We start from the raw sequence: 114,342 nt of genomic DNA on the forward strand, positions 1-114,342 counted from the left end.
ATATTTTTAATGAATTGAATGGCAATAGCTGCAAAGGAAAATAATTTTGATTTAGGACAACATAGAGTGGCGCGGATAATTCTCAAAATAAAGCTTTCCAAGCAGATATCTTAATTATTATCAAAACCAATTGAATCAAAAGCATTAATAGTTGTCTTTGGGAATTGAATTAACCCATAATATTGGTTCCTCGAAATTAAATTCTCACCAAAAGTCACCAATATGTCACATTTCTCTCGTGTCCTCTCCGGCATGGCGCTGCACCAACATGGTTGCCAGCCATGAAAAACCATCTGCTTGTGGCATTGTTTGTCGTGCTGGGCCTGTCCGCTTGCGGCGGGGGAGGCGGTGGCGGTGGCGATACGGTGGTGGCGACCACGTCGGGTAATCCCGTCGTGATTCCTGCCGTGACGGCCGTCTCGGCGGCGAATGTCGCCGTGGGTGGCAGCTTGGTGGTGACTGGCACGAATCTGAGCCGTGTGACGGCTTTCCAGGTCGGGGGCGTGACGGTCGCCAGCAGTGCCGTCAGCGACACCAGCGCGACCTTGGTCATGCCGGGCGTACCCGTCGCGGGCGCCTTGAGCCTGGTCAGCGCCAGCGGCACGGCGGCCACCAGCTATAACGTGAACGTGTACCTGCCGCTGAGCGTGAGCAGCGTCGCGCCGGCGACGGGCGGTGTCGGTTCCAGCGTGACGATCGCGGGCGGCGGCATGGGCGCCGTGACGGCGGTGCAGTTCGGCAATGGCGCGGCGGCAACGCCGCAAAGCCAGACGGCCGGCAGCGTGACGGTGGTGGTGCCTGCGGGCGCGGCAACGGGACCGCTGACCGTGCGCGGTCCGTACAACGATGTGATCAGCAGCGACACGTACACGGTCCTGGCCAGCGTGGCGGTGACGTCGATCACGTCGGCCGTCAACGGCGCGACCTTGTCGGTGACGGTGCAGGGCAGCAATCTCGACCAGGTCAGCGCGGCGACGGTGGGCAGTACGCCAGCTGTCATCGTCAGCGCCAGTGCCAGCCAGCTGCTGCTGTCCGCACCCGCATCGGCAACGGGCAGCGTGATGCTGTCGGCCGCTGCGCGCATCGCCGTGAATGCGGGCACGGTGTCGGCCTTTACCTTGGGCAGCATTGATTTTGCGCAGGTACTGAACCTGAACGCCAGCGATGCAGCCTTGCGCCTGACGCGCGGCAAGTCGGCCGCCGTGCGCGTGTCCGTGCTCGCTACGCAAGCGGGCCAGGCCAGCCCGGCCGTGGTCTTGAATGCGACGGCCGCCAATGGCAGCAACCTGGGCAGCATCACCATGAGCGGTCCATCGGTCTTGCCGACGGCGAAAAGCGATTACAGTTTCAACGGCAACTTCAGCGCCGTCCTGCCTGCTGGCTGGATCTTGCCCGGCGTGCGCGTGCGCGTGACCGCCGTGGGCAATGATGGTACGCAAGTGAGCCAGGAAGCGGCACCCGTCGTGGCCAGCGCGGCGAAAATCCATCTGGTGCTGGTGCCGCTGAGCACCGACGATGGCGTGGCGCAACTGCCGGACGCCGAGGTGATCCGCACCGCGCTGACCCGTGTGTATCCGTATGCGGCGGAAAATATCAGCATTACCACGCGCGCGCCACTGAGCGTGCCGGGCAGCAGCACGGCCGACAGCTGGTGGAGCTCGACCCTGGAAACCCTGAACGGCAAGCGCGCCCAGGAAGATAGCGGCGCCTTTTATTATGGCTTCGTGCCGAAAATGTCTTCCACGCGTGCCGCCGGACTGGCATACGTCAATTCGCGCACCGTCGCCGGCGATTTCACGGCAGCAATCGGCCTCGATGCCAGGTTCAGCAGCATTGCCTCTGTCGATCCGTTCGGCAATAGCTGGCCTGAATGGCTGACTACGCTTGTACATGAGCTGGGCCACAACCACTCGCTGGAGCACGTCGCCTGCGGCGGCCCGACTGGCGTTGCCACCGACTACCCGTATGCAAATGGCGAACTGGGTCCGCAACCGCTGTACAACAGCAACTATGCGGGCACCATCGGCCAGTTGAGCAAGGCAGTCTACGGCAGCACGCCGATGAAGGACGTGATGAGCTATTGCAGCGGCGCCTGGTTCTCCGACTACAGCTATGCGCGGGTGCAGCAATTCCTGGAAAAACGCAGCACGCAGGCGACGGGCAGCAATGTGCTGGCCGCCAGCATGTCCGTGGCCGAGAATGGCTATCTGACCATTTCCGGCCGCATCACGCCGGCGGGCGTGGGGCTGCGCCCTGCCGTTGCCTCGTCGGCGCGCACCGGCGCCGCTGCCAGCGGCAGCGGCCATGCGTACACCTTGCGCGTGTTGACGGCGTCGGGACAGACTATCGACTTGCCCTTCGATGGCGTCTCCGTGGCCGACCATGGCGGCAGCGCCATGAGCCATTTCCGCGTCAGCTTTGCCAATCCGGGCGATATCAGTGATGTGCAAGTGTTGCAAAATGGCAAGGCTTTAGCCAAGCTGGAGCGCCCGGCGCGCCGCAGCAGGGCCGCCGCCAACGATGCCACGTTCGATGCGGTACAAAGCGGCGGCAAGCTGGCGCTGGTCTGGAATGCCGAGACGGAACCCTACGCCGCCGTGCTGCACGTGGCCGCCGATGGCCGCAAGACGGTGGTCGCCAGTGACTTGACGGGTGGCAAAGCCAGCGTCGACGTCAGCGCCTTGCCAGCCGGTGGCCGCTTCGAGGTCAGCCTGTCGTCGTCCGTGGGCGGACGTTTGATGAAGGTGCAGCGCCGCTAAGCCAGCGGGCTGGATGCAACAAGGGCTTGCCGCGGCAAGCCCTTTTTTTATGGCCGTCAACATGACGGCACGGTGCGATCAAGCGAAACTATGCGAAACGCTTGCCTTCCAGCGGGAAACCCTTGATGAATTCGGCCGCGGGCAGGCGCTTGCCGCCCGGTTTTTGCAGTTCCGTCAGGCGCAGGGAACCATTGCCGCAAGCCACGACGATGCCGTGCTGGGCGTCGGCCGCCAGCACCTGGCCCGGCGCTTCCTTGCTGTCCGCTTCGAGTGCCTCGGCGGCCCAGATCTTGATGGTGGTGCCATCGACCTGGCCGCAGGCGCCGGGAAACGGATTGAAGGCGCGGATTTTCAGGCCCAGTTCCAGCGCCGGCTGGCTGAAATCGAGCGCCGCCTCGTCCTTGGCGATCTTTGCCGCGTAGGTGACGCCCGCCTCCGGCTGCGGCACGGCTTCCAGCGGCTGCTGCTGCATCTTGCGCAGGGTCTCGACGATCATCTTGCCTCCCAGGGTGGCCAGCTTGTCGTGCAGGGTGGCGGTGGAGTCGCCCGCTTCGATGGGGGTGCGCTCGATGGCCAGCATGGGGCCCGTATCGAGGCCTTCTTCCATCTGCATGATGGTCACGCCCGTTTCATCGTCGCCCGCCTCGATGGCGCGGTGGATCGGTGCCGCGCCGCGCCAGCGCGGCAGCAGGGAACCGTGGATATTGATGCAGGGCTTGATGTCGAGCGTGCTGCGCGGCAAGATCAAGCCGTAGGCCGCCACCACCATCACGTCGTAATCGGTGGCCAGCAGGCGTTCGTGGGCCGCCTTTGCCTCGGCGGCGCGCTGCGGGTCCTTGCTGTCCATGCGCAGGGACAAGGGCTGCAGCACCTCGATGCCATGCTGCTGCGCATACTGCTTGACGGCCGAAGCATGCAGTTGCATGCCGCGTCCGGCAGGGCGGTCGGGCTGGGTCAGCACCAGCGGAATCTCGAATCCCGCTTCGTGCAAGTCTTTCAGTGCCGTGGCGGCGAATTCAGGCGTGCCTGCGAAGATCACTTTCATATGGTTCCTTGACGTGAGGTGCGCAGGCCCGCGCCCGAGGGCGCCAGGCTGGCGTGGTGTAACGACTACTGTTGCTGCTTAGTCTATCAGCAGTAGCTTAGAAACGGCGGTTCTGTGCGCGCAGGCTCGCTTCGCGCTCGAGACCACGGATTTCCTTGATCATCTTGGTCTTGATGCGGTTGCGCTTGAGCGGCGACAGGTATTCGACGAATACCTTGCCCAGCAAATGATCCATCTCATGCTGGATGCAGACAGCCAGCAAGCCATCGGCTTCCAGCTCGAACTGCTTGCCGTGGCGGTCTTGGGCGCGCACCTTGATGCGGGCCGGACGCTCGACGCCATCGTAGACGCCGGGGACGGACAAGCAGCCTTCGTCGTAGACCTGCTTTTCTTCGCTGGCCCAGGTGATTTCCGGGTTGATGAAGACTTGCAGCTGGTTTTTCTCTTCGGTGGTGTCGATCACCATCATCTGGATATGCTCGTCCACTTGCGACGCGGCCAGGCCGACGCCAGGGGCGTCGTACATGGTTTCGGCCATGTCATCGATCAGGGTTTGCAGGCGCGCGTCAAATTCGGTGACGGGCTTGGCGATCGTGTGCAGACGAGGATCGGGGTAACGCAGGATATTTAATATGGACATACTGATTCGACTGGTTAAGGTGGGCGCCGGTGCGCCGGATTATTCATGCCTGGGCCATGCGGACGATGGCAGGGCTATTTTATTTTTGAGTACGCTACGGTTGGGCGCGTGTGGCGCAACGGCGCGGCAGATGCGTTTGCCAGTGCGCTATTCGTTTGCTGCAAAGGGAAATTTTATCACAGACGCCCATGGCACTGTGGACGGCGGGCCGTTTTGCGGCGCCATTGCACGCATCCTTGCGCGCGTCGGTATCGCGTGCGCGCCATGGCGCTAGCATGGGATGGCACAGTACACAACGAGGTTGTCATGCATGCAATCGCAACGACGGCGGACACGGCCGCGGAACTGGCGGGCTGGCTGCGCCTGCAGCATCTGCCCGGCGTGGGGCCGGTGGCGGCGCGCGCCTTGCTGGCCCGCTTCGGCTTGCCGCCGGATATCTTTGCCGCGCCGTTCGAGGCCTTGCGCGAGGTGGTGCCGGCCAGCGTGGCGCGCGCCATCGTGCAGCCGCCCAAACCGGTGGCCAACAGCCAGCTGGCGCTTACCCTGCAGTGGCTGCAGCGGCCCGGCAATGCCGTGCTGACCCTGGCCGATGCCGCGTATCCGCCCCTGCTGCTGGAAATCGCCGATCCGCCGCTGTTGTTATATGTGCGGGGGCGGGCGGAACTGCTGTCGCGTCCCGGCGTGGCCATCATCGGCAGCCGCAATGCCAGCGCGCAAGGCATGCAGAATGCGGCCGCCTTCGCCCAAGCGTTGAGCATGGCAGGCTTGACCATCATTTCCGGGCTGGCGCTGGGCATCGACACGCACGCGCACGAGGGCGGCTTGCGCGGCGAAGGCGGCACCGTGGCCGTGATCGGCACGGGCGCCGATCTGGTGTATCCACGACGCAACCTTGATCTGGCGCAAAGAATTGCCGAACAAGGTTGCATCGTCAGCGAATACGCGCTGGGCTTGCCGGCCATGCCGGGAAACTTTCCGCGCCGCAACCGCCTGATCAGCGGCCTGGCGCGCGGCGTGCTGGTGATCGAGGCGGCTGCCCAGTCGGGTTCCCTGATCACGGCGCGCCTGGCCGGCGAGCAGGGGCGCGACGTGTATGCCTTGCCCGGTTCCATCCACTCGACTCTGGCCAAGGGTTGCCATGCGCTCATCAAGCAGGGCGCCAAGCTGGTCGAGTCGGCCGATGACGTGCTGCAAGAGCTGCAATGGCTGGGCGGCATTGCCACGTTGCCGGCAGCGGTGGAAGACGAACCGCCGCTGCTGGCGGCGCTGGGCCACGACCCGCACGATGCCGATACCCTGGCCGCGCGCAGCGGCCTGGCCATGGGCGCGCTGATGGCTGAATTGCTGGCGCTGGAGCTGGCGGGCCGGGTCGAACGCTTGCCGGGAGGACTGTTTCAACGCTGCAAATGACAGCTTGTCACTTGTGTGGCGGCCTTGCCGCACGGGCGCGCTTTGTCGGTGTGCGCCCTTGTGTCTTAGCGAACTTAGCTGCTAGAGTAGAGCCATGTTCGATATCCTGGTGTACCTCTACGAGACTTACTATCGCCCCGATGCCTGCCCCGAGCCGGCAGTGCTGGCGCGCAAACTGTCGGCCGTCGGTTTCGACGACGTGGAGATTTCCGAAGCGCTCGTGTGGCTGACGGACTTGAACGCCATGGCCGGTGCCGAGCAAACCCTGACGGCCAGTTCCACGGGCACGCGCTTCTACGTGCAGCAGGAAAGCGACGTGCTGGGCACGGCCGCCATCGGTTTCATCCAGTTCCTGGAAAGCGCCAAGGTGCTCTCGCCGCTGCAGCGCGAAATCGTCATCGAACGGGCGCTGGCGCTCGACGAGGCACCCGTCTCGCTGGGCAAGCTGAAAGTCATCGTGCTGATGCTGCTGTGGAGCCAGGGCAAGGAACCGGACGCGCTGATGTTCGACGACCTGTTCGTCGACGACGAAGACTTGCCTCCCCGCTTATTGCACTAATATATAGTGTCGTCATCGGCTGCGCTGCGGCTGTTGGCCTGACCCTGGCGCCGCTGCCGCGCCATCCCCTTTAAGATGCACTGCACCGGCGCGCACGCCAGACCATTGTTTTTGCGCTTGCGCATTCTTGCTTGCAGATAACTTGCCGAATTCTTCAATAGGCGCTTATCATTGGCCGCTTGACAAGACCACAAGTCACAGGGCCTTGCGCAGACAAAAGCGTCGGCGCCTGGCAATGCACTGTATGATGCGCATGCTGAAACTATCCTAGAGCATTTTTCGAGACTAAAAAATATGACAAAAACCCTCATCATCGCCGAGAAGCCTTCTGTCGCGAACGATATCGCGAAGACGCTTGGCGGCTTCACCAAGCACGATGAGTACTTTGAATCGGATGAATACGTCCTGTCGTCGGCGGTCGGCCACTTGCTGGAGATCGCCGTGCCGGAAGAATTCGACGTGAAGCGCGGCAAATGGAGTTTCGCGCACTTGCCGATGATTCCACCGTATTTCGCGCTGAACCCGATCGCCAAGACGGAAGCGCGCCTCAAAGTATTAAACAAGCTGATCAAACGCAAAGACGTAAGCACCCTCATCAACGCATGCGATGCGGGGCGCGAAGGCGAGCTGATTTTCCGCCTGATCGCGCAAAACGCCAAGGCCAAGCAACCGGTCAAGCGCCTGTGGCTGCAGTCGATGACGCCGGGCGCCATCCGCGACGGTTTCTCGCACCTGCGCAGCGACGAGGAAATGCTGCCGCTGGCCGATGCGGCCCGCTGCCGTTCGGAAGCCGATTGGTTGATCGGCATCAATGGCACGCGTGCCATGACGGCGTTTAATTCGAAAGAAGGCGGCTTCTACCTGACCACCGTGGGCCGCGTGCAGACGCCGACCCTGTCCATCGTGGTCGAACGCGAAGACAAGATCAAGAAATTCGTGCCGCGCGACTTCTGGGAAGTGCGCGCCGAATTCGTTTGCGCGGCCGGCATCTATGAAGGCCGCTGGCTCGACACGAAGTTCAAGAAGGACGAGAACGATCCCGAGAAGCGCGCCGAGCGCCTGTGGAGCAAGACGGCTGCCGACTCGATCGCCACCGCCTGCCGCGGCCGCCAAGGCATCGTCACGGAAGAATCGAAACCGACCACCTCGATGGCGCCGGGCCTGTTCGACCTGACCAGCCTGCAGCGCGAAGCGAACTCGCGTTTCGGCTTCTCCGCCAAGAACACCCTGGGCCTGGCCCAGGCGCTGTATGAAAAGCACAAGGTATTGACGTATCCGCGTACCGATTCGCGCCACTTGCCGGAAGACTACATGCCGACCGTGCTGCAGGCGCTGGAAACGGTCAAGGAAAACAGCAACTACCACCAGTTCGCCAAGCAGATCATCGACAAGGGCTGGGTCAAGCCGAACAAGCGCATCTTCGACAACACGAAGATCTCGGATCACTTCGCGATCATCCCGACGACGATCGCGCCAAAGAATTTGTCCGAGCCGGAACAGAAGTTGTATGACCTGGTCACGCGCCGCTTCATGGCCGTGTTCTTCCCGCCTGCCGAATTCCAGGTCACCACGCGCTACACGGAAGTGTCCGGCCATCAGTTCAAGACTGAAGGCAAGGTCATGACCAATCCGGGCTGGCTGGCCATCTACGGCAAGGAAGCGTCGACGGACGCCGACAAGGAAAGCAATGGCAACGGCAACCTGGTGCCCGTCGCCAAGGGCGAGAAAGTGCAGACGGAAAGCGTCAGTGCCAACGGCCTGGTGACGAAACCACCAGCGCGCTTCACGGAAGCGACCTTGCTGTCGGCCATGGAAGGTGCCGGCAAGCTGATCGACGACGACGAGCTGCGCGATGCGATGGCCGGCAAGGGTCTTGGCACGCCAGCGACGCGCGCGGCCACCATCGAGGGCTTGCTGACGGAGCGCTACCTGATCCGCGAAGGCCGCGAACTGATCCCGACGGCCAAGGCGTCGCAGCTGATGACTTTGCTCAAAGGCCTGGGCGTCAATGAATTGACGGCACCGGAGCTGACGGGCGAGTGGGAATACAAGCTGTCGCAGATGGAAAAAGGCAAGATTTCGCGCGAAGAATTCATGCGCGAAATCGCGCAGATGACGCAAATCATCGTCAAGCGCGCCAAGGAATACGACAACGACACGATTCCCGGCGACTACGCCACCCTGGAAACGCCCTGCCCGAACTGCAGCGGCGTGGTGAAGGAAAACTACCGTCGTTTCGCCTGCACCAAGTGCGAATTCTCGATGAGCAAGACACCGGGTTCGCGCCAGTTCGAAATCGCCGAAGTGGAACAATTGCTGAAGGACCGCACCATCGGCCCGCTGCAAGGCTTCCGCTCGAAGATGGGCCGTCCGTTCGCCGCCATCCTGCGCATCGTGCGCGATGAAGAAATCAAGAATTTCAAGCTGGAATTTGATTTCGGCCAGAACGACGAGAGCGAAGATGGCGAAGGCGTCGATTTCACGGGCCAGACGCCCGTGGGACCGTGCCCCAAGTGCAACGCGGGCGTGTACGAAATGGGCCTGGCCTATGTGTGCGAGCACAGCGTGGCCAAGCCGAAGACGTGCGATTTCCGCAGCGGCCGCATCATCTTGCAGCAGGAAATCTTGCCGGAACAAATGGCAAAACTGCTCAACGATGGCAAGACGGACTTGCTGCCTGGCTTTGTTTCGCAGCGCACGCGCCGTCCGTTCAAGGCTTTCCTCGTACGGGGCAAGGATGGCAAGGTGAGCTTCGAGTTTGAAGAGCGCAAGGCCAAGCCGGGTGCGAAGACAAAGGCTGCAGCTGCCGAGGTCGAAGGCGAAGAAGGCGCGGCGCCAGCGAAGAAGACGGCCGTCAAGAAAGCGCCAGCCGTCAAAAAGGCGCCGGCCAAGAAGGCCACGGCCGTGAAAAAGCCGGCCGCCAAGAAGGCGCCGGCGAAGAAGGCGGCAGCGGCGGAGTAATTGGGCGCCAGCCAGACAAAAGCCAGGGATTTCCCTGGCTTTTTTTACGTCCCGATTTGATGGGGCAATGGTCAGGCTGGCGGCGCGGCCGGCGCCACCAGGCCCATTTCCCGCAGCACTTCATGCGCCGAGCGGAAGGCGTCGATGGCCAGCGGCATGCCGCAATACACGGCGGCGTGCAGCAGTACTTCCTGGATTTCCTGCATGGAGGCGCCATTGTTGACGGCGCCGCGCAGATGGCCGCGCAGCTCCTGGGCGCGGCCCAGGGCCGTCAGCATGGCAATCGTCGCCAGGCTGCGCGTTTTCAGGTCCAGGCCGTCGCGGCACCAGGTCGTGCCCCAGGCGTTGCGCGTGACGAAGTCCTGCAGGGGCGCCGTGAAGGCGTCCACCTGGGCAAAGGCGCGCTCGACAAAGGCGTCGCCCATCACTTGTTTGCGCATGCGCAAACCATTCTCGAATTGTTCATCCATGCCGCGCTCCCGTTGCTGTACGCTTTCGATACTAGCGAGCCGGCATGGGGTGGTCAAGCTTAGTCGAGATAGTCCGAGTATTCGCGCTGCGCGTAATTCTGCAAATTCGTCCACGGCTGCGCCTTGCTGACGGTCGGCTGCAGCTTGACGTCGACCCGGCGGTAGAACGTGTTGGCGCGGTCGCCGCTTTCGATGATCAGGGGAATCTGTTTTTGTTCGTCCCACAGGATGCGCTGGAACACGCCGTTCTTTTCCACTTCGCGCCAGCGCGCGCCCGTCACGCCCGATGCCTGTTTCGACAGTGGCATGGCGGCCACCAGTTTCGGGTCCAGCAAATAAAAACTGTTTTCCCAGGAACCGTCGAAATTGACGTTTTCGTACTCGGCCTTGGGAATCGAGACGACGATCTTGTCATGCGCATCGATGTATTCCACGCGCACGGTGTTCTTTTCCAGCATCACGTGGCGCGGGATCAGCACGGGATTGAAGTGCTTGTGTTCATGCTGCGTGGCCGCAGTCGACGTTTTCAGCGCCACTTTCTTGTTCTCGCCGTGGCTGTGGCCGGCATGCGCGTCCGTCGCCGGCGCCAGCACGCGCTCGACCCATACGTGGCCGGGGCGGCGCAGCATCTTTTCTTCGTAGCGGCTTTCGCGCGTCACGCCTTCCGGCGTCAGGACGCGGCTGTAGTAGGTGATGCCCAGGTCCAGGTCGGCAGGGGTGGCGGGAGCGGCTTGGGCGCTGGCGGCAAAGCCGGCGGCCAGGAGGATGGCGATCAGGGACGATTTCATGGTGTTGCCTTTACGTGCAGAGGGGCGGAGGGCATACGCCATCCGCCCCGGTGGGGTTACCGTGTTGATGTGGATCAGAAGCCGAATGCCGCCTTCAGCAAGTCGAACACCTTGGTGTTGTCCAGGGTGCCCTTGAAGGTCTTGGCGCCGGCGCCCGTGGCCAGCAGCTTGACGTCGCCGCCGCCGTGGGTTTCGCTGGCCAGGCGCACGCCTGTTTCTTGCAGGTAGTTGTCTTTCAGGGCCGTGGCGCTGTCGACGTTGCTGCGCAGGTCAGGGCGGTTCGGGCCATTGCCGAAGACCAGCGTGGTGTAGGTATTGCCATCGGCATCCTTGCTTGGCTGGTTATCCTTGTAGCCGCGGTTGATGTCGAGGATAGGATTGCCGCGCTTGCCGTAGCCGTTGAAGGCCAGGGTGTGGTCATGGTCGGCCGTGACGACGATCAGGGTGTTTTCCAGCTTTGGATCGGTTTCCTTGATCTTGGCGATGGCCGCCTTGATGGCATCGTCGAAGGCGATGGTGTCCGTCAGCGCGCGCTTGGCGTTGATGCCGTGCAAGGCGTGGTCGATGCGGCCGCCTTCGACCATCAGGAAGTAGCCGTTCGTGTTTTTCGACAGCAAGTCGATGGCTTTCAGCGTCATTTCCGACAGGCTAGGCTGGGTCGCGCCTTCGCCCAGCGGCGGCGTGGCCGTGCGGTCCAGTTCATATTCCAGGTGGCTGCGGGTGCTGTACAGGCCGATGAACTTCTTGCCGCTCGGCGCTGCCGCCATTTCCGCTTTCGTCGCGGCCACGGTGTAGCCCTTGGCGGCAAACTCCGTCAACAGGTTGCGGCCATCGGCGCGGCCGTACTTGTTGCTCGTCGACCAAGGGGTGAAGTGGTTGCGGCCGCCACCCATCAGCACGTCGACGCCATCGCCGAGGGCCGCGTTGTAGCCTGCGCCGCCTGGCGTCGTTTGCGCGGCGATCGCGTATTGCGCATTGCGGTTGCAGATGTGCGAGAACGTCGTCGCCGGCGTGGCATGCGTCAGTTCCGTGGTGGTGATGGCGCCCACGGCCTTGCCCTTGGCTTTCGCCAGTTCCAGGATGGTCGGCACGGTCTTGCCGCCGGCCGGGCAGTTGTCCACGCCCAGGTTGCCGTTGGCGTCGCGGCTGGGCTCTTTGGCGATCGTATCCTGCGCCATCGAGATGACTTCATTGTTCATCTTGACGCCGGTCATGTAGGCGGCCATCGATGGCGCGCTGTCCGTCGTTTGCGCATCGTTCGAGAAGGTCTTGATGCGCGCCGTGCGTTCCAGCGTATCCATGGTCAGGCTGCCGTCTTCCTTGTACTGGTAGATGCGCGCCGCCGTCACGACGGACGGGCCCATGCCGTCGCCGAGGAAGAAGATGACGTTCTTGGCGTCGGCGGCGTAGGCGCTGGCGACGCTGGCGGCCACGAGCGTGGTCAGCAAGGAGAGTTTCAGGGCGGGTTTCAATGCGAGTTTCATGTGCTTGTCCAATTCTTGTCTCTTGGGGATTACAGACCGCCGGCGGTCTTGACCAGGCCGAATACTTTGGTGTTGTCGATGGTGCCCAGGAAGGTTTCCGAACCCTTGCCGATGGCGCCCAGGAAGACGTCGGTGCCGCCGTGGGTTTCATTGCCGGCCGTGGTGCGGATCACGGCTTCCTGGTGATAGGTGTTGGCGCTGGTGACGGTTTCGTCGAGGCTGGCCATGGCGGCGCGGCTCGATTGCGTGCGGTTTTCGCCATTGCCGAAGCCGATGATCGAATACGGTGCGCCGTCCAGGTCTTTTTCGACCGCGCCGGTCACGTAGTTCTTCACCACGCCCAGCACGCCAGGGTTGCCGGCAGCCGTCTTGCCCGTGCGCTTGGCGTAGCCGTTCAGCACCAGGGTGTGGTCATGGTCGGCCGTGACGACGATCAGGGTATTGGCCAGGGTCGGGTCGGTGAGCTTGGCTTTTTCGATGGCGGCCTTGATGGCGTTGTCGAAGGCGACCGTGTCTTGCAGCGCCTTCTTGGCCGTCGTTTCGTGCAGCGCATGGTCGATGCGGCCGCCTTCGACCATCAGGAAGTAACCCTTCTTGTTCTTGGCCAGCACGTCCATGGCCTTGGTGGTCATTTCCGCCAGGCTCGGTTCCTTGGCTGCATCGCGGTCCAGGTCGTAGCTCATGTGGCTGGAAGTGAACACGCCGAACAGGCGGTCCGTCTTGGCAGGATCGACGGCCTTGAAGTCGGTGGCGTTGTTGGCGACCGTGTAGCTCTTCGCTTTCAGTTCGGCCACCAGGTCGCGGTCGTCGGAACGCTTGCCGCCGCTCTTGAATGGGGTAAAGAATTGCGCGCCGCCACCGAGGACTACTTCCAGGCCGGTGGTGCCCAGGGCGCTGTTGTAGCCCGTGCCGCCCGGCACCAGGGCTGCGGCGATATCGTTTTCCAGGTCGCGGTGGCAGATGTGCGCGTAGGTCGCTGCCGGCGTGGCGTGCGTCACGCGCGCCGTGCTGACGACGCCGGCGGCAAAGCCCTTGGCCTTGGCCAGTTCCAGCAGGGTGGTGGCGGGCGTGCCGTTGCCGGTGCCGCATTTGTTGACCAGCTTGTTGCCGTTCGTATCCGTGCCCGGATCGATGGCGACCGTGTTGGCCGACATGGAAATGACTTCATTGTTCATCTTGACGCCGGTCATGTAGGCGGCCATCGATGGCGCGCTGTCGGTCACTTGCGCGTCGTTCGAGAACGTCTTGACGAAGGCCGTTTCCGGCAGGGTGTCCATGGTCAGCGAGCCGTCTTCGCCCACCGAATAGATGCGCGCGGCCGTCATGGTGGTCAGGCCCATGCCATCGCCGAGGAAGAAGATGACGTTTTTCGGCGGCGCTTCAGCCACTACTTCTTCTTTTTTGGCATCGCTGCCGCAGGCGGCCAGCATCAGGGTGATGGCGACGCTGCAGCCAGCGACGGAAATTTTTCTGCGTGTCATGTGGTTCATCCGGCTAGGTTTGAAAGAGCTAGCAAGATAACAATTCAATGTGACACCCTCATGACGCTGTGACACATTCGACACGCCGATGCGCATCCGCCTGGCGTGTTGTTTTAGCGCACGCCTTGACTGGACGCGTACACTGTCCGGTGCGTGCCAGCGTTCGATGGTGTCGATGATTAAATCGAATTAAGCAACAAACTATTGCGTTTTATCGGGTTTTTCTACCGAATCAAGCAACGTAAGATGCAGTCATCCCAATCATCTTGTGAAGGCACCTCATGTTCTCCAAATCCATCAGCAGCGTTCTTGTTTCCAGCCTGTTTGCCGCCGGCGCCGCTTCTGCCGCCGCCAGCGCTCCCTTGAGCCTGGAAGTATTCAACCCGGGCGAAGCGGCGATTTTCCCCGTCGCTTCCGTGCTGGTGGCGGGCAAGCATGACGCCGTGCTGATCGATGCGCAGTTTTCGCGCGCCGAAGCGCAAAAGCTGGTGGAAAAGATCCGCGCCAGCGGCAAGAAACTGACGACGGTCTATATCAGCCACAGCGACCCCGATTTTTACTTTGGCCTCGATGTGATCAAGGCAGCTTTCCCGAAGGCAAAGATCGTCGCCACGCCGGAAACCGTGGCCGAGATCCGCCGCAAGGCTGACGCCAAGGTCGCCTACTGGGGGCCGATTTTGAAAGACAATGCGCCGCACGGCATCGTCATTCCCGAAGCCTTGAAAGGCAAGCGCATCAGCCTGGAAGGCCAGTCGCTCGATATCGCCGGCCCGACGCCCGCGCGCACCTATGTGTGGATTCCATCGATCAAGGCCGTCGTTGGCGGCGTCGTGCTGTTTGGTAACTTGCACGTGTGGACGGCCGATACGCAAAGCCTGCAATCGCGCCAGGACTGGCTCAAGACCCTCGACGGCATCGCGGCGCTGAAACCCGTCACCGTCGTGCCCGGCCACTTCAAGGTGGGTTCGCCCCTGACGCCGGACAGCATCGGTTTTACGCGCGACTACCTGGTGACGTTTGAAGGGGAAACGGCCAAGGCCGCCAACTCGGCCGCCCTGATCGCCGCCATGAAACAGCACTACCCGCAACTCGGCCTCGATGGCGCTTTAGAAACGAGCGCCAAGGTGGCAAAGGGTGAAATGAAATGGTAAGCGGCAAGGCCAGCATGCCCACACTGCACTACATTTTCGACCCCCTGTGCGGCTGGTGCTACGGCGCCGCGCCGCTGGTCGAGGCGGCGCGCGCCGTGCCCGGCCTGACGGTGGCCTTCCACGGCGGCGGCATGATGACGGGCAGCAATCGCCGCCAGATCACGCCTGCCTGGCGGGGCTATGTGCTGCCGCATGACCGGCGCATTGAGCAATTGTCAGGCCAGCCCTTCGGCGACGCTTACATCAACGGCTTGCTGAACGACACGACGGCCATGATGGATTCCGAGTCGCCGATCACGGCCATCCTGGCGGCTGAATCGCTGGCCGGCAAGGGCCTGGACATGCTGCAGCGCGTGCAGCGCGCCCATTACGTGGACGGCTTGCGCATCGCCGACGTGCCCGTGCTGGTGTCCTTGGCGCAAGAGCTGGGCATGGACGGGGCCGCATTCCAGGCCGAGTACGCGCGGCAGGCGGGCGCCGCCACGCAACGCCACATCGATGCCAGCCGCGCCTTGCTGGCGCAGGTGGGAGGACAGGGCTTTCCCACGTTCGTGCTCGACGATGGCAGCGGCAAGCTGTCCGTGATCGATATCGGCGGCTTCCTGGGCCAGCCGGCGAAGTTGCAGGCGCAATTGGGCGGCGTGTGCGATGCCCATGGTTGTGCATTGTAAATAGCTATCGGTTCGATAAAATCAATTAACTTTTCCTTTGTTGTTGACCTCGTTACACTGGTTTCATTAGTCAACAACGAAGGAAAAGCAGCCATGAGCCAACAGCCGCCATTCAGTACCGCCTCGGGTATTCCCGTCGCCGACAACCAGAATTCCATCAGCGCCGGTCCCCGCGGCCCCCTGCTGCTGCAAGACTTCCACCTGATCGAAAAACTCCAGCATTTCAACCGCGAGCGCATTCCCGAGCGCGTGGTGCACGCCAAAGGCTCGGGCGCTTACGGCACCTTTACCGTCACGCACGATATTTCCCGTTACACCAAGGCCAGGCTGTTCAGTGAAGTGGGCAAGCAGACGGCCACGTTCGCCCGCTTTTCCACCGTCGGCGGCGAGCGCGGCAGTGCGGATACGGAACGCGACCCGCGCGGCTTCGCCGTGCGTTTCTATACGGAAGAGGGCAACTGGGACCTGGTCGGCAACAACACGCCCATGTTCTTCATCAAGGACCCGATCAAGTTTCCCGACTTTGTCCACACGCAAAAGCGCGATCCGCAAAGCAATCTGAAATCGGCCGAGATGATGTTCGACTTCTGGAGCCACGCGCCGGAAAGCCTGCACCAGGTCACCATGCTGTTCTCGGACCGGGGCACGCCGGACGGCTACCGCCACATGGATGGCTTCGGCAGTCACACGTATAGCCTGATCAATGCCGATGGCCAGCGCGTGTACGTGAAGTGGCACTTCAAGACGCGCCAGGGCATCAAGAATTTGCCTGCGGCGGAAGCGGGCCGCCTGGCCGGTGCCGACCCCGACTACGCCCAGCGCGACCTGTTCGGCGCCATCGCGCGCGGCGATTTCCCCCAGTGGGAAGTCAAGCTGCAGGTGGCCACCGAAGAGGAACTGGCGCAGTGGGAACAGCGCACGGGCTGGAATCCGTTCGACCTGACGAAGGTGTGGCCGCACGCGGACTTCCCGCTGTTGCCCGTCGGTATTTTCGAGTTGAACCGCAACCCGGACAATTACCACGCGGAAGTCGAGCAGGCGGCCTTTTCGCCGGCCAACGCCGTGCCCGGCATGGGATACTCGCCGGACAAGATGCTGCAAGGCCGCTTGTTCGCCTACCACGACGCCCAGCTGTACCGCGTCGGCACGAACCACCAGCATCTGCCCGTGAATGCGGCGCGCTGCCCCTTCCACAACCAGCAGCGCGATGGCGGCATGGCGATCCACAATGGCGGCGCGGCGCAGAACTACGCCAACGTGGCGGCGGCAGGTAGCTCACCGCAAGGGCTCGGTCATGGCGAAGGGGAGTTGGCGCTGGCTGGCGGCGCGGCCCGTTACGATGGGCGCGGCGTGGAAGACGATTACACGCAGGCTGGCAATCTTTTCCGTCTGATGTCCGCCCAGGCCAGGCAAAACCTGTTCGACAACCTGGTTGGTCCCCTGAGCCAGGTGCGGCCGGAAACCTTGCAGCGCCAGCTCGGTCATTTCGACCAGGCCGACCCGGCCTATGGCGCCGGCGTGCGCGCCGCCTTGCAGGCGCGTGGCGTGGCACTGTAATTGTGTGTGGCAGGCGGAACTTGCTTGTTCCGCCTGTTTGATGCAGCACAAATGAGAGCTTATTAGAGTTGGATGCCAAATATTGCCGTATGGACATATTTGCCTTCCATGCGTAGACTTGTCGGTCTGATGATCGCGCCGTCTTCCTGGCGGCGTCCTGACTAGAAAGTCTTGCAATATGAATATGGCGAAGCTGTGCGTGCATGGGGACGACCCCACGCTCAAATCCATCCTCGAAGTCTTGCCCACCGATCCGGAACGGCAATGGCGCAAGGGCGAGGCGAAGGGCGCGAATCGCGTGCATCTCGATTCCGGCTTCGACGTGCTGATCGCGCAAGCGCCCAAATCGCAAGTGTTGCCCTCGCGCATACGCAGCTACCTGGCCGAATGCCGCTCGCGCGGCGTGACCTTCACCATGCCGCGCATCGTGGCCGAGCTGCAACTGGAGCTGAACGGCGACGATACGGTCGACGCGCCGCTCGACCTGAGCCTGGCCGACATGCAGCACCTGACGGAAATGGGCATCAGCCTGAGCCTGGTGACGCGCTGCGCCGCAGCCTGATTCCCGTGTGACACGCAAAAAAATGGCCGCCCATTATTCAAACGGGCGGCCATTTTTCGTCATGGTTCGTCGAGCTCGACGGTGACCATATTGTCATCGGGCTTGCGGTCGATCAGCTTGTTGTCGGGATCGATGCCCGCCTTGCCGGGGCGGCTGGCGACGATGACGGTGTAGCTTGCTTCACGCGCCGTCATGCGCAGGCGTTCGCGCAGCAGCGGATGGCCATTCGCGTCGTCGACGCCGATCTCGATCCAGTCGTGCAGCGCTGCGTCGTGTTCCTCGCCTTGTTCGCCGGCCGTCAATTTGCTTGCCTGCACCTTGATGGTGACGGCATATTTGCCATCATTGCGTTTCGTGGCCGTGGCCGACAGGGCACGGTTGTCGAACAGCACGATTTTCTCGAACAGGTCGTCGATCAGGTAAGCCTGCTCGGGCGGGGTGACCTGGCGCAAGCCCGTGATCAGCGCCGTCACGCTCGCATACGGCGGGCCTTTCTGGCCGTAGGTCTTGAGCAGGTCGCGCAGCACGCCGTTGACCTTGCCCTCGCCGATAATGTCTTGCAGCAAGTACATGGCCAGGCTGCCCTTGTTGTAATGGATGTAGGCCTGGTTTTCATTCTCGGCCAGCGGCAATTCCTTCTTGCGCTCTTCGCTGCGCCCCATCAGGTATTGATTCAGGTCATAGCGCAGGAAGCGGCGCATCTTGGCCGGCCCCGCGGTTTTCTTCATCACCATCAGGGCCGAATATTCGGCCAGGGTTTCGCTGAGCACGGTGGCGCCCCGCGTATTGCCGCCCACCAATTGATGCGCCCACCACTGGTGCGCCACTTCATGCGCCGTGACGTAGAACGGATAGTCGATGTCCTTCGGGTTCTTGTCGTCCACCTTGGCAATAAAGCCCAGGCCTTCCGAGTACGGTATCGTGTTCGGGAACGATTGCGCAAACGTGGCGTAGCGGGGGAATTCGACGATGCGCAGGATCTTGTGCTGGTAGGGGCCGAAGTTCTTCGTGTAGTACTCGAGTGCTTCCTTGCTGCCGCGCACGAAGCGATCGAGGTTGTACTCGTGGCCAGGATGGTAATACACGTCGATGGCCACGTCTTGCCAGCGCTCGTGCTTGACGGCGTAGCGGGCTGACTGGAACGCGTAGAAATTCAGGATCGGCTGGTCCATCGTGTAATGGAAGTAATGGCGCCCCTTGGCGATCCAGTCGTTGTCCAGCATGCCCGGCGCGATGGCCGTCTGGCCGTCGACGGTGCTGACGGTGGCGTCGAAGTTGATGCGGTCGGCGTCGTTGCTGACGTAGTTGTCGGCCAATCCCTTCGCATCGTCGCGCGGCAAGGCCCGTTCGCGCGCGGGCAAGCCGTGTTTCTTGCGGTCGCGCGGGTCCGTCAATTCCTGTTGCGGCTGGTAACCGATGTGCGGCAGCACGGCATTCGTGAAGAAAGTGCCGTTGGCCACCACGGGCGTGTCCTGGCCCAGGCCGAAGATGCCGCGCGGCGCATAGCGGATGTCGAAATCGAGGCCCAGGGTGGCGCCCGGCGCCAGCGGCGCGGCGAGGCGGTAGCTGTAGAAGCCCAGCTTGCCGTCATCGAGGCCGGGATGCACGCGCGTATCGAAACGCAGGCGCATGGTGGCGGTCGGGTCTTGCTGCACAAAAATGTGGCTGATCGGCAAGCTGGTCTTGTTTTGCAGCACATAGCGGCCCGTGACGGCCAGGGTGCGCTGCGCCGGGTAGATGGCCACGTCGAGTTTCACGTCGGTGATTCTCGGCTGCGGCGTGGCGGCGAACTTGCGGTACTGGCGCTCGATGCTGGCGCGGTCCCCATCGCGGGAAAATTCGGACTGGTAATCGTTGGCCACGTGGAAGACGTAGAACAGCACGCCGCCGGCGCCGACGAAGATCAGGGCGCCGCCGGCAAAGCTGGCCAGCACGCCATGCGTCAGACCGTGGCGCGCCAGGCGCAGGCGGATGCGCCAGCTGTCCTGCGCACCGCGGGGCCAGAACAGCAGCGACAGCACCGTCAGCATGACGGCCGCGCCGCTCCAGTACAGCAAGTACCAGCGCTCGCGCAACACAAAGTGGCCGGCACCGTTCATGGCCGAATACACGACATCGGGCGTGCTGCCGTACAGCAGCAGCGGGTCGCCCAGGCCCAGCGAGGAAAAGCTGATGCTGGCGATGTGGTACAGAATCATGGCGAAATACGCCAGGTATTTGTGATTGATCAACACCTGCACGAAGATGGCCAGCACGGCGACCAGCGCATAGTAGGGCAGGTGCGACAGGAACAGCGATTCCAGGTACAGACCGGGATCGAGGCGGTAATAGCCCTTGAAGACCTGGATCGACATGCCGCACAGCATGATGACCAGGCTCAGCAAGGCTTGCAGGCCGACCAGCGCAAACAGTTTCGATAGCAGGGGCAGCCAGTTCGGCACGGGCAGGGCGTCGAGCATCAGATACGTGCCCGCTTCCCGTTCGCGCCACACCAGCTCGCCCGCGTAGAAGGTGGTAATGATCAGCATGAACAGGGCGAACGAGGCGCTGACCATCTCCAGCACCTTTTCTGTCACGGGATAGGTATTCGTGCCGTAGATGGAGCCCATGTCCAGCGCGCCCGCATACATGGTCAGCACGCCGGCCAGCACGATAACGACAAAATAGATGTTCTTGATGGTTTCGCGCAGGTTCAGCCAGCTCATCTTGAGGAGCAGGGTGGCCAGGTTGCGCTGCGCGAAGTCCGGCGTTTCCTGCGTGGACAGCGAAGCGTTCGACAGGCGCTGCGGCGCCTCGCCCTCGCTGCGGCGCTTGCTGGCGCCCGCGTCCGTCGTCGCGTGGAACTGGAAGCGCCAGTAGCCGAGCAGCAAGGCCACGAGGGCAAAGCCGGACCAGATGGCGCGGTTCAGCAGGTATACGCCTTCCAGCGTCACCAGGCGCGTGTTGCGTTCCGCGTTCGGCCAGTATTCCGTCAGGCGTATCAGCGCCGTGGTGCCGAAAGGGTCGATCAGGGCCGCCAGGGTCTTGTAGTCGAGGTCGCGCGCCAGCGACGGCGCCACTAGGTAGCCGATCAGCATGACTACCGAGCTGATGTACACGGGCAGCATGCGCCGCGTCAGGGCGGCGATGACGAAGAAGATGGCGCCGAAGATGAACAGGTTGGGCAGCAGCGTAAAGACGTAGGGCATCAGGTAGGCCAGCGCCCGTTGCGGCCCCAGCCGTTCCGGGTCGATGCCGGGCAGCCAGGCGCCCAGCCAGGCACCGATCACGATGCTGGAAAACACCACCGCCAGCACCAGGTAGGCGCCGAGGAAGCGGCCAAAGACGTACTGGTATTTTTTGATCGGCGCGCTGAAGAAGAAATGCTGCATGCCGTACTCGAAATCCTGCTGCACCGAGCGGCCCATCATGGCGGCTACCACCACGGCGCCGAAGCAGCCCAGCAGGCTGCACGTGAACGCCAGCGAACGGGGGGCGTTGATCAGGAATTTGCCGCCGAAACTGATGCTCGCTTCCTTGAAGACGCCGCCGGCGGCGGCCATCCACAGCATGGCCAGCGCCAGGAACATGGCGAAATACACCCAGGTGGACAGCAGCTTGAGCCGCTGTCGCGCTTCAAAGCGGGCGATGGCAAACATGGCCGCCCCCTCAGTCGCACTGCGGGGCGACGCGGTGGCGCCCCGCAATGGTGGCGAAATACAGGTCTTCCAGGTCGCCGATGGCTTCCTCGAAGCCATCGCCCGGATCGTCGTCGCTATAGACGTGGATCAAGGTGCGGCCCGACAGCAAGCGCGTGGAAATGACGGCGTGGCGCTGCTGGAAGCTGGCCAGTTCTTTCTTTTCGACAAAGCGCGCCCAGATCTTGCAGCTGACTTCATCGATCAGTTCCTGGGTCTTGCCGCACAGCAGCAAATGGCCCTTGTTGATGATGGCCATGTTGGCGCACAGGTCGGCCACGTCGGACACGATATGCGTCGACAGGATCACCGTCTTGTCTTCGCCGATGTCGGACAGCAGATTATGGAAGCGGACTCTCTCCTGCGGGTCGAGGCCGGCCGTCGGCTCGTCGACGATGATCAGTTTCGGGTCGCCCAGCAGGGCTTGCGCGATGCCGAAGCGCTGGCGCATGCCGCCCGAAAAGCCGCCCAGGCGCTGGTGGCGCACGTCGAACAGATTGGTTTGCTGCAGCAGGCCATCGACGACTTCGCGCCGGCGCGCCCGCTGCGACAGCCCTTTCAACATGGCGAAGTGGTCGAGCAGCTCGTAGGCCGTCACTTTCGGGTACAGGCCGAAGTCCTGCGGCAGGTAGCCCAGCAGGCGGCGCACCTCGTCCTTGTCGTCGAGGACGTCATAGTCGCCGAAGAAGATGGAGCCGGAATCGCATTCCTGCAGGGTGGCCAGGGTGCGCATCAGGGTCGACTTGCCGGCGCCGTTCGGGCCCAGCAAGCCAAACATCCCGGGCGGTATCGTCAGCGAAACATTGTCCAGCGCTACCACGCCATTCGCGTAGGTCTTCGACAATTTGCGAATCTGCAATTCCATACAACTCCTAACTCATGCGTTGCTGCCCGATGCGACAGGGCTACTCTATGCTGGCATTGTATTGAATTTAAGACGCACTGGGCAGTTGCATGCGATACACGGCATTTTCGCGTGCCCAGAGTGCAGTTGGCGGGGGTGGATGGCGGGCCGCTTGTGGTCTTTTCGGCCCGCCATGAGAGTGTCAGTTACGAAACAGCACCGATTCCCGGTTAAACCACCAGCGGCACAACATCAGCAGGGCGCCTGCGATTACCGTGGTCGAGGCCAGGATCACGCCGAACATGCGGTAATCCATGGTGCCTTTCACCAGTTCCTTCATGGCCAGCGACACGTTGGTCAGCGGCACCATGGCCCACATCCAGTTCAGCTCGACGCCGGGCAGCATGGCCGCCACCGTGGGCAGGATGACGAACAGCATCAAAGGCGTGATCATGCCGGCCGCTTCCTTGTAGCTTTTCGCGTAGATCGAGATCGACAGCAGTAGCGAGGCAAAGATGGCGGCCGTCGGCACCAGCATCAGGGTCACCATGGCCAGGTCGGGCAAGCCGATGCTGCGCACCATGACGGCCATGTTGCCTTCGAGCGAGCTGCCGAAGATGGCCAGCAGGGCGCCCATGCTGCCCACCATCAGCACGGCCGAGGTCATGCCGACGGTAAACAGCACGAGGAACTTGGCCAGCACGATGGCGCTGCGCGGCACGGGCGCCAGCAGCAGGGTTTCCAGCGTGCCCCGCTCCTTTTCGCCCGCGCCCAGGTCGATGGCCGGATACATGGCCGCCGTCAGGCACACCATCAGCAGCAGATACGGCAGCATGCCGCCGACGATGGCGCCCATCTGCTCGCGCTCGTTGGCCGTCGACTGCTTGTCGAGCACGATGGGGTGCAGGGCAAAGGCCAGCTGGGCCGGACTCAGGTTCAGGGCCGACAGCGCGCTTTCGCGCAGGCTCGCGTTGTAGGCCTCGACGATCTCGCGCACGCGCTGCTGGGTCACGTCGACCGTGCTGGCGCTGTTGTAATGCAGGGTGACCTTGGCTTGCTGCTGTTGCTGCAGCGCATCTTCAAAGCGGGGCGGAATGACGACGGCGAACTTGATGGTGTCGTCGCCGATGGCGCGGCGGATCTCCCCCTCGCTGGCCAGCGGCACTTCGCGCAAATTATGCTGCTGCGCAAAACGCGCGCTCAAGCCCGGCGAATGGTCCTTGCCGAACAGCGTGTAGCGCATTTCCGCCGTCTTGGCGTTCTTGAACATATTGTTTGAAACATACGCGAAACCGCCAAAGATCAGCGGCATGGCAAAGATGGGGATGAGGATGGTGAAGATCAGCGTCTTGCGGTCGCGCGTGAGTTCCAGCAACTCTTTCAGATAAATGGTCCACATGGCTCAGGCTCCCTGGTTGATGACGCTGACAAAGGCGTCGTACAGATCGGCACTGCCGCCCAGGTGGCGCAGCTCGTTGACGGTGCCATGGAAGGCGGTGGTGCCGCGGTTGATGATGCAGACGCGGTCGCACAGTTTTTCCACCTCGTGCAGGTGGTGCGTGGAAAAGATCAGCGGCACGCGCAGCGCCTTGTAGCTGGCGATGAAGTCGAGCAGGATCTTGGCCGACATCACGTCCAGGCCCGTGGTCGGCTCGTCGAGGATCACCACTTGCGGCTCATGCACGACGGTGCGGGCGATCGCGCACTTCTGTTTCATGCCCGTCGACAACTGATCGGCCCGCTTGCCGCCGTATTCTTCCATTTGCAGCAGGGAAAATAGTTCGTCGCAGCGGCGTTTCAGCTTGTCGGCCGGCATGCTATGCAGGCGGCCAAAGTATTCCACGTTCTCGCGCGCCGTCAGGCGGCCGTACAAGCCCGTCGAGCCGGACAAAAAACCGATGCTCTGGCGCGCCACCAGCGGCTGGCGCAGCACGTCGACGCCATTGACGAGGGCGCTGCCCGCGTCCGCCTGCAAGGCCGTCGACAGCAGGCGCAGCGTGGTCGTCTTGCCGGCGCCATTCGGACCCAGCAAGCCCAGCACTTCGCCCGGGGCGCAGCTGAAACTGACGTCGCGCACGGCGTGGAACCAGCCCTCGTGTTCGCGCGGATCGCTGACGTGCACGCCCTTGCCCTTGTGGGGCGGCATGCGGAAACGTTTTGCCAGGTGCTTGACCTCTATCATGTGCTTCATCCATTCAACGGTGAAGAACGAGAGTAGCATGCAAAAAATGTAACTTGCAAGGTGGAAATATCGTTTGGTCTATTGAAAAAAACAGCATCTTCATGCAAGCTGGCCCGGTGGGCGCCGGCGGACGGCGCGGGAGAGCGCGATGCAAACGATCGATCAGGCAATGCAGGACAAGGTACTGGCCGTGGCCCGCGCCGGCATGACTAGTGCCGAAGCCATCGGTTTTTTCCGCGTCAGCCTGGGGTTGTACTATCTGGCCGGCCTGATGACGGAGGAAACCCTCGATTTCAAGCAGATCGACGCGAAGTACAACCGTTTTATTTACCACTCGCTAGGCGGCGGGCACAGCATCGCCAGCGTGCTGCAATTCATGAGCGGCGAAAAAGTCTTGCGCGTGCTGCAATCGGAGCGTTTTCGCGCCGCGTTTGCCGAATACTGCCCGGACATCCCCGTCGACAGCATTTCTTTCCTGATTTCACTGAACCTGGGCGTGGCGAAAAGCCTGTCCGGCCTCGATGCCGTCGGCCCCGTGGTGGACTGGATCGAGCAGGAAAAAGCGCGCACAGGTCAATAAAGCCCCGTTCGCCCTGCGCACGGCGTGGGGACGGCTGGCCGCTATCACCCTATAATTCATGTTTTCCCTTACATGAATAGCTCACGATGACCGCGAACCGCCATTTTGACCCCCTGGATCGTTTGATTGTTGGCGCCGACAAGGCCTTGCGCGTCATCGCGGGCGTGGCCTCGGCCTCGCGCCCCACGCCGGCCGCGCATGCGCCCGATGCGGAGCTGAGTCCGGCCGAACAGCGCCACAGCGCCGGCTTGATGCGCGTCAACCATGTGGGCGAAGTGTGCGCACAAGCCCTGTACAACTCGCAGGCGCGCTATGCGCACAGCCCGGCCATCCGCGCCCAGTTCGACGAGGCGGGACGCGAAGAGGAAGACCACCTGGCCTGGACGGCGCAGCGCCTGACGGAGCTGGGCTCGCGTTTGAGCCTGCTCAATCCCCTGTGGTATGCGGGTTCGTTTGCGCTGGGCACCATCGCCGCGCGCATGGGCGACGGCCGCAGCCTGGGGTTTGTGGTGGAAACGGAGCGCCAGGTGGAAGCGCACCTGGCCAGCCACTTGCAGGAATTGCCGCCGCAGGACGCCAAGTCGCGCGCCATCGTCAAGCAGATGGCCATCGACGAAGTGGAACATGGCGCCGCCGCCCAGCGCCTGGGCGCCATCGATACCCCGGCACCCGTGAAGGCGCTGATGGGCTTGATGGGCAAGGTCATGACGAAAACGGCGTATTATATTTAAAAAAAGGCGCTCCGAAGAGCGCCTTTTTTAGCCTGAGACGTGAAACGCCTGGCAAAACCGACGCGCAGCAGGTTTGGTCAGGCGCTTTCTTCGATGATCTCGAAGGAATGCGTGATTTCTGCCGTCTTCGCCAGCATGATCGACGCCGAGCAATATTTGTCATGCGACAATGAAACGGCCCGTTCCACGGCCGTCGGTTTCAGGGCCTTGCCCCGCACCGTGAAGTGGAAGTGGATCTTGGTAAACACTTTCGGGTCGGTGTCGGCGCGCTCGGCCTTCAGGGTCACTTCGCAGCCGCTGACGGCTTCGCGGCCCCGTTTCAGGATCAGCACCACGTCATAGGCGGTGCAGCCGCCCGTGCCCAGCAAGACCATTTCCATGGGGCGTGGCGCCAGGTTGTGGCCGCCGCCATCGGGCGCGCCATCCATGGTCACCAGGTGGCCGGAACCGGTTTCTGCCCGAAAACTCATGCCCGACGGGCCATTCCAGCTGACTTTGCATTCCATCGTACTCTCCGAAAATTGTAAGCGTTTTGTATTGTAATAGAGGAATGCTCATCCATGTGCCGGCCGCCAGCCCGCATCGGGCCTGCATCGCTGCTTGACGCGGCAGGGCAAAGCCGCTTATACTTGTCGGCTTTCCGTTCGCTCAGGAAAAGTAAATAAGGCAGAGTCCGCATAGCAGCATCGGCGGAACCACCATTTGAGCGTGTAATCTATTAGGAAGTCAACATGAAAACATTTTCCGCTAAAGGACATGAAGTCCAGCGCGATTGGTTCGTGGTTGACGCGACGGACAAAGTCCTCGGACGTGTTGCCAGCGAAGTGGCACTCCGACTGCGCGGCAAACACAAACCAGAATTTACTCCTCACGTCGATACCGGCGACTTCATCGTCGTCATCAACGCAGGCAAACTGCGTGTGACCGGTACCAAAGCTACTGAGAAAATTTACTACCGTCACTCTGGCTATCCAGGCGGCATCTACGAAACCAACTTCCAGAAAATGCAACAGCGTTTTCCAGGTCGCGCGCTTGAGAAAGCGGTCAAGGGCATGCTGCCTAAAGGCCCACTCGGCTACGCAATGATCAAGAAGCTGAAAGTGTACGCGGAAGGTTCCCATCCGCACGCTGCTCAGCAACCTAAAGCACTTGTTCTCTAAGGAACTGACATGATCGGTAATTACAATTATGGAACCGGCCGTCGCAAAAGTGCAGTGGCTCGGGTTTTTATCAAAGTTGGCACAGGCTTGATCGTTGTTAACGGCAAACCAGCAAACGAATACTTTTCGCGCGAAACGGGTCTGATGGTCATCCGTCAACCTCTGGAACTGACCGGCAATGTCGAGCGTTTCGACATCAAAGTCAACGTCCATGGCGGCGGTGAGTCGGGCCAGGCTGGTGCAGTTCGTCACGGCATCACCCGCGCTCTGATCGACTACGATGCAGCGCTGAAACCGGAACTGGCGAAAGCCGGCTTCGTGACCCGCGATGCACGTGAAGTCGAGCGTAAAAAAGTTGGTCTGCGCAAAGCACGTCGCGCAAAGCAATTCTCGAAGCGTTAATTCTTACGCTACAGCACCTTTTTGGTGCTGGTCGAAAAGCCGCTGGACTTCGGTCCCGCGGCTTTTTTGCATTTCAGCGGGATGTGCCGTTGCGCTGTAAAATACGCGGAAAACCCGTAGGGGCAGCATTTCCCTTTATCTTTATGCAATCTATACACAAGGAAAGAACATGATCAAAGTTGGCATCGTCGGCGGCACTGGATACACGGGCGTGGAATTGCTGCGCTTGCTCGCTACCCATCCAGATGTCGAGTTGACGGCGATTACTTCGCGCAAGGAAGATGGCTTGCCCGTTGCCGACATGTATCCTTCCCTGCGTGGCCACGTCAAGCTGGCGTTTTCCTCGCCGGACAAGGCGAACCTGGAACAGTGCGACGTGGTCTTCTTTGCCACGCCGCATGGTGTTGCCATGGCACAAGCACCAGCCCTGCTGGCTGCCGGCGTGAAAGTCATCGACCTGGCCGCCGACTTCCGCCTGAAAGACCAGGCCAAGTTCGAGCAGTGGTACAAGATTCCCCACACGGCCCCCGAGCTGATAGCCCAAGCCGTGTATGGCTTGCCGGAACTGAACCGCGAAGACATCAAGCAGGCCAGGCTGATCGCCAACCCCGGTTGCTACCCGACCACCATGCAGCTGGGCTTCTACCCGCTGCTCAAGGCGGGCCTGGTCAATGCGGGCGGTTTGATCGCCGACTGCAAGTCGGGCGTGTCCGGCGCCGGCCGCAAGGCGGAAATCGGCATCCTATTCTCGGAAAGCAGCGACAGCTTCAAGGCCTATGGCGTGGCCGGTCACCGCCACCTGCCGGAAACGACGGCGCAGCTGCAGCGTTTCACGGACGACAAGGTGGCGCTGACCTTCACGCCGCACCTGGTGCCGATGATCCGCGGCATGCATTCGACCCTGTACGCGCAGCTGAACAAGGATGTCAGCAATGAAGAATTGCAAGCCTTGTTCGAAGCGCAATACAAGGATGAGCCTTTCGTCGACGTGATGCCGTTCGGTTCGCACCCGGAAACCCGCTCCACGCGCGGCTCGAACATGCTGCGCCTGGCCTTGCACCGCCCTGAAGGCGGCAATACCGTCATCGTGCTGGTGGTGCAGGACAACCTGGTCAAGGGCGCTTCGGGCCAGGCCGTGCAGTGCATGAACTTGATGTTTGGCTTGAAAGAAACGGCCGGTTTGCAACATATCGCCTTGCTGCCATAAAAATAGGCAGCAGTGCTTGCGCAGGTCCGGCGCCTTTTTGCCGGACCTGTGCTAAATTGGACTGCCACGTACACCAACAGGATGACGTTCATGTTCGAGCGCAACGCGAAAAACCCCATCGACACCCTGATAGGCGCTTCCACGCGGATTGAGGGCGACTTGCTGTTTTGCGGCGGCTTGCGCATCGATGGCCATGTGCGCGGCAATGTCACGGGCGAGCCTGGCGAGCCCACGCATGTGGTGCTGGGCGAGGCGGGCCGCATTGATGGCGAAGTGCGCTGCTCGAGCCTGGTTGTCAGCGGCGAGATCAATGGCCCCGTGTACGTGTCCGAAATGCTTGAAATCCAGCCAAAAGCCCGCATTGTAGGAGAGGTCTACTACAAAGTGCTGGAAATGCACAGCGGCGCATTGGTGCAAGGCAAGCTCAGTCGCCACGACAGCGCCGACCCCGTGCTGCACCTGGCCGTGTCGGAAATGTGAGCAGGAACAACACCGGCCAGCCGCCTCTGCGGCCGCCGCAGCGCGAGTTGTGCCAACAGTCTATAATGAGGCTATGTTTTCTGAGGAGTCTGAAATGAATGCAGTCGCTGAAATGCAAGATGTGATCCCTTCGCCTATCATCTTTACCGATAGCGCCGCCGAAAAAGTCGCGCAGCTGATCGAGGAAGAAGGCAATCCAGACCTGAAATTGCGCGTCTTCGTGCAGGGCGGCGGCTGTTCCGGCTTCCAGTACGGTTTCACCTTCGACGAAATCGTCAACGAAGATGACACCACCATGGTCAAGAACGGCGTCCAGCTGTTGATCGACTCCATGAGCTACCAGTACCTGGTCGGCGCGGAAATCGACTACAAGGATGACCTGGAAGGCGCGCAGTTCGTGATCAAGAATCCGACGGCGACGTCGACCTGCGGTTGCGGTTCGTCGTTCTCGGTATAAGCAAGCACACCTGAGAAAACGTCCATGGCGGCGTTGCATTGCCTCGCCGTACTATTCGTACTGTCTTCGGCAACGCGCCTTGCCCTGAACGTTTTTCAGGCGCGCCGGTTTACAGGCGCAGCATAAAAATAGCGGATCATCGATCCGCTATTTGTGTTTCTGGAGCAATTGTTCCATATCAACGTGGGTACAGCGCTCCCAGTACTCTCAGCCCCTGCGCACCCGTCACGGCCGGCAAGTTGCCCGGCTTGCGCTGCGTAAAACGCCAGGCCAGCCAGGCAAACGCCAGCGCTTCGACCTGGCTGGGTGCCACGCCCAGCGCTTCCGTCGATGCCACCGCCATGCCCGGCAATTCCCGGGCCAGGGCCGCCATCAGGCTGGCGTTCTGCGCGCCGCCGCCGCACACATACACGGTTTCCGCTTGCGCCCCGTCGCGCGCGATGGCGTGCGCCAGGCTGGCGGCAGTCAGCTGGGTCAATGTCGCCTGCACGTCGGCGGCTTGGGCGCCACGGTGATTCGCCAGCTTGCCTTGCAGCCAGTCGGCGTGAAAGAGGTCGCGGCCCGTGCTTTTCGGTGCCGGCAAGTCAAAATAGGGATCGTCGAGCAAATCCGCCAGCAGGGCAGGCAAGACTTTGCCCGTGGCGGCCCAGGCGCCGTTGGCGTCATACGGCTGGCCCAGGTGCCGCAAGGCCCAGCCATCCATCAGCGCATTGCCGGGGCCCGTGTCGTAGCCCGTCACCGTGCCGTCCGCGTGCAGCACGCTGATATTGCTGATGCCGCCGATATTGGCCAGCACGCGCGTGTGGCCGGGCAAGTTGAAGATGGCCTGGTGAAAAGCGGGCACCAGCGGCGCACCCTGGCCGCCGGCCGCCACGTCGCGGCTGCGCAAGTCGGCGATGACGTCGATGCCCGTCAGTTCCGCCAGCAGGGCCGGGTTGTTCAACTGGCGCGTAAAGCCCAGCTCGGGGCGGTGGCGGATGGTCTGGCCATGCGCGCCGATGGCGGCGATGGCGTCCGGGCCGATGCCCGCGTCGTTCAATAGCAGGGCGACGCAGTCGGCGTAATGGCGGACGAGCTGATTTGCTGCCAGCGCTTCGCGTTCGATTTCATTCTGGCCGGCACTTTGCAAGGCCATCAGGTTGTCGCGCAGGCTGGCGGGAAAGGGAATGTAGGCGTCGCCCAGGCTGCGCGTGCCGCCATCGTCGGCAAAGTCGACCAGCGCGCCGTCAACGCCGTCCAGGCTGGTGCCAGACATCAAACCGATATACAGCATGGGGGTGTCCTTGAATGCATAAGTGATGGGGTGCATTGTGCCGCATTTGTGCCGTACGCAAAAGCGCGGGAAAAAACAAAGGCACCGGCCATCTGCATGGGCGGTGCCTTTATATGTTGCCCGAAGGCAGTGTTACTTAGCGCGAAGCCAGTGCCGTGTCGTTTGGACGCAGCAAGGTGAAGCGGTGCATCATGTCGGCGGAGACCATGCGGAAACGGCTCAGCTCGGCAGCCGTCAACGGCGCCTGGGCTTGTACGTTCAGCTTGCTTGGATCCTGTGCCACGCCGCCGACGCGGAATTCATAGTGCAAATGGGCGCCCGTGGACCAGCCGGTGGTGCCGACGTAGCCGATCACATCGCCCTGGCTGACTTTTTGACCTTTTTTCAAGCCCGAAGCGAAGCGGCTCATGTGCGCATAGGCGGTGGTGTAGTTGGCCCAGTGTTTCAGAACAACAACATTACCGTAGCCGTTCTGGCTGCCGACGGAATCGACCACGCCGTCACCGGAAGCGCGGATAGGCGTGCCCGTTGCTGCGGCGAAATCGATGCCCTTGTGCGCTTTCCAGTTGCCGGAAATCGGGTGCACGCGCATGGAGAAACCGGACGAGATGCGGGAAAATTCGAGGGGGGATTTCAGGAAGGCTTTTTTGAGGGACTTGCCGTCGAAACTGTAGTAACCGCCGCCTTGCTTGCTGGCTGGGTCTTCGAACCAAACGGACTGGTAAGTCGTGCCGCGGTTGGTGAATTCACCGGCCAGGATGCGGCCCGCTCGGACAAATTCGCCATCTTGCCAGAATGTTTCGTAGACAACATTGAACGAGTCGCCGCGTTTCAGGTCGGAACGGAAGTCGATATTGGTGGAGAACATTTCCACGATTTGCGCGGAAATCGAGTCTGGCAGGCGGGTGCCGTCCAGGCTGGAGTCGGTCGCGGCAAACAGGGTGGAAGTGATCTTGCGCGCGTGCATTTCAACGCGGCGTTCCAGCTGGGCTGCCACTTCCGTGGCCACGAACTTGTCGCCCTTGCGGGTGATCAGGATGTTCTTGACCGATTTGTCGGTACCGTCGACGAGGGTGGCGCGCATCCAGTTGAGGTCGCCGTTTTCGGTCGTTTGCGCTTGCACGCGCTTGCCCGATTTGAGCAACATCACGCCGCGCGCGATCTTGTCGGTCTTGATGAAATTGGCGGCCGCCGGATCATCCACGCCGAGACGGGTCAGCAGGGTGGCGAGGGTATCGCCAGCGCGGACTTTTTCTTCGTGGGTGAAATTCTGGTCTACCTGTTCCATCGCGGAAATTTGCGAGGCGAGATCAGGCATTTCCAGGTTCTGGGCGATGGACGTGACCGGCAAGTCCGATGCGTCGGGCGCCATGGGCGACACAGCGACCGCGCCGAAGGCGGCTACGGCGAGCAGCACTGCGGACGCGCCGATAATGCGTGCCTTGCGTGTCGTCGTCAGCTGTGTGTACAAGCGTGAGCCTGTGATTTTATGTATAGGGTTCATGCAATCAGTTAAAATTTGCCCTTGAACGATTCGTGAACTAGTGCTCTTTGTTATTGTTATTTTGGTTCGTTTTCATACGGCAAGATTGATGGGATCGAGCATTATAACAAACTCCGCAAACCTACTACCATTTTGAGATCTACAGTCAAATTTTATGGAAATCAACACCACCGCATCGCCTACAAAGGCTAACGCCGCTCAGACCGCGCTTCCGCTGTCGGACAGAGTACAAGAAGCCCTCGCGATTACCAAGCGTGGCGTCGACGAACTCTTGATCGAAAGCGAATTTGCGCAAAAATTAGCGCGTTCCGAGAAAACCGGTGTTCCACTGCGCATCAAACTGGGCCTGGACCCGACTGCACCCGACTTGCATCTGGGCCACACTGTCGTGCTGAACAAGATGCGCCAGCTGCAAAACCTGGGCCATCAAGTCATTTTCCTCATCGGCGATTTTACTTCCATGATCGGCGACCCTTCGGGCCGCAACGTCACGCGCCCGCCGCTGACCAAGGAACAGATCGAGATTAACGCGATGACGTATTTCGCGCAAGCATCTTTAGTGCTGGATGCCAGCAAGACGGAAATCCGCTATAACTCCGAGTGGTGCGATCCGCTGGGCGCGCGCGGCATCATCCAGCTCGCTTCCCACTACACGGTGGCGCGCATGATCGAGCGCGACGACTTCACCAAGCGCTTCCAGGGCGGCATTCCTATTTCCGTACACGAATTCCTGTACCCGCTGATGCAAGGCTACGACTCGGTGGCCCTGAAATCGGACCTGGAACTGGGCGGCACGGACCAGAAATTCAACCTGCTGGTGGGCCGCGAACTGCAAAAGCAGTACGGACAGGAGCAGCAGTGTATTTTGACCATGCCGCTGCTGGAAGGTTTGGACGGCGTGGAAAAAATGTCCAAGTCGAAGAATAACTACATTGGCATCACGGAACCGGGCAACACCATGTTCGCCAAGCTGATGAGCATTTCCGACGTCATGATGTGGCGCTACTACGAGCTGCTGTCGTGGCGCTCGATCGCCGAACTGGCCCAGTTGAAGCGCGAAGTCGAGGAAGGCCGCAATCCGCGCGACGCCAAGGTTGCGCTAGCGCAAGAGATCGTCGCCCGCTTCCACTCGCAGCAGGCTGCCGAAGATGCGCTGGCCGATTTCGTCAACCGCTCGAAGGGCGGCATTCCCGACGATATCCCGGAAGTGACCCTGGCCGGCGCCCCGCTGGGCATCCCGCAATTGCTGAAACAGGCGGGCCTGTGCCCGTCGACGTCGGAAGCCATGCGCAAGATCGACCAGGGCGGCGTGCGCATCGACGGCACCGTCATCAGCGACAAGGCGCTGCAAGTGGAAGCCGGTCAGTTCGTGTTGCAAGTTGGCAAGCGCAGTTTCGCGCGCGTCACCTTGACAGCATGATCGCGCTGCTGCAAAGAGTCACGCAGGCCAAGGTCGACGTTGCCGGCGCCACCATCGGCGCCATCGACGCTGGCCTGATGGTGCTCGTGTGCGCCGAGCGGGGCGATACGGAGAAGGAAGCGGACGCCTTGCTGACCAAACTGCTCGGCTACCGCGTGTTTGCCGACGAGGCGGGCAAGATGAACCGCAGCGTGACGGACGTGGCCGGCAGCTTGCTGCTGGTGCCGCAGTTCACCCTGGCGGCCGACACCAAGTCCGGCACGCGCCCGTCGTTTACGCCGGCGGCCGCGCCGCAGGACGGCTTGCGCCTGTTCACGCATTTCGTGGAGCAGGCGCGCAGCCGCCATGCGACCGTGCAAACGGGGCAGTTCGGTGCCGACATGCAAGTGTCGCTGACGAACGACGGGCCCGTCACCTTCTGGCTGCAAGTGGACGCTAAATAAGTGCAAAACAATAACTACAAGGGGAGCAAGCGATGAAATTGTGGAGCGAGACGTTTCGTGACGGCGGCCTGATGCCGGCCGACCATGCCTTTGCCGAGATCGATCCGGCCAGCCGCGTGCGCCTCGCCGGCAACCGCAATCCCCATCTGGCCTGGGACGATGTGCCGAACGGCACCGAGTCGCTGGCCCTGTTCTGCATCGACCCCGATGCGCCGCAGGACGCCAGCCTGGTCAACCGCGACGACCAATCCCTGCCGCTGACGGCGCCGCGCGGCGACTTTTATCACTGGAGCTTGCTCGACTTGCCGCCCGCCATGCGTTCTATTGCTGCCGGGGAATTTTCCAGCGGCATCACGCCGCGCGGCAAGGCTGCAGGTACTGGGCTGCGCCAGGGCATCAACGACTACACGGGCTGGTTTGCCGGCGATGCCGCCATGGCCGGCGATTATTACGGCTATGATGGCCCATGCCCGCCGTGGAATGACGAGCGCATCCACCACTATATTTTCCGCCTGTATGCGCTCGACGTGCCGCGCCTGGAGCTGTCCGAGCGTTTTACGGGGCAGCAAGCCCATGCCGCGCTCTACGGCCACATCCTCGACGAAGTCCAGCTCGTCGTTGCCTACTCGCTCAATCCCGAGTTGGCACTTACCCTGAAGAAATAAAGCATGAGCACCACGATTTTATTGATACGCCATGGCGAAACGGCCTGGAATGCGGGCCGCCGCCTGCAGGGCCACATCGACATCGCCCTGAACGAGGCGGGCCTGGCGCAAGCGGCCGCCTTGGGGCAGGCGCTGGCGGACGAAGCACTGGCCGCCATCATCGCCAGCGATCTGCAGCGCGCGCAGCAGACGGCGCAAGCCGTGGCCGACGTGCAAGACTTGCCCGTGCAAACGGACCCCTTGCTGCGCGAGCGCTGCTACGGCGCCTTCGAAGGCTTGCTGTACGCGGACATCGCCGCGCGCTATCCGCACGAGTATGCGCAATGGCAATCGCGGCAGATCGATGCCGTGATGCCGTCGGGCGAGCGCGATGCGGAAAGCTTCCGCCAGTTCTATGCGCGCGCGAATGGCGCCATCGCCCACTGGGCCGAACGCTATGACGGCCGGACGATCGCCATCGTGGCGCATGGCGGCGTGCTCGAGTGCGCCTACCGCGAGGCGGTCGGCATGACGCTCGACAGCCCGCGCGACTTCCAGGTGAAAAATGCCAGCGTCAACCGTTTTTCGTATGCGGACGGCAAGCTGCATTTAGTGCACTGGGGAAATATCGAACACCTGAGCGCGCCCGCGATGGACGAGCTGGGCTAAGCCATCGTTGCGCCCCGCCACCGTTCAGTTTTGCTGTGCTGCACAAGCGTATCGCCCGCTCTGACGCACTGAGCCAAAAAAATAGTGCTTATTAAATAGGCAGGGAATCGGTTAAAATAGCAGGTTCCTCCGTCCATTCCAGGTTCTTCAGTGCAAATCGGCCCTCACATTCTGCGCAACAATGTTTTCGTCGCTCCCATGGCGGGCGTGACGGATCGGCCTTTCCGCCAGTTGTGCAAGCAGCTGGGTGCCGGCTATGCCGTGTCGGAGATGGCGGCGTCGAATCCGCGCCTGTGGGCAACGGAAAAAAGCGCGCGCCGCACGGACCACAACGGCGAAATGGAGCCGAAAGCCGTGCAGATCGCCGGCGCCGATCCGCAAGACCTGGCCGACTGCGCCAAGTTCAACGTGGACCGGGGCGCGCAGATCATCGACATCAACATGGGTTGCCCCGTGAAGAAGGTGTGCAACAGCTGGTGCGGTTCGGCCCTGCTGCAAGATGAAAGCCTGGTCGAAAAGATCCTGCACGCCGTCGTCAATGCCGTCGACGTGCCCGTCACCCTGAAATTTCGCACGGGCTGGAACCGTTCCAACAAGAATGCTCTCACCATCGCCCGCATCGCCGAGCAAGCGGGCATCCAGATGCTGACCCTGCACGGCCGCACGCGCGCCGATGGCTACAAGGGCGATGCCGAATATGAAACGATTGCCGCCGTGAAAGCATCGGTGGGCATTCCCGTGGTGGCCAACGGCGACATTACCACGCCGGAAAAGGCTCGTTTTGTGCTGGATCAAACGGGTGCCGATGCCGTCATGATCGGCCGCGCGGCGCAGGGCCGGCCGTGGATTTGCCGCGAAATCGACCATTTCCTGCGCACCGGCACCTTGTTGCCGGCGCCGTACGTGGATGAAGTGCGTACCCTGATGGATGAGCATTTGCGCGCCCATTACGCGTTTTACGGGGAATTCCTCGGCGTGCGCACGGCGCGCAAGCATATCGGCTGGTACGTCAGGGATCTGGAAGGCGGCGAAGCGTTCCGCCAGGAAATGAACCTGCTGGAGTCGACGGATGCGCAATTGCTGGCCGTCGATCAATTTTTTGAGTCGCAATGGAAATTTGGCGAACGGTTACAATACCGCCTCTCCGAATCCAGTGAAAGTGGCCTGATCGATGTGATCAAACCTATGGCCACGGCAGCATGAGCAGATAGCAACAAGTAGGGTAAATCAGTTACCAGCAGTACAAGGGCGAGCGCCTATACAGAGCGTCATGCAATATTAATTACAACACCGAGGCAAGAGGGCAGCACGCGGACCGCATGAGCGGCGCGGCACCGGATTGCCAGGTGTTCAGCCGGTTGAAGCATAAAAATGAGCAAAGAAAGCATTCAGGAAGTCGTACAGAAAAGTCTAGAAGATTACTTCAATGACCTGGGCGAACAGCAAGCATCGAATATCTATGACATGGTCGTGCTGACCGTGGAAAAGCCCATCCTGGAAGTCGTGATGACACGCGCCGATGGCAACCAGTCGCACGCCGCGCAGATGCTGGGCATCAACCGCAATACCCTGCGCAAGAAATTGCAGGAGCACGGTTTGCTGTAATGCCGGCATGCAAGTGACGCCAAGATTTGAATCCGCCGCAGCCCGGTACCGGGCCTGCGCCATTCGCCAAGAACACTTAACCACCTAGCCACAGCCATGATCAAACAAGCTCTCCTCTCCGTTTCCGACAAGACCGGCGTTCTCGACTTCGCCCGCGCCCTGTCCGCCCTCGGCGTCAACCTCCTGTCCACCGGCGGCACCGCCAAATTGCTGGCAGACAACGGTGTTCCCGTCACGGAAGTTGCCGATTACACGGGTTTCCCGGAGATGCTCGATGGCCGTGTGAAGACCCTGCACCCGAAAGTGCACGGCGGTATCCTGGCGCGCCGCGATTTCCCTGAACACATGTCGAAACTGGTCGAGCACGACATGCCGACCATCGACATGGTGGTCGTCAACCTGTACCCGTTCCAGGGCACGGTCGCCAAGGCCGATTGCACGCTGGAAGACGCGATCGAAAACATCGATATCGGCGGCCCGACCATGCTGCGTTCGGCGGCCAAGAACCACAAGGACGTGGTCGTCATCTGCGACCCGACCGACTACGACGCGGTGCTGGCGGAAATCCGCTCGGCCGACGGCAAGGCCGGCGACGTCAGCTATGACACCAAGTTCATGCTGGCGAAAAAAGTCTTTGCGCACACGGCGCAATACGATGGCGCCATCACCAACTACCTGACCAGCCTGGGCCCGACGAAGGTGCACGCCGAGCGCGGCGCCTATCCGCAAATCCTCAACGTTGCATTTGAGAAAGTGCAAGACATGCGTTACGGCGAGAATCCGCACCAGAGCGCCGCCTTCTACCGCGACCTCGTCACCACCGATGGCGCGCTGGCCAACTACCGTCAGCTGCAAGGCAAGGAATTGTCGTACAACAACATCGCCGACGCCGATGCAGCCTGGGAATGCGTGAAGAGCCTGGGCGGCTTCGAGCAAAGCGCCGCCTGCGTCATCGTCAAGCACGCGAACCCATGTGGGGTCGCCCTGGGCAAGAACGCGGCGGAAGCCTATGCGCGTGCCCTGCAGACGGACCCGACCTCCGCATTCGGCGGCATCATCGCGTTCAATACGGAACTGGACGGCGCCACCGCCGGCGAAATCGCCAAGCTGTTCGTGGAAGTGCTGATCGCTCCATCGTTCTCCGCCGAAGCGAAACAGATTCTGTCGAGCAAGCAAAACGTGCGCATGCTGGAAATTCCGCTGGGCAATGGCGTCAACGCCATGGACTTCAAGCGCGTCGGCGGCGGTCTGCTGGTGCAATCGCCGGACGCGAAAAACGTCGGTATCGGCGACTTGCGCGTGGTCAGCAAGCTGCAGCCAACGCCGCAGCAATTGTCCGACCTGATGTTCGCCTGGAAAGTGGCGAAATTCGTCAAGTCGAACGCCATCGTCTTCTGCGGCAATAACATGACTCTGGGCGTGGGCGCAGGCCAGATGAGCCGTATCGATTCGGCCCGCATCGCCTCGATCAAGGCGCAAAACGCGGGCCTGTCGCTGACCGGTTCCGTGGTGGCGTCGGACGCCTTCTTCCCGTTCCGCGATGGCCTCGACGTCGTCGTCGACGCGGGCGCGACCTGCGTCATCCATCCGGGCGGCTCCATGCGCGACCAGGAAGTGATCGATGCGGCGGACGAGCGCGGCGTCGTGATGCTCTATACGGGAACGCGTCACTTCCGTCATTGATATGGAACAGGCCGGGATTCAATACCCGGCCGGCAGTAACTCAGCGGCAGGCACCGGTTATTCACCGGTGCCTGCCGTATTCATTATAGAATCTGGCGATGATTATTCTTGGCATCGATCCTGGCCTGCGCACGACCGGCTTTGGGGTCATTGAAAAACACGGCAACAAGCTGCGCTATATCGCGTCGGGGACCGTCAAGACGGGTTCCGAAGGGGAATTGCCGCCGCGCCTGAAGATCATCCTGCAGGGCGTGAGCGAGATCGTCGGCACCTACCAGCCCGATTGCGCGGCCATCGAAAAAGTGTTTGTCAACGTCAATCCCCAATCGACCTTGCTGCTGGGCCAGGCACGGGGCGCGGCCATTTGCGCGCTGGTCCACGCCGACCTGTCGGTGGCCGAATACACGGCCCTGCAAGTGAAGCAGGCCGTCACGGGCCACGGCAAGGCGGCCAAGGAGCAGGTGCAGGAGATGGTTTCCCGCCTGTTGTCGCTGCCCGGCTTGCCCGGCACGGATGCGGCCGATGCCTTGGGCGTGGCCATTTGTCACGCCAACAGCATCGATGCGCTGGCCATGATCGGCGCGCTGGCGCCGCAATTGCAGGGCTTGCGCATGAAGCGCGGCCGTTTAGTAGGTTAACTGCGGCATGGCCCTCATAATCAATAAAAACTACGATACACAACATTAGGAACACGCGATGATAGGCCGTCTCTCCGGTATTTTGCTTGAAAAAAATCCGCCACAATTGCTGGTCGATTGCCAGGGCGTCGGCTATGAAGTCGACGTGCCGATGAGCACGTTTTACAACTTGCCCCACGTGGGCGAAAAAGTCGTGCTGTTCACGCACCAGGCCATCCGCGAAGATGCGCACCTGCTGTTTGGCTTCGGTAATGCGGCCGAGCGCGCCGTGTTCCGCCAGTTGATCAAGATCACGGGCGTGGGCGCGCGCATGGCGCTGTCAGTCCTGTCCGGCATGACGATTGCCGACCTGGCCCAGGCGATCACCCTGCAGGACTCGGGCCGTCTGGTGAAAGTGCCGGGCATCGGCAAGAAGACGGCGGAACGGCTGCTGCTGGAATTGAAGGGCAAGATCGGTGCGGATCTCGGTCCGCTGGGCGCGCACGCGGCGCCCGATGCGCAATCGGATATCCTCAACGCGCTGGTGGCGCTCGGCTATTCGGACAAGGAAGCGCTGGCCGCCGTGAAAAACGTGCCAGCTGGCAGCGGCGTCTCGGATGGCATCAAACTGGCGCTGAAAGCGCTGTCGAAAGGCTGATAGGGCATGAGCATCCAGACCGACAGCTTCACGGAACAGCGCATCATCGACGCGGCGCCCATCTCGCACAACGAAGAGGCCATCGAACGGGCCTTGCGGCCCAAGCAGCTCGACGAGTATGTGGGGCAGGAAAAGATCCGCGACCAGCTGGAAATCTTCATCACGGCGGCGCGCCAGCGCAAGGAAGCGCTCGACCATACCTTGCTGTTCGGTCCGCCGGGCCTGGGCAAGACGACCTTGGCGCACATCATCGCGCGCGAAATGGGCGTCAATCTGCGCCAGACTTCCGGCCCCGTGCTGGAGCGCCCGGGCGACCTGGCGGCGATCCTGACGAACCTGGAAGCGAACGACGTCCTGTTCATCGATGAAATCCACCGCCTGTCGCCCGTGGTGGAAGAGATTCTGTATCCAGCGCTTGAGGATTATCAAATAGATATCATGATCGGCGAAGGCCCGGCCGCCCGTTCCGTGAAACTCGACCTGCAACCGTTTACATTAGTGGGCGCCACCACGCGCGCCGGCATGCTGACCAACCCGCTGCGCGACCGCTTCGGCATCGTCGCGCGGCTGGAGTTCTACAACACGGGCGAGCTGACGAAGATCGTCACGCGCAGCGCCGCCTTGCTGAAGGCCCCGATCGACCCGGAAGGCGCGATTGAAATCGCCCAGCGCGCGCGCGGCACGCCCCGCATCGCCAACCGCCTGCTGCGCCGCGTGCGCGACTTCGCGGAAGTCAAAAGCAATGGCGAGATCACCAAGGTGGTGGCCGACCGCGCGCTGGCCATGCTCGACGTCGATTCCGCCGGTTTTGACGTGATGGACCGTAAATTGCTCGAAGCCGTGCTGTTCAAGTTCGGCGGCGGCCCCGTCGGCATCGGCAATCTGGCCGCCGCCATCGGCGAAGCGGCCGATACCATCGAAGACGTGCTGGAACCTTACCTGATACAGCAAGGTTTCCTGCAGCGCACGCCCCGTGGGCGGGTCGCCACGCCGGCCGCCTATCTGCACTTCGGCGTCAGCGCGCCGCGCATGGGCCCGGGCGGCGAAGCGTGGGAACTGTGATGGCGGAAGGTAGTCAGCCGACCGCGCCGGGCATGCAGATCTGGATCGATGCCGACGCCTGTCCCGTGGTCATCAAGGAAATCCTGTACCGCGTGGCCGACCGCCTGGAGTTGCCGCTCACCCTGGTGGCGAACCAGGGCTTGCGCGTGCCGCCGTCGCGTTTCATCCGCACCGTGCAAGTGCCGTCCGGTGCCGACGTTGCCGACCAGGAAATCGTGCGGCTGTTGAATCCCGGCGACCTGGTCATCACGGGCGACATCCCGCTGGCGGCCGACGTGCTGGCCAAGGGCGGCTTTGCGCTGAACCCGCGCGGCGAGTTTTATACGAAAGACAATATCGCCCAGCAACTGACGATGCGCGCCTTCATGGAAGAATTGCGCAGCGGCGGCGTCGATACGGGCGGCCCGGCCGCCTTCAGCCAGTCGGACCGGCAGCAGTTCGCCAACAGCCTGGACCGGCATCTGAGCAAGCATCACCGCAAGCCGGCAGCGCCGCAGACGTAAAAAAACCGGCGCAAGCCGGTTTTTTTACGCGTCAGTTTGATCTAGCGCACAACTTTGCGCGTGCCCACCACTTCCACCGTCACGCGGCGGTTCTTGGCGCGGCCGGCGGCACTCGTGTTGTCGGCCACGGGCTGCGTTTCTCCCTTGCCTTCCGTGTAGACGCGGCTGGTTTCCACGCCTTGCGCCACCAGGTAAGCCTTGACGGCCTCGGCGCGGCGCTGCGACAGTTTCTGGTTGTAGGCATCGGAACCGACGGCATCCGTATGGCCGACCGTGACGATGACTTCCAGGTCCATGCCCGTCAACTGGCCCACCAATTGGTCCAGCGCCGCCTTGCCTTGCGGCTTGAGCGTCGATTGATCGAAATCAAACAGCGCTTCGGAAGCAAATGATACTTTTTCCGAGACGGGCGCCGGCGCCGGCTTCACCTCGGCCACAGGGGCCGGCATGGTTTCGCTGATTGGGGGCAATGCCGCCGGCACCGGCTGGTAGGCTGGCGTGGCGCTGGCCGGACGGCCCAGTTTATACACGAGGCTGACGGAATACAGGTCCGCATCGCCCCGGTTGCCGACGGCATCGTTCAGGCGATAACGCTCGACTTCGCCGCGCAGGGCCAGCGCTTCGCTGAACTTGTATTCGAGGCCCAGGCCCAGCTTGGCGTTGAGCTTGCGCTCGCTGGCATGCGTATTGGTTGAACCCAGCAGGCGGTTGCCGCTGAATTCCGTGTTCGTCTTCGTGTAGTGCATGCCGACCCGGCCAAGCAGGGACAAACGCTGCGACAGCGGCAGCTGGCCCAGCAAGTCCAGGTTCACGCCGCGAAAGGCCGCTTGTCCGTTGAGTACGCCGTTGCCGCTGGTGGTCGACTTGAAATCGAACTTGCCCAGGTCAAAGTAACCAGCTTCCACGGCGAAATACTGGTTCAGTTGCCGGCCGACAAACAGTTTATAGCCGGTGTCGCGCTGGTCCTTGCTGAAACCGGTGACGGTTTCGCCGTTGGCGGCCAGGCTGGCGCGCAGGCGCGGCTCGTCGATGGTGGCGCGCGACTGGCCCGCGCCCGCGCCGATGTACCAGGCGCTGTTGGCCCAGTCCGGGTTGATGAAGGTGTTGTCCTGCGCCTGCGCCGATTGCGCCGCCAGCAAGGCGCCGGCCATTACGCTCAGTGCGCCCAGTGTGTGTGCGATAGTCATGGTCATGTCCCGTTTATTTGGTGATCTGGTTGTTGCGCAGGGTAACGGCAGCGGCCGTCAGCACGCGGCCATTGAGCAGGGTCGTGTTGTCGCCCACCGTGATGGCGGCCGACTGGCCCAGGATATTGCCCTTGAAGACGCTGTTGGCGGCCAGGGTGGTCGGGCCGACAGGCAGCCAGGTGACGTTGTCGGCCGTGGCGCCATTATTCAGGGCAACCGCCGAATTGACGGTCGAGTTCAGGGTCAGCGCCGTGCGGAAGATGTACACGCCAGGACCGTTCAGGGTCAGGGTACCGGTGATGCTGATGGCGCCCGCATAGCAGTACACGCCGGGGCCGAAGGTCTGGCCGCCCAGGTCGATGCCGCCAGCAAAGCTGACGTCGCAGCTGCGGCTGTTGCCGTCCGTGATCGCCGCTTGCAGGTCCGTCATGGCGCCGGCCAGGATGGCACCCGACTTGTAGTTGGTAAAGCCGGCTGCCTGGGTCGGATCGACCGTTTGCGATGGCGAACCGACGTCGCCCGTGATCAGAGTGGTGCCGCCCGAATTGTTGGTGATCGAGGTGCCGGCCAGCACGCCGAACGGTGCCGCGCGGCCCAGGATGATCGGGTTCAGGACGGGCGGGATGGCGACTGCCGTGACGGTCAGCAGCGCGCTGCCCGACTGGCCGCCGGCCGTGGCCGTGATATTGCTGGTGCCGGCCGTGATGCCGGTGGCGATGCCCGTGTTCAGTACCGTGGCGGCGGCGATGGTGCCCGAGGTCCAGGCGGCGCCGTTGGTGATGATGGCGTTCGAGTTGTCCGAATAAGTTGCCGTGGCAACGAATTGCTGGACGCCGCCGACGGCGATGCTGGCGGTGGCTGGCGTGACGGCGATGCTGACCAGGGTGGCGGCAGGCACGGTGACGGTGGTGCTGGCGTTCTTGCCGTTGAAGCTGGCATTCATGACGCTGCTGCCAAAGGCAACGCCAGTCACCAGGCCGCCGCTGGCGACGGTGGCCGAGGCAGGCGTGGCGGAAACGAAGGCGCTGCCGGCGGTGACGTCCACGGTGCTGCTGTCCGAATAGGTGGCGATGACGGCCAGCTGGCGCGTTGCGGCAATCAGCACGGTCGGGTTTTGCGGCGCGACGGCGATCGACAGCAGTACCACGGGCGGCGGCACGACAACGGCCGTCACCGTCAGGGCGGCGCTGCCCGAGAGTGCGCCGGACGTGGCCGTGATGTTGGCGACGCCGACAGCGGCGCCGGTAGCGGCACCCGTATTGAGCACGGTGGCCGTGGCTGGCGCTGCACTGGTCCACAGGGCGCTGGCCGTGATGTTGGCGGTCGAGTTATCCGAATAGGTGGCGGTGGCAACAAATTGCTGCTGGGCACCGACGACGATGCTGGCGGTGGTTGGCGTGACGGCGATGGCGGTCATGGTGACAGCCGGGACGGTCACGGTGGTGCTGGCGGTCTTGCCGCCGAAACTCGCCGTCATGACGCTGCTACCCAAGGCGACGCCGGTCACCAGGCCGTTGGCGCCGACCGTGGCCGACGCTGCATTGGCCGCGCTGTAGCTGCTGCTGGCGCTGACGTCAGGGGTGGTGCCGTCCGAGTAGGTGGCGATGACCGTCAACTGGCGCGTCGCGGCGATCAGCACGGTCGGGTTTTGCGGCGTGACGGCAATCGACAGCAGCACGGCAGGCGTGACGGTCAGCACGGTGCTGGCGCTCAAGGTTCCCGTGGTGGCCGTGATCTGCGTGGCGCCGGCAACCTTGCCCAGCGCCAAGCCGCCAGCGGCGATGCTTGCCGTCGCTGGCGTCGCCGAGACAAAGGTCGATACGGCAGTGACGTCGTGCGTGCTGTTGTCGCTGAAACTGCCCGTCACCGCGAATTGCTGCGTGCCGCCGATGGCGATCGATGGCGTGAGCGGCGTGATGGCGATGGCGCGCAAGGTGGCTGGCGAAACGGTCAGTTGCGCCGCGGCAATTTTGCCGCCGAATGCGGCGCTGATGCTGCTGCTGCCGGCCGCCACGCCGGCGGCAATGCCGCTGCTGGCGTTGACGGTGGCGCTGGCCGGCGTGGCCGACGTCCAGGCCGCCTTGGCGCTGACGTCTTGCGAGGAGCCGTCGCTATACGTGGCGATGGCCGTGAATTGCTGGCCGGCACCGATGGCGACCGTGGCCGTGGCTGGTGTGACGGCCAGGCTGGACAAGGTGGCGCCCGGCAAGCCGAGGATGGGCTCGCGCCCCTGATCGCCGCCGCCGCAACCGGCAAGGGCGGCCATGGCCAGCAAACCTGCCGAGACGAGCAGCGGGTTCAGATATCGCTTGAAGAGATTCATACAGTTCCTTTGTGCATGGCAATCATTGCCGAGCATCCGCGGATGAGGTCATCCGGCAGAGCCATGCCGCCTTTCGCTACGGGCGATGGCGTCACAGGCATGCACTATTTCATTTAGGAAACTTCAAGTATGTTCGGTGGCGCGCATAGGCTGGCTTTGGCTGCCAATCGGCTCAAATGCGAGCGATTCGGTCTGGAAAACAACGGCCGTGTGCGGAAAACAGACACAAAAAAGCCGGCGCAGGGCCGGCTTCGATAGCGCAGGGGAGCGATTACTCTTCACGCAGCCAGGTTTGCGTGCGGCCGATCATGGGAATGCCAACATAGGCGCGCACTTTCAGCTTGGTGCCACCGTCGATCAGTTCCGCCTTGGTCTTGTAGACCTTGCCGTCAGCCGGGTCGAGAATTTGACCGCCGCTCCATTCGTTGCCGTCCTGCTTCAGGCCCGTCAGCATGACGAGGCCGATGATCGGCTGGTCCTTGTTGGCATCCTTGCACTTGTCGCACTTGGGGTTCTGGTCTTCGTCCGGTCCGCGCAGCAGCTTTTCGATCTTGCCTTGCAGTACGCCATTGTTTTCCGTGATGCGAACGATGGCTTTGGGTTTTCCGGTGGTGTCGTCGATGGTTTTCCACGTGCCAACGGGGGTGTGGTTATCGTCGCGCGCGATGGCGCTGCCGGCGATGGCCAGGGCGGCCATCATGACGCTTGCTGTGACGGTTGTTTTGAATAAAGTACGCATCGTTAGTCTCCAATGGTTTTTTTTGATCGGGTCACGAACAGTTTATATACCAAGGCAAGACCAGCGGTGCTGCGCGGCGTCACGGATGACGCCGCGCAATCCTTCCAAACTTGCCTTATGCGCTGGCTAGTTTAGCAAACTGTTCGCGCAGTTTTTCAATTGTCGCCGAAAAACTGAGCAAACGCTCGTTTTCTTGCGCAACGATGGCGGCCGGGGCACGCGCGACGAAGCTTTCATTGCCTAATTTACTATTTACTTTGGCAATTTCTGCTTCGATACGGGCGATTTCCTTGCCCAGGCGCTCGCGTTCGGCCGCCACGTCGATTTCCACTTTCAGCATCAGCTTGGTGGTGCCGACGATGGCAACGGCCGCTGGCGAGTCCGGCAGCGCGTCGACGATCTGCACTTCGGCCAGCTTGCCCAGCGACTGGATGTACGGTGCGTACGAGGCCAGCGCTTCTTTCTCGCTGGCATTGCCCGCTTCGACGATCAGCGGCACGCGCACGGAAGGCGAAATCTGCATCTCGCCGCGCAGGTTGCGCGTCGCATCCGTCAAGGCCTTCAGCTGCTGCATCCACGCTTCGGCCGATTCGTCGATCTTGTCGGTGTTGGCGATCGGATATGGCTGCATCATGATGGACACGCCCTTGGGCTCACCGTCGGCCTTCGGCAGCTTGCCGGCCAGCGGCGCAACGCTTTGCCACAGCGCTTCCGTGACGAAGGGGATGATCGGATGGGCCAGGCGCAGCACTACTTCCAGCACGCGCAGCAGGGTGTGGCGGGTGGCGCGTTGCTGGCCTTCCGTGCCCTGTTGCACTTGCACCTTGGCTACTTCCAAGTACCAGTCGCAATACTCGTCCCAGACGAATTTGTAGATGGTGGCGGCGATATTGTCAAAACGGAAGTCTTCGAAGCCCTTGGCCACGTCCAGTTCCGCTTTTTGCAGCAAGGAAATGATCCACTTGTCGGCCTGCGACAGGTCGGCGTCGTTCGCCGTGCAATCCTTGCCTTCCGTATTCATCATGACGAAACGCGTGGCGTTCCACATCTTGTTGCAGAAGTTGCGGTAGCCTTCGCAGCGGCCCAGGTCGAAGTTGATGTTGCGGCCCAGCGAGGCATAGCTGGCCATGGTGAAGCGCACGGCATCCGTGCCGTAGGCGGAAATGCCTTCCGGGAATTCCTTGCGCGTCGCCTTGGTGATCTTTTCCGCGTCGCGCGGGTTCATCAGGCCCGTGGTGCGCTTGACGATCAGGCCTTCCAGGTCGATGCCGTCGATCAGGTCGATCGGATCCAAGGTGTTGCCCTTCGACTTGGACATCTTCTGCCCCGTCGAATCGCGCACCAGGCCGTGCACGTAGACGGTTTCAAACGGCACCTTGCCCGTGAAGTGCGCCGTCATCATGACCATGCGCGCGACCCAGAAGAAGATGATGTCGAAACCCGTCACCAGCACGGACGAGGGCAGGAAAGCCTTCATGTCCGGGGTGTCTTCCGGCCAGCCCATGGTCGAGAACGGCACCAGGGCGGACGAGAACCACGTGTCGAGCACGTCGTCGTCGCGTTTCAATGGGCCCGTGCTGCCGGCGGCCAGGGCTTTTGCTTCCGCTTCGGCTTGCGTTTTCGCAACAAAGATATTGCCCGCGTCGTCGTACCACGCGGGGATTTGATGGCCCCACCACAGCTGGCGCGAGATGCACCAGTCCTGGATGTTGTTGAGCCACTGGTTGTAGGTGGTGCTCCAGTTTTCCGGCACGAACTTGATTTCGCCATTGGCGACCTTGTCCAGCGCCGTCTCGGCGATCGATTTGCCTGGGAAGAAGGTGCCTTCCGGGGCCGGTTTGCTCATGGCGACGAACCACTGGTCCGTCAGCATCGGCTCGATGACGACGCCGGTGCGGTCGCCGCGCGGCACCATCAATTTATGCGGCTTGACCTGTTCCAGCAAGCCTTGCGCGTCGAGGTCGGCGACGATCTGCTTGCGCGCGGCGAAGCGGTCCATGCCGCGGTAGGCTTCCGGCGCGTCGTCGGTGATCTTCGCGTCCAGGGTCAGGATGACGATCTGCGCCAGTTTGTGGCGCTGGCCCACGGCGTAATCGTTCATGTCGTGCGCGGGGGTGATCTTCACGCAACCGGTGCCGAATTCCTTGTCGACGTATTCGTCGGCGATGATGGGGATTTCGCGGTCCGTCAGCGGCAGTTTGAGCATCTTGCCCACCAGTGCCGTGTAGCGCTCGTCCGTCGGATCGACGGCCACGGCCACGTCGCCCAGCATGGTTTCAGGACGGGTGGTGGCCACCGTCAGGAAACCGCTGCCGTCGGCCAGCGGGTATTTGATGTACCACATGGAACCGTCTTCTTCTTCCGACACCACTTCCAGGTCGGACACGGCCGTGCCCAGCACGGGGTCCCAGTTGACGAGGCGCTTGCCGCGGTAGATCAGGCCTTGCTCGAACAGGCGGACGAAGACGTCGGTGACGACTTTCGAGCGCGGTTCATCCATCGTGAAGTATTCGCGCTGCCAGTCGGCCGAGGCGCCCAGGCGGCGCATTTGCCCGGTGATGATGGAACCGGATTTTTCTTTCCATTCCCACACTTTTTCCACGAATTTCTCGCGGCCCAGGTCATGGCGCGAAATCTTTTGCGCGTCCAGCTGGCGTTGCACGACGATTTGCGTGGCGATGCCCGCGTGGTCGGTGCCGGGAATCCAGGCCGTGTTGTGGCCCAGCATGCGGTGGTAGCGGGTCAGGCCATCCATGATGGTCTGGTTGAACGCATGGCCCATGTGCAGGGTGCCGGTGACGTTCGGCGGCGGCAACTGGATGCTGAAGGAAGGTTTTCCGGCATCGAGGGTGGCGGTAAAGTAACCGCGCTGTTCCCACTCGGTGCGCCAGAATTGTTCAATGTCGGCGGGCTCGAAAGACTTGGCTAATTCCATGATTTGGCGTGTGATTGGCAAAAGGAACCATTATAGATGACGCGGCAACGCCTGCAGCGTGGCAAGCGGTCTTTTTCAGTGTTTTGGCGGCTTTGCGGGCCGTTTGGCCGCAACAGAACGGAGATAAGCGCGCTGCCGATGTTATAATGCCGGCCTCGGCGCCTCCTGCCCCATCCTTGCGGACGGCGCCAGCAGACGCGGTTGCATTAAAGTTTCATATCCAGCACTCGTCCGCGTCTCACGGCCAGCGCATCAGCGATGCCAGCCACCTTCAGCGCGTCCCCTGCGGGCCGGGCGCCTGAGCCACGCGCACCGCCAGCGGTGCACCATTCACGGCGGACCACCGCGCGCCATCGTCTCTATGGGCCGCGCCGCCACAGCTTAGCCAGGATCTGTTGTCCGGCGCGTCGTCTTTTGATACGGCATACCCCGCTTGGCGCCTTGCCGCCTGCGGCCTTGCCGTGGCCGCCGCTTTCCTGGTTTCGCTTTTACGAGGAAATCATCATGAAAAAAATCGCCATCGTTGCCGGCCTTGCCACCACCCTCGGCGCCATGCCTGCCGCCCACGCCCAGTCGTCCGTTGAAGTGTATGGCCTGATGGACGCGGGCCTGGTGCAGGAAGGCGGCGTCAGCAAGCTCACCAGTGGCGTCTCGGCCGGTTCGCGCCTGGGGCTGCGCGGCACGGAGTCGCTGGGCGACGGCTGGCAAGCCGTGTTCATCCTGGAAGCGGGCGTCCTGAGCGACACGGGCCGCTCGGACCAGGCGGGGCAATTGTTCGGCCGCCAGGCCTTTGTCGGCCTCAACAGCCCGCTGGGCATGCTGACCGTGGGCCGCCAGTACAACCTGCAAAGCCAGGCGCTGACCGACGTGGCCGACCCGTTCGAGGGCGGCCTGGCCGGCGCGGCGACCAACCTGGCCGGCTATTCGGCCACGCGCATCGACAATACCGTGCGCTACATCTCGCCCGAGCTGCGCGGCGTGACGGCCACCGTCATGTATGGCGCCGGCGAACACACGGGTGTTGCGGCAGATCAACGTTCGCTGGGCCTGGCATTGGGCTATGTCAACGGTCCCCTGACCCTGCGCCTGGCGCGCCAGAGCCGTGCCGGCGAGCCGGGCAAGGCCAACGTGAACAACACTATCCTGGCCGGCAACTACAACTTCGGCGTGGCCACGGCGTTTGCCGGCTATGGCCGCAACACGGGCGACGGCAGCAGCATGTTCTTCGCGGAAAACCCGTATGGCGCGGCCCAGGCGCCGGCCCAGTCGAGCGACAGCCGCGATGCCATCGTCGGCGTCTCCGTGCCGCTCGGTGCGACGACCTTGCTGGCCTCGTATGTGCACAAGGATGACCGCGATAGCGCCAACCGCGATGCGCAGCAGCTGGCCATCGGCGCCACGTACGCCTTGTCCAAGCGCAGCAAGGTGTATCTTGCCTACGCGCATATCCGCAACCGCAACGACGCCGCCTACATGGTGGGCAACGCCACGGAAGTGGGCACGGGCAACCGCGCGTTCAACATCGGCTTGCGCCACGCGTTTTAACGCATGGTCAAACCATCGCCAAGGCAGGCAACATGCTGCCTTGGCGTAATAATTCTTCAAAGGCGGGCGCGGCCAGGGGGCGGCTGAACAGATAGCCCTGCATCTGGTCGCAGCCGTGCTGGCGCAGGAAGGCCAGCTGCTGGTCCGTTTCCACGCCTTCGGCGATGACGTCCAGGCGCAGGCTGTGCGCCAGCGCGATGATGGCTTGCACGATGGCCGCGTCGTCGTCGCTGTGCGTGAGGTCGCTGACGAAGGATTTGTCGATTTTTAATACGTCGATGGGGAAGCGGCGCAGGTGCGCCAGGCTCGAATAACCGGTGCCGAAGTCGTCGATCGACAGCTGCAAGCCCAGTGCCTTGAGCTTGCCCATGGTGGCGATCGCCTGTTCCACATCCTGCATCATCATGCTTTCCGTCAATTCCAGCTCGAGGAAACGCGCTTCCAGGCCCGTCACGGCGAGTATTTCCCGCACCGATTGCAGCAAGCCGCTTTGCCGGAATTGCCGCGCAGACAAATTGACGGCCAGCCGCAAACCGCCCAGTCCCTCCCGCTGCCAGGCCCGCGCTTGCGCGCACGCCGTCTGCAGCACCCAGGCGCCGATGGGCACGATCAAACCCATTTCCTCGGCCAGGTGGATGAATTCGCCGGGCGCGATGGCGCCCAGGGTGGGGTGGCGCCAGCGCAGCAGCGCTTCCATGCCCACCACCTTGCCGCTGTCGAGCTCCACTTGCGGCTGGTACACGAGGTGGAACTGGCCACGCTCGAGCGCATGGCGCAACTCGCTTTCCAGGTTCAACCGCGCCAGCATGCTGGCATTCATGGCCGGCGCGTAGCTTTGCCAGTGGTTGCGGCCCTGTTCCTTGGCGCGGTACATGGCGATGTCGGCATGCTTGATCAGGGTTTCAGCGCTGTCGCCATCGTCGGGATAGCTGGCCACGCCCATGCTGCACGTGAGAAAGAATTCATGGCCGCCCACCAGCAGCGGCTGCGCCACGGCGTCCAGCACGCGCTGCAGGATGAGCTGGCCCGGGTCGCTGTTGGCGTGTTGCGGCAGCAGCAGGACGAACTCGTCGCCGCCCAGGCGCGCCACCGTATCGACTTCGCGCGTGGCGGCGCGCAGGCGGTCGGCGATCAGTTTCAGCAAGGTGTCGCCCGCGTCGTGGCCCAGGGTGTCGTTGACGAACTTGAAACGGTCGAGGTCGATGAAGACCACCCACAGGGGCAGGGTGCTGCGGCGCGCCACGGCCATCGCCTGTTCCAGCCGCTCGCGCAGCAATAAACGGTTGGCCAGGCCCGTGAGGATATCGTGGCGCGACTGGAATTCCAGTTCCTGCTCGAAGCGCATGACGGTGCTGATGTCGTATTGCGCTACGACAAAGTGGCTGACGGGGCCATCGCCATCGTCGCGCACGGGCGCCACGAACAGCTCGCTCCAGTACGTGCTGCCATCCTTGCGGAAATTGCGCACGATGGCCTTGCCTTCGCGCTGTTCGCTCAAGGCCACGCTGATCGCATGCATGTCCTGGCGCGCATGCTCCGGCCCCTGCAAGTCTTCCAGGCGCTGGCCGATGACCTCGCCGGCGGCATAGCCGGTGATGCGCTCGAAGGCGGGATTGACGTATTCGATCAGGTAGCCGGGCGCGTCGGCGCTGCACAGGATGATGGCATTGGCCGAGACTTCGATGATGCGTTCGCGCAAGCGCAGCGATTTTTCATTGCGCATGCGCGCGGCGATGTCCTCGGACAGGCGCAAATTGGCAAACTGCAAGGCTGCCGTGCGTTCTCCCGTGATGCGGGCAATCACGGAATTGCGCGACACCAGCTGGTACACATACGCCGTGGCCAGCAGGCTTGACAACATTCCACCCAGCAACACGTACAGCGAGCCGCGGCGGTTCGCATCGAGGGTCAGTCCATGCGCGGGCAGCATGGCGGCACTCAGCGAATGGCCGCTGGCATGGTGCTGCCACAGCAGCCTGGCGCTTTCCGCTTCGATCTGACGCGCCGAGACATAGCACAGGGCCGTCAGGCACAGCCCGACGGCCAGGGTCAGCAGCGCCGAGGTGGAGACGGAGATGGAGATGCGCTTGAAGAATGATTGCATGATGAGTCCCGTGGCAGCACCGGTGCCGATCCATGATCAGGCAGGCCGGGCAGTGACTGACTGTAGGGCGGCAGGCGCCGCAGGGTCCGTTCGGTACCGAACGGACGTTGATGCCAACAAGAAATATAGTCGGGTCACCGTGCAAGCAGTGTGTTACGCTGCACACCATGGCGACCCTCGTTCGGACGCCTTTCATCTACCCCCTAGCTGACGACTGGAAACCAGGAAAACTGCCCATGTCGAGTCCGCATGCCCAGCTGCACAACCCGAATCAAAACCATTTGCTCGCCGCCATGCTCGACGCCGATTTCGCGCGCCTGGCTCCCCATCTGGAGCAAGTCTCCATGCTGCTCGGCGACGTGATCTACGATTCTGGCGACAAGCTCCAGCATGTGTATTTCCCCACCACGGCCATCGTTTCCATCCATTACCTGCTGGAAAACGGCGGTTCGTCCGAAATTGCCGGCGTCGGCAACGAGGGCATCGTGGGCGTGTCGCTGTTCATGGGCGGCAACTCGACACCGAGCCGCGCCGTCGTGCAGACGGGCGGTGTCGGCTACCGGCTCAAGGCGCACCTGCTGATGGAAGAGTTCGACCGCGCGGGCCCCGTCATGCGCTTGCTGCTGCGCTATACGCAAGCCCTGATCACGCAAATGTCGCAAACGGCCGTGTGCAACCGCCACCATACGGTGGAGCAACAACTGTGCCGCTGGCTGCTGCTGACCATGGACCGCCTGCCGAACCGCGAGCTGACCATGACGCAGGAACTGATCGCCAACATGCTGGGCGTGCGCCGCGAAGGCGTGACGGAAGCGGCGGGGCGATTGCAAGCGCGCGGCCTCATCAGTTACCGGCGCGGCCATATCACGGTGCAGGACCGCGCCGGCCTCGAAGGCCAGGTGTGCGAATGCTATGGCGTCGTCAAGAAGGAATTTACGCGCCTGCTGTCGGACGTGCGCCAGCGCCAAGGCCGCTAGGCGCCGCATTTCCCGTTTTCTTTATTGTTGTCATAGCCCAGGCTACCCATGTACTCAGTTGAAAATAACCCTACTCGCGCCCCTTCGCGCTGGCCCATGGCATTGGCATTCGCGTTCAGCGCCCTCGTATTGGTGGTCATCGGCGTGCTGGCCTGGCGCGCGCAGCCTTTTGATGCGGCGATCCTGATCGAGGCCCTGGTATGCCTGCTGTTGCTGATGCTGGTGGCGCTGTACCGGCGCACGGCGGCGGCCAGCCTGCCGCGCCAGCTGCTCAAGGCGGGCGCCTTGCAGGATGCGATTTTCAACAGCGCGAACTTCTCGTGCATCGCCACCGATGCGCAGGGCGTGATCCAGATCTTCAACGTGGGCGCCGAACGCATGCTCGGCTATGCAGCGGGCGACGTGGTGGACAAGCTGACGCCGGCCGGTATTTCCGATGCGCAAGAAATCGTCACCCGCGCGGCGGCCCTCAGCGCCGAACTCGACACGGTCATCACGCCGGGCGTGGAAGCGCTCGTGTTCAAGGCCACGCGCGGCATCGAAGACATCTATGAGCTGACCTACATCCGCAAGGATGGCAGCCGTTTTCCCGCCATCGTTTCCGTGACGGCCCTGCGCGACGCGCAGAGCAAGGTCATCGGCTATCTGCTGATCGGCACCGACAACACGGTGCGCAAGCAGGTCGAGGCGGAACAGGCACAGCTGGACCAGCGCCTGCGCGAACAGCAGGCCTACACGCGCTCGCTGGTCGAAACCAACAATGCCGAGCTGAAGAAGGCGCGCCAGGTGGCGGAAAAGGCCAACCGCGCCAAGTCCGAATTCCTGTCGAGCATGAGCCATGAATTGCGCACGCCCCTGAACGCCGTGCTGGGTTTCGCCCAGCTGATGGCGTCCGATGTGCCGCCGCCGAGCCCGCCCCAGCAGCGCTCGATCGAGCAAATCCTCAAGGGCGGCTGGTACCTGTTGCGCTTGATCAATGAAATCCTCGACCTGGCCATGATCGAATCGGGCAAGGTCACCCTGTCGCAGGAAGCGATGTCGCTGCTCGACGTGCTGCAGGATTGCCAGGCCATGATCGCGCCGCAGGCGGAAAAGCGCGGCATCCGCATGCATTTCCCCCGCTGCGGCAAGGCCTTTTATGTGCATGCGGACCGCACGCGCGTAAAACAGGTGATGATCAACCTGCTGTCGAACGCCATCAAGTACAACCAGGGCGGCGGCGCCGTCACCGTCGAATGCAGCGGGCATGGCGAACGCGTGCGCGTGAGCGTGCGCGACAGCGGCGCCGGTCTCGACGCGGCCCAGGTGGCGCAGCTGTTCCAGCCTTTCAACCGCCTGGGACAGGAAAACAGCACGGAAGAGGGCACGGGCATCGGCCTCGTTGTCACCAAGCAACTGGTCGAATTGATGGGCGGCACCATCGGCGTCGACAGCGCCGTCGGCGTGGGCACCACGTTCTGGTTCGAGCTGGCCGCCAGCAGCGCGCCGGCACTGGTGCTGGGCGACGGCGACGCGCTGCCGCAGGTGCAGGAACCGCAGGAAAGCCTGCGCACCTTGCTGTACGTGGAAGACAATCCCGCCAACCTGGCGCTGGTGGAGCAATTGATCGCCCGCCGCAGCGACTTGAAACTGCTGACGGCCATCGATGCGCACCTGGGCATTGACCTGGCGCGCACCTACCAGCCGGACGTGATCTTGATGGATATCAACCTGCCTGGCATCAGCGGCTATGGCGCGCTGCATATCCTGCACGACGATCCCCTCACCAGCCACATTCCCGTCATGGCCCTGTCGGCCAACGCCGTGCCGCGCGACATCGAAAAAGGCTTGCAAGCGGGCTTCTTCCGCTATCTGACCAAGCCGATCAAGGTCGTCGAATTCATGGACGCGCTCGACGTGGCCCTGCACCATGCAGCCGCGCACGGCCTGGCCGACGACACTCACGCAATACGCTAATTCAGCACTCAATTTTAGGAATACCGCCATGCTTCAAGCCACCGAGATCCTGAACGCCAGCATCCTCATCGTCGATGACCAGGAGGCGAACGTCATGCTGCTGGAACAGGTGCTGCGCAATGCCGGCTACACGCGCATCACGTCCACCATGGACCCGCAAGCCGTGCGCGCGCTGCACCAGCAGCACCGCTACGACCTGATCCTGCTCGACTTGCAGATGCCGGAAATGGATGGTTTCGAAGTCATGGAAGGCTTGCGCGACATCGAGGCGGGCAGCTACCTGCCCGTGCTGGTGATCACGGCCCAGCCCGGCCACAAGCTGCGCGCCCTGCAGGCGGGCGCCAAGGATTTCGTCAGCAAGCCCTTCGACCTGGTGGAAGTCAAGACGCGCATCCACAACATGCTGGAAGTGCGCTTGCTGTACCAGAAGCTGGCGGAATACAACAAGTCGCTGGAACAGATGGTGGAAGACCGCACGGCGGAGCTGCGCGAAAGCGAAGCGCGCTTCCAGCGCTTCACGGAACTGTCGTCCGACTGGTACTGGGAGCAGGATGCGCAGGGCAATTTGACGCGCTTTTCCGGCCCCGTGGCTGAAATGCTGGGCATCGGCAGCGAGGAAGAGCCGCAGCGCTGGAACGCCACCGAGCGCGCCTTGCTCGACGCCAAGATCGCCGCGCGCGAACCGTTCCTCGATTTCATCTACAGCCGCACCAACCTCGACGGCAGCACGCAATACCTGCAGGTCAGCGGCGAACCGATGTTCGACAATGGCAGCCGCTTCATCGGCTACCGCGGCATCGGCCTCGATGTCACGGAGCGCTTGCGGGGAGCGTGATTTATACTTGGCGTTATTGATATTGACCAGGAAAAATCATGACTGACAAATCTCCCTCCTACTGGTTCCCCGCCAAGACCTATGGCTGGGGCTGGGGCTTGCCCATCACCTGGCAGGGCTGGCTGGTGTTCCTGGCCGCGCTGGCGCTGTTCGCCTGCGGCGCCTTCCTGTTCCCGCCGCAAACCATGCTCGTCGGCTATATCGTCTATGAAGTGGCCATCGTTGCCGTGCTCATTTTTATCTGCCAGCTGAAGGGCGAACCGACCGCCTGGCGCTGGGGCAAGAAGAAATAAGCGCGACGCCGTCTGCTGCATTGCAGCAGATGCGCAAAGACGACACCTGCAAGAAATCATCTGGCCACGCGGCGCGAACCGCGTATAATTGGCTCGCTGCCGCAAGGCGGCAAACGCTAGGGGTCCTGCCTTTCGCTGTGGAAACACAGTGCAAGCGCGGGTGAGAAATACCCTCCGAACCTGATCTGGATAATGCCAGCGAAGGGAAGCTTTAGGATGAACGCACCCCGCCTTTCCGCGTGCGTAATTCCGAACCTCCTTAGCTGGCTCCAGGCTTAAAAATAGTCTAGCCAAGGAGCCAAAATGAACGCCAACCCGAAATTCCTCTCCGCCACCGCCACGGTCGACGAAGCCGCCATCGCGCCGCTGCCCAATTCGCGCAAGATCTACGTCGAAGGCAGCCGCCCCGACATCCGCGTACCCATGCGCGAGATCGGCCAGTCCGACACGGAAGCGTCGTTCGGCGGCGAAAAGAATCCGCCCATCTACGTCTACGACACCTCCGGTCCCTACACGGACCCGGACGTGCAGATCGACATCCGCTCCGGCCTCGATACGCCGCGCCTGCCGTGGATCATGGAGCGGGCCGACACGGAAGAATTGCCCGGCCCCACCTCCGACTACGGCATCGCCCGCCTGGCGGACCCGAAACTGGCCGAGCTGCGTTTCAATCTGCACCGCAAGCCGCGCCGCGCCATTGCCGGCAAGAACGTCACGCAAATGCATTACGCGCGCCAAGGCATCATCACGCCGGAAATGGAATTCGTCGCCATCCGCGAAAACATGCGCCGCCAGGAGTATTTGCGCGAACTCAAGGCTTCCGGCCCCATGGGCGAACGCCTGGCCGACCTGATGGGCCGCCAGCACCCGGGCCAGTCCTTCGGCGCCAGCATCCCGGCCGAGATCACGCCGGAATTCGTGCGCGAGGAAATCGCCCGCGGCCGCGCCATCATTCCCGCCAACATCAACCACCCGGAAGTGGAACCGATGATCATCGGCCGCAATTTCCTGGTGAAAATTAACGCGAACATCGGCAATTCCGCCGTCACCTCGTCGATCGGCGAGGAAGTGGAAAAGATGACCTGGGCCATCCGCTGGGGCGGCGACAACGTGATGGACTTGTCCACCGGCAAGCATATCCACGAAACGCGCGAATGGATCGTGCGCAACAGCCCCGTACCGATTGGCACCGTGCCCATCTACCAGGCGCTGGAAAAGGTCAACGGCAAGGCCGAGGATCTGACTTGGGAAATCTTCCGCGACACCCTCATCGAGCAGGCGGAGCAGGGCGTCGACTACTTCACCATCCACGCGGGCGTGCTGCTGCGCTACGTGCCGATGACGGCCAAGCGCCTGACGGGCATCGTTTCGCGCGGCGGCTCCATCATGGCCAAATGGTGCCTGGCGCACCACCAGGAATCGTTCCTGTACGCGCATTTCGAAGAAATCTGCGAAATCATGAAGGCGTATGACGTGTCGTTCTCGCTGGGCGACGGCTTGCGCCCCGGCTCCATCTACGACGCCAATGACGAAGCGCAACTGGGCGAACTGAAAACCCTGGGCGAACTGACGCAGATCGCCTGGAAGCACGACGTGCAGGTGATGATCGAAGGCCCGGGCCACGTGCCCATGCAACTCATTAAAGAAAACATGGACTTGCAGCTGGAACAGTGCGGCGAAGCGCCGTTCTACACCCTGGGGCCGCTGACCACCGACATCGCGCCCGGCTACGACCACATCACCTCGGGCATCGGCGCGGCCATGATAGGCTGGTACGGCACGGCCATGCTGTGCTACGTGACGCCGAAGGAACACCTGGGCTTGCCCAACAAGGCGGACGTCAAGGACGGCATCATCACCTACAAGATCGCGGCGCATGCGGCCGACCTGGCGAAAGGCCATCCGGGCGCGCAGATCCGCGACAACGCGCTGTCGAAAGCCCGCTTCGAATTCCGCTGGGACGACCAGTTCAACATCGGCCTGGACCCGGACAAGGCGCGCGAATTCCACGATGAAACCTTGCCCAAGGATTCGGCCAAGGTGGCGCATTTCTGCTCCATGTGCGGCCCCCATTTCTGTTCCATGAAGATCACGCAGGAAGTGCGCGAATACGCGGCCGGCATGGGCATCGCGGAAAACAAGGCGCTCCAGCAGGGCATGGAAATCAAGGCCATCGAGTTCATCAAGAACGGCGCCGAGCTGTACCGCAAGGTCTGAAGGAGAGCGTGATGCCTGCATTGATATCCATCACGCTCAACGGCGCGCCGCACCAGGTGCCGCCGGGGCAAACCCTCGATCAACTGATCGCCGCGCTGTCGCTGGAAAACCAGGCGCTGGCGCTGGCCGTCAACCGCAATGTCGTGCCGCGCAAGGCGTGGCCGGGACAGGTCTTGCAGGTGCAAGACCAAGTGGAAATTGTACGCGCCATCGGCGGTGGCTGAAAACGTCCAAGCAAACCTACTGCGCGTCGCGCTTTGCGGCCTGCGATGCTCACCGTGCTCTAGCACGGTTGCGCGTCTCGGCCACAAATCATCGCCGCTCGCTACGGTTTTCTTCGGACGTTTAAAAACTTAAGGAAAAGCACATGAATACCGCAACACATGACGACCTGCTGACCATCGCAGGCAAGCAATATCAATCGCGCTTGCTGGTGGGCAGCGGCAAGTACAAGGATTTGCCGCAGACGCGCGAGGCGACGGACGCTGCCGAGGCGCAGATCATCACGGTGGCCATCCGCAGGGTCAACATTGGCCAGGACCCGAACGCGCCCAGCCTGCTCGACTTCGTGCCGCCGGACCAGTACACGATACTCCCGAACACGGCCGGCTGCTACAACGCGAAAGACGCCGTGTACACCCTGCAGCTGGCGCGCGAGCTGCTGGGCGGGCGCAATCTGGTCAAGCTAGAAGTGCTGGGCGATGAAAAGACCCTGTTTCCGCACATGCCGGAAACCTTGATCGCGGCCGAAGCGCTGGTCAAGGATGGTTTTGACGTGATGGTCTACTGCAGCGATGACCCCATCCAGGCGAAGATTCTGGAAGACATCGGCTGCGTGGCCGTCATGCCGCTGGCCTCCTTGATCGGCTCGGGCATGGGCATCCTGAATCCGTGGAATTTGTCCTTGATCATCGACCAGGCGAAAGTCCCCGTGCTGGTGGACGCGGGCGTGGGCACGGCGTCGGACGCAGCGATTGCCATGGAACTCGGCTGCGATGGCGTGCTGATGAACACGGCCATTGCCGGCGCGCGCGACCCCGTGCGCATGGCGCGTGCCATGAAGCTGGCCGTGCGGGCCGGGCGCGAAGCGTTTCTGGCGGGACGCATGCCGCGCAAATTTGTCGCTTCCCCATCGTCGCCGATGGCGGGCCGCCTGGCGTGATGGTGCCGATGCACCGCACCGTGCTGGTGTTTGCCGGCGTCGACCCGTCGGGCGGCGCCGGCATTGCCGCCGATATTGTCGCGATTGCGGCGCAGGGCGCGCATGCCTTGCCCGTGATCACGGCGCTGACGGTGCAGGACAATGACCGCGTGTTTGCTGTCGAGCCTGTGGCGCCGGAGTTGCTGCGCCGGCAGGCGCTGGCGCTGATCGACAAGATCGCCATCGATGCCGTGAAAATCGGCATCCCGGGCAGCGCCGCGAATGCGGCCGTCATCGCGCAACTGATCGCGCAATTGCGGCTGGCCCGCCCAGGATTGCCCGTCGTGCTCGATCCCGTGCTGGCCAGCGGCCATGGGGACGTGCTCAGCCGGGACGATGCCGTGCTGGCGCTGGCGCCCTTGTTGCCGATGACTACCGTGATCGTACCGAACGGGCCGGAAGCGGCGGCCCTCGGCGGCGAGGCAAACTTGCTTGTGCAAGGCTGCCGGAACGTGCTGGTGACGGGCGGCCACGGCGAGGGCGAGACGGTCATCAACCGCTGGTTCGATAGCGTCGGCGGCGAGCGCGAATGGCGCTGGCCGCGCTTGTCCGGCGAGTTTCACGGCAGCGGCTGCACCCTGGCCTCCGCCATCGCGGCGCGCCTGGCACTGGGACAGGCATTGCCTGAAGCGCTTGATCTGGCGCAAAGCTATTGCCATGCGGCCCTGGCCGGCGCGTATGTGATTGCGCCAGGTCAACTCATGCCGCAACGATTCATTCAATAAGGAAACATCATGCGTGGACTGTATCTGGTGACCCCGAACTGGGACGACACCGACCGCCTGCTCGACGTGAGCGAACAAGCCTTGCAGGAAGGCGTGGCCCTGCTGCAATATCGCCACAAGAGTGCCGACGCACAGCAGCGGCGCGAGCAGGCGGGCGCCTTGCTGGCCCTGGCCCGCAAGTATGGCGTGCCCTTCATCATCAACGATTTTATCGAACTGTGCGAAGAGCTCGACGCCGATGGCGTGCACGTGGGCGGCACGGACGCGTCCGTGGCGCAGGTGCGCGCCCGCCTGGGCAAGGACAAGATCGTCGGTGCTTCCTGCTATGGCGACATGGCCCTGGCAAGGACGGCCGAGGCCGGCGGCGCCAGCTATGTGGCCTTCGGCGGTTTTTATCCGTCGCTGGTGAAAAAGTATCCGGTGACGACGCCCCCCGATATCGTGCTGCAGGCCAAGCGCGAGATCGCCTTGCCGTGCGTGGTGATCGGCGGCATGACGCCGGAGAACGCGGCGCCGCTGGTGGCGCGCGGCGCCGACATGGTGGCGGCCATCAGCAGCGTCTTTAACAATGCATACGAGGCGGACGATGTGAATATTGCGGTGCAGCAATTCAATCAATTGTTTGTGGCATGAGCTGGGAATGGAAGGCTGATTTGGGCCAGTAATCGGCATATAATAAGAACATCATTCATTACCGAGGTTCCTTTGCCCATGAGTCAGCCAGCCGCCGCGAAACGCCTTATCCTGATCGTTGACGATGACCAGCTCCTGTTGGAATTCCTCGGCGAAGTCCTGCGCCATGCCGGCTACGAGACGGCCCTGGCCCATTCGGCCGAAGTGGCGCTGCAGCTGATCGCCCAGCGCGAGCCGGACCTGGCCTTGCTCGACATCCACATGCCGGGCATGTCCGGCCTGGAACTGGCCAAGCGCCTGCATGGCGAGACGGCCGTGCCGTTCATGTTCCTGTCCGGCAGCGGCGACAGCGAATCGGGCAAGCAGGCAGCCGCCTACGGCGCCGTGGGCTACGTCGTCAAACCCGTCGACGAAGGCCGTTTGATGCCCGCCTTCGAAGCGGGCCTGGCGCGCGCCGACGAGATCCGCCAGCTGCGCCGCACCGAGCTGAACCTGAACGCGGCGCTGGCCGCCGGCCGCGAAACGAGCCTGGCCGTGGGTTTGCTGATGGGCAAGTTCCAGACGGACCGCAACACGGCGTTCGAAGTGCTGCGCGACCATGCCCGTTCCAGCCGCCGCAAGATCAATGAAATCGCCAGCCAGCTGCTGCTGGCCGAGGAAACCTTGAACGGCTTGCACGGCGCATTTTTGAACCGGGCAAAGACCAAGTAAGCGTATCCTCTCGCGCCCGCATGCCTGCCTTGCTATGATGTGGCGATACGGCGCGCTGGCGCGCCTGGTTCAACCATAGACAGGACATACATGAAAACCAAAGCAGCGATTGCATGGAAGGCGGGCGCGCCGTTGACCATCGAAGAAGTCGACCTGGCCGGCCCGCGCGAGGGCGAGGTCTTGGTCGAGATCAAGGCCACGGGCATTTGCCATACCGATTACTACACCTTGTCGGGCGCCGATCCGGAAGGCATCTTCCCGTCCATCCTCGGTCATGAAGGCGCCGGCATCGTCGTCGACGTGGGCCCGGGCGTGAAAAGCCTGAAGAAGGATGACCACGTCATTCCGCTGTACACGCCGGAATGCCGCCAGTGCAAATTCTGTCTGTCGCAAAAGACGAACCTGTGCCAGTCGATCCGCTCGACGCAGGGCCGCGGCCTGATGCCGGACGCCACCTCGCGCTTTTCCATCGACGGCAAGCCCATCTTCCACTACATGGGCACCTCCACCTTCTCGAACTATATCGTCGTGCCGGAAATCGCCCTGGCGAAGATCCGCGAAGACGCGCCGTTCGATAAAGTCTGCTACATCGGCTGCGGCGTCACCACCGGCGTGGGCGCCGTGCTGTTTACGGCCAAGGTCGAGGCGGGCGCGAATGTCGTCGTGTTCGGCCTGGGCGGCATCGGCCTGAACGTGATCCAGGCTGCCAAGATGGTTGGCGCCGACAAGATCATCGGCGTCGACATCAACCCGGCGCGCCAGGCCATCGCGCGCAAGTTCGGCATGACGCATTTCGTCAACGCCAACGAAGTGGACAACGTGGTCGACACCATCGTGCAGCTGACGGACGGCGGCGCCGACTACAGTTTTGAATGCATCGGCAACACCACCACCATGCGCCAGTCGCTCGAGTGCTGCCACAAGGGCTGGGGCCAGTCCATCATCATCGGCGTGGCCGCGGCCGGCCAGGAAATTTCCACCCGTCCATTCCAACTGGTGACGGGGCGCGTGTGGAAAGGTTCCGCCTTCGGCGGCGCGCGCGGCCGCACGGACGTGCCGAAGATCGTCGACTGGTACATGGAAGGCAAGCTCAATATCGACGATTTGATCACACACAGGCTGAAGCTCGATGATATCAATCAAGGTTTCGACTTGATGAAGAGCGGCGAATCGATCCGTTCCGTCGTGCTGTACTGATAGACATACGCCGTACCACGGCGTTTTTGCGGAGGCTTGGGCCTCCGTTTTTTTTGCCCCGCGTGCCATCCATCGTCCATGTCTGCCATCCAGGCAGGTCTTTTTGCAGCCTGTCGCACCGCGCTGGAGCCGCGCTCCATCCGCCGCTACAGTCGATGCTCCACTACTTTTGCGACGAGGCAGCCATGTCCACTTCCCACCGTTTGATCCTCAGCCTGGCCGGTATCCTGCTTGGCGGCAGCGCGCTGGCCGTGCAGCCGCCGGAGCCGCCGCAGCCGCCCGCGCCGCCGGCCGCACCGGCCGCGCCGAGCAAGAAAATCAATATTTCCATGGGCAGCGGCGATGGCTATGCGCTCGTCGACAGCAGCGAGGATAGCGTCACCATGGCCGGCACCGATGTCGATGGCCAGCAGATCAAGCAGCTGCAGCGTTCGCTCAAGGGGCAATTCCTGTGGTTCCGCGACCAGGGCAAGGGCTATGTGACGCAGGATGCCGCGCTGCTGGCCCGCGTGCGCGACGCCTGGAAACCGTCGCAAGATCTGGGCTTTCAGATGAGCGGCCTGGGCAAGCAGATGAGCGAACACGGCAAGGCGATGGGCGAACTGGGCAGCAAGATGGGCGCCCATGGCGCGGCGCAGGCGAACGTCGGCGCGCGCGATGTGGCGCAACTGCAGGCGCTGGGCCGCCAGCAGCAGGAACTTGGCCGCAAGATGGGCGAGGCGGCACGCCGTCAGGCGCAGGCCACCACGGAGACGGCGCGCCGCGCGGCCGGACGCGAGGTGGAACGCTTGCAGCAGCAGATGGAAGATGCGCAGGACGCCATGGAAGAGGTCAACGACCGCATTGCCGCCGCGCAAGAACGCGAGGCGGACAAGGTGGATGCGCTGTCGCGCCAGATGGATCAGCGGGGCAAGCCGATGGAAACCCTGGGCAAGCAGATGGAAGCGCTGGGACGCCAGCAGGAAAAGGCCACCAAGGCGGCCGACAAGGCCACGCGCCAGGTGATTGCCCAGGCCCTCAGCGAGGGCAAGGCAAAACTGGTGCGCTGAGTGTTGCGCTGCATCAGCGCGCCAGCGGCATGCGCATCAGGCAGCGCAGCGCCGGGTCGTGCCCGTCCTGCGTTTCGCGCGCCAGCTTGCGCGCGTGACCCGCGCCCAGCGCCACGGCGTCGATTTCGCTGAAATCGTGGCGCGCATAGTAGGGCCCGTTCCACGGCAGGTGGCGGTAGGTGCTCAGCGTCAGCCAGGCGCAGCCCAGGGCCCGGGCATGGGCCGCCGCCGCGTCGAGCAGGCGCGCACCCAGTCCCTGCCGTTGATGCGGCAGGGCGACGGACAATTCCACGATGAACAACTGGCCGTCCAGCGCCTGGGCGCCCAGGAAACCCACGGGCGTATTCTGTCCATCGGCGGCCACCCACAGGCAGTCTTGCCGCTGCAGTTCCTGTAAGGTGTCCAGTGGCAAGGGTTCCCCTTGCGCCAGCCACGCCAGTTCTTCCCCGGCCTGGGCAAACAGGGCCGCGGCGCTGCGCTCGACCTGGGCCAGCAACGGCAGGTCGGCGCCGCCGGCCGCGCGTATCGCATAGCTCATCGGGTATGCCATGCGGCGGCCACGGCCCGGTATTGCGCCGGCAGCTGCGCCCTGGCCTCGTCTTCGCTCGCATACACCTCATCCTGCAGCGTTTCCCAGCGAGCGTCGCAGCTGAAACGGTAGACGCGCGCCTCGCCCGCATACTGGCACACGGCCAGGCCGTGGATGGCGATGGAGGCGGCGCCGGCTTCACTGGCGACGTGGCCGAAGGGCAAGTCGGACCAGGCCCAGGCCAGTACGCGGGCGCCGTCGAGGTGGGTGGGTGGTGTCATGGGGATACAGGCCGTTGTGTCGGGATGCCGATTGTAGCGCGCGTGGGTAAAATGGCGCGACCGCTGGACAAATGCACAGTATTTTTAGCCATGCCGGTATAATCACGGGATGCAAAATCTTCTTCACAACCTCAATCCCGAACAATTGGCTGCCGTCACCCTGCCGGCCCAGCATGCGCTGATCCTGGCCGGCGCCGGTTCGGGCAAGACCCGCGTGCTGACCACCCGCATCGCGTGGCTGATCCAGACCCAGCAGGTATCGCCGCCCGGCATCCTGGCCGTGACCTTTACGAATAAAGCCGCCAAGGAAATGCTCACGCGCCTGTCGGCCATGCTGCCGATCAACACGCGCGGCATGTGGATCGGCACCTTCCACGGCCTGTGCAACCGCTTGCTGCGCACGCACTACCGCGACGCGGCCCTGCCGCAGACGTTCCAGATCCTCGATTCCCAGGATCAACTCTCCGTGATCAAGCGCTTGTTGAAGGCGAACAACATTGATGATGAGAAATTCCCGCCGAAGACGGTGATGTATTTCATCAACAACGCCAAGGACCAGGGCTTGCGCGCCACGGACGTGGAAGCGTATGACGCGCACGAGCGCAAGATGGTCGAGCTGTACCAGCTGTACGACGACCAGTGCCAGCGCGAAGGCGTGGTCGATTTTGCGGAATTGCTGCTGCGCACTTACGAGTTGCTCAGCCGCAACCAGCCCTTGCGCGAGCATTACCAGGCCCGTTTCCGCCATATCCTGGTGGACGAGTTCCAGGATACGAACAACCTGCAATACAACTGGTTGAAATTGCTGGCCGGCCATGGCAGCCGCGATGGCGGCGCCCTGTTTGCCGTCGGCGACGATGACCAGAGCATCTACGCCTTCCGCGGCGCGAATGTCGGCAACATGAGCGCCTTCGAGCATGAGTTCCAGGTCAAGAACTTGATCAAGCTGGAGCAGAACTACCGCTCGCACGGCCACATCCTCGACAGCGCCAACGTGTTGATCGCGAACAATAGCAAGCGCCTGGGCAAGAATTTGCGCACGGACGCGGGCCATGGCGAGCAGGTGCGCGTGTATGAAGCCAGTTCCGACCTGCAGGAAGCACAGTGGATCATCGAAGAGGCGAAAAGCCTGATCGCCGATGGCGCCTCGCGCAGCGAAATCGCGATTCTGTACCGCTCGAACGCGCAGTCGCGCGTGATCGAACATGCGCTGTTCTCGGCCGCGATTCCATACCACGTGTATGGCGGCCAGCGTTACTTCCAGCGCGCCGAGGTCAAGCACGCGATTGCCTATTTGCAATTGATGGACAATCCGCACAATGATTCCGCTTTCTTGCGCGTGGTCAATTTTCCCACGCGCGGCATCGGCATGCGCTCGATCGAGCAATTGCAGGCCGCGTCGGAACAGTACGGCATTTCGCTGTACGCATCCGTGCCGTATGTGGCGGGCAAGGCGGGCAGCGTGCTGGCCGGTTTCGTGAAACTGATCGAAGGCGTGCGCTTCGAAACGCAGCAACTGTCGCTGCCGGAAATGGTCAGAGTGGTGCTGGAAGCGAGTACCTTGCTCCAGCATTATCAGAATGAAAAGGAAGGCGCCGACCGCATCGAGAATCTGGAGCAGATGGTCAGCGCGGCCAGCCAGTTCATTTCCGAGGAAGGTTTTGGACAGGGCGCACCGGCCCACCTGGGGCCAGCCGCCCAGGCGCAGTCGGGCGCGCCCGTCGTCAACCAGGATGGCATCGAAATCCTCGATGCGGACGCGCCGCTGCCGGCCGTGATGTCGCCGCTCTCCGCGTTTTTGTCGCACGCGTCGCTGGAAGCGGGCGATAACCAGGCGCAGGCGGGCCAGGATGCGCTGCAGATGATGACCGTGCACTCGGCCAAGGGCCTGGAATTCGACAATGTGTTCATCACGGGCCTGGAAGAGGGGCTGTTCCCGCACGAAAGCAGTTCGAAGGAAGACAACGGCGTGGAAGAGGAACGCCGGCTGATGTACGTGGCCATCACGCGCGCGCGCAAGCGGCTGTACATGAGCTTCTCGCAGACGCGCATGCTGCACGGCCAGACGCGCTACAACATGAAGTCGCGCTTCTTCGACGAGTTGCCGGAAGAGTCCTTGAAATGGCTGTCGCCGAAGGTGCAGGCGAACTGGTTCGGCAACCGCAAGTCGGCCTGGGACGAGGCGCCAAGAGTGGCCAGCCTGGGTTCGGACAATGCGATTGCGCAAAAGATCGCGCAAAAAGCCACGGGCGGCGGCTGGCGCATCGGCGAATCGGTGGCGCACGCCAAGTTTGGCGAAGGCGTGATCGTGAATATCGAAGGCGGCGGCGGCAATGCGCGCGCGCAGATCAACTTCGGCCAGCATGGCATGAAGGTGCTGGACCTGGGCATCGCCAAATTGGAACGCCTGGGCCGCTAGTTTGCTGAGCAGCAATAAAAAAGGGCAGCCCGCGCAGGCTGCCCTTTTTTTGTGCAGAGTCGAAATCAGTCGTTCGGCTTGTCCAGCGACACCGTCTTGCTCTCATCGGCGGGCACGCCGAAGATCTGGCGGTAGGCGGCATAGAACGAGCAATGCATGATGATGGTCAAGATCATCGACAGCGGCATCATCAGCTGCATCATCAGCGGCGTGCGGCCAAAGATGACGGCCAGCAACTGGCTGGTGATGACGCTGATGGCGAACCAGGTGGCGGCGAAGACGATGAAGGCCGACAGCGAACGCCAGACGGCGAAAAAGCTGAAGAACAGCGCCTTGCCCAGGCCGGTTTGGCGCCAGTAGATCAGCGGCGCGGCAAAGCAGAAGGCCATGGCGGCCGGCACGTACAGCACGATGGCCAGCAGGATGCCCAGGCCCAGGCGCGAGTCGGGGATGGCGGCGCGCGCCGCTTCTTCCGTCAGTTGCCCCGTGACCAGTTGCCACAGCAAGCCGTCGTCCACCAGGGTCGAGGCGCCGATGGCAACGATGGCCATCAGGATGTACAGCACGCCCAGTCCCAGCAGGGATGGAAAGGCGGGCTTGCGGAAGCCCGAAATCAGGAGGCTGGGCAGGACGCGCTTGCCCTGGTCGATGTTCAGGCAGCCTTGCACGAAGGCGACGGAAAACACGGGGACCAGGATGACGGGCAGCAACTGGCCGAGCACGGGCACGATGCTGACGGCCAGCATGCAGAACATATAGCCGAGAAACAGCATCGACATGCCGCCAGGTTGCTTGCGAAACAGGGCGAATCCCTGTTTCACCCATTGCCAACCTGTACTTGCAGGTAATTTTTCCATGTTTAAAACAGTTCCGGAGCAGGTGTGGCGATACGTTCGCGCAGAATGCGTTCGAAATGCGTGGGATCATGCGGGGTCAGCATTTCCGCTTCGCGCGGCTGGTAATAATCGTACAGGCGCGACAGCCAGAAGCGCAGCGCGGCGGCGCGCAGCATCGGTTGCCATGCCGTCTGTTCTTCCTGTGTAAACGGACGCACGGCCTGGTAGGCGTCGAGCAGGGCGCGCACGCGCACCGTGTCGAGCACGCCCGTGGCCAGGTCCACGCACCAGTCGTTGACGGTGACGGCCACGTCGAACAGCCAGGTGTCGCAGCCGGCAAAGTAAAAGTCGAAAAAGCCCGTCAGTTGTTCGCCGTCAAACATGACGTTGTTGCGGAACAAGTCGGCATGCACGGGACCGCGCGGGATGGCTTTATAGGTATCGCAGGCTGCAAAGGCGTCCTGGAAATGGATTTCCGCGCGCAGCAAATGGGCCCTGGCATCGTCGAGGTGGTGCAAGACCAGCGGCGTGGTGGCGTTCCACCAGTCCAGTCCGCGCAGATTCGGCTGCTGCAGGGGGAAGTCCTGCGCCGCCAGGTGCATCTTGGCCAGCATGGCACCGACAGCGGCGCAATGCACGGCTTGCGGCGCCATCTGCGAGCTGCCGTCGAGTTTGCTGACGATGGCGGCCGGCTTGCCTTGCAGGGCCGTCACCAGTTCGCCATCGGCATTGGCGATCGGCGCGGGTACCAGTACGCCCCGGTCCGCCAAGTGGCGCATCAGTTGCAGATAGAACGGCAATTGCTCGAAGCTGAGGTTTTCAAAGATCGTCAGCACATACTCGCCGCGCTCCGTGCTCAGGAAGAAATTGCTGTTTTCGATGCCGGACGCGATGCCCTTGAGCGCCAGAGGTTTGCCGAGTGGAAACTGCGTGATCCACTGGCCGATATCGTCCAGGTGTAGCGCGGTAAAAACTGCCATGGGAAAGAGAGGAATGGTCTAAAAGGTCAAAAAAAGCCGGCTGCCCCCGCGCATGGCCGGGGCAGGGCAGAAGAGAGTGGCTGCTTACTTCGCTGGTGCGGGCGGCGCTGGCGCGTCCGCTGCCTCTTCGTCGCGTTGTTTCTGTTTCTTCTTGCCCAGGTCAAATTCCAGCACTTTCCACTGCGGGCCGCGCAGGGCGTTGCCGTTGGCCTGGTCGGCGCCGGCGGCCGGTTTCATGTAATAGGTGCTGCCGCCGCTGGTGACTTTCACTTCGCTGGTGACGCCCGCTTCGCGTTTTTCGGTAATCTGCTGCTTGGCGGCGGCCGGTGCCACGGTGATGGGGGCTTCGCCCATTTCCTCGATACGTTCGAGCTGTGGCGGCGCGTCGCTCGGTTTGGCCGGCGTCTGGGCACTGGCAATGGCTGAACATGCCAGCAGGGGCAGGGCGAGGAATGTCCAGAGTGTCGATGTACGCATCATGATGGGTTCGCTTCCATGTGTGGGACTGCAGCGCGTGCAGTGGTGTAATGCCGTCAATTTATCTATAAGGCATTGTAACAAACTGGTAGGCAATGCTGCTTAATACGGCTGATTAAATGCGCGGAAATGGCTGGCAGCGGCGCCCCGCATGCCCGTTCGGGGCCGCCAGGGTGGCAAAAACGCCAGGAACGGCACGCATTGCGGCCGGTGCCGCGGCCCTAAACTCTGCGATAATTGGGCGAACTTCCACCCGCCCGCCGCTGTACTCGCCGGGCGGGCGCGCTCACCTTATTTTATTGGCATTATGCAAAACACCCTGCTGTTAGTCGACGGTTCCAGTTACCTTTATCGCGCCTTCCATGCGCTGCCCGACCTGCGCAGCCCGGACGGTTACCCCACGGGCGCCATGCACGGCATGGTCAACATGCTGCGCCGCCTGCGCGCCGATTACCCGGCCGCCTACATCGCCTGCGTGTTCGATGCCAAGGGTAAAACTTTCCGCGATGACATGTATCCTGAGTACAAGGCCACGCGCGCCTCGATGCCGGACGACCTGCGCCTGCAGATCGAACCGATCCACGAAGCCGTGCGCGCCATGGGCTGGCCGATCCTGATGGTCGACGGCGTCGAAGCGGATGACGTGATCGGGACGTTGGCCGTGCAGGCGGCCGCCGCCGGCATGAACGTGGTGGTGTCCACGGGCGACAAGGACCTGGCGCAGCTGGTCAACAGCCAGGTGATGCTGATCAATACCATGAGCAATGAAAAGCTCGACGAAGCGGCCGTGCTGGCCAAGTTCGGCGTGCCGCCCAACCGCATCATCGATTATCTGTCGCTGATCGGCGATACGGTCGACAACGTGCCCGGCGTATCGAAATGCGGCCCGAAGACGGCCGTCAAGTGGCTGACCCTGTACGACAGCCTGGAAGGCGTGATGGAAAACGCGGCCAGTGTGGGCGGCGCCGTGGGTGAAAACCTGCGCACGGCCCTGCCATGGCTGCCGCAGGCGCGCGCCTTGATCACCGTCAAGACCGATTGCGATCTGTCCGGCCACATGACGACGATCGCCGACTCGCTGGTGGCGAAACATGAAGACAAGGAAGCGCTGCTGGCCTTCTTCAACCGCTACGGCTTCAAGGCCCTGCTGCGCGAACTGGGCGCGGCGCCGCCGCCGATGTCGCCCGTCGGCGCACCGCCTGCCGCCGGCGCCTCCGCCGTCAACACGACGGGCGACATGTTTGCCGACGCGGCCCCAGCAGTCGAAGCCGAGTATGAAACCGTGCTGACGGATGAACAGCTCGACAAATGGATCGCCCTGATCGATGCCGCTTCCCTGACGGCCGTGGACACGGAAACCACCTCGCTGGAACCGATGACGGCGCAAATGGTCGGCATTTCCCTCTCCGTCGCCGAACACGCCGCCTGCTACATCCCGCTGGCCCACGATTACGCGGGCGCACCCGAGCAGTTGACGCGCGAACACGTGCTGGCGAAACTGCGCCCGTGGCTGGAAGATGCGAACAAGCCCAAGCTGGGCCAGAACCTGAAATATGACAGCCACATCTTCGCCAACCATGGCGTGACCCTGCGCGGCATCGCCCACGATACCTTGCTCGAATCGTATGTGTTCGAATCGCACAAGAAACACGACATGGACAGCCTGGCCCTGCGCCACCTGAACTACACGACCATCCCGTTCGAGGACGTATGCGGCAAGGGCGCCAAGCAGATCACGTTCAATCAAGTCGAGGTGGAGCAGGCGGCCAAGTATGCGGCCGAGGATGCCGACGTGACCTTGCGCTTGCACAATGCCATGTGGGGCAATGTGGCGAATGATGAAAAGCTCACGTTCATCTATGAAAAGATCGAAATGCCGACGGCCGTGGTCTTGCAAAAGATCGAGCGCAACGGCGTGCTGATCGATGACGAATTGCTCAACATCCAGTCGGCCGAGCTGGCCGTGAAGATCCTGGAACTGGAAAAGAAGGCGTATGAACTGGCCGAGCAGCCGTTCAACCTGGGCTCGCCCAAGCAGATCGGCGAAATCTTCTTTGAAAAGCTGAAGTTGCCGGTGGTCAAGAAAACGCCGACGGGCGCGCCGTCGACGGACGAGGAAGTGCTGCAAAAGCTGGCCGAGGATTATCCGCTGCCCAAAGTGCTGCTGGAATACCGCGGCATGGCCAAGCTGAAGTCGACGTATACCGATAAATTGCCGAAGATGATCAACGTCACGACGGGCCGCGTGCATACGAACTATGCGCAAGCCGTGGCCGTGACGGGGCGGCTGGCGTCGAACGACCCGAACTTGCAGAATATTCCCATCCGCAGTGCGGAAGGCCGGCGCATCCGCGAAGCGTTCATTGCGCCGCCGGGCAGCCACATCGTTTCGGCCGATTATTCGCAGATCGAATTGCGCATCATGGCGCATATTTCGGGCGATGAAGCCATGCTGCGCGCGTTTGCCGACGGCATCGACATTCACCGCGCCACGGCTGCCGAAATCTTTGGCGTGCCGGCCGCGGAAGTGCAGAGCGAACAGCGCCGCTACGCCAAGGTCATCAACTTCGGTTTGATCTACGGCATGAGCGCGTTCGGCCTGGCCGGTAACCTGGGCGTGGACCGCACGGCCGCGCAAAGCTATATCGACCGCTACTTTGCCCGTTTCTCGGGCGTGAAACAGTACATGGAAGACACGCGCCAGCAAGCGAAGGCGCGCGGCTACGTGGAAACCGTATTTGGCCGCCGTTTGTGGTTGCCGGAAATCAATTCACCGAACGGCCCGCGCCGCCAGGGCGCGGAACGGGCGGCGATCAACGCACCGATGCAGGGCACGGCCGCCGACCTGATCAAGCTGGCAATGATCGCCGTGCAAGGCTGGCTGGAGCAGGATGGCTTGCAGACGAAGATGATCATGCAGGTGCACGATGAACTGGTGCTGGAAGTGCCGGACGCGGAACTGGAACTGGTCAAGCGCAAGCTGCCGGAACTGATGGCCGGCGTGGCCGCGCTGAAAGTGCCGTTGACGGCCGAGGTGGGCGTTGGACGCAACTGGGACGAAGCGCACTAATTTATAAACGCAACATTTTCAGGAGAAACGCATGAGCGACATGATCACCGATTGTGAAAGTTTGCTGGGCCAGAGCAGCGTGTCCGGGCCGGACGGCCGGCGTGGTTTCCTGAAGGTGGCGCTGGGAGCGGGCTTTGCCGTGGCCGTGCTGCCCGTGGCGGCGCAAAACGTCATCAAGACGGATTCCGCCGGGCTCGTCACGGGCACCATGTCGGTGATGGTCGATGGCCAGGCCGTGCCCGTGTATGCGGCCCAGCCGGAAGGCAAGACGGGTTTGCCCGTGGTATTGGTCATTTCGGAAATCTTTGGCGTGCATGAACATATCGCCGATATGGCGCGCCGCTTCGCCAAGCAGGGCTACCTGGCCCTGGCGCCCGACCTGTTTGTGCGCCAGGGCGATCCCACCAAGGTGGCCAGCATCCCGGAATTGATGAAAGGCATCATCGCCAAGACGCCGGACGCACAGGTGATGGCGGACCTCGATGCGGTTGTTGCGTGGGCGAAACAGAATGGCGGCGACACGAGCCGCCTGGGCATCACGGGCTTTTGCTGGGGCGGCCGCATCACCTGGCTGTACGCGGCGCACAATCCGGCCGTCAAGGCGGGCGTGGCCTGGTATGGCCGCCTGGTGGGCGAAGCGACTGCCTTGCAACCGAGCAACCCCATCGACATCGCCGCCAGCTTGAAAGTGCCCGTGCTGGGCTTGTATGGCGGCAAGGATACGGGTATCACGCAGGAATCGATCGCGAAGATGAAGGATGCGCTGGCCAAGGGCGGCAACCAGTCGGAATTCGTCGTGTATCCCGATGCGGGCCACGCCTTCAATGCCGATTACCGCCCCAGCTATGTGGCGGCCGATGCGAAAGACGGCTATGCGCGCTGCCTGGCCTGGTTCAAAAAGCATGGCGTTGCCTGAGGTTGCAAGCTGAACGGCGCTAAAAGTGCCTGATTGCCACATTTTTTTCCAGAAGTTGCCGCGAAAAGCGCACCGGGCTGTAAAATGCCCGGTTCGCGTCAATGCAGTACAATTGCATCTTCACTGCGCCACGCTGCCGCCAAGCGCGCACAAGATTAAATAATAAGCAACATCATACAGATCAAGCCAGACGCCAGCATTGCGGGCGCCCGTAGGCCGGCGCCATTTTGAGGTAAGAAAATCATCGATCCCGTCCTTATATCCATTTTGCTCGCGACCACGATCGCGGGCGTCTTCAGCATTACCGCGGCGGCGATCTTTTCGTTTGCATTCCTGTCCAAGGTGGTCGAGCGCATGGTCAGCTTGTCCGTTGGCATCATGCTGTCGACGTCCTTGCTGCACGCCTTGCCCGAAGCGTTCGAGTCGCAGGCGGACCCGCGCAGCCTGTTCGCCACCCTGCTGGCGGGCTTGCTGGCTTTTTTCATGCTGGAAAAATTTGCCATCCTGCGCCATTCGCACCACCACGAAGGCGATGGCCACCACCATGCGCACGGCCACGACAAGCACGAGGCGGGCAAGGCCGGCTGGATGATCCTGGTCGGCGACGGCATGCACAACTTTACGGACGGCATTTTGATCGCGGCCGCCTTCCTGGCCGACCCGAAACTGGGCCTGGTCACGGGCCTGGCCATCATCGCGCATGAAATCCCGCAGGAAATCGGCGACTTCATCGTGCTGCTCAACGCGGGTTTCTCGCGCCTGCGCGCCTACATCTTCAATCTGCTGTGCAGCCTGATGGCGGTGGCCGGCGGCCTGCTCGGCTATTTCACCCTGGACCGCGCCAGCAACCTGATCCCGTACGTGCTCGTGTTCGCCTCGTCCGGCTTCATCTATATCGCCCTGTCCGACCTGATGCCGCAGATGCAGCGCCGCGCCACCCTGCGCGAAACCATCCCGCAAGTGCTCTTGATTGCGCTGGGCGTGTGCATCGTGCTGTTCCTGACGCATAAGCGCCACGGCGGTTGATGCACTGATTCGGTGCCGCAGTGCCACTTATGCTATATTGCCTTTCTGACTAACTTGCACAGAAAGGAGGAAAATATAATGGAAGAAAACTTGTTGCTCGCCTTGTGGCGCGCACGCTCTTTAAGCGCATTTGCCAGCTCTTGCCCACGTTCTATCGCGCTGCGATAACCTGGCCAGAGCAAAGTCACCCTCCTCTACGAGTCCTTTCCTGGTACTCCGTTGTCGTTAGCGCTCCTGTTAACGCGGATGCTTGCATCCCGAACAAAGACAAGAGCCATGACTACCCTTATCTCGACACAAGCTTTACAACTGGATACCCACGACGGTTTCCTCTTCAACGAACTCGCCTTTACCTTGCGCCAGGGCGACCGCATCGGCCTGATCGGCCACAATGGCTGCGGCAAATCCACCTTGCTGGGCTTGCTCAGCGGCACGCGGGAAGCCACTGCCGGCATCATCCACTATGCGCGTGCCTGCCGCTTGCAGCACGTGGAGCAGCACTTGCCGGCCGAACTTGCCAGCCTGAGCCTGTACGACGCCTTGCTGGCGCCCGTGCTGGAGCAGCCCGAGCTGCATTGGAGGGTCGACAGCCTGCTTGCCGAACTGGGTTTCGACCTTGATACGGCGCAAGTGCCCGTGCATTCCTTGTCCGGCGGCCAGCACACGCGCCTGCTGCTGGGGCGCGCCCTGCTGCAGGAGCCGAACGTGCTGCTGCTGGACGAACCGAGCAATCACCTGGATTTGCCGTCGCTGCTGTGGCTGGAGCAATTCCTGCTGCGCTGGCGCGGCGCCTTCATCCTCGTCTCGCATGACCAGCGCCTGCTCGACAACGTGGCCACGCGCAGCTGGATCTTGCGCGATAGCCGCCTGTACGATTTCGACTTGCCGTGCGGCCCTGCGCTGGCGGCGCTGGCCGAAGCCGATCTGGCCGCTGCCGCCCGGCATGCGGCGGAACAGAAGGAAATCGACCGTTTGTCCGCCAGCAGCGCCCGCCTGGCCCTGTGGGGCCGCACCTATGACAATGAAGACCTGGCGCGCAAGGCTAAGACCATGCAGCGGCGCATCGACAAATTGAAGGATGCGCAATCGTTCGTCAGCGATGGCGCACCGTGGCGCCTGAGTTTGCGCGGCAAGGCGCTGGCGGCCGACCAGCTGCTGGCGCTGGATGAACTCGATGTGCGCGCCGTGCCCGCTTCGCCGCTGCTGTTCCAGGTGGGACAGCTATGGCTGAAACCGGGCGACCGGGTCGCCTTGCTGGGCGCCAACGGCAGCGGCAAGTCGTCCTTGCTGCGCCTGTGCTGGCAAGCGATCCAGGCGCAGGAGGAACGTGCGGACTTGCGCTGGCACCACGCCGCCAACATCGGTTACTACGACCAGTCGCTCAGGCAGCTGGCCGATACGGCCGATCTGTCCGACGCCCTGTACCCGTTTGCCGTGCAGAACGAAGCGGCGCGCAGCCAGGTGGCGCGCAAGCAGGCCTTGATTTCAGCCGGTTTCCCGTATGCGCGCCATGGCCAGACGGTGGCGACCCTGAGCGGCGGCGAGCGGGCGCGGCTGCTGTTCCTGGGGCTGTCCTTGGCCAGCTATCATTTATTGTTGCTCGATGAACCCAGCAACCACCTGGACATGCAGGGCAAGGCGGAACTGGGGCAAGCCTTGCGCGGCTTTGAAGGGGGCTGCCTGCTGGTGTCGCACGACCGCGACCTGATCGAAACGGCGTGCAACCGTTTTTGGGTGGTGGCCGATGGCCGGCTGGAAGAGTGGCCGGACGCGGCCTGCGCGTATGCGCGCCTGAGTGCCGAGGATGGACAGGCGCCGCTGCCGGTGGCAAGGATGGAAAGCGCACCGCTTGCGCCAGCGCAAACTGATGTAGATCAACAGCTCGAACGCTTGTGCGAACTCGAGCAATTGCTGGCGGAAGACATGGCGAGAAAACCGCGCCACCAGAAGCCGGCCAGCCAGCAGATGTGGCAAGACGAGATCGCTCAGTTGAGTCGCAGCTTGGGCATCATGGCGTAAAGGGTGTTGTCCGGGCGATTGCCTCTGCTGGTGGCAATCGCCCGTGTCGCCGGGGATATTACAGGGTGACCGCCGCTGCTGACGGTTGCTGGCGGTCCATGCGTTCGAGCTCCTGCACCGCAGCCAGATATTCCGTATAGATGGTCAGGCCGGTCGCCCTGGTTTTTTCGAAAGACTCTCTGGCCCTGGCCTGGTCGCCCTTCACCAGATAGAACTGTCCGATATAAAAATGCGCTTCGCACAAGGCCATCAGCCGTTCGTCGCCTTGCATCTTTTGTACTTGCGCCAGCACCGTTTCGGGCGATGATGCACCGGTAAACATGCCGTAGGCGGCGCGCGGCCAGGCGCCGTTCAACTCCTGGTCCAGTTGATGTTTCAGCGCCGCCGGTACCGGCTGGCCGGCGCGGCCGAGCGTCCACAAGTACCATAGTTTGGCATACGGCATACCGGCATTGCCATCATCCGATAGCGCCACTTGCCCAAGATCCTGCAGGGCTTCGTCATATTTTCCCAGCTGGTAATAGACCTGTCCGCGCTGAAAATGGGCGCGATGCGGTTCGATGCCCAGCGTCAATGCTTCCCTTATCTGCTCGAGGGCGGCAGGGAATTGCCCACGCTTCTGGTAGATGATGGCCAGGTCAAGCGGATGTTCGGCATCGGATGGGTCGAGCTTGACCGCTTGCAGCAGGTCGGCCAGCGCTTCGTCGGTTTGCATCAGGTTGCTGTAAGCCACGGCGCGCGCGGCATGGGTTGCCGCCAGGTCCTTGCCCGTGAGCTTGCCACTCTTGATGACCTTGGTGTACGCGTCAAGCCGGCTCTGCTGCGCATCCCTCAGCCTTTTCGCCAGCAGCTGCGCCGGATCGCTATTGGCCGGTGCTGCCGCTTTCACCAGACCGGGCGTTATCGGTACGACGCCGCGTATCAGCTCGCCCATCCGTTTCAGATCGCCAAGATAGGTTTTCATGCCGGCTGCCGGCACCGCATCGGCCACGATCTTCAACTCCAGATCCATGTGATGGGTGTTGCCACGGAATCGTTCATTGAGTTTCAGCCTGAAATAGTCGTTGTTCAGCTTCTGGCTATGGGGATCGAACATGGCGCTGACGTTGCTGGGCAGCACTAGGTCAAACGAATAGCGCAGGTCTTGCGGCGCGTCAGGCAATACCATGGGGGTGTTGCGTTCGGCGCCGCTGACAACCCGGATGGCGTCAAGAAAATTGGACGGGGCAAAAGTGACGAAACGGATGTCCTGCCGCATTTCGCCGGGCTTGTCGATGATGTAGCGATCAATAAGGGTGAGCTGGTTGGCCTGCAGGTCGTCATTGAGTATGGCATTTCCGATACGGCGCGCATCCGGATAGCGTTGTGTCAGGTAGCGCGTGCGCACCGTGTTGAATTGCGCGAGCTCCCGCTGTGCGCCCTGGCGCATCGATTCGGCATATTTTCCGCGGACGATCAGCCGGCTTTCAAGCGTGGCCGGTTTGTCGAAGTCGGGCCAGGACATGGTTTCATGCAATTCGCTGTTGGGCAGGGCCAGGTAGCTGTCGGTATTGCGGATCGTTACCAGGGAGCGGCTTGCCTTGTCGATAACAAGCACTTCGGCGCCCGCCAGATATTGGGCCCTGGTTTCGAGCGTGCCTTCCTGGCCGACCTGGGTAGGATCGATGAAGTACTCCTTGCCCTTGTGTGCCAGCTTGACGATGACATGGTTGAAGGCGCCGGGCGAGGGCGACAAGGCGTCCATATTCTTGTAACGCTGTGCGGCAACGAAGACGATGTCGGCACGCACGCCGAGCCGTCTGAGCAGGCTCACCAGCAACAGCGATTTATCCTTGCAGTCGCCATAGCGGCGCTGTAGCGTCACTGCGGGCGCGGCAGGACGGTGCGTGCTTTCGTCGAAGGAGACGGAAAAATAGCGGATCTCGTTCTGCACATAGCGGATGGCCTGCAGAATTTTTTCTTCCTCCGTTGCCGCGCCTTGCAAGGCGGCGACACGGTGCTCGAATTCCGCGTCCGGCACTTCCTTGTTGTCGAACAGATCCACCGCCCAGCGCGCGACATCGTTCCACGTGCCGTACTCGGAAAATTCCAGCGACGTCGTCGCATCGTAGGAAGGGGGTGTAAACGGTTCCGGCGTTACCATGGCAGGTCTGCGCTCCTCGAACTGCAGCCGTATCATGTCGCCCACGGTGCTGCGCTGCGGTTTGCCCGCATCGTCCTTGGGCAGCGGACCAACGAAGCGGTAGTGCACGGGATGCTTGTCGGGATATTGCAAGACCACCCGTCGCATTTCGGTTGGAACCTGAGGTGTCCAGACGGCGGATTCGAAATATTTGCCACCAAATACAGGATTCGTGCCCTTGGTGGTGTAGGCGAATTCCAGCAGGTCGCCGACACGCAGATCGTCCACCAGAATGGAAACGGTAACGACGCCACTGTACATGCCCTGTTCGAGGCCTGTTTCCCGTTGCAGGAAGCGTACTTTTACCGTGTCGCGTATGTCGATGACGCTCGTGCCGCGCAGGATGCGCAGGGTATTTAACGTCAGTTGCTGATATTCCGGCACGAATGTCATGACGAGGGGGCCGAGGCTGGCCATGCCGGCCGGACTGTTGAACTGGATGACCCGGCGCGAATAGAATGCCGGCGCCGTCCCGGCCATGAAATGCGTTTCTGACAAGCGACGGATCGCATCGCCGCTCAGGGTGCTATCGGGAATGTCGGCGGGCGTGACCCAGGCAGGGGCGGGACCCGTTGTGTACGCTCCCTGGTTGAGCTGGGTTTCTTTGTACCCGGGCTCTGCCTGGGGAGATTGTGCGTGGGCGTAAGCAGACATCAACAATGACGCCACAGTTGCCGCGACCAAGAAGAACCGCATGACGATATTCCTATATCAATAATTTCATTGGTAAAAAGTTATTGTATAGGAGTCACATGTCGTATGGAAACTTTTCAGCGTGGCATATGCTGACTGGTTGCACCGTCCACAGGTACCGTGAAGCGCCCTGTATCAGGACGGCGTTTGCGCCAGGCGTTGCAGTTCGAGCAGTGCATTGCCGTATTCGGTATACATGACCATGCCGGTGGAAACCGTCTTTTCAAAGAATTCCCTGGCTTTGATGCGGTCCTGCTGCAACAGATAGTATTGGCCTATATTAAAATAGGCTTCGCACAGGGATAGCAGGCGCTCATCGCCTGTCATTGTTTCGGCCGCCGCCAGTACTTGTTCCGGCGTCGAAATGCCGGTGAACAAACCGTAGAGGGGACGCGGCCAGGCGCCGCTGGCCTCGGCGTTCAATTCCTGCCTGAGCGTGTCCGGCAAGGCGAGTCCTGCAGGTCTCAGCGTCCACAGATACCACAGCCTGGCATACGGCTGCGCCTCGATGTTTGCCGTCGAGACGGCAAGCGGTTCCAGGTCCTCCAGCGCACGCCGGTATTGGCCCATCTGGTAATAAGTCTGGCCACGCTGGTAGGCGACTTCGCCAGCGTCGTAGCCCAGCGTCCGGGCTTGTTCCAGCTGCACGATGGCGGACTGGAATTGTCCGCGCTGGACCTGGATTGATGCCAGCGTCATATGGTAGACAGCCGTCGCGGGTTGCAGCGCTAGCGCCCGCGTCAAGTCGGCCCATGCCAGCTCGACTTGCTGCAGATCCGCATGGGCCGAGCCGCGTAACCAGTACGCCTGGGCCAGTTCCTGCTTGTCTTCCGGCTTGCGCGCGATGGTCGCGCTGTGCTCGGCGATGTCTTTTTCCAGGCTGCTGCGCATGCGCTGGCCCGGGGTATGGGCCGCAGTGCCCGGTTTGTTACTGTTGATCCACATTTCCGGGACACTGAAGGAGCCGCCCATCATCTGGCTGATGTGTTGCAGTTGCGCGAGGAATTTGTCCAGGTCGCGCGCCGGCACCGAATCGCTCAGGAAAGTGAACTCCAGCGCGATGCGCGCCACATTTCCGCGAAATTGCTGGGACTGTTTGTAAGCGAAGAAATCGCCGTCGTAGCGCGTGGTGGTGGGGTCGAGCAAGCCGCTGACATTGTCAGGCAGGTTGATCTGCAAGGTATAGCTCAGCGTCTTGCCGGCGCCCGGCAAGATAAATGGGACGCCGCGTGCGGCTTCATCATTGACACGCGTCGCTTGAATGAAATTCAACGGCATGAATGCGAAGAGCCAGCCTTTGCCCAACGCGGTCGCGGCGTGCTCGATCGTGTAGCGGTCGACTATGGTGATATGCGCACCAGGCCGATAGTCGGCCAGTTCCGCGGCCCCAAGGCGTTGCGCGCCGGGATAGCGGGCCTGGACCAAGGCCAGGTCCAGGGGGGCATAGTCGGCCATGCGTGTCGAGAGCCTCTGCTGTACCTTATCCGCCGCCATGCCGTCGTAGCTGGTGCGCTTTTCAAACAGTACCGGCTGGTCGAATGCCCTGACGCTCATGATTTCCTTCAATTCATACGCGGCGGGTGGTTTTTGCGCGGCGGCAGGCAGGCTGAATGCCAGGCATAAGCTGGCCAGTACGCTCAAGAAGGATCGTTGCATGAGTAATTCCTGATAGTGACAAAGATCGTCGACGAGACGCCGCGCTGGCTGCCTATACTGCTCCGGTCGCCACCGGCCGCGCGGGGTCGGCGCACCATTCGCTCCACGAACCCGGATACAGGGCCGCGCCAGGCAAACCCGCCACTTCCAGGGCCAGCAGGTTGTGGCACGCCGTCACGCCGGAGCCGCATTGCAGGATAGTAGATTCAGCCGTGCTGATTAGGCCCGCGAATTCCTGCTCCAGTTCTTTCGCGGATTTGAAGCGGCCGTCCGCCTGCAGGTTATCCTTGAAGAAACGGCTTTTCGCGCCGGGGATATGGCCGCCCACGGGGTCGATGGTTTCGTTTTCACCGCGATAACGGTCGGGGGCGCGTGCGTCGATGACAGTCAACGCCTGTGTTTCCAGGTTGGCGACGACGTCCTGCACGCTGACCGTGCGCGCCAGGCTGGCTTTTTCCGTGAAATTGCCAACAGGGCGCGGTGCCACGGGCGTGACCAAGGGCAAGCCTTGCGCCTGCCAGGCGGCCAGGCCGCCGTCGAGCACGGCCACATTCGGGTGGCCGAGCCAGCGCAGCAGCCACCACAAACGGGCGGCGAACATGCCGCCCTGGCCATCGTACGCCACCACTTGCGTGTCGTCGTCGATGCCCCAGCCGCGCAGGGTGGCCAGCAGGGCGTTGCGGTCCGGCAAGGGATGCCGTCCCGTGAATGCCGGGCCACGCGCCGTCTTGGGGCCGGACAGGGCCGTGTCGATATCGGCGAATTGCGCATTCTGGATGTGGCCGGCGGCAAACGCGTCGCTGCCCGCCGTCGGGTTGAGCAAGTCGTGGCGGCAATCGAGGATGACCCAGTCGCTGTCATTCAGGTGGCTGGCCAGTTCGCTGGCCTGGATCAAGGTGGTGTACATCAGGAACGCTCCTTTACACTTCGCTGGCGATGGGATCCGTGCGCGCGATGGCCGCGCCACGGGCCGTGTTGCGGGTATTGTAATAGGTGGCGGCAATGCCCGAGGCGAGAATGATGCCGATGCCGGTCCAGCCGTGCCAGTCGAACAGGTCGCCAAAGATCACCACGCCCCAGAAGCTGGAAAAGACGATGCCTGTGTATTGCAAATTAGCAACAACGAGGGTCTTGCCCAGGCGGTAGGCGCGCGTCATGGCCATCTGCGCCATGGTGGCGCACAGGCCGATGGCGGCCAGCAAGCCGATGCCGTAGGCGCTCGTGTGCGCATGCCAGACGACGGGGCCGCCGCCGGCGCTGGCCACGTGGCCGATCACGCCGGCCAGGAAATTGACGACCGAGAAATAGAACACGACCCGGTATTCGGGTTCGCCCAGCAAGCCCAGCTTGCGCACCTGCAAGTAGGCGAGGGCGGACAGCATGCCGGAAATCAAGGCCGTGATGGCGCCGCTCAGCTGGTCCGTCTCGAACACGGGTTGCAGCAGCAACGTCACGCCGACAAAGCTCATGGCAATGGCCGCCACCAGCGGCCACTCGACCTGTTGCATGCCTTTCCACCAGCCGCTCGCGAGTAAAATCACGGCGATCCAGATGGGCGCCATGTAATTGAGGGTCATGGCCGTGGCCAGCGGCAGGATGGCGATCGCATAAAACCACAGCCATAGGGCGATCACGCCCACCACGCCGCGCCACAGATGCTGGCCCGGCATCGTCGTTTTAAAACTGCCGCCCTGGTACAGAATCGTGCAGCTCATGACGAGCATGCCGATGATGCCGCGGTACATGACGATTTCGGACGTCGAATACAGATCCGACGCCAGTTTCACGCACACGCCCATGATGGCGAACATAAAACTGGCAAACAGCATCCATAAAGATTGCATGAGTAAATCCTGACGATGAAAATGAAAAAGGGCCGCGCAATGCGGCCCTTGAGGGAATTACAGTTCGATATTGTTGCGATACCACTCGTGGAAATGCTGCATGCCGTCTTCCATGGGCGATTGGTAAGGGCCCACTTCGTTCACGCCGCGCGCCATCAGGACCTTGCGGCCCGCATCCATGCGCTGGGCGATTTCATCGTCCTCGACGCAGGTTTCCATGTAGGCAGCCCGTTCCGCTTCGACGAAGTCGCGCTCGAACAGCACAATTTCTTCGGGGTAATAGAACTCCACCACATTGCGCGTCTTTTGCGGACCATCGGGCCACAGGGTCGAGACGACCAGCACGTGCGGATACCATTCGACCATGATGTTCGGATACAAGGTCAGCCAGATGGCGCCATACGGCGGCGCTTCTCCGCCACGGAATTGCAGCACCTGCTCCTGCCATTTCTTGTAGGCGGGCGAGCCGGCCTGCTGCAGGCCGCGGTGCACGCCCACCGTTTGCACGCTGTAATCCTTGCCGAACTCCCAGCGCAGGTCGTCGCAGCTGACGAAGCTGCCCAGGCCCGGGTGGAACGGTTCCACGTGATAATCCTCGAGGTAGACTTCGATGAAGGTCTTCCAGTTGTAGTCGCACTCGTGGATTTCCACGTGGTCGAACATATAGCCGGAAAAATCGAGGTCTTTCGAGACGGACAAATCTTTCAATTTTTCCATCACGTTGTAGCCGTTTTGCTCGAACAGCAAGCCATTCCAGCTTTGCAGCGGCGTTTTCGACAGGTTCAGGCACGGTGTCTCGGGGAAATGCGGCGCGCCGATCAATTCACCCTTGAGGTCGTAGGTCCAGCGGTGCAGCGGGCAGACGATGTTATTTGCATTGCCGCGGCCATTGAACATCAGCGCCTGCCGGTGGCGGCACACGTTGGACAGCACTTCGATGCCATTGGCGTTGCGCACGAGCATGCGCCCTTCGTTCTCAGACGCCAGGGTCGCAAAATCGCCGGTTTCCGGCACCATCAGCTCGTGCCCGACATAGCGCGGGCCGGCTTGGAACAATTGCTGCATTTCACGCTGCAACAGCGTTTCGTCAAAATAGACGTGGACCGGAAGTTGCGCGTTTGAACGCGCCAGCTTGGCGTGAGTAGCCAGATCGGACATCCCAACCCCCCATAAATGTACAACGGTCAGCAGTGCCCCAGGCCATTCCCTGGGCAACCGCTACAGAGAGAAAGAATCCGCAAAGACCTGAATTCAAATTTGTTGAAACGGTATTTCGGACAGAACCGGCGATTATAGCGCGGATCGGCCTCGACATTATCAAACCCGCCCGGTAAATAGCCTATTAATGAGAAACATTGTCATTTGGCGCGCAATTTCCGGCAGACAGGGGCGATTCGGCTAAAATCCACTGACAAGCTGGCAACGCTATTGACTTTGAGCGCGCCGATTGCGCTTTAGTTTTCACTTAATAGTGTGGTTTGTTCTAAAATAACGCTTCTATGCTGGCCGGGAGTCCCCGGCGTCTCCCTACAAGCCCCTCGTGCCACGAAGAGATCTGAGTCTATGTCGAAGAAATTAACTGCCGCTGCCGCAGCGCCGGCCTCGTTTGAAGAGGCGATGGCGGAACTGGCGCAGCTGGTAACGCAAATGGAAGCGGGCCAGTTGCCGCTGGAAGCATCGGTCGCGGCGTACCAGCGCGGCTCGGAACTGGTCAAGTATTGCGCTACCCAGCTCGACAGTGTCGAAGCGCAGGTGAAAGTATTGGAAGGCGACATGTTGAAACCGTTCGTCGATGCCGGCGAGGCCGCTCAATGATGGCCAGTATGCAACAAGACAGCGTCACGTTCGGCGACTGGATGCAAGCAACCCAGTCCGGCGTGGAAGGCCGGCTCGACCAGTTCCTGCCGGCGGCGGACGCCGTGCCGCACAAGCTGCACGCGGCCATGCGCTACGCGCTGCTGGGCGGCGGCAAGCGCGTGCGCCCGCTGCTGGTGATGGCGGCCGGCGAACTGTTTGACGCCGATCAAGACACCCTCGCGCGCGCCGCTTGCGCGCTGGAAATGATTCACGTGTATTCGCTCGTGCACGACGACATGCCGTGCATGGATGACGATGCCTTGCGCCGTGGCAAGCCCACCGTGCACATCGCCTACGATGAAGCGACGGCCCTGCTGGTGGGCGACGCGCTGCAATCGCAGGCCTTCATGCTGCTGGCCGACGGCGCGGCCATTCCGCCCGCGCGGCAAATGGCCATGATCAAGCTGCTGGCGCACGCGTCCGGTTCCTTTGGTATGTGCGGCGGCCAGGCAATCGACCTCGACAGCGTCGGCCTGGCCTTGACCTTGCCGCAGCTGGAACAGATGCATCAACTCAAAACGGGTGCCTTGCTGCGCGCGGCCGTGATCCTGGGCGCGCTGGCGGGCAAGGAGCTGACGCCGGACGAGATGACGGCGCTGAACGCCTATGCGCGCGCCGTCGGCCTGGCGTTCCAGGTGGTCGACGACGTGCTCGACGCGACGGCCGATTCGGCCACCCTGGGCAAGACGGCGGGCAAGGATGCGGCCGCCAACAAGCCCACTTACGTATCGATACTGGGGCTGGAACCATCGCGAGCCCTGGCAGAACAATTGCGGTGCGACGCCCATGCGGCGCTGGCGCCATTCGGGGACAAGGCACGCCGTCTGCGCGAGCTGGCGGACCTGGTCGTGCAGCGGAAGGCATAAATGAAACTGTTAGAAACCATCAATGAACCAGCGCAAGTGCGCAAGCTGGCCCGCTCGCAACTGGTGCCGCTGGCGCAGGAATTGCGCAGCTTCCTGCTCGATTCCGTTTCCAAGACGGGCGGCCATCTGTCGTCCAACCTGGGCACGGTCGAGCTGACCGTTGCGCTGCATTACGTGTTCAACACGCCGCACGACCGCATCGTCTGGGACGTGGGCCACCAGACCTATTCGCACAAGATTTTGACGGGCCGGCGCGAACGCATGCACACGCTGCGCCAGAAGGACGGCATTTCCGGCTTCCCGAAACGCGACGAGAGCGAATACGACACGTTTGGCACGGCGCACTCGTCGACGTCGATCTCGGCCGCGCTGGGCATGGCGCAGGCCGCCAAGATCAAGGGCGATCCGCTGCATGCGATCGCCGTGATCGGCGACGGCTCGATGACGGCCGGCATGGCGTTCGAGGCGATGAACAATGCGGGCGTGCAGGAAGACGTCAACCTGCTGGTGATCCTGAACGACAACGACATGTCGATCTCGCCGCCCGTGGGCGCGCTGAACCGCCACCTGGCGCGCCTGATGTCGGGCCAGTTCTATGCGGCGGCGAAAAATGTCGGCAAATCCGTCTTGCCCGGCCCCGTGCTGGAACTGGCGAAGCGCTTCGAAGAGCACGCCAAGGGCATGGTCGTGCCGGCCACCATGTTCGAGGAATTCGGTTTCAATTATATCGGCCCCATCGACGGCCACGACCTCGATTCGCTGATTCCGACCTTGCAAAATATCAAGCAATTGAAGGGTCCGCAATTCCTGCACGTGGTGACCAAGAAGGGGCAAGGCTACAAGCTGGCCGAGGCGGAACCGATCCTGTACCACGGCACGCCGAAGTTCAATCCGGCCGAGGGCATCAAGCCGGCCACGGCGCCGGGCAAGATGACGTACACGGAAGTGTTCGGCAACTGGCTGTGCGACATGGCGGCCCACGACAAGCGCCTGGTGGGCATCACGCCGGCCATGCGCGAAGGCTCGGGCATGGTCAAGTTCGAACAGCAATTTCCGACCCGCTACTTTGACGTCGGTATTGCCGAACAGCATTCCGTGACGTTCGGCGCGGGCCTGGCCTGCGAAGGACTCAAACCCGTCGTGGCCATCTATTCGACCTTCCTGCAACGCGCCTACGACCAGCTGATCCACGACGTGGCCCTGCAAAACCTGGACGTGACGTTCGCGCTGGACCGCGCCGGCCTGGTGGGCGCCGATGGCGCCACGCACGCGGGCAACTACGACATGGCGTTTTTGCGCTGCATCCCGAACATGGTCGTCATGGCCGCGTCGGACGAAAACGAATGCCGCCAGATGCTGACGACGGGTTACCACTACCCGGGCCCGGCCGCCATCCGCTATCCGCGCGGCGCCGGTGCCGGCGTGGCCATCGTGCCGGAACTGAGCAGCATCGAGATCGGCAAGGGCGAGATCAAGCGCCAGGGCAAGCGCATCGCCATCCTGGCCTTTGGCTCGATGGTGGCGCCGAGCGTGGCGGCGGGCGAGAAGCTCGACGCGACGGTGGCCAACATGCGTTTCGTCAAGCCGCTCGACGTGGCACTGGTGAAACAGCTTGCCGCTGAACACGATTATCTGGTGACGGTGGAAGAGGGCTGCATCATGGGTGGCGCCGGTTCGGCCGTGGCCGAAGCCCTGGCGGCCGAGGGCATCGTCAAACCTATCCTGATGCTGGGCTTGCCCGACACCTTCATCGACCATGGCGACCCCGTGCAGCTGCTGAAAAGCGTGGGCCTGGACGCCAGCGGCATCGCGGCGTCGATCGAGCAGCGTTTTGGCGGCTCCCAGCCGCGCCTGGCTGTCGTCAGCTAAGATTGCTTGTACGCATGAAAGCGGCACTGCGGTGCCGTTTTTTTTTGGGCCGGCAGGGATTTTACGTTGCACTGCAACATTTTTCGTCCGAGAATGCTACGATGACGCTTTGATACCCCTTTCAAAGCCGATCTTGCATTTCAGGAAACTCCACCGCCGTTCGCGCATGCTGGCAAGCCGCTGGCTGACGGGCGTGCACGCCTATACCGACACCCTGGCGCAGCGCCGTCCCCTGTGGATGGTCAGCCTGGCCATCGACGAAACGAACCTGTCCGAGGGCTTGCGGGCCGCCTGCGCCTCCAGCGCCATGCTGCTCTTGGGCTTGCTGTTCGACCATCCCGATTTTTCCTGGGCCGCCATCGGCGCTTTCTGGACGTGCCTGGCCGACGCGGCCGGCACGCGGCGCATGCGTTTCGTCTCGATGGTGGGCTTCGGCTTGCTGTCGACGGTGGCCGGCGGCCTGACGGCGCTGGCGGCCGGGCATGGCGTGGCGACGGCGGCCGTCGCCGTGTTGCTGTTTTCCTGGGCCGGCGCGCTGGCGCGCATCTGGGGCGCGGCCACGGCGCAGGTGGCCATCCTGGCGGCCACGGCCTGCGTGGTGATGGTCACGCACCCATTGGCATCGATGACGCAGACGGCGCCTTTCCTGGGGCTGTACATGTTCGGCTGCCTGTTTGCCACCGTGCTCAGTTTTACGGTGTGGCGCATCCACCCGTTCGGCCCAAGCCGGCGCGCCATCCGCGCCGCGTATTCGCGCCTGGCCGGCATCGCGCGCGACAATGCGCGCTTCCTGGAACAGGGCCCGGCGTTGCCGGACGCGGCCGCGCATGGGGCCAGCTACCGTTCGCAGGCGCGCGCCGCGCTGGAAGCGGCGCGCGTGGCGCTGGCCGCCGTGCCGCCCGCGCGCGCGGGCCGCAGCGCTCTGTACGACAACCTGCTGCTGGCGCTCAGCGACGCCGAGCGCATCTTCGCCTATCTGATCGCCGTCACCCATACGTGCGAGCGCGAGCAGCAGCGGCTGCGCCAGGACCCGCGCGCGCGGCGCAGCCTGGAAGTGATGGCCGTGCTGCTGCGCCGCCTGGGGCAAGCCGTGCAGCGCCAGCCGGAAGCGCCGCCCCTGGAATTGCAGCGCCGCCTGGCAGGCTGCGGACGGCGCCTGGAAGCGGCGCTGGGCGCCTTGCTGCCGCTGCGCCTGAATGTCGACTTCATGGAACTGGGCTTGCCGCGCGCGGCGCAGCTGCCGTGGCGCGAAGCGGCTTTCCTGGCGCTGGGACAGGCGTGGCAAACGGCGAAGGTCAACGCCACGCCGCAGTCGCTGAGCTGGCGCCATGCGGCGCGCGTGTCGCTGGCGACGACGGCCGGCTTTTTGCTGGTCGAGGCGCTGCATATTCCGTTCGGCTACTGGGCCACGATGGCGACCTTGTTGATATTGCAGCCCTCCGTGTCGACCACCTGGCCGCGCGGCATCGAACGCGTGGCGGGCAGCGTGCTGGGCGCCGTGCTGGCCGTGCTGATCGGCCTGGCCGTGCACACCCCGCTGGCGATTTCGCTGGTGGTGTTTCCCCTGATCGTCGCCACCATGGCTCTGCGCCGCGTCAGCTACAGCCTGCACGTGCTGTTCATGACGCCCGCCTTCGTGCTGGTGGCCGACTATGCGGCGCCGGCCAGCGAGATGGTGTATGCGGCCAGCCGCCTGGGCAACAATGTGCTCGGCTGCGTGCTGGCCCTGCTGGCCACGTTCTTCCTGTGGCCGGACCGCGAGGCGGACGACCTGGACCAGCGCCTGGCGAAGGCAGTGTCGGCCAACCTGAAATACCTGCTGGCCGTGCTGGCGGCGGGCGGTAAATGGGACAGCGCCATCGCGCGCCTGCGCCGCGAGGCGGGTCTGGCCAGCAATAATGCGGAACAGGTCTTGCAGCGCCTGCGCATCGAGCGCCGCCTGGACCGCAGCAGCGGCGTGGGCCTGGCGGCGCTGCGCACCTTGCCGCTGCTGCGCCGCGTGGCGGGCAGCACGGCGCGCATCAGCCTGAGCCCCCAGGCCGAGCCGGCGCCGCCCGAATTGCAACGCTGGATCGCCGAGGTCAGCGGGGAAATCGATGCGCTGCTGCGCGGTGACGCCGATGCTGGCGCGCCTGGCCCTTGCGTTGCCGAGGGCTTGACTGCTCTGCAAGCCGATGCGGTGGCCCAGGTGCAGCTGCTGCGCGGCTTGCTGCGCGAGCATGTGCAGGCGCAGGGAAGTCCTGGAAAATTGACGCAGGTCACAGAATAGGGTCTGCCGTACGCGTTCACGCGGTGCCTGTCATTGCTCATGGTTATCATTTGTCGATACCAATATTGATGTAGAGCAAGGCAGAGTCATGAAAGATGGGTGGATGAAACAAAATGCGGCGCTGGCCGTGCTGGCCACGGCAGCCGGGCTGCTGATCAGCCAGAGTGCCGCGGCGCGCGAGGCATCGTCGTCGGCGGAGTGCGCCACGCCCGATGGCTGGGACCGGGCCTGCTTGCGCCAGGTTTATGCCCGGCCCATCGCCGGCTGGCCCCGTCCGCACGTGCCTGCCGGCGTGACGGTGGCGGAGATGGCGCCCGTCTCGGCCATCCCCGTGGCCCCCGTCGCGCCGGCCGTCGCGGCGCTGGGACAGCGCCTGTTCAATGACCCGCGCCTGTCGCGCTCGAACGCCGTGGCCTGCATCAGCTGCCACAGTCCCGCGCACAGCTTTGCCGACAATAAGCGTGTTTCCGTGGGGCATGATGGACGGCTGGGCCAGCGCAATACGCCGGGCTTGCTGGGCGTGGCGCAGATCACGCCCCTGTTCTGGGATGGCCGCGCCAGCACCCTGGAAGAGCAGGCGCTGGGGCCCTTGCAGCATCCCGATGAAATGGCCATGGATGCAGCGGCGTTGCCGGCCAAGCTGGCCGCGCAGGGCGATTACGCGGTGCAGTTCGATGCAGCCTTCGGCAAGGGCGCCGGCGTGACCCTGGCGCGCATATTGACGGCGCTGGCCGATTACCAGCGTACCTTGCTGCCGCCCGTCACGCGTTTCGACACCTTCCTGGAAGGCCGGCGCACGGCCCTGAACGACCGCGAACTGCTGGGTCTGCACCTGTTCCGCACCAAGGCGCGCTGCATGACCTGCCACAGCGGCGCCTTGCTGACGGACCAGCAATTCCACAACCTGGGGCTGAGCAATTACGGCAGCCGCAAGTATGAAGACCTGGGGCGCTACCTGGCGACGGGCAAGAATGAGGACGTGGGCAAGTTCCGCACGCCAGGCCTGCGCGGCGTGGCGCAATCGGGGCCGTGGATGCACAATGGCGCGTTTGCGCAGATGGTGGGCATGCTGAACATGTACAACGCGGGCATGTCGCGCCCCGCGCCGCACGACGCGCAGCAGGCGGCCGATCCGAAGTTTCCCGTCACCTCGCCCCTGCTGCAGCCATTGCAGCTGACGTCCGATGAAATCATCGCGCTGAAGACTTTTCTCGAAGTGTTGTAGCCGCTCGGCCGGCTGCGCCCGCAACCGGCCTTTTCCTGCTTGCGGCGCCGATATTGTATAGACGTTTGGCGCCTGCCAATCTCTCCAAATTCCACATTGCATGGGCTTTGCCGATATATTTTCCAAACTGGAAATTTATCGAAAGGAAACGTTGACTCTAAAATAAGTGCGGTCTATATTCGATTTTGCAGGATGTAAATTCGATAAAGTAATAAGCATCGTACTGCAGGTGGCATTTCTTTTTCCAAGTCAATCGAAAGGTCGAAAATGTTTAAAAAGATCGCTGTTTTTCTGTTTGCCGTTGGTGTCGCCACCTCCTATTCGGCCGGTGCCGCGCAGAATTGCTCCCGCCAGTGCATCAATGTCGCCAATGAATGCATGGATACCGGGCAGTCTTTCGAGACATGCAAGGCGCTGCAGAAAGCATGCTATTTGGAGTGCCAATCGGGCCAATAAGTGCCTGCGCAGAGGCGGCCGTCCGGTGCTCCATTTGCCGCGGCCTGCCATGTGATTATGTGGAGTAGAAATTTCCTATCATGCAAAAGAAAATTAAAACCATCGCCATGTATGGCTTGATCCTGGCCGCCGGCCTGGGCAGCGGTTATGGCCTGTCCTTGCTGCCCGGCTTGCTCAAGTCGAATTACACGGAGGGCAATTACGCCGCGTATTTCCCGAATGCCCAGGCGAAAGTGGTGCTGTACGGCACGGACTGGTGCGGCTATTGCGCCAAGACGCGCGCGTATTTCAAGGAAAACAAGATCGAATTCGTCGATCTCGATATCGAGAAATCACCGGCAGCGAAAAAAGCCCATGAAGAACTCGGCGGCGGCGGCGTGCCCGTGGTGTTGATCGGCAACCGCAAGATCCAGGGTTTCAATGCGGGTGCGCTGGAAGCGGCACTGAAGAAAATCTGACGTTTTAACTTTTTAAATTGAAAAGGCTGAGCATGTTCAAAAAGATTGCCGCTTTCCTGTTCGCAGCCGGCGCCGCCCTGTCCTTCAGTGTCCAGGCTGGCGGCCCTGACTGCACTTTTGTCTGCGAACGCAACCTGCTCGATTGCGTGGAATTCGGCCAGCCAGCCTGCATGGAAAATTATCAGGCTTGCCAGAAGGAATGCCTGCGCCCGCCGCGTCATTGACGCGCGGATGCAATACCCGCTTGTGGATGGCGCGTAAGGGACGGCGTGCCATGGATGTTGCTCATCGTCTGTCAATTCAACAGGAGTGCTTATGTTCAAAAAACTGGGTTTCTTTTTGTTTGCCATGGGCCTCAGCGCCTCGTATGCGATCGCCGGCGGTGGCGAGCCGGAATGCTATACGCAGTGCGACGAGGATCTGGTGCAGTGCATGACGGACCATCCGAGGGCGCCGGGCGCCTGCAGCAAGATTCACCAGATGTGCAATAAAAGCTGCGATCCGATCTTGCCGTAAATAAATGACTGTGCCGGCCAGCCACCATGTTGGCCAGGCCGGCAGTGGCGGTTTTATCCTCGCGTGCGGTCATGCCGCCACAGCACGTCGCTGCCGCCGGCAAAGCGGTTCAGCACGCGCGACAGCACGAACAGCAGGTCCGACAGGCGGTTCACGTACTGGCGCGGATGTTCGTGCAGGGGTTCCGCATTCGCCAGCGCGACGATGCTGCGCTCGGCGCGCCGGCACACGGTGCGGCACACATGCGCCAGCGAGGCGGCGCGCGAGCCGGCCGGCAGGATGAATTCACTCAAGGCCGGCAAGTCCGCATTGTATTTCGCCAGCAAATCGTCGAGGCGCAGCACGTGCTCTTCCTTGATCAGCTGATAGCCGGGGATGCAGATTTCTCCGCCCAGGTCGAACAAATCGTGCTGGATGGCCACCAGCTCCTCGCGCAAGGCGTCGGGCATGGCTTCGCACAGCAGCAAGCCGATATTGGAATTGAGTTCATCCACGTCGCCCATGGCGTGGATGCGCGCGCTGTCCTTGCTGGTGCGGCTGCCGTCGCCCAGGCCGGTGCTACCATTGTCGCCCGTGCGCGTGGCGATTTTCGAAAGTCGGTTGCCCATGATGCTGATCCTGTCAAAGAAGAATGGGGGCAGCATACGACACTGCGCGCCGCCTGGCCGCGGATTTGCCCGCAAATCGGACAAAAAATGCGCTGTGCGCCACTTTTGTGCTTACAATCGTTGCACGCCCATGCCCATTTGCCTCCCATCTTATGCTCAATGCTGCCCCTGAATCCGGATTGACCGCCGCGCGCCAGCAAGCCGTCGTCGCGGCCCTGCTGGCCGTGCTGCCGGCCCGCTGCGTGCTGTCCGACGCGGAAGATACGCGCCCGTATGAATGCGACGGCCTGGCCGCCTACCGCCAGCTGCCGATGGTGGTCACCTTGCCCGATACGGAAGAACAGGTCATCGCCATCCTCGGCGTCTGCCGCGAGTTGAACGTGCCGATCGTGCCGCGCGGCGCCGGCACGGGCCTGTCGGGCGGCGCCTTGCCCATCGCCGACGGCGTGGTGCTGTCGACGGCGCGCCTGAACCGCATCGTGCGCCTCGACGCGTATGCGCGCATCGCCGTGGTGCAGCCGGGCGTGCGCAACCTGGCCATTTCCGAAGCGGCGGCTCCCCACGCGCTGTATTACGCGCCCGACCCGTCCTCGCAGATCGCCTGCAGCATCGGCGGCAACGTGGCGGAAAACTCGGGCGGCGTGCATTGCCTCAAATATGGTTTGACCGTGCACAATGTGCTGCGCGTGCGCGTTGTTACCATTGACGGTGACGTGCTGGAACTGGGCGGCGAGTGCCTCGATTCGCCCGGCCTCGATCTGCTGGCCGTCTTCATCGGCTCCGAAGGCATGCTGGGCATCGTCACGGAAGTGACGGTCAAGCTGGTGCCGAAACCGGCGACGGCGCGGGTCATCATGGCGTCGTTCGGCGACGTCGTCACGGGCGGCAATGCGGTGGCCAACGTGATCGCCGCCGGCATCATCCCGGCGGGACTGGAAATGATGGACCAGACGTCCTCGCGCATGGTCGAACCGTTCGTCAAGGCCGGCTACGACACGGACGCGGCGGCCATCTTGCTGTGCGAGGCCGATGGCACGCACGAGGAAGTGGAAGAGGAAATCGCCCGCATGACGGCCGTGCTGGAAGGGGCGGGCGCCAGCGCCATTGCCGTTTCGCAGTCGGAAGCGGAGCGCATGAAGTTCTGGTCGGGCCGCAAGAACGCGTTTCCCGCCGCGGGGCGCATCTCGCCCGACTACTACTGCATGGACGGGACCATCCCGCGCAAGCGGCTGGCGGAAGTCCTGACGGGCATCGCCGGCATGGAAACGACGCATGGCTTGCGCTGCGCCAACGTGTTCCACGCGGGCGACGGCAATTTGCACCCCTTGATCCTGTTCGATGCCAACCAGCCCGGCGAATTCGAGCGCGCCGAAGCGTTTGGCGCGGACATCCTGGCCCTGTGCGTGGCCGTGGGCGGCACCATCACGGGCGAGCATGGCGTGGGCATGGAAAAGATCAATTCCATGTGCGTGCAGTTTACGCGCGCCGAACTCGATGCCTTCTTTGCCGTCAAGCGCGCCTTCGACCCCCATACCTTGCTGAACCCGGACAAGGCGATTCCCACCTTGAACCGCTGTGCCGAATTCGGCAAGATGCACGTGACGGCGGGGCGCCTGCCGTTCGCCAACCTGCCCCGTTTTTAACCGCCGGAGACTCCTTTGCAAGCAATCGTGGAACAATTCAGGCAGCAGATCCTGGCGGCCGGCGCGGCGGGCAAGCCCTTGCGCCTGCGCGGCGGCGGCACGAAAGACTGGTATGGCCAGCAGCTCGAAGGCGAGGTGCTCGATACGAGCGCGTATGCGGGCATCATCGACTATGAACCGACGGAGCTGGTGATCACGGCCCGCTGCGGCACGCCGCTTGCCGATATCGAGGCGGCGCTGGCCGCGCGCAACCAGATGCTGGCTTTCGAGCCGCCCCATTTCGGCCCCGGTGCCACGCTGGGCGGCGTCGTCGCCAGCGCCCTGTCCGGCCCGCGCCGGGCCAGCGCGGGCGCCTTGCGCGACTTCGTGCTGGGCGCCGTGCTGATGGATGGCCACGGCGAACGCCTGGCCTTTGGCGGGCAGGTGATGAAGAACGTGGCCGGCTACGATGTCTCGCGCCTGCTGGCGGGGTCCCTGGGCACCCTGGGCCTGATCCTGGAAGTGTCGCTGAAGGTGCTGCCCTTGCCGCTGCGCGAAGCGACGTTGCGCGTGGCGTGCGCGGAAATCGCCGCCTTGCGCATGCTCAATGAATGGGCCGGTCAACCGCTGCCGATATCGGGCAGCTGCTGGCACGATGGCGTCTTGAGCGTGCGCCTGTCCGGCGCCGAGGCGGCCGTCTCGGCGGCGCTGCACGCGCTGGGCGGCGAGCTGCTGGCGCCCGAAGACGCGGCGGCCTTCTGGCTGTCCGTGCGCGAGCAGACGCACGCCTTCTTTGCGGGCGCGGGCAGCCTGTGGCGGCTGTCGCTGCCGCCGCACGCCAGCGCCGTGATCGTCAAGGGGCGCCAGCTGATCGAGTGGGGCGGGGCGCAGCGCTGGCTCAAGCTCGACGCCGACGCCGATGCGGCCGGGGCACAGGACATCCGCCAGGCGGTGGCTGCCGCTGGCGGCCACGCCACCCTGTTCCGCGGCGGCGACAAGGCCGTGGGCGTGTTCCACCCGCTGGCGCCGGCCATCGCCACCATCCACCAGCGCCTGCGGCAGGCTTTCGACCCGGCCGGCATCTTCAACCCGCACAGAATGACTTGAGCGCATGCAAACCAATCTCGCCGATTTCATCAAGAATACGCCGGCAGGCGACGAAGCCGAAGCCATCCTGCGCGCCTGCGTGCATTGCGGCTTTTGCACGGCCACCTGTCCCACCTACCAGCTGCTGGGCGACGAACTCGATGGCCCGCGCGGACGCATCTACCTGATCAAGCAGGTATTGGAGGGCGCGCCCGTCACGGCCAAGACGCAGACGCACCTGGACCGCTGTCTGACCTGCCGCAACTGCGAATCGACCTGTCCCTCGGGCGTGCAGTACGGGCGCCTGGTCGACATCGGCCGCAACGTCGTCGAGCAGCGCGTGCAGCGCCCCCTGCGCGAACGCGCGCTGCGCTTCGCCCTGAAGGAAGCCTTGCCGCGCCGCTGGCTGTTTACGCCCGTGTACAAGGCGGGGCAGGCGCTGCGGCCGCTGCTGTCGAAAGGCTTGCAGGATAAATTGCGCCCGGGCGCCGCCGCCGGCGCATGGCCGGCGCGCGAGCATGCGCGCAGCATGCTGCTGCTCGATGGCTGCGTGCAGCCGGCCATGTCGCCGAACATCAACGCGGCCACGGCGCGCGTGCTCGACGCACTGGGGGTGCAGCTGATCGTCGCGCCGAAGGCGGGCTGCTGCGGCGCGCTGCGCCATCACCTGAACGACCAGGAAGCGGCGCTGGACGACATGCGCCGCAATATCGACGCCTGGTGGCCGTACGTCGACAGCGCCGAAGCCATCGTCATGACGGCGTCCGGCTGCGGCGCCACGGTGAAGGAATACGGCCATCTGCTGGCGCACGATGCGCAGTATGCGCAGAAGGCGCGGCGCATCGCGGAACTGACGCGCGATTTGTCCGAGATCATGCCGGCGTTTGAAAACGAGCTGGTGGCGCTGCTGCAAGGACGCATCGGCAAACGGGTGGCGTATCACCCGCCCTGCACCTTGCAGCATGGCCAGCAGGTGCGTGGCAAGGTGGAGCAGGTGCTGCGCGCCGTCGGCGTCGACGTGCGCCTGTGCGCGGACAGCCATCTGTGCTGCGGTTCGGCAGGCACGTATTCGATCCTGCAGCCGGCCCTGTCGCAGCAGCTGCGCGACAACAAGGTGGCCAACCTGGAAGCGTGCGAGCCGGAGATGATCGTGTCGGCCAATATCGGCTGCCTCACGCATCTGCAGTCGGGCACGCAGACGCCCGTGCGGCACTGGATCGAGTTGATCGACTCGGCCCTGACGTCTAAATAGGTACCTCGCTGAACTGCGCGATGCGCCATTGCGGCGCAGGGATGAAATTGTTCGCCCACTCCAGCACGGCGTCGGCCGGCATGGGGCGGGCGATGCCGTAGCCTTGCGCCAGGTCGCAGCCCAGCTGGATCAGGCGCGCGCCATGCTCGACGCTTTCCACGCCTTCGGCGATCACCGTCAGGCTGAAGGAACGGGCCAGGCCGATGACGGCGCGCACCAGGTGCAGGTCGTCGCGGTCGTTGAGCATATTGCGCACGAAGCTCTGGTCGATCTTGACGATATTCGCCGGCAGGCGTTTCAGGTAGGACATCGACGAGTAGCCGGTGCCGAAATCGTCGAGCGCGAAGGTGATGCCCAGCGCCTGGCAGGCGCGGATGATGCGGCGCACGTCCTCGATGTCGTGCAGGGCCGACGATTCGAGGATTTCCAGTTCCAGCATGCTGGCGCGCACGCCGGGAAATTCGCCGAGGATGGTTTCCAGGCGCGAGACGAAGTCCGGTTGCTGGAAGTGGCGCGCCGCGATGTTCACGCTGACCACCCAGTGCTTGCCGCAAGCCACCCACCGCTGCATCTGCCATAGCGCCTGGCGCAGCACCCATTCGCCGATATCGATGATCAGATCCGTCTGCTCCACCAGCGGCAGGAATTGCGCGGGCGCCAGCACGCCGCGGCGCGGATGCTGCCAGCGCAGCAGCGCTTCCATGCCCACCACCGTGCCGGCGCGCATGTTCACCTTGGGCTGGTAGTACAGCCGCAGTTCGCCGCTGATCAGGGCCTGGCGCACTTCCGTGCGCTGGTTGTGGTGGGTGCGCACTTCCTCGTCGAGATTGGTGTCGAAGAAGTGGTACTGGTTGCGCCCCGTCAATTTCGCCTGGTAGACGGCGTGGTCGGCGTGGCGCAGCAGGCTTTCCGTATTCAGGTCCTTGCCCGCGTAGACGGCGATGCCGGCGCTGGCCGTCATGTGCAGCGCCTGCTGGTCGCACTGGTAGGGACGGCCCAGCTCGGCCATCAGCTGCGTGACGTTCTGTTCGATGCTGGCGATGCTGGCCTGGCCGCACAGCAGCAGGACGAATTCGTCGCCGCCCAGGCGCGCCACGTAATGGACCTGGCCCGTAAAGCCGTGCAGGCGGCCCGCAACCTGCTTGAGGATTTCATCGCCCGCCTCGGCGCCGTAGCGGTCGTTGATGGCCTGGAAGTGGTCGAGGTCGAACAGGCAGACGGCCAGCAGGCGCTGGCGTTCGCGCGCGAGGAACAGTTCCTGTTCGAAGCGGGCGGCCAGCGCGGCACGGTTGGGCAGGCCCGTCAGCACATCATTGTAGTTTTGCCACGACAGCTTTTGCAGCGCCTGCTGCATGTGCACGGTTTCGTTCAACTGTTCGCCCAGCTGGCGCTGGCTGGTCTTGAGCGAGGTCAACAGTTCTTCGATATCGCCGGCCATGCCGTTGAACGACTGCGACACGGCTTGCGCCTCGGGCGTGGCGCCGGCCGCCAGGCGCACGCCGAAGTTGCCGTCGCGGAAGCGGTCGGTCGCTTGCACGAAGCGCGCCAGCAGCTTGCGGTGTGCGGCCAGGATCAAGCCCAGCAGCAGGAAGACGAGGACGATATTGATGGTGCTGAGGACGGCCTGCTCGCGCACCCGGAGCCACACCTGCGCCAGGGGCAGGCCGGGCGTGTAGTGCAGGTCGAGGGTGCCGTCGCCGCCGTCCGGCAGCGCCACCGTCAGGCGGCTGCGGATGGCCGTGATGCCGGCCAGGCGCGCGAACCACGCCGGCACCGTCGCCAGTGTGTCGGCCAGCTTGCTGTCGGCCAGCACCTCGATATGTTCGCCAGCCGTGTCCCAGCGGGCGGAAACCAGGCTGCGGTTCAGCGGCAGGGCGCTGCGCAGCACTTGCCGCACGCTGTCGTGCATCGCGTGACCGTCCGCGTGCACGGCCAGCGGCAGCACGCTATTGGCCAGGAACAGGTCGAGTTGCCGGGCGTCGCTCTGGTAGCGCGCATTGGCCAGCGCCGTTTCCGAACCGAGCAGGGCGTGATAGCGGACGGCGGAAACGGCGAGTATCAGGAAGAAAATAGGAATGAAGAGGCGGGAATAACTGCCCATCCGCATCCATGAAGATATTATTTTCCCAAAGACTGGCATCGTTTTTTGATCGATATCTGCGAATAATTATGCAAACATTATCACCGAAATTTGCTATTGGAAACACAATATTGATGTCAAGCATGAAATAAATGCGGATTTATTGATTTTGTATGAGTGTTGTCTTTAATTAAAGCATCGAGTTTCTATTCCTGTAGTAATTGCCGAATGTCGGCCGCCAGGCTGGCCGGTTTGCTGGCCGTCGCATAGCGGCGAAATACGCTGCCATCCTTGCGCACCAAGAATTTGGTGAAATTCCATTTGATCGACTGCGTACCCAATATGCCGGGCGCCGCCTGTTTTAATTGCGCAAACAGGGGGTGCGTATGCGGGCCATTCACGTCGACCTTGGCAAACAGGGGAAAGGTGACGCCGAAGTTCTTTTCGCAAAAGGCTTTGATTTCCCCATTCGAGCCCGGTTCCTGCTGGCGGAATTGATTGCAGGGAAAGCCCAGCACGACCAGGCCCTGCTCGTAGAATGCGCGGTACAGCGCTTCCAGTCCCTCGTATTGGGGCGTGAAGCCGCAGGCGCTGGCCGTATTGACGATCAGCAATACCTTGCCCTTGTAGCGGGCCAGGTCGACGGGCGTGCCGTCCAGTGCCTCGGCGTGGAAATCGTGGATGCTGGTCATGTCAGAGGAGTCCCAGTTTGGTGGCGCCCGTTTGCGGGGCGGGTTCCGGCGCCGTTGCGCCCTTGAGCTTGATCGCCAGGCGCAGGTCGTTGACGGAGTCCGCATTGCGCAGCGCGTCTTCGTAGCTGATGGCGCCCCCTTCATGCAGGTCGAACAGGGCCTGGTCGAAGGTCTGCATGCCATGTTCGCGCGATTTTTTCATCAATTCTTTGATCTCGTGCACCTGGCCCTTGAAGATCAGGTCGCTCATCAGCGGCGAATTGAGCAAGATTTCCAGCGCCGCCTTGCGTCCGCCGCCTTCCTTGTTGGGGATCAAGCGCTGCGAAATCATGCCCTTCAAATTGAGCGACAGATCCATCAGCAGCTGCTGGCGCCGCTCTTCGGGGAAGAAATTGATGATGCGGTCCAGCGCCTGGTTGGCGTTGTTCGCGTGCAAGGTCGCCAGGCACAGATGGCCCGTCTCGGCAAACGCGATGGCGTGGTCCATGGTGTCGCGGTCGCGTATCTCGCCGATCTGGATCACGTCGGGCGCCTGGCGCAGCGTGTTCTTCAGGGCCGTGGCCCAGTCGTCCGTGTCGACGCCCACTTCGCGCTGGGTGACGATGCAGTTGCCGTGCGGATGGATGAATTCCACGGGGTCTTCGATGGTGATGATGTGGCCATGGCTGTGCGCGTTGCGGTGGCCCACCATCGCCGCCAGGGTGGTCGACTTGCCGCAGCCCGTGGCGCCCACCATGATGACGAGGCCCCGCTTGCTCATCACGATGTCTTGCAGGATGGCGGGTAAACCCAGCCCATCCAGCGTGGGGATGGCGGTATTGATCAATCGCAAGACCATGCCTGCCTGGCCCATCTGCACGAAGGCGGACACGCGGAAACGCCCGAGTCCCTCCGGGCTGATGGCGAAATTGGCTTCGCGGCTCGATTCGAACTCGGCCGCCTGGCGTTCGTTCATGACGGCGCGCACGTAGCCGGCCGCCTGCTGCGCGGCCAGCGCGGCGCCCGCCAGCGGCGTCAGCTTGCCGTCGAGCTTGATAGCGGGCGGAAAGCCGGCCGTGATGAACAGGTCCGAGCCGCCCCGTGCGCGCATCTGCGCCAGCAGCGCGTGCATGGCGCCATAGTGTTCGTGCGTCGTCTGCATGGCTTATCCGGGGAAGTTTTCAGGCGATTTGGCGGCCGAACGGGCCGTTTCCGCCGAGATCGTGCCGCGCCGCACCAGGTCGGACAGGCACTGGTCCAGCGTTTGCATGCCCACGTTGCTGCCCGTCTGGATGGCCGAATACATTTGCGCCACTTTCGCTTCGCGGATCAGGTTGCGCACGGCCGGCGTGGCCAGCATGATTTCATGGGCGGCCACGCGGCCCGCGCCGTCCTTGGTTTTGAGCAAGTTTTGCGAAATGACGGCTTGCAAGGATTCGGACAGCATGGCGCGCACCATTTCCTTTTCCTCGGCGGGGAAGACGTCGATGATGCGGTCGATCGATTTCGCCGCCGACGAGGTGTGCAGGGTGCCGAAGACGAGGTGGCCCGTCTCGGCCGCCGTCAGCGCCAGGCGGATGGTTTCCAGGTCGCGCAATTCGCCCACCAGAATGACGTCCGGGTCTTCGCGCAGGGCCGAGCGCAGCGCATTGCTGAACGAATGCGTGTGCGAACCCACTTCGCGCTGGTTGATCAGGCATTTCTTCGGTTCATGCACGAATTCGATCGGGTCTTCGATGGTCAATATATGGTGGTTCAGGCGCTCGTTGACGTGGTTCACCATCGCCGCCAGGGTGGTCGACTTGCCGGAACCCGTCGGACCCGTCACCAGCACGAGTCCCCGCGGGCGCATGGCCAGTTCGCCGAAGATGCGCGGCGCGTTCAGGTCTTCCAGGCTCAGCACTTTTGAGGGAATCGTGCGCAGCACGGCCGAGGCACCGCGTTCCTGGTTGTAGGCGTTGACGCGGAAGCGGGCCAGGCCGGGAATCTCGAACGAGAAATCGCACTCGAGCGCCTCTTCATAGGCCTTGCGCTGGCTGTCGTTCATGATGTCGTAGATCATGCTGTGCACTTCCTTGTGCTCGAGCGGCGCCACGTTGAGGCGGCGCACGTCGCCATTCACCCGTATCATCGGCGGCAGGCCGGAAGACAGGTGCAGGTCGGAAGCCTTGTTGCTGACGGAGAAAGCGAGAAGTTCGGAGATGTCCATTTATAATCCCTGTGCCTGCATTGATGGGCTGGCGCACCGTGCCGCCGCCCCTATACACTAGAAAATGATTATGTCCACAATCGAACAGAACTTGCAAGCCGTGCGCGACAGTATTGCGCAGGCGGCCCTGGAGGCGCAGCGCGCGCCCGGGGACGTGACCCTGCTGGCCGTCTCGAAGACCTTCGGCGCGGACGCCGTGCTGGCAGCCATGCGCGCGGGCCAGATGGCGTTTGGCGAAAACTATCTGCAGGAAGCGCTCGACAAGATCGCTGCCGTCGGGCTTGCGCTGCCGCAAGGCGCACCCGCCTGGCATTTCATCGGTCCCATCCAGAGCAACAAGACGCGCCCCATCGCCGAACATTTCGACTGGGTGCATACGGTGGAGCGGGAAAAGATCGCCGCGCGCCTGTCCGAACAGCGCCCGGCCGGCTTGCCGGACCTGAATATCTGTCTGCAAGTTAATATCAGCGGCGAAGCGAGCAAGAGCGGCGTGACGCCGGCTGACTTGCCGGCGCTGGCGCGCGCCGTCGCGCAGCTGCCGCGCCTGCGTTTGCGCGGCTTGATGGCGATCCCCGAGCCGGAAACGGATGTCACGCTTCAGCGCCTTGCGTTTGCGCAATTGCGTACGCTGTACGAACAATTGCAGGCGGACGGCCTGGCGCTCGATACCTTGTCGATGGGCATGTCGGCCGACTTGCGCGCCGCCGTGCTTGAGGGCGCCACCATCGTGCGCGTGGGCAGCGCCATCTTCGGTTCCCGCCATTACTCCTAACTGATTGATAGAAAGCATAGCCATGACGACAGAATTGAATATCGCATTTGTGGGCGGCGGCAACATGGCCGCGGCCCTGATCGCCGGCCTGGCGGGCAAGCTGACCCTGGGCGGCAATATCCACGTGATCGACCCGCACGCACCCGCGCTGGACAAGCTGCAGGCGCAGTTCGGCGTCACCACGGCAACTTCCGCCGGCGACGCGCTGCGCGGCGTGGACGTGATCGTGCTGGCCGTCAAGCCGCAAAGCATGCGCGACGTGGCGGCGCAATTGCTGCCCTTTCTCGACGGGGAACGGGCGCCCTTGATCCTGTCGATCGCGGCCGGCATCCGCGCCGCCGACCTGTCGCGCTGGCTCGGCGGTTATTCCGCCATCGTGCGCTGCATGCCGAACACGCCGGCCCTGATTGGCATGGGCATCACGGGCATGGTGGCCAGCAGCGGCGTGAGCGACGAACAGAAAAAGACGGCCGACGCCATCCTGCGCGCCGTCGGCCAGACCGTCTGGCTCGATGACGAAGCGAAGATCGATCCCGTGACGGCCGTGTCCGGCAGCGGGCCCGCCTATGTGTTTTACTTTATCGAGGCGATGCAGCAGGCGGCGGCCGAACTGGGCCTGACGCCCGAGCAGGGCACGCAGCTGGCCATTGCCACGTTTACGGGCGCGGCGCAGCTGGCGGCGAACTCCAGCGAACCCGTGTCCCTGCTGCGCGAGCGGGTCACCTCGAAGGGCGGCACGACCTATGCGGCGCTCACCAGCATGGAAGAGAGCGGCGTGAAGGCGGCCATCGTCAAGGGCATCAAGGCGGCCGCGCAGCGCGGGCGCGAGATGGGTGACGAGCTGGGCAAATAATCCGCTCTACATCACTTTCACGGCGCGGCCGATGTAGAGCACCGGCCCCGTCGGCTTGCCTGTCGGCGAGCCCGTCGCCGGCTCCAAGGTGATTTCAAACAATTGCTCCGGCTGCAGCGGCGGCAGTTTGTCCAATGTCAACTTGAGGCTTTGCCCCGGCTTGACGAGGCCCAGCGAGACGGGCGCGCTCCAGTCCTTGCCCTTGGTCCAGAATTGCAGGACTTTCTGCTGCGGCACGGCGGTCGGGCCCAGCGGGATCAGGCTCAGGTCGCGGTCCTTGCCGCCGCGTCCGCCCGCCTGCACGATCCAGCCCGGCGATTTATCCTGCGGCGCCACCAATACGACCAGATAGCCGGGGCCGCTGGGTGCTTGCAATTGCGTAGTGACCAGCACGGCCAGCGCGGCCGTGGCCAGCAAGCCGCCGCCGGCCAGCACTCTCCAGAAGGCCAGGCTGTTCCACCATGCGCGCCAGCCGCCCGCCTGCCGCACGGTGTTCGGCGTGAACAGGCTGGCGCTGATGCGGGGCCACAGCTGGGCGGAGGGCGTTTCGGGCGGCGCCAAAGTCGTCAAGGGCAGCAGACGCCGTTCCCAGGCAGCCACGGCGTCGCGCAAGGCGGCGTCAAGCGGCAAACGCTGTTCCACTTCCGCCCGTTCGGCCAGCGCCAAAGTACCCAGCACGTATTCGCCGGCCAGCCTTTGCCATTCCTCGTCGCTGTTGATCATCCCATGCACTCTCGCAAGGCGGCCAGGCCCCGCTTGACCCAGGCCTTGACGCTGCCCAGCGGCGCTTGCAGGCGCTGCGCGATTTCGCTGTGGGAACAGCCATCGACGTAGGCGTACAGGATGCTGTTGCGTTTGGGTTCGTCCAGGTGGCCCAGGCAATCGTGCAGCTTGCCCATGTTCGCCTGCAGGGCGTAGGCGTCCGAGGTGGCGTCGGCATCGTTGCCTTCGCGTTCATGCAGCAGGGTTTCCACGGTATCCTCGTCGGCCGATACTTCATGGGCGCGGGCGCGCGCCACGTTCAGCGCCTGGTGCCGCACCACCACATAGATCCAGCCCTTGCCGCTGCCGCGCGTGGCGTCGAAGCTGCCGGCGCGGCGCCAAATATTCAGGAAGGCGTCGTGCAGCACGTCTTCGGCCAGCGCCCGCTGGCGCACGATGCGCAGGGCCACGCCCAGCAGGTAGCGTGCTTCCTGCTGGTACAGGCCGTGCAATGCCTGCTGCTCGCCCCTGGCGCAGGCGCGCAGGGCGGCATCGTAATCGTAAGGGGCGGCGTGGGCTGGCAAGGTCGGCGCAATCGTTGAGTGAACGGTTAGCAAGTTTTCAAGGCCGAGTATAGGCCAGAAACCCGCTTGCCAACCGTCACGCCCATGTATTTATGCGGCTTTCCAGAAGATGTAGTCGGCCTGGTAGGGTACCCATTGCTTGACGCCAACGGTGTCCATGCCGCACGGCGCTGCCGGGGCCACGCCGCCGCGGGTGGCCACGCGCTGGATGTAGCTGACGCCCTGCATGGCGCCGCTGCCCGTGGCCGGATTGGCTTTCACCAGCTGATACGGGATATTGCCCGCGCCGGCCGGCGCCACGGCCACCTGCGTCGCCGTCACTTTCGAGCCGTCCAGGTTGGCCCAGGTGGCGGGCGGTCCCACATACGTGCCCACTTGCATGCCGCTGCGGTCGTTCAGGGCCGCGTCCGGTCCCACGAAGACCCATTCATGGCCGGTGCTGTCCTTCTTCGCCCGGCATTCGTAGGCGATCTTGCCCACGCCGACCGTCTGCATGGCCACCTGATGGCCATCGGGTACCTTGACGGCGGTCGGCAACTGTTCCTGCGAGTAGCGCGCGCTCATCGGTGCGCAGGCGGCCACGAGCAGGGCGGCGCACAGGACGGTGAGCGAGGGGGCGGTATGGCGTGGGGCGATGGTGGCATGCATGGCAAGCTCCTGGTAGTTGGCTCAACCGGCTGGTTGATACCATTACTACGCAGGGGCTAGCCATTTGGATGCAGCCAAGAAAAAATATTCTATGGCGGCGTTTCTTTTTTGCTGAAGCGCCGCGCCAGCGCCAGCACGACGGGCATGGCGGTGGTGGCGTGCTTGAGCAGCGCGCCGCTGGCCCGCAGCAGCGACAGGAAGCGGCGCGGTCGCACGAGCAGCAAGCCCAGCACGGCGCCGCCCACCATCAGGGGAATTTTAAAGCGCGTGGCCACGGTGTGGCGCAGATTGCCGCCCGTCAAAGGTTCCAGCAGCTGGCGCGTCTGCACGCTCAGGGCCAGGCGCTGCAGCGCGCATTCGGCCAGCAGTGCGTCGCGCCGCTGCGCCAGGCTGGCGGCCGTGTGCACATGCGACAACTTGGTGGGATGCGTGGTCATGGGCGCTCCGATCCCCGGCGGGCCAGCAGTTGCAGCTCGTCCAGGTCTTTGTTCAGTTCGGTAAGCGTGAAGGACAGCAGTTTCGGCTTGCTGCGGAAACTGGCGCGCACGCCCAGCAGGGTGGCGACGGCGGCGACGATGAAGACGGCGGCCGTGATGGCGATGGCGGCGATGCGGTGCGTATCCCAGAACAGCACGATGACGAGGAACACGATCAAGACCAGGCCGACGAACAGGCACAGCAGCGCCAGCATGGCCAGCGCCAGATAGGACAGGAATCGCAGCGACTCTTCTTCCATTTCCACGGCCGCCAGGGCCAGACGGGTCTGGACGATGGCGGCGAGGGTCGCTGCGACTTGGGCGACATGGTGCATGATAGCCATATGCTGCCTTTCGCGTCAGGGGAGGCGGCCAGCGCCGCCGGTACTGCTAGCGGCGTGACGAGGAAAGCAGCAGGCCGAACAGCACGCCCACGACGGCGCCCGCACCGACAGCTTTCCATGGATTGTCCTGCACGTATTCGTCGGTGGCCTTGGCCGCTTTCTTGGTGCGTTCGAGCAAGTCTTCTTCCAGCTTGATCAAGTCTTTCTTGGCCGTTTCCAGGGTGGCGATGAACTTGTCCTTGACGGCTTTGACATTCTCGCCCGTCTGATCCTTGGCGCCATCGAGCCAGCCTTCCGCTTCATTGATGACGTTTTTCAGGTCGCCGACCAGTTTGTCGCGGGCCTTGTCGGCGTCGGCGAGGATGCTGTCGCTGCTGGATTTTCCGGTATGTATCGAGCTCATGTATTACCTCATGGAAGTGAAACTGCACAGTGAAATACCAGTGTAGGCAGCTGCGGCCAGGCTTGTGTTGCGCCGCCTCAAGGGCTGCCGCGGCGCAAGGATCATTGATTAACGGAAAGCAAAGTCCAGTACCACGCCCGCAAACACCGCTGCTCCTAGCCAGTTATTATGCCGGAATGCCGCAAAACACGGCATACGCTCGTGTGCGCGGATCAGGGTGTAGTGATAAACGGCGCAGCCGGCTGCCACCAGCAAGCCTGCGACGAACCAGTAACGCAAGCCCAGATACCAGCCGCATGCCAGCCACAGCAGCAGGAAAACGGCATAGCACAGCATGACGATGGCCACGTCGTAGCGGCCAAAGGTGATGGCCGAGGTCTTGATGCCGATTTTCAAGTCGTCGTCGCGGTCGACCATCGCGTATTCCGTATCGTAGGCCACGGCCCAGAAGACATTTCCCAGCAGCAGCAGCCAGGCGACGACGGGCACGGAATCCGTGATGGCGGCAAAGCCCATGGGAATGCCGAAGCCGAAGGCGATGCCCAGATAGGCTTGCGGAATCGCAAAGAAGCGCTTGAAGTAGGGATAGGTGCCGGCGATGATGACGGCCGCCACGGACAGTTGCCTGGTCAGCGCATTCAAGGGCAGGATCAGGCAAAAGGCCAGCAGGGTCAGCACGCCGGCCACGGCCAGCGCTTCCTTGCCGCTGATGCGTCCGCTGGTGATGGGGCGGTCCGCCGTGCGCTTGACGAACTTGTCGATATCCTGGTCGGCGTAGTCGTTGATGGCGCAGCCTGCCGAGCGCATCAGGAAGGTGCCGAGGGTAAAGATGAGCAGCAGCCGCCAGTCCGGCACGCCCTGCTGCGCCAGCCACAGCGCACACAGGGTAGGCCACAGCAGCAATACGGTACCGATAGGCTTGTCCAGCCGTATCAGGCGGAAATACAGCGCCAGCTTGTTCATGGAAGACTCGATCTTGTTGAAGAGAAAGGTCGATTATCGCAAATAGTACGCAAATGTACTATTTGACGCCTGGACACTAGTCTTCGTCGTCACATAAAGGGGTGATGCCCGGCAAGTTGCAGCTGGCGATGGCCGCGCACAGGGCGTCGATGGCCGCCTTGCGCGTAAAACTCTTGCGCCACAGCATCACCACCCGGCGCGACGGCACGGGGGCGGCGAAGGGGCGGTACTCGAGCATGCCGTCGGTGGCGTGCATATTCGCCACCGAGGCGCGCGGCAAGACCGTCAGGCCGATGCCGCTGGCCACCATGTGGCGGATGGTTTCCAGAGAGGAACCTTCGAACGTGCGCTGCATGCCGTTGCCGGGCGAGGAAAAGCGCGCCATTTCGGGGCACACTTCCAGCACCTGGTCGCGGAAGCAGTGGCCATTGCCCAGCAGCAGCATGGTTTCCGATTTCAGGTCCTGCGCGGCGATTTTTTCACGCGCCGTCCACGGATGCTGGCGTGGCATGGCCACGACGAACGGTTCGTCATACAGTTCCTGCATGGCCATGCCGTGATCGGGCAGGGGCAGCGCCATGATGGCCACGTCCAGTTCGCCCTGGCGCAGCAATTCGAGCAGGCGAACCGTGAAATTCTCCTGCAAGATCAAGGGCATCTGCGGTACCTGGTCTATCATGGCCTTGACCAGGGGCGGCAGCAGGTAGGGGCCGATCGTATAGATCACGCCCAGGCGCAGGGGGCCGGCCAGCGGGTCCTTGTTCTGCTTGGCGAGTTCCTTGATGGCGGCCGTCTGTTCCAGCACACGCTCGGCTTGCGCGATGATCTGCGCGCCCAGGGGCGTGACGGAGATTTCCGCGCCGCCCCGTTCGAACAGGACCACGCCCAATTCGTCTTCGAGTTTCTTGATGGCCACTGACAGGGTGGGCTGGGCAACGAAACAGGCTTCGGCGGCGTGGCCGAAGTGCTTCGCTCGCGCGACTGCAACGATATATTTCAGTTCAGTCAGTGTCATAGGTTGATTGAAACACAGGAAGTACTTACTTGCAATGAATGAAAGGTGGCGCAAACGTGAAACTGTGGCGCCGATGGCGTATTGTAGCGGATCGCCCCCTATAATGCGGGAGCGGGTGGCGGAGGGAGAGGGCGATGGATGTGCACATACAGTCGCTGGAAGCGGCGATCAATTACTGGCGTGCCAGGCAACCGGCGCGCGGCAATGAATATGCGCTGTCGCCATCCGTCAGCCGCCTGGCCGGCGTATATGCGCTGATGATTTATTACCGGCAAGATCGCATCGCCGAAGAGAGCCTGGAACCGGCTATTGTGACCTTGATCGATGCCTGGCGCCGCGATGCCGCTGGCATCCAAGGCGATAGCCACGCCTGAGCGTGACCATATTTAACCCAACAAGAGATATCCATGCCTGATTTTGAAAACAAACTGTGCGGCCGTGACGAACTGCGCGCCCGCGCCGCAGCCCTGCCGAAACCGGTGGTGGTGACGAACGGCGTGTTCGACATTTTGCACCGCGGCCACGTGACGTATTTGGCGCAAGCGCGCGCGCTGGGCGCCTCGCTGATCGTTGCCGTGAATACTGATGCTTCGGTGAAACGTCTGGGCAAGGGCGACGACCGTCCCCTGAACAGCTGCGAAGACCGCATGGCCGTGCTGGCCGCGCTGGAAGCGGTGAGCCTGGTCGTGCCATTCTCGGACGACAGCGCCCTGGAAGTGGTGCAGGAGGTTGAACCGGAAATCTATGCCAAGGGCGGCGACTACGACATGGCGGCCATCCCCGAAGGGCGCGCCGTGCTGGCGTACGGCGGCCAGGCCGTGGCCATCGATTTCGCGCACGACCGCTCGACCACCAAGCTGTTGACGAAAGTGCGGGCGCAGCAGGGCTGAGGAGCGTCGTCAATGTTTCCATACAGATAAAAAGACGTTACTATGAGAACTGCCAGGGCTGCGACTTCGTTTCGACAGCCCCAGCACGTTACACCGTCTGATATGCATTGCTTGTCATAGAAAATACATGGATCATAAAACTTCTGGGGATTGGCCACTGCCCTCCGGCGCCTGGTACGTTGATGACGCAGGGGCCTGGACCATGCAGCGCAGCGCGGACGGCCAGAACGTCTCGCCCTTGTTGAGCCAGGCCGATATCGGCAAGCTGATGCTCGCGCGGCGCCTGCCCGCGGCCGCCGGTGCGCCCGTGCGGCAGTTTCCGCCCGAATTTGCGTTCGATCCCGCCTCGGGCGCGGCCTTGCAAGTGCCGCCCGAGGCGGCCGCCACGCCGTCCGGGGTGCCGCCTTGGGTTCCTCCTTTCGGCGCACACCCCGTTAGCGACGTGCCGCCGGCCGGCCCGGCAGGCTTGCGCCAGGCCAGCGTACCGCTGAAGCTGGCCGACCAGCGCGCGCGCGACGAGCATGCGCAAGCCGATGCCTCGCTGCCCATGCCGCCGCCGGGCGAATACGAATTCTTTTCCGCCCGGTTCGGCACCAGCGCGCCCGCGCTGCTGGCGCTCGACCCGCACAAGGCCGTCCTGCACGCCTGGCTGCCCGCCTCGAAACGCTGGCTGGCGCTGGACCCCGAGTATGGCGGCTTGCTGGCCGAATCGGACCTGGCCCACGGCGCCTGGCGCGCCGAGCTGGTGCCGGAGTTCAATAGCGTGCTGGTCTTGCCGACCAGCCATGGCCTGGCCTGCATCCGTCCCGACGTGCCATCGCTGAGCTATGTGGTCGAGCACGTGGGCGGCGCGCCGTGCGTTGCCGCGCCCGTCTGGTTCCAGAACCGCCTGTGGGCACCGCTGCGCGACGACGATGGCCGTATCCGCTTCGTCAACCTTGATGCGGCGCAAAAGCCGGGCAGCGACGTGCTGCTCGACGGCGTGGCCGAACTGGGAGTCGTCAGCGCGCCCGTGGCCTACAACCGCATGGCCGTGTGGCCCTGCGCCAATGGCCAGCTGCGCTTGCAGCTGCAGCCGGACGGCAACGTGGCCGCTTCATTTACCCCTTGGCCCGAAGGGCTGGTGCCGCATTTCGAATTCGGCAGCCCGTATGTATCGCGCGACGGCGGCCTGTGGCAGCTGTGCTTCGAGCGTAGCCGCGGCACCTATGTCTACGTGAAACTGGGCGCGCAATCCGAACGGGCCGACGCGCTGGCGCCGCGCCTGTGCTCGGGCAGCTTCAATTACCGCTTCGCCGCCAAGCTGAAAACGGCGCCGTGGGAAGAGCCGGAACACGGCGACGATGGTGGCAAGAACCAGGCCGTCATGCCGCTGCTGGAATCGGGCGGCGGCAACAGCGTGTTTGGCGTCAAGTTCGCCACCAGCGCCGGCCTGTCCAGCGTGCTGCGTTCGAGCGAGCGCCTGGCTGCCCAGCTGGTGCAGGACGACGAGTTGCGCGAAACGGTGTTCCACACCTTTGCCGTCAGCGAGCCGTGGCGCTTGCGCCTGTTTGTCCATGAAGGCACGCTGTGGGCGTACCACCCGCTGCTGTCGCGCATCGATGGCTGGGCCTTGCAGGCATGAAGGCGCGCTTACTGACCGTGGCTTGCGCCGCGTTTTTCAGCGCCGCCGCCGCGCACGCGGCCGGCATCCAGCAAGCCTTTCTGGTGCAGAATTCGGGCTGGATGGAGCCGTTCTACACGGATGAACATTCGCAGCTGAAAGCCCTCGTGGGCGCCGTGGCGCAGGCTGCCACGAGTCCGTCCGACAAGGTCTACACCTTGGCCTTCAGCCAGAGCAGCGGCAGCAATGTGTCGCCAGCGCTGATCGGGCAAGGGCAGGGCGGCGCCGGCGTGGCGGGCCAGCTGGCCAATCTGGGCCTGGCGCGCAAGAGCGCCGGCGGCGCGCTGGCCGACACGGATTTCCAGGAAGCCGTGACCAAGACCATCACGGGGCCGTTCCAGTCCGCGTCCGGCATCGTGTGGATTTTTACGAATAACAAGAACAGCCCGAACAACGACAGCCAGACGGCCGAACGCAACCGCGATTTTTACCGCCTGCTGCATCTGGAACCGTCGATCACCAAGACGGTGGTGTTTCCGCTGCGCATGCCCGTGCAGGGCAAGCTGTACAGCGCCAAGGGCTTGATGGTGTATGCGCTCGCGTATGGCCAGCCCGCGTCCGAGGCGTTGACCCGCATCCTGGCCGAGGGGCGGCTGTCGCAAGTGCTGACGCGCCCGCCCGCGCGGCTGAAACCGGTGGACCAGGATGCCGTGCGCATCGTGCCCCAGTCCGTCAAGAACAGCGCCAACGTGCATGCCAGCCTGGGCCGCGACGGGCGCACCATCGTGCTCGACGTCGATGCGGCGAACCTGGTGCCGCAAGTGGTGCTGCAGGCGTCGCTGCAAAACATGTTTTTCCCGTACGTGATCGACAGCGCCAAGGTGCACGCCAGCCTGGCGGGCCAGAACGCGCCGCTGCACGTTGCGCCAGATCAAATCCACCAGCTGCAGCCGGGCGCCAGCCAGTCCGTGCAGGTACAGTTCGCGTTGCCGATGGCGCAGATTCCATCGCCGTGGTCGGCGCAGGCGATCGCCGCCATGGGCAAGCAAGTGATGCTGCCGATGCAGGCGCAGGTGGGCCTGTCGCAACAGCGGCTGGAGCTGGCGTCCAGTTTTGGCAAGGATTTGCAGGAACTGTTCCCCGGTGACCCGATCTCCGGCATGTTCACGCCGCCCGACAGCGTGCGCGCGTCGCAGGCGACGATCCCGCTGCTGGTGCGCATCCAGTATCCGCTGCTGCCCGTGCTGGTGATCCTCGGCGGCGTGCTGGCGCTGGTGCTGGGCTTGCTGGCGCTGGGTTTGCTTGGCACGCGCGCCACGCGCTACAAGGTGATGGCCGACGGCGTGCAGCGGCAAGTGTTGTTAAAACCGTTCAAAAGCGTGCAGATCCGCGATGATGAGGGCCGCGATATTGGCGAACTCAAGCGTGGCCTGGGCAAGCCGGCCGTCGTCCGTGTGGCCGAAGGCCATACCCTGAGCCTGGCCTGATAACGATTTCCTTTTAAACTATTCAAATCCACCAGAGGCATACCATGGCGCAAGAGACTCCCAAAGACAACGCAGGCTTTACCTTGCCGGCCCCCGCATCCGCGCCGCCGGCAGCCGATGCGCCGGGCGCACCAGCATCGGCCACCACCGCAACGACCGAAGCCGCACCCGCGCTCGATCCTGCCAGCACGACCGATACCTCGTCGCGCGACACGCTGGTCGGCGGCGTGGTGCTGTTGCTGCTGTTCATCGCCTTTTTCTTTGCCAAGAATGCGTATGCGAATGGCCTGGTGGCCAAGCGCGTGCCGCCGAACAAGGCCAATGCCTCGGGCTGGTGGCTGTTCATCTTCCTGGCCAGCCTGGCGACGGGCGTCGTGCTGGCCGCCGTGAACGCGCATAAATTCCTCGCGCCATTGTTCATGGGACCGCTGGTGCTGGTGGGCCTGGTAGCGTTGCTGTTGACGTTCACCTCCAGCCGCCGCTAAGAATACGCCGTTGCACGCATCATCGAAGGAATCACCATGGCAGAGAACCTGAACCAAACCATCACCGGCGGCGCCAGCGAGCGCAAGCAGGACAAGATCATCGAACTGCGCCCGACCCTGTTCATCGGCATCGGCGGCACGGGCATGCAGGTGCTGATGCGCGTGCGCCGGCGCATCCTCAACACCCTGTGGGGCGGCACGGGCAACCGCACGCGCATCGAGGGGCTGGCCGACTTTCCCATCGCGCAATTCATCCATTTCGACCTCGATAATGGCGCCGTGATCGAAAGCGGCGAGTCGCAGGCGAAGGACTTGCAGTTCGACCAGGTGAAGTTCACGGACGATGACAAGGTGGTCGAATCGTTCGACATGGACAAGTACAGCCGTGATGAAGATTCTCTGGAGAAATATCCGCACATCAAGGAATGGCTGCCGCTGACGCCGCAGCGCATCCGCGAGTTGCGTTTTGACATGAGCAGCGGCGCCGGGCAGATCCGCGCCGTGTCGCGCCTGTATTTCTTCGACAAGTATGCGAAGATCCGCGACAAGATCCGCTTGAAGCTGAAAGCGCTGAAGGCCGGCCTGTCGCACGAGCGCCAGCTGGCCGAACTGGGTTTGCGCATGGAAACGAACCGTTTCCGCATCGTCATCGTCGGTTCCGTGGCGGGCGGCACGGGGTCCGGTTCCTTCCTCGACATGGGCTTGCTGGCGCGCTGGCTGGCGCGCAGCGAAGTGGGCGCGGCCGACGTGGAACTGATGCTGTTCTTGCCGACGGGCTACACCAAGGCCAACAAGGACCGGGTCGAGGCCAACGGCTATGCGGCGCTGATGGAGCTGGAATCGGCCATGATGGGCAACAAGGGCTATGTGGGCCGCTGGGATGCCTATGACCGCCCGGAACTGACGCGCGAGCCCTACAGCGAGGTCTACCTGATCGATTCGGGTAATCTTGCCCAACAGCACACCAAGGATGTCAGCGACGTCTACCACATGGTGGCGGACTCGCTGTTCGAGGATTTCGCCTCGGCCGACTTCGCGCGCGCCAAGCGCTCGATCGCCGTCAACCAGGCACAGCACAAGAACTCGCTGTACAACGCGCCCGTGCCGCAAGACCGCTTCGGCGACATGCGTTTGTATTTCTCGAAGCGCTTTTCCTCGTTCGGCATGGCCGTGCTCGAT

The 114,342-nt window shown here is 62.8% G+C and carries 105 protein-coding genes and 1 riboswitch (1 of these 106 running past the window's edge); of the genes, 64 read left to right on the forward strand and 41 right to left on the reverse strand.

The genetic code is table 11. The annotated features are described in order from the left end of the window. Positions 1-281: 281 nt before the first annotated feature. Positions 282-2,759, forward strand: a complete 2,478-nt coding sequence (locus AC1RJW_RS25080; RefSeq protein ID WP_493047344.1) for an IPT/TIG domain-containing protein — start codon at positions 282-284, stop codon at positions 2,757-2,759. Between the two features lie 88 nt (positions 2,760-2,847). Here the strand turns inward: AC1RJW_RS25080 and fmt are convergent, their stop codons facing one another. After that, positions 2,848-3,804, reverse strand: a complete 957-nt coding sequence (gene fmt / locus AC1RJW_RS25085; protein ID WP_493047345.1) for a methionyl-tRNA formyltransferase — start codon at positions 3,802-3,804, stop codon at positions 2,848-2,850. Between the two features lie 97 nt (positions 3,805-3,901). Continuing rightward, positions 3,902-4,444, reverse strand: a complete 543-nt coding sequence (gene def / locus AC1RJW_RS25090) for a peptide deformylase (protein WP_046683465.1) — start codon at positions 4,442-4,444, stop codon at positions 3,902-3,904. On the opposite strand from def, the gene AC1RJW_RS25095 reads away from it, so the two are divergent. The 4 genes from AC1RJW_RS25095 to AC1RJW_RS25110 all read left to right on the forward strand — a co-directional run bounded on the left by AC1RJW_RS25095 (position 4,437) and on the right by AC1RJW_RS25110 (position 9,374). Then, positions 4,437-4,718 (forward strand): hypothetical protein, encoded by a 282-nt coding sequence (locus AC1RJW_RS25095; RefSeq protein ID WP_493047346.1) that lies wholly within the window; start codon positions 4,437-4,439, stop codon positions 4,716-4,718. The genes def and AC1RJW_RS25095 overlap by 8 nt on opposite strands. 32 nt (positions 4,719-4,750) lie before the next feature. Continuing rightward, complete coding sequence (gene dprA / locus AC1RJW_RS25100; RefSeq protein ID WP_493047347.1) at positions 4,751-5,854, forward strand: DNA-processing protein DprA; 1,104 nt, start codon at positions 4,751-4,753, stop codon at positions 5,852-5,854. 94 nt (positions 5,855-5,948) lie between these two features. Next, positions 5,949-6,413: a Smg family protein gene (locus AC1RJW_RS25105; RefSeq protein WP_070222738.1), complete on the forward strand. Its 465-nt coding sequence runs from the start codon at positions 5,949-5,951 to the stop codon at positions 6,411-6,413. Positions 6,414-6,707: 294 nt separating this feature from the next. After that, positions 6,708-9,374: a DNA topoisomerase III gene (locus AC1RJW_RS25110; RefSeq protein ID WP_493047348.1), complete on the forward strand. Its 2,667-nt coding sequence runs from the start codon at positions 6,708-6,710 to the stop codon at positions 9,372-9,374. A 71-nt stretch (positions 9,375-9,445) separates the two neighbouring features. Here the strand turns inward: AC1RJW_RS25110 and pcaC are convergent, their stop codons facing one another. From pcaC to AC1RJW_RS25130, 4 genes are all read right to left on the reverse strand, one after another. Beyond that, positions 9,446-9,844: a 4-carboxymuconolactone decarboxylase gene (gene pcaC, locus AC1RJW_RS25115; RefSeq protein WP_493047349.1), complete on the reverse strand. Its 399-nt coding sequence runs from the start codon at positions 9,842-9,844 to the stop codon at positions 9,446-9,448. Positions 9,845-9,903: 59 nt separating this feature from the next. Then, complete coding sequence (locus tag AC1RJW_RS25120; protein WP_493047350.1) at positions 9,904-10,632, reverse strand: hypothetical protein; 729 nt, start codon at positions 10,630-10,632, stop codon at positions 9,904-9,906. A 74-nt stretch (positions 10,633-10,706) separates the two neighbouring features. Further along, positions 10,707-12,116 (reverse strand): alkaline phosphatase, encoded by a 1,410-nt coding sequence (locus AC1RJW_RS25125; RefSeq protein WP_493047351.1) that lies wholly within the window; start codon positions 12,114-12,116, stop codon positions 10,707-10,709. Positions 12,117-12,145: 29 nt separating this feature from the next. Then, positions 12,146-13,597 (reverse strand): alkaline phosphatase, encoded by a 1,452-nt coding sequence (locus AC1RJW_RS25130; RefSeq protein WP_493047352.1) that lies wholly within the window; start codon positions 13,595-13,597, stop codon positions 12,146-12,148. A 281-nt stretch (positions 13,598-13,878) separates the two neighbouring features. Here AC1RJW_RS25130 and AC1RJW_RS25135 point away from each other — a divergent pair, with 281 nt between their 5' ends. The 4 genes from AC1RJW_RS25135 (at position 13,879) to AC1RJW_RS25150 (ending at position 17,538) form a co-directional block, all read left to right on the forward strand. Then, positions 13,879-14,748: an MBL fold metallo-hydrolase gene (locus tag AC1RJW_RS25135; RefSeq protein WP_493047353.1), complete on the forward strand. Its 870-nt coding sequence runs from the start codon at positions 13,879-13,881 to the stop codon at positions 14,746-14,748. A 14-nt stretch (positions 14,749-14,762) separates the two neighbouring features. Next, on the forward strand, positions 14,763-15,419 hold the full coding sequence (locus tag AC1RJW_RS25140) for a DsbA family protein (protein ID WP_493047354.1): 657 nt from the start codon (positions 14,763-14,765) through the stop codon (positions 15,417-15,419). A 93-nt stretch (positions 15,420-15,512) separates the two neighbouring features. Further along, positions 15,513-16,976 (forward strand): catalase, encoded by a 1,464-nt coding sequence (locus AC1RJW_RS25145; RefSeq protein ID WP_493047355.1) that lies wholly within the window; start codon positions 15,513-15,515, stop codon positions 16,974-16,976. A gap of 178 nt (positions 16,977-17,154) precedes the next feature. Next, on the forward strand, positions 17,155-17,538 hold the full coding sequence (locus AC1RJW_RS25150) for a hypothetical protein (protein WP_070222728.1): 384 nt from the start codon (positions 17,155-17,157) through the stop codon (positions 17,536-17,538). Between the two features lie 59 nt (positions 17,539-17,597). Here AC1RJW_RS25150 and AC1RJW_RS25155 read toward each other — a convergent pair whose 3' ends face one another. From AC1RJW_RS25155 to AC1RJW_RS25170, 4 genes are all read right to left on the reverse strand, one after another. After that, entirely contained in the window at positions 17,598-21,176 is a 3,579-nt protein-coding gene (locus AC1RJW_RS25155; RefSeq protein ID WP_493047356.1) for an ABC transporter permease/M1 family aminopeptidase, read from the reverse strand. A gap of 10 nt (positions 21,177-21,186) precedes the next feature. Further along, positions 21,187-22,080 carry an ABC transporter ATP-binding protein gene (locus AC1RJW_RS25160; protein ID WP_493047357.1) on the reverse strand — a complete coding sequence of 298 codons (894 nt, stop codon included), beginning with the start codon at positions 22,078-22,080 and terminating at the stop codon, positions 21,187-21,189. A 181-nt stretch (positions 22,081-22,261) separates the two neighbouring features. Then, complete coding sequence (locus AC1RJW_RS25165; protein WP_493047358.1) at positions 22,262-23,458, reverse strand: ABC transporter permease; 1,197 nt, start codon at positions 23,456-23,458, stop codon at positions 22,262-22,264. 3 nt (positions 23,459-23,461) lie between these two features. Further along, entirely contained in the window at positions 23,462-24,241 is a 780-nt protein-coding gene (locus AC1RJW_RS25170; protein WP_493047359.1) for an ABC transporter ATP-binding protein, read from the reverse strand. Between the two features lie 148 nt (positions 24,242-24,389). Here AC1RJW_RS25170 and AC1RJW_RS25175 point away from each other — a divergent pair, with 148 nt between their 5' ends. Together AC1RJW_RS25175 and coq7 are read left to right on the forward strand one after the other, a co-directional pair. Continuing rightward, positions 24,390-24,821 carry a hypothetical protein gene (locus AC1RJW_RS25175; protein WP_121668442.1) on the forward strand — a complete coding sequence of 144 codons (432 nt, stop codon included), beginning with the start codon at positions 24,390-24,392 and terminating at the stop codon, positions 24,819-24,821. Between the two features lie 86 nt (positions 24,822-24,907). After that, positions 24,908-25,552, forward strand: a complete 645-nt coding sequence (gene coq7 / locus AC1RJW_RS25180) for a 2-polyprenyl-3-methyl-6-methoxy-1,4-benzoquinone monooxygenase (protein WP_099409771.1) — start codon at positions 24,908-24,910, stop codon at positions 25,550-25,552. A 77-nt stretch (positions 25,553-25,629) separates the two neighbouring features. Here the strand turns inward: coq7 and AC1RJW_RS25185 are convergent, their stop codons facing one another. Further along, positions 25,630-26,058, reverse strand: coding sequence for an OsmC family protein (locus AC1RJW_RS25185; protein WP_493047360.1), 429 nt, complete (start codon positions 26,056-26,058; stop codon positions 25,630-25,632). Positions 26,059-26,283: 225 nt separating this feature from the next. Between AC1RJW_RS25185 and rplM the strand changes: the two genes are divergently transcribed. The 5 genes from rplM (at position 26,284) to erpA (ending at position 29,258) form a co-directional block, all read left to right on the forward strand. Beyond that, a complete protein-coding gene (gene rplM / locus AC1RJW_RS25190; protein WP_010393282.1) occupies positions 26,284-26,712 on the forward strand; it encodes a 50S ribosomal protein L13 in 429 nt (142 codons plus the stop codon). A 9-nt stretch (positions 26,713-26,721) separates the two neighbouring features. Continuing rightward, positions 26,722-27,114: a 30S ribosomal protein S9 gene (gene rpsI, locus AC1RJW_RS25195; protein ID WP_010393285.1), complete on the forward strand. Its 393-nt coding sequence runs from the start codon at positions 26,722-26,724 to the stop codon at positions 27,112-27,114. Between the two features lie 169 nt (positions 27,115-27,283). Continuing rightward, on the forward strand, positions 27,284-28,321 hold the full coding sequence (gene argC, locus AC1RJW_RS25200) for an N-acetyl-gamma-glutamyl-phosphate reductase (RefSeq protein WP_493047361.1): 1,038 nt from the start codon (positions 27,284-27,286) through the stop codon (positions 28,319-28,321). Positions 28,322-28,411: 90 nt separating this feature from the next. Beyond that, a complete protein-coding gene (locus tag AC1RJW_RS25205; protein ID WP_071079490.1) occupies positions 28,412-28,801 on the forward strand; it encodes a bactofilin family protein in 390 nt (129 codons plus the stop codon). A 94-nt stretch (positions 28,802-28,895) separates the two neighbouring features. Further along, complete coding sequence (gene erpA / locus AC1RJW_RS25210) at positions 28,896-29,258, forward strand: iron-sulfur cluster insertion protein ErpA (protein ID WP_029496047.1); 363 nt, start codon at positions 28,896-28,898, stop codon at positions 29,256-29,258. Between the two features lie 178 nt (positions 29,259-29,436). Here erpA and AC1RJW_RS25215 read toward each other — a convergent pair whose 3' ends face one another. After that, on the reverse strand, positions 29,437-30,531 hold the full coding sequence (locus AC1RJW_RS25215) for an anhydro-N-acetylmuramic acid kinase (RefSeq protein WP_493047362.1): 1,095 nt from the start codon (positions 30,529-30,531) through the stop codon (positions 29,437-29,439). Between the two features lie 136 nt (positions 30,532-30,667). Then, positions 30,668-32,035, reverse strand: a complete 1,368-nt coding sequence (locus tag AC1RJW_RS25220) for a M23 family metallopeptidase (protein WP_493047363.1) — start codon at positions 32,033-32,035, stop codon at positions 30,668-30,670. Positions 32,036-32,189: 154 nt separating this feature from the next. Between AC1RJW_RS25220 and tyrS the strand changes: the two genes are divergently transcribed. The 11 genes from tyrS (at position 32,190) to AC1RJW_RS25275 (ending at position 41,339) form a co-directional block, all read left to right on the forward strand. After that, the gene (gene tyrS, locus AC1RJW_RS25225; RefSeq protein ID WP_326458177.1) at positions 32,190-33,455 is read left to right on the forward strand and encodes a tyrosine--tRNA ligase; all 1,266 of its coding nucleotides are present in this window, start codon (positions 32,190-32,192) and stop codon (positions 33,453-33,455) included. Next, positions 33,452-33,898, forward strand: a complete 447-nt coding sequence (gene dtd / locus AC1RJW_RS25230) for a D-aminoacyl-tRNA deacylase (RefSeq protein ID WP_493047364.1) — start codon at positions 33,452-33,454, stop codon at positions 33,896-33,898. The genes tyrS and dtd overlap by 4 nt, the downstream gene beginning before the upstream one ends. A 32-nt stretch (positions 33,899-33,930) precedes the next feature. Next, positions 33,931-34,563: a YbhB/YbcL family Raf kinase inhibitor-like protein gene (locus AC1RJW_RS25235; RefSeq protein WP_493047365.1), complete on the forward strand. Its 633-nt coding sequence runs from the start codon at positions 33,931-33,933 to the stop codon at positions 34,561-34,563. A gap of 3 nt (positions 34,564-34,566) precedes the next feature. Beyond that, positions 34,567-35,211, forward strand: coding sequence for a histidine phosphatase family protein (locus AC1RJW_RS25240; protein ID WP_493047366.1), 645 nt, complete (start codon positions 34,567-34,569; stop codon positions 35,209-35,211). A gap of 150 nt (positions 35,212-35,361) precedes the next feature. Then, entirely contained in the window at positions 35,362-36,414 is a 1,053-nt protein-coding gene (gene dusB / locus AC1RJW_RS25245) for a tRNA dihydrouridine synthase DusB (RefSeq protein WP_493047367.1), read from the forward strand. Between the two features lie 168 nt (positions 36,415-36,582). Continuing rightward, entirely contained in the window at positions 36,583-36,816 is a 234-nt protein-coding gene (locus AC1RJW_RS25250) for a helix-turn-helix domain-containing protein (protein WP_008445162.1), read from the forward strand. Between the two features lie 96 nt (positions 36,817-36,912). After that, on the forward strand, positions 36,913-38,499 hold the full coding sequence (gene purH, locus AC1RJW_RS25255) for a bifunctional phosphoribosylaminoimidazolecarboxamide formyltransferase/IMP cyclohydrolase (protein ID WP_326458182.1): 1,587 nt from the start codon (positions 36,913-36,915) through the stop codon (positions 38,497-38,499). A gap of 98 nt (positions 38,500-38,597) precedes the next feature. Next, positions 38,598-39,137 carry a crossover junction endodeoxyribonuclease RuvC gene (gene ruvC, locus AC1RJW_RS25260; RefSeq protein ID WP_353658912.1) on the forward strand — a complete coding sequence of 180 codons (540 nt, stop codon included), beginning with the start codon at positions 38,598-38,600 and terminating at the stop codon, positions 39,135-39,137. Positions 39,138-39,195: 58 nt separating this feature from the next. Next, positions 39,196-39,774, forward strand: a complete 579-nt coding sequence (gene ruvA, locus AC1RJW_RS25265) for a Holliday junction branch migration protein RuvA (RefSeq protein WP_493047368.1) — start codon at positions 39,196-39,198, stop codon at positions 39,772-39,774. A 6-nt stretch (positions 39,775-39,780) separates the two neighbouring features. Beyond that, on the forward strand, positions 39,781-40,836 hold the full coding sequence (gene ruvB, locus AC1RJW_RS25270; RefSeq protein ID WP_046683444.1) for a Holliday junction branch migration DNA helicase RuvB: 1,056 nt from the start codon (positions 39,781-39,783) through the stop codon (positions 40,834-40,836). A gap of 32 nt (positions 40,837-40,868) precedes the next feature. Continuing rightward, a complete protein-coding gene (locus tag AC1RJW_RS25275) occupies positions 40,869-41,339 on the forward strand; it encodes a YaiI/YqxD family protein (RefSeq protein ID WP_070312433.1) in 471 nt (156 codons plus the stop codon). Positions 41,340-41,380: 41 nt separating this feature from the next. On the opposite strand, the gene AC1RJW_RS25280 is transcribed toward AC1RJW_RS25275, so the two are convergent. The 4 genes from AC1RJW_RS25280 to AC1RJW_RS25295 all read right to left on the reverse strand — a co-directional run bounded on the left by AC1RJW_RS25280 (position 41,381) and on the right by AC1RJW_RS25295 (position 48,523). Then, positions 41,381-42,526, reverse strand: coding sequence for an OmpA family protein (locus AC1RJW_RS25280; protein WP_493047369.1), 1,146 nt, complete (start codon positions 42,524-42,526; stop codon positions 41,381-41,383). A 13-nt stretch (positions 42,527-42,539) separates the two neighbouring features. Then, entirely contained in the window at positions 42,540-44,849 is a 2,310-nt protein-coding gene (locus tag AC1RJW_RS25285; protein WP_493047370.1) for a beta strand repeat-containing protein, read from the reverse strand. Between the two features lie 271 nt (positions 44,850-45,120). After that, positions 45,121-45,588 (reverse strand): DUF2147 domain-containing protein, encoded by a 468-nt coding sequence (locus tag AC1RJW_RS25290; protein WP_493047371.1) that lies wholly within the window; start codon positions 45,586-45,588, stop codon positions 45,121-45,123. Between the two features lie 115 nt (positions 45,589-45,703). Next, positions 45,704-48,523 (reverse strand): valine--tRNA ligase, encoded by a 2,820-nt coding sequence (locus tag AC1RJW_RS25295; RefSeq protein ID WP_493047372.1) that lies wholly within the window; start codon positions 48,521-48,523, stop codon positions 45,704-45,706. A gap of 504 nt (positions 48,524-49,027) precedes the next feature. On the opposite strand from AC1RJW_RS25295, the gene AC1RJW_RS25300 reads away from it, so the two are divergent. Continuing rightward, complete coding sequence (locus AC1RJW_RS25300) at positions 49,028-50,068, forward strand: porin (RefSeq protein WP_493047373.1); 1,041 nt, start codon at positions 49,028-49,030, stop codon at positions 50,066-50,068. 7 nt (positions 50,069-50,075) lie between these two features. On the opposite strand, the gene AC1RJW_RS25305 is transcribed toward AC1RJW_RS25300, so the two are convergent. Next, positions 50,076-52,172: a putative bifunctional diguanylate cyclase/phosphodiesterase gene (locus AC1RJW_RS25305; protein WP_493047374.1), complete on the reverse strand. Its 2,097-nt coding sequence runs from the start codon at positions 52,170-52,172 to the stop codon at positions 50,076-50,078. 236 nt (positions 52,173-52,408) lie between these two features. Between AC1RJW_RS25305 and AC1RJW_RS25310 the strand changes: the two genes are divergently transcribed. The 12 genes from AC1RJW_RS25310 (at position 52,409) to AC1RJW_RS25365 (ending at position 63,966) form a co-directional block, all read left to right on the forward strand. Next, positions 52,409-53,149, forward strand: a complete 741-nt coding sequence (locus tag AC1RJW_RS25310) for a Crp/Fnr family transcriptional regulator (RefSeq protein WP_475414633.1) — start codon at positions 52,409-52,411, stop codon at positions 53,147-53,149. Positions 53,150-53,245: 96 nt separating this feature from the next. After that, on the forward strand, positions 53,246-55,105 hold the full coding sequence (locus tag AC1RJW_RS25315; RefSeq protein WP_493047375.1) for a hybrid sensor histidine kinase/response regulator: 1,860 nt from the start codon (positions 53,246-53,248) through the stop codon (positions 55,103-55,105). Between the two features lie 28 nt (positions 55,106-55,133). Next, positions 55,134-55,940 (forward strand): response regulator, encoded by an 807-nt coding sequence (locus AC1RJW_RS25320; protein ID WP_475414635.1) that lies wholly within the window; start codon positions 55,134-55,136, stop codon positions 55,938-55,940. 38 nt (positions 55,941-55,978) lie between these two features. After that, positions 55,979-56,233, forward strand: coding sequence for a hypothetical protein (locus AC1RJW_RS25325; RefSeq protein ID WP_475414636.1), 255 nt, complete (start codon positions 55,979-55,981; stop codon positions 56,231-56,233). A gap of 108 nt (positions 56,234-56,341) precedes the next feature. After that, positions 56,342-56,457, forward strand: a riboswitch (TPP riboswitch). Positions 56,458-56,536: 79 nt separating this feature from the next. Beyond that, on the forward strand, positions 56,537-58,450 hold the full coding sequence (gene thiC, locus AC1RJW_RS25330) for a phosphomethylpyrimidine synthase ThiC (protein ID WP_493047376.1): 1,914 nt from the start codon (positions 56,537-56,539) through the stop codon (positions 58,448-58,450). 20 nt (positions 58,451-58,470) lie between these two features. Then, positions 58,471-58,674, forward strand: a complete 204-nt coding sequence (gene thiS, locus AC1RJW_RS25335; protein WP_071079564.1) for a sulfur carrier protein ThiS — start codon at positions 58,471-58,473, stop codon at positions 58,672-58,674. A 143-nt stretch (positions 58,675-58,817) separates the two neighbouring features. Further along, a complete protein-coding gene (locus AC1RJW_RS25340) occupies positions 58,818-59,612 on the forward strand; it encodes a thiazole synthase (RefSeq protein ID WP_493047377.1) in 795 nt (264 codons plus the stop codon). After that, positions 59,612-60,376 (forward strand): bifunctional hydroxymethylpyrimidine kinase/phosphomethylpyrimidine kinase, encoded by a 765-nt coding sequence (thiD, locus tag AC1RJW_RS25345; protein WP_493047497.1) that lies wholly within the window; start codon positions 59,612-59,614, stop codon positions 60,374-60,376. The genes AC1RJW_RS25340 and thiD overlap by 1 nt, the downstream gene beginning before the upstream one ends. 9 nt (positions 60,377-60,385) lie before the next feature. Beyond that, positions 60,386-61,009, forward strand: coding sequence for a thiamine phosphate synthase (thiE, locus tag AC1RJW_RS25350; RefSeq protein ID WP_493047378.1), 624 nt, complete (start codon positions 60,386-60,388; stop codon positions 61,007-61,009). A 78-nt stretch (positions 61,010-61,087) separates the two neighbouring features. Further along, positions 61,088-61,720, forward strand: coding sequence for an ANTAR domain-containing response regulator (locus AC1RJW_RS25355; protein ID WP_034749164.1), 633 nt, complete (start codon positions 61,088-61,090; stop codon positions 61,718-61,720). A gap of 90 nt (positions 61,721-61,810) precedes the next feature. After that, a complete protein-coding gene (locus AC1RJW_RS25360) occupies positions 61,811-62,917 on the forward strand; it encodes an S-(hydroxymethyl)glutathione dehydrogenase/class III alcohol dehydrogenase (RefSeq protein ID WP_102120082.1) in 1,107 nt (368 codons plus the stop codon). Between the two features lie 185 nt (positions 62,918-63,102). Further along, a complete protein-coding gene (locus AC1RJW_RS25365; protein ID WP_493047379.1) occupies positions 63,103-63,966 on the forward strand; it encodes a hypothetical protein in 864 nt (287 codons plus the stop codon). 13 nt (positions 63,967-63,979) lie between these two features. Here the strand turns inward: AC1RJW_RS25365 and AC1RJW_RS25370 are convergent, their stop codons facing one another. Beyond that, complete coding sequence (locus AC1RJW_RS25370) at positions 63,980-64,516, reverse strand: GNAT family N-acetyltransferase (RefSeq protein ID WP_493047380.1); 537 nt, start codon at positions 64,514-64,516, stop codon at positions 63,980-63,982. Continuing rightward, positions 64,501-64,776 (reverse strand): hypothetical protein, encoded by a 276-nt coding sequence (locus AC1RJW_RS25375; protein ID WP_493047381.1) that lies wholly within the window; start codon positions 64,774-64,776, stop codon positions 64,501-64,503. The genes AC1RJW_RS25370 and AC1RJW_RS25375 overlap by 16 nt, the downstream gene beginning before the upstream one ends. 109 nt (positions 64,777-64,885) lie before the next feature. Here AC1RJW_RS25375 and AC1RJW_RS25380 point away from each other — a divergent pair, with 109 nt between their 5' ends. Beyond that, complete coding sequence (locus AC1RJW_RS25380) at positions 64,886-67,195, forward strand: UvrD-helicase domain-containing protein (RefSeq protein WP_166448197.1); 2,310 nt, start codon at positions 64,886-64,888, stop codon at positions 67,193-67,195. A 65-nt stretch (positions 67,196-67,260) separates the two neighbouring features. Here AC1RJW_RS25380 and AC1RJW_RS25385 read toward each other — a convergent pair whose 3' ends face one another. The 3 genes from AC1RJW_RS25385 to AC1RJW_RS25395 form a co-directional block, all read right to left on the reverse strand. Beyond that, positions 67,261-68,016 carry a BPSS1780 family membrane protein gene (locus tag AC1RJW_RS25385; RefSeq protein WP_493047382.1) on the reverse strand — a complete coding sequence of 252 codons (756 nt, stop codon included), beginning with the start codon at positions 68,014-68,016 and terminating at the stop codon, positions 67,261-67,263. A 38-nt stretch (positions 68,017-68,054) separates the two neighbouring features. Beyond that, the gene (locus AC1RJW_RS25390; protein ID WP_046683429.1) at positions 68,055-69,011 is read right to left on the reverse strand and encodes a homoserine kinase; all 957 of its coding nucleotides are present in this window, start codon (positions 69,009-69,011) and stop codon (positions 68,055-68,057) included. A gap of 84 nt (positions 69,012-69,095) precedes the next feature. Then, positions 69,096-69,491 (reverse strand): hypothetical protein, encoded by a 396-nt coding sequence (locus AC1RJW_RS25395; RefSeq protein WP_070222654.1) that lies wholly within the window; start codon positions 69,489-69,491, stop codon positions 69,096-69,098. 304 nt (positions 69,492-69,795) lie between these two features. Here AC1RJW_RS25395 and polA point away from each other — a divergent pair, with 304 nt between their 5' ends. The 4 genes from polA to AC1RJW_RS25415 all read left to right on the forward strand — a co-directional run bounded on the left by polA (position 69,796) and on the right by AC1RJW_RS25415 (position 76,519). Then, positions 69,796-72,558 carry a DNA polymerase I gene (gene polA / locus AC1RJW_RS25400; RefSeq protein WP_493047383.1) on the forward strand — a complete coding sequence of 921 codons (2,763 nt, stop codon included), beginning with the start codon at positions 69,796-69,798 and terminating at the stop codon, positions 72,556-72,558. 31 nt (positions 72,559-72,589) lie between these two features. Further along, a complete protein-coding gene (locus AC1RJW_RS25405; protein ID WP_493047384.1) occupies positions 72,590-73,474 on the forward strand; it encodes a dienelactone hydrolase family protein in 885 nt (294 codons plus the stop codon). Positions 73,475-73,741: 267 nt separating this feature from the next. Then, positions 73,742-74,500 carry a ZIP family metal transporter gene (locus AC1RJW_RS25410; protein ID WP_052140365.1) on the forward strand — a complete coding sequence of 253 codons (759 nt, stop codon included), beginning with the start codon at positions 73,742-73,744 and terminating at the stop codon, positions 74,498-74,500. Positions 74,501-74,776: 276 nt separating this feature from the next. Continuing rightward, positions 74,777-76,519, forward strand: a complete 1,743-nt coding sequence (locus tag AC1RJW_RS25415; protein ID WP_493047385.1) for an ABC-F family ATP-binding cassette domain-containing protein — start codon at positions 74,777-74,779, stop codon at positions 76,517-76,519. A 58-nt stretch (positions 76,520-76,577) separates the two neighbouring features. Here AC1RJW_RS25415 and AC1RJW_RS25420 read toward each other — a convergent pair whose 3' ends face one another. From AC1RJW_RS25420 to AC1RJW_RS25440, 5 genes are all read right to left on the reverse strand, one after another. Continuing rightward, on the reverse strand, positions 76,578-79,397 hold the full coding sequence (locus tag AC1RJW_RS25420; RefSeq protein ID WP_493047386.1) for a DUF3857 domain-containing protein: 2,820 nt from the start codon (positions 79,395-79,397) through the stop codon (positions 76,578-76,580). Between the two features lie 132 nt (positions 79,398-79,529). Then, positions 79,530-81,035, reverse strand: a complete 1,506-nt coding sequence (locus AC1RJW_RS25425; protein WP_493047387.1) for a tetratricopeptide repeat protein — start codon at positions 81,033-81,035, stop codon at positions 79,530-79,532. A 67-nt stretch (positions 81,036-81,102) separates the two neighbouring features. After that, a complete protein-coding gene (locus AC1RJW_RS25430) occupies positions 81,103-81,957 on the reverse strand; it encodes a sulfurtransferase (RefSeq protein WP_493047388.1) in 855 nt (284 codons plus the stop codon). 13 nt (positions 81,958-81,970) lie between these two features. Further along, a complete protein-coding gene (locus AC1RJW_RS25435; protein WP_493047389.1) occupies positions 81,971-82,894 on the reverse strand; it encodes a DMT family transporter in 924 nt (307 codons plus the stop codon). Positions 82,895-82,951: 57 nt separating this feature from the next. Beyond that, positions 82,952-84,052, reverse strand: coding sequence for an aromatic ring-hydroxylating oxygenase subunit alpha (locus AC1RJW_RS25440; RefSeq protein WP_492403457.1), 1,101 nt, complete (start codon positions 84,050-84,052; stop codon positions 82,952-82,954). A 405-nt stretch (positions 84,053-84,457) separates the two neighbouring features. Between AC1RJW_RS25440 and AC1RJW_RS25445 the strand changes: the two genes are divergently transcribed. The 8 genes from AC1RJW_RS25445 to AC1RJW_RS25480 all read left to right on the forward strand — a co-directional run bounded on the left by AC1RJW_RS25445 (position 84,458) and on the right by AC1RJW_RS25480 (position 92,410). Continuing rightward, complete coding sequence (locus AC1RJW_RS25445) at positions 84,458-84,709, forward strand: exodeoxyribonuclease VII small subunit (protein WP_046683420.1); 252 nt, start codon at positions 84,458-84,460, stop codon at positions 84,707-84,709. A gap of 8 nt (positions 84,710-84,717) precedes the next feature. Continuing rightward, positions 84,718-85,617, forward strand: a complete 900-nt coding sequence (locus tag AC1RJW_RS25450) for a polyprenyl synthetase family protein (RefSeq protein WP_493047390.1) — start codon at positions 84,718-84,720, stop codon at positions 85,615-85,617. Then, entirely contained in the window at positions 85,618-87,486 is a 1,869-nt protein-coding gene (gene dxs / locus AC1RJW_RS25455) for a 1-deoxy-D-xylulose-5-phosphate synthase (RefSeq protein ID WP_493047391.1), read from the forward strand. 166 nt (positions 87,487-87,652) lie between these two features. Beyond that, the gene (locus AC1RJW_RS25460) at positions 87,653-89,755 is read left to right on the forward strand and encodes an FUSC family protein (protein WP_493047392.1); all 2,103 of its coding nucleotides are present in this window, start codon (positions 87,653-87,655) and stop codon (positions 89,753-89,755) included. A gap of 103 nt (positions 89,756-89,858) precedes the next feature. Then, on the forward strand, positions 89,859-90,980 hold the full coding sequence (locus tag AC1RJW_RS25465) for a cytochrome-c peroxidase (RefSeq protein ID WP_493047393.1): 1,122 nt from the start codon (positions 89,859-89,861) through the stop codon (positions 90,978-90,980). Between the two features lie 536 nt (positions 90,981-91,516). Further along, positions 91,517-91,894 carry a glutaredoxin family protein gene (locus AC1RJW_RS25470; protein WP_493047394.1) on the forward strand — a complete coding sequence of 126 codons (378 nt, stop codon included), beginning with the start codon at positions 91,517-91,519 and terminating at the stop codon, positions 91,892-91,894. 32 nt (positions 91,895-91,926) lie between these two features. After that, positions 91,927-92,118 (forward strand): hypothetical protein, encoded by a 192-nt coding sequence (locus AC1RJW_RS25475; RefSeq protein WP_493047395.1) that lies wholly within the window; start codon positions 91,927-91,929, stop codon positions 92,116-92,118. 91 nt (positions 92,119-92,209) lie between these two features. Next, positions 92,210-92,410: a hypothetical protein gene (locus AC1RJW_RS25480; RefSeq protein WP_493047396.1), complete on the forward strand. Its 201-nt coding sequence runs from the start codon at positions 92,210-92,212 to the stop codon at positions 92,408-92,410. 53 nt (positions 92,411-92,463) lie between these two features. Here AC1RJW_RS25480 and AC1RJW_RS25485 read toward each other — a convergent pair whose 3' ends face one another. Next, the gene (locus tag AC1RJW_RS25485) at positions 92,464-93,018 is read right to left on the reverse strand and encodes a cob(I)yrinic acid a,c-diamide adenosyltransferase (RefSeq protein ID WP_070290065.1); all 555 of its coding nucleotides are present in this window, start codon (positions 93,016-93,018) and stop codon (positions 92,464-92,466) included. Positions 93,019-93,170: 152 nt separating this feature from the next. Between AC1RJW_RS25485 and AC1RJW_RS25490 the strand changes: the two genes are divergently transcribed. From AC1RJW_RS25490 to glcF, 3 genes are read left to right on the forward strand one after another with little or no spacing between them, the layout of a single operon-like run. Beyond that, the gene (locus AC1RJW_RS25490; RefSeq protein WP_493047397.1) at positions 93,171-94,661 is read left to right on the forward strand and encodes an FAD-linked oxidase C-terminal domain-containing protein; all 1,491 of its coding nucleotides are present in this window, start codon (positions 93,171-93,173) and stop codon (positions 94,659-94,661) included. Between the two features lie 15 nt (positions 94,662-94,676). Continuing rightward, a complete protein-coding gene (gene glcE / locus AC1RJW_RS25495; RefSeq protein ID WP_493047398.1) occupies positions 94,677-95,747 on the forward strand; it encodes a glycolate oxidase subunit GlcE in 1,071 nt (356 codons plus the stop codon). A gap of 4 nt (positions 95,748-95,751) precedes the next feature. Further along, positions 95,752-96,978, forward strand: coding sequence for a glycolate oxidase subunit GlcF (gene glcF, locus AC1RJW_RS25500; RefSeq protein WP_493047399.1), 1,227 nt, complete (start codon positions 95,752-95,754; stop codon positions 96,976-96,978). On the opposite strand, the gene AC1RJW_RS25505 is transcribed toward glcF, so the two are convergent. From AC1RJW_RS25505 to AC1RJW_RS25520, 4 genes are all read right to left on the reverse strand, one after another. After that, complete coding sequence (locus AC1RJW_RS25505; protein WP_493047400.1) at positions 96,971-99,079, reverse strand: putative bifunctional diguanylate cyclase/phosphodiesterase; 2,109 nt, start codon at positions 99,077-99,079, stop codon at positions 96,971-96,973. The two genes, glcF and AC1RJW_RS25505, sit on opposite strands and share 8 nt — an antisense overlap. Positions 99,080-99,264: 185 nt before the next feature. Beyond that, positions 99,265-99,750, reverse strand: a complete 486-nt coding sequence (locus AC1RJW_RS25510; RefSeq protein ID WP_493047401.1) for a glutathione peroxidase — start codon at positions 99,748-99,750, stop codon at positions 99,265-99,267. A gap of 1 nt (position 99,751) precedes the next feature. Then, positions 99,752-100,891, reverse strand: a complete 1,140-nt coding sequence (locus AC1RJW_RS25515; RefSeq protein ID WP_493047402.1) for a PilT/PilU family type 4a pilus ATPase — start codon at positions 100,889-100,891, stop codon at positions 99,752-99,754. A gap of 3 nt (positions 100,892-100,894) precedes the next feature. Beyond that, a complete protein-coding gene (locus tag AC1RJW_RS25520; protein WP_086140814.1) occupies positions 100,895-101,938 on the reverse strand; it encodes a type IV pilus twitching motility protein PilT in 1,044 nt (347 codons plus the stop codon). 70 nt (positions 101,939-102,008) lie between these two features. On the opposite strand from AC1RJW_RS25520, the gene AC1RJW_RS25525 reads away from it, so the two are divergent. Both AC1RJW_RS25525 and proC read left to right on the forward strand, forming a co-directional pair. Then, entirely contained in the window at positions 102,009-102,710 is a 702-nt protein-coding gene (locus AC1RJW_RS25525; protein WP_493047403.1) for a YggS family pyridoxal phosphate-dependent enzyme, read from the forward strand. A gap of 22 nt (positions 102,711-102,732) precedes the next feature. Next, positions 102,733-103,563, forward strand: a complete 831-nt coding sequence (gene proC / locus AC1RJW_RS25530; protein WP_493047404.1) for a pyrroline-5-carboxylate reductase — start codon at positions 102,733-102,735, stop codon at positions 103,561-103,563. A 6-nt stretch (positions 103,564-103,569) separates the two neighbouring features. On the opposite strand, the gene AC1RJW_RS25535 is transcribed toward proC, so the two are convergent. From AC1RJW_RS25535 to AC1RJW_RS25570, 8 genes are all read right to left on the reverse strand, one after another. Then, entirely contained in the window at positions 103,570-104,286 is a 717-nt protein-coding gene (locus AC1RJW_RS25535; protein ID WP_493047405.1) for an anti-sigma factor, read from the reverse strand. Beyond that, positions 104,283-104,882 carry a sigma-70 family RNA polymerase sigma factor gene (locus tag AC1RJW_RS25540; protein WP_493047406.1) on the reverse strand — a complete coding sequence of 200 codons (600 nt, stop codon included), beginning with the start codon at positions 104,880-104,882 and terminating at the stop codon, positions 104,283-104,285. The genes AC1RJW_RS25535 and AC1RJW_RS25540 overlap by 4 nt, the downstream gene beginning before the upstream one ends. Before the next feature lie 57 nt (positions 104,883-104,939). Beyond that, on the reverse strand, positions 104,940-105,497 hold the full coding sequence (locus tag AC1RJW_RS25545; protein ID WP_493047407.1) for a DUF3455 domain-containing protein: 558 nt from the start codon (positions 105,495-105,497) through the stop codon (positions 104,940-104,942). 89 nt (positions 105,498-105,586) lie between these two features. After that, the gene (locus tag AC1RJW_RS25550) at positions 105,587-105,934 is read right to left on the reverse strand and encodes a hypothetical protein (protein ID WP_493047408.1); all 348 of its coding nucleotides are present in this window, start codon (positions 105,932-105,934) and stop codon (positions 105,587-105,589) included. After that, the gene (locus AC1RJW_RS25555; RefSeq protein ID WP_493047409.1) at positions 105,931-106,308 is read right to left on the reverse strand and encodes a phage holin family protein; all 378 of its coding nucleotides are present in this window, start codon (positions 106,306-106,308) and stop codon (positions 105,931-105,933) included. The genes AC1RJW_RS25550 and AC1RJW_RS25555 overlap by 4 nt, the downstream gene beginning before the upstream one ends. A gap of 55 nt (positions 106,309-106,363) precedes the next feature. After that, entirely contained in the window at positions 106,364-106,720 is a 357-nt protein-coding gene (locus AC1RJW_RS25560) for an ElaB/YgaM/YqjD family protein (RefSeq protein ID WP_099409807.1), read from the reverse strand. Between the two features lie 108 nt (positions 106,721-106,828). Next, entirely contained in the window at positions 106,829-107,683 is an 855-nt protein-coding gene (ubiA, locus tag AC1RJW_RS25565; RefSeq protein ID WP_493047410.1) for a 4-hydroxybenzoate octaprenyltransferase, read from the reverse strand. A gap of 76 nt (positions 107,684-107,759) precedes the next feature. After that, positions 107,760-108,698: a hydrogen peroxide-inducible genes activator gene (locus AC1RJW_RS25570; protein WP_493047411.1), complete on the reverse strand. Its 939-nt coding sequence runs from the start codon at positions 108,696-108,698 to the stop codon at positions 107,760-107,762. Between the two features lie 134 nt (positions 108,699-108,832). On the opposite strand from AC1RJW_RS25570, the gene AC1RJW_RS25575 reads away from it, so the two are divergent. The 6 genes from AC1RJW_RS25575 to AC1RJW_RS25600 form a co-directional block, all read left to right on the forward strand. Further along, positions 108,833-109,072: a DUF3717 domain-containing protein gene (locus tag AC1RJW_RS25575; RefSeq protein ID WP_493047412.1), complete on the forward strand. Its 240-nt coding sequence runs from the start codon at positions 108,833-108,835 to the stop codon at positions 109,070-109,072. Positions 109,073-109,105: 33 nt separating this feature from the next. After that, positions 109,106-109,588 carry an adenylyltransferase/cytidyltransferase family protein gene (locus tag AC1RJW_RS25580; RefSeq protein ID WP_493047413.1) on the forward strand — a complete coding sequence of 161 codons (483 nt, stop codon included), beginning with the start codon at positions 109,106-109,108 and terminating at the stop codon, positions 109,586-109,588. A 202-nt stretch (positions 109,589-109,790) separates the two neighbouring features. Beyond that, positions 109,791-111,212, forward strand: a complete 1,422-nt coding sequence (locus AC1RJW_RS25585) for a hypothetical protein (RefSeq protein ID WP_493047414.1) — start codon at positions 109,791-109,793, stop codon at positions 111,210-111,212. Continuing rightward, positions 111,209-112,678 carry a hypothetical protein gene (locus tag AC1RJW_RS25590; RefSeq protein ID WP_493047415.1) on the forward strand — a complete coding sequence of 490 codons (1,470 nt, stop codon included), beginning with the start codon at positions 111,209-111,211 and terminating at the stop codon, positions 112,676-112,678. The genes AC1RJW_RS25585 and AC1RJW_RS25590 overlap by 4 nt, the downstream gene beginning before the upstream one ends. Positions 112,679-112,722: 44 nt before the next feature. Next, on the forward strand, positions 112,723-113,163 hold the full coding sequence (locus tag AC1RJW_RS25595) for a hypothetical protein (RefSeq protein ID WP_493047416.1): 441 nt from the start codon (positions 112,723-112,725) through the stop codon (positions 113,161-113,163). A 36-nt stretch (positions 113,164-113,199) separates the two neighbouring features. Further along, positions 113,200-114,342: the beginning of a tubulin-like doman-containing protein gene (locus AC1RJW_RS25600; RefSeq protein WP_493047417.1), read on the forward strand. 2,559 nt of this gene lie beyond the right edge of the window; 1,143 of the gene's 3,702 nt are visible here — the first part of the coding sequence; the start codon lies at positions 113,200-113,202; its stop codon lies off the right edge, out of view.

This window comes from Janthinobacterium sp. GW822-FHT07A03, assembly GCF_058798815.1.

Coding starts and splice junctions, on each gene's coding strand:
- AC1RJW_RS25080 (WP_493047344.1), top strand. CDS start 282: ATGAAAAACCATCTGCTTGTGGCATTGTTTGTCGTGCTGGGCCTGTCC.
- fmt (WP_493047345.1), bottom strand. CDS start 3,804: ATGAAAGTGATCTTCGCAGGCACGCCTGAATTCGCCGCCACGGCACTG.
- AC1RJW_RS25095 (WP_493047346.1), top strand. CDS start 4,437: ATGGACATACTGATTCGACTGGTTAAGGTGGGCGCCGGTGCGCCGGAT.
- def (WP_046683465.1), bottom strand. CDS start 4,444: ATGTCCATATTAAATATCCTGCGTTACCCCGATCCTCGTCTGCACACG.
- dprA (WP_493047347.1), top strand. CDS start 4,751: ATGCATGCAATCGCAACGACGGCGGACACGGCCGCGGAACTGGCGGGC.
- AC1RJW_RS25105 (WP_070222738.1), top strand. CDS start 5,949: ATGTTCGATATCCTGGTGTACCTCTACGAGACTTACTATCGCCCCGAT.
- AC1RJW_RS25110 (WP_493047348.1), top strand. CDS start 6,708: ATGACAAAAACCCTCATCATCGCCGAGAAGCCTTCTGTCGCGAACGAT.
- pcaC (WP_493047349.1), bottom strand. CDS start 9,844: ATGGATGAACAATTCGAGAATGGTTTGCGCATGCGCAAACAAGTGATG.
- AC1RJW_RS25120 (WP_493047350.1), bottom strand. CDS start 10,632: ATGAAATCGTCCCTGATCGCCATCCTCCTGGCCGCCGGCTTTGCCGCC.
- AC1RJW_RS25125 (WP_493047351.1), bottom strand. CDS start 12,116: ATGAAACTCGCATTGAAACCCGCCCTGAAACTCTCCTTGCTGACCACG.
- AC1RJW_RS25130 (WP_493047352.1), bottom strand. CDS start 13,597: ATGACACGCAGAAAAATTTCCGTCGCTGGCTGCAGCGTCGCCATCACC.
- AC1RJW_RS25135 (WP_493047353.1), top strand. CDS start 13,879: ATGTTCTCCAAATCCATCAGCAGCGTTCTTGTTTCCAGCCTGTTTGCC.
- AC1RJW_RS25140 (WP_493047354.1), top strand. CDS start 14,763: ATGCCCACACTGCACTACATTTTCGACCCCCTGTGCGGCTGGTGCTAC.
- AC1RJW_RS25145 (WP_493047355.1), top strand. CDS start 15,513: ATGAGCCAACAGCCGCCATTCAGTACCGCCTCGGGTATTCCCGTCGCC.
- AC1RJW_RS25150 (WP_070222728.1), top strand. CDS start 17,155: ATGAATATGGCGAAGCTGTGCGTGCATGGGGACGACCCCACGCTCAAA.
- AC1RJW_RS25155 (WP_493047356.1), bottom strand. CDS start 21,176: ATGTTTGCCATCGCCCGCTTTGAAGCGCGACAGCGGCTCAAGCTGCTG.
- AC1RJW_RS25160 (WP_493047357.1), bottom strand. CDS start 22,080: ATGGAATTGCAGATTCGCAAATTGTCGAAGACCTACGCGAATGGCGTG.
- AC1RJW_RS25165 (WP_493047358.1), bottom strand. CDS start 23,458: ATGTGGACCATTTATCTGAAAGAGTTGCTGGAACTCACGCGCGACCGC.
- AC1RJW_RS25170 (WP_493047359.1), bottom strand. CDS start 24,241: ATGATAGAGGTCAAGCACCTGGCAAAACGTTTCCGCATGCCGCCCCAC.
- AC1RJW_RS25175 (WP_121668442.1), top strand. CDS start 24,390: ATGCAAACGATCGATCAGGCAATGCAGGACAAGGTACTGGCCGTGGCC.
- coq7 (WP_099409771.1), top strand. CDS start 24,908: ATGACCGCGAACCGCCATTTTGACCCCCTGGATCGTTTGATTGTTGGC.
- AC1RJW_RS25185 (WP_493047360.1), bottom strand. CDS start 26,058: ATGGAATGCAAAGTCAGCTGGAATGGCCCGTCGGGCATGAGTTTTCGG.
- rplM (WP_010393282.1), top strand. CDS start 26,284: ATGAAAACATTTTCCGCTAAAGGACATGAAGTCCAGCGCGATTGGTTC.
- rpsI (WP_010393285.1), top strand. CDS start 26,722: ATGATCGGTAATTACAATTATGGAACCGGCCGTCGCAAAAGTGCAGTG.
- argC (WP_493047361.1), top strand. CDS start 27,284: ATGATCAAAGTTGGCATCGTCGGCGGCACTGGATACACGGGCGTGGAA.
- AC1RJW_RS25205 (WP_071079490.1), top strand. CDS start 28,412: ATGTTCGAGCGCAACGCGAAAAACCCCATCGACACCCTGATAGGCGCT.
- erpA (WP_029496047.1), top strand. CDS start 28,896: ATGAATGCAGTCGCTGAAATGCAAGATGTGATCCCTTCGCCTATCATC.
- AC1RJW_RS25215 (WP_493047362.1), bottom strand. CDS start 30,531: ATGCTGTATATCGGTTTGATGTCTGGCACCAGCCTGGACGGCGTTGAC.
- AC1RJW_RS25220 (WP_493047363.1), bottom strand. CDS start 32,035: ATGAACCCTATACATAAAATCACAGGCTCACGCTTGTACACACAGCTG.
- tyrS (WP_326458177.1), top strand. CDS start 32,190: ATGGAAATCAACACCACCGCATCGCCTACAAAGGCTAACGCCGCTCAG.
- dtd (WP_493047364.1), top strand. CDS start 33,452: ATGATCGCGCTGCTGCAAAGAGTCACGCAGGCCAAGGTCGACGTTGCC.
- AC1RJW_RS25235 (WP_493047365.1), top strand. CDS start 33,931: ATGAAATTGTGGAGCGAGACGTTTCGTGACGGCGGCCTGATGCCGGCC.
- AC1RJW_RS25240 (WP_493047366.1), top strand. CDS start 34,567: ATGAGCACCACGATTTTATTGATACGCCATGGCGAAACGGCCTGGAAT.
- AC1RJW_RS25250 (WP_008445162.1), top strand. CDS start 36,583: ATGAGCAAAGAAAGCATTCAGGAAGTCGTACAGAAAAGTCTAGAAGAT.
- purH (WP_326458182.1), top strand. CDS start 36,913: ATGATCAAACAAGCTCTCCTCTCCGTTTCCGACAAGACCGGCGTTCTC.
- ruvC (WP_353658912.1), top strand. CDS start 38,598: ATGATTATTCTTGGCATCGATCCTGGCCTGCGCACGACCGGCTTTGGG.
- ruvA (WP_493047368.1), top strand. CDS start 39,196: ATGATAGGCCGTCTCTCCGGTATTTTGCTTGAAAAAAATCCGCCACAA.
- ruvB (WP_046683444.1), top strand. CDS start 39,781: ATGAGCATCCAGACCGACAGCTTCACGGAACAGCGCATCATCGACGCG.
- AC1RJW_RS25275 (WP_070312433.1), top strand. CDS start 40,869: ATGCAGATCTGGATCGATGCCGACGCCTGTCCCGTGGTCATCAAGGAA.
- AC1RJW_RS25280 (WP_493047369.1), bottom strand. CDS start 42,526: ATGACTATCGCACACACACTGGGCGCACTGAGCGTAATGGCCGGCGCC.
- AC1RJW_RS25285 (WP_493047370.1), bottom strand. CDS start 44,849: ATGAATCTCTTCAAGCGATATCTGAACCCGCTGCTCGTCTCGGCAGGT.
- AC1RJW_RS25290 (WP_493047371.1), bottom strand. CDS start 45,588: ATGCGTACTTTATTCAAAACAACCGTCACAGCAAGCGTCATGATGGCC.
- AC1RJW_RS25295 (WP_493047372.1), bottom strand. CDS start 48,523: ATGGAATTAGCCAAGTCTTTCGAGCCCGCCGACATTGAACAATTCTGG.
- AC1RJW_RS25300 (WP_493047373.1), top strand. CDS start 49,028: ATGAAAAAAATCGCCATCGTTGCCGGCCTTGCCACCACCCTCGGCGCC.
- AC1RJW_RS25305 (WP_493047374.1), bottom strand. CDS start 52,172: ATGCAATCATTCTTCAAGCGCATCTCCATCTCCGTCTCCACCTCGGCG.
- AC1RJW_RS25310 (WP_475414633.1), top strand. CDS start 52,409: ATGTCGAGTCCGCATGCCCAGCTGCACAACCCGAATCAAAACCATTTG.
- AC1RJW_RS25315 (WP_493047375.1), top strand. CDS start 53,246: ATGGCATTGGCATTCGCGTTCAGCGCCCTCGTATTGGTGGTCATCGGC.
- AC1RJW_RS25320 (WP_475414635.1), top strand. CDS start 55,134: ATGCTTCAAGCCACCGAGATCCTGAACGCCAGCATCCTCATCGTCGAT.
- AC1RJW_RS25325 (WP_475414636.1), top strand. CDS start 55,979: ATGACTGACAAATCTCCCTCCTACTGGTTCCCCGCCAAGACCTATGGC.
- thiC (WP_493047376.1), top strand. CDS start 56,537: ATGAACGCCAACCCGAAATTCCTCTCCGCCACCGCCACGGTCGACGAA.
- AC1RJW_RS25340 (WP_493047377.1), top strand. CDS start 58,818: ATGAATACCGCAACACATGACGACCTGCTGACCATCGCAGGCAAGCAA.
- thiD (WP_493047497.1), top strand. CDS start 59,612: ATGGTGCCGATGCACCGCACCGTGCTGGTGTTTGCCGGCGTCGACCCG.
- thiE (WP_493047378.1), top strand. CDS start 60,386: ATGCGTGGACTGTATCTGGTGACCCCGAACTGGGACGACACCGACCGC.
- AC1RJW_RS25355 (WP_034749164.1), top strand. CDS start 61,088: ATGAGTCAGCCAGCCGCCGCGAAACGCCTTATCCTGATCGTTGACGAT.
- AC1RJW_RS25360 (WP_102120082.1), top strand. CDS start 61,811: ATGAAAACCAAAGCAGCGATTGCATGGAAGGCGGGCGCGCCGTTGACC.
- AC1RJW_RS25365 (WP_493047379.1), top strand. CDS start 63,103: ATGTCCACTTCCCACCGTTTGATCCTCAGCCTGGCCGGTATCCTGCTT.
- AC1RJW_RS25370 (WP_493047380.1), bottom strand. CDS start 64,516: ATGGCATACCCGATGAGCTATGCGATACGCGCGGCCGGCGGCGCCGAC.
- AC1RJW_RS25375 (WP_493047381.1), bottom strand. CDS start 64,776: ATGACACCACCCACCCACCTCGACGGCGCCCGCGTACTGGCCTGGGCC.
- AC1RJW_RS25380 (WP_166448197.1), top strand. CDS start 64,886: ATGCAAAATCTTCTTCACAACCTCAATCCCGAACAATTGGCTGCCGTC.
- AC1RJW_RS25390 (WP_046683429.1), bottom strand. CDS start 69,011: ATGGCAGTTTTTACCGCGCTACACCTGGACGATATCGGCCAGTGGATC.
- AC1RJW_RS25395 (WP_070222654.1), bottom strand. CDS start 69,491: ATGATGCGTACATCGACACTCTGGACATTCCTCGCCCTGCCCCTGCTG.
- polA (WP_493047383.1), top strand. CDS start 69,796: ATGCAAAACACCCTGCTGTTAGTCGACGGTTCCAGTTACCTTTATCGC.
- AC1RJW_RS25405 (WP_493047384.1), top strand. CDS start 72,590: ATGAGCGACATGATCACCGATTGTGAAAGTTTGCTGGGCCAGAGCAGC.
- AC1RJW_RS25415 (WP_493047385.1), top strand. CDS start 74,777: ATGACTACCCTTATCTCGACACAAGCTTTACAACTGGATACCCACGAC.
- AC1RJW_RS25420 (WP_493047386.1), bottom strand. CDS start 79,397: ATGCGGTTCTTCTTGGTCGCGGCAACTGTGGCGTCATTGTTGATGTCT.
- AC1RJW_RS25430 (WP_493047388.1), bottom strand. CDS start 81,957: ATGTACACCACCTTGATCCAGGCCAGCGAACTGGCCAGCCACCTGAAT.
- AC1RJW_RS25435 (WP_493047389.1), bottom strand. CDS start 82,894: ATGCAATCTTTATGGATGCTGTTTGCCAGTTTTATGTTCGCCATCATG.
- AC1RJW_RS25440 (WP_492403457.1), bottom strand. CDS start 84,052: ATGTCCGATCTGGCTACTCACGCCAAGCTGGCGCGTTCAAACGCGCAA.
- AC1RJW_RS25445 (WP_046683420.1), top strand. CDS start 84,458: ATGTCGAAGAAATTAACTGCCGCTGCCGCAGCGCCGGCCTCGTTTGAA.
- AC1RJW_RS25450 (WP_493047390.1), top strand. CDS start 84,718: ATGCAACAAGACAGCGTCACGTTCGGCGACTGGATGCAAGCAACCCAG.
- dxs (WP_493047391.1), top strand. CDS start 85,618: ATGAAACTGTTAGAAACCATCAATGAACCAGCGCAAGTGCGCAAGCTG.
- AC1RJW_RS25460 (WP_493047392.1), top strand. CDS start 87,653: ATGCTGGCAAGCCGCTGGCTGACGGGCGTGCACGCCTATACCGACACC.
- AC1RJW_RS25465 (WP_493047393.1), top strand. CDS start 89,859: ATGAAACAAAATGCGGCGCTGGCCGTGCTGGCCACGGCAGCCGGGCTG.
- AC1RJW_RS25470 (WP_493047394.1), top strand. CDS start 91,517: ATGCAAAAGAAAATTAAAACCATCGCCATGTATGGCTTGATCCTGGCC.
- AC1RJW_RS25475 (WP_493047395.1), top strand. CDS start 91,927: ATGTTCAAAAAGATTGCCGCTTTCCTGTTCGCAGCCGGCGCCGCCCTG.
- AC1RJW_RS25480 (WP_493047396.1), top strand. CDS start 92,210: ATGTTCAAAAAACTGGGTTTCTTTTTGTTTGCCATGGGCCTCAGCGCC.
- AC1RJW_RS25485 (WP_070290065.1), bottom strand. CDS start 93,018: ATGGGCAACCGACTTTCGAAAATCGCCACGCGCACGGGCGACAATGGT.
- AC1RJW_RS25490 (WP_493047397.1), top strand. CDS start 93,171: ATGCTCAATGCTGCCCCTGAATCCGGATTGACCGCCGCGCGCCAGCAA.
- glcF (WP_493047399.1), top strand. CDS start 95,752: ATGCAAACCAATCTCGCCGATTTCATCAAGAATACGCCGGCAGGCGAC.
- AC1RJW_RS25505 (WP_493047400.1), bottom strand. CDS start 99,079: ATGGGCAGTTATTCCCGCCTCTTCATTCCTATTTTCTTCCTGATACTC.
- AC1RJW_RS25510 (WP_493047401.1), bottom strand. CDS start 99,750: ATGACCAGCATCCACGATTTCCACGCCGAGGCACTGGACGGCACGCCC.
- AC1RJW_RS25515 (WP_493047402.1), bottom strand. CDS start 100,891: ATGCAGACGACGCACGAACACTATGGCGCCATGCACGCGCTGCTGGCG.
- AC1RJW_RS25520 (WP_086140814.1), bottom strand. CDS start 101,938: ATGGACATCTCCGAACTTCTCGCTTTCTCCGTCAGCAACAAGGCTTCC.
- AC1RJW_RS25525 (WP_493047403.1), top strand. CDS start 102,009: ATGTCCACAATCGAACAGAACTTGCAAGCCGTGCGCGACAGTATTGCG.
- proC (WP_493047404.1), top strand. CDS start 102,733: ATGACGACAGAATTGAATATCGCATTTGTGGGCGGCGGCAACATGGCC.
- AC1RJW_RS25535 (WP_493047405.1), bottom strand. CDS start 104,286: ATGATCAACAGCGACGAGGAATGGCAAAGGCTGGCCGGCGAATACGTG.
- AC1RJW_RS25545 (WP_493047407.1), bottom strand. CDS start 105,497: ATGCATGCCACCATCGCCCCACGCCATACCGCCCCCTCGCTCACCGTC.
- AC1RJW_RS25550 (WP_493047408.1), bottom strand. CDS start 105,934: ATGACCACGCATCCCACCAAGTTGTCGCATGTGCACACGGCCGCCAGC.
- AC1RJW_RS25555 (WP_493047409.1), bottom strand. CDS start 106,308: ATGCACCATGTCGCCCAAGTCGCAGCGACCCTCGCCGCCATCGTCCAG.
- AC1RJW_RS25560 (WP_099409807.1), bottom strand. CDS start 106,720: ATGAGCTCGATACATACCGGAAAATCCAGCAGCGACAGCATCCTCGCC.
- ubiA (WP_493047410.1), bottom strand. CDS start 107,683: ATGAACAAGCTGGCGCTGTATTTCCGCCTGATACGGCTGGACAAGCCT.
- AC1RJW_RS25570 (WP_493047411.1), bottom strand. CDS start 108,698: ATGACACTGACTGAACTGAAATATATCGTTGCAGTCGCGCGAGCGAAG.
- AC1RJW_RS25575 (WP_493047412.1), top strand. CDS start 108,833: ATGGATGTGCACATACAGTCGCTGGAAGCGGCGATCAATTACTGGCGT.
- AC1RJW_RS25580 (WP_493047413.1), top strand. CDS start 109,106: ATGCCTGATTTTGAAAACAAACTGTGCGGCCGTGACGAACTGCGCGCC.
- AC1RJW_RS25585 (WP_493047414.1), top strand. CDS start 109,791: ATGCAGCGCAGCGCGGACGGCCAGAACGTCTCGCCCTTGTTGAGCCAG.
- AC1RJW_RS25590 (WP_493047415.1), top strand. CDS start 111,209: ATGAAGGCGCGCTTACTGACCGTGGCTTGCGCCGCGTTTTTCAGCGCC.
- AC1RJW_RS25595 (WP_493047416.1), top strand. CDS start 112,723: ATGGCGCAAGAGACTCCCAAAGACAACGCAGGCTTTACCTTGCCGGCC.